This is a genomic window from Citrobacter sp. C1, from assembly GCF_014596895.2.
Lineage (GTDB): Bacteria > Pseudomonadota > Gammaproteobacteria > Enterobacterales > Enterobacteriaceae > Citrobacter > Citrobacter gillenii.
In genome coordinates this window covers 1-107,458 of the sequence record NZ_CP115037.1, presented here as the reverse complement: position 1 = coordinate 107,458, position 107,458 = coordinate 1, and the positions used below count along the sequence as shown (strand labels likewise).

The following is a 107,458-nucleotide window of genomic DNA, read 5'->3' as shown; positions in this document are numbered from 1 at the left end:
TCCAAGTGTCTCTTTTTATTCGACCGCTTTCGTGGCCTTTGCTGATTACAGTGGATAGTAGCACTCATCACAGCGGTTATCCTACCGTCTATAGTGGTTTTTCTACTCTCTACAGTGGTTGGTTTGCTCTTTATAGTGGCTGATCTTCTCTCTATAGTGGGTATCGATCACCTCTAAGGCCATGCGGCACAACGGTTTGCGGGATGCGGGGATCTTTTTGGGTCTTTGAGGGTCTCTTTGGTTCTCTTTGGGATCTGAATTACTGGATCGGGCCTGTGTATAAAAATCAGGTAATTGCAAAACCAGCCATCACTCCCCTTCTGGGGATAATGTGTGGTCGAAACAAACACGCCTGAACGCAAATCTTCCAGTATGTCTATGAATATCAGCTACCTGCCTTAGAAAAACAGGCACTGAGTTATCCAGTTAAGACAATGTCTCCTACTCACTACAGTGGATACCGACCACTCTCCAGAGAGGTTGTTTTGCTCTTCATAGCGGTTATTATGCTCTCTACAGAGGTTACTTTCCTCCCCATAGTGGATAGTAACCCCCTCTCAGGCCAGTAACCGCAACGGCTGGAGACGATCGGGGATCTCTTTTGATCTTCTGTAGGATCTCTCTGGGGATCTAATTATTGGATCGGTCCTGTGAATAATGGGTATAAGTAAAACAGGCATTTGCAAACATCGGTGCGCCTTGTCAGTTATCGTTGCCCCGGACAAAACTATTTGAATAAGAATTATGGATCTCAAACGCACGCGCTGGGTTCGCCGTCTTGAAGATGGCTCCTACACCATTGAATCGAACACTAGCCTGAACAAACAGAAGTTGCTCTGCGACCTGTGCGGCATTGCGTCGAAGTGCCCGATTAACGAAACCCGGCTCAAACTCCACGACGCCGGTGCGCACTTCCACCTGAACAGCTGCATACGTTACGTGCCACTGCTGGCATTTCGTAAACCGATCATCGGATTGGACGCTCCCTACTTCAACACACTCCGCTCTGGTGTAACATGGCGGGACCGGGTCGAGCCTGGCAAACTCGTTTGTCTGGTTGAGGCTGATACTGGAAATATCATCCGATTCGGGAGAGTCGATAAGGTCTACTCCGGCCCGGTGGATGAGATGCTGCGAAAACACAGCCGGTTTAACCATCTCTGCATGGGCGGAGAGAAGATCGAGAAGGTTGGCGAAGTGATCCGCAAATCCTACGGACACTTCCTGAACGACGACAGCCTTCTCACGGCCATCTACATTCGCCATGTCGATCGGGAGTTCGATACGGAGTATCACAGTGCTGAAGAGTTGAATCTTGTCGACCCTCGCCCAAAAGCTGGGGTAATCGACATCAGCGTTGCGCGTCAGAAGCCCTCTGAGACGTTTTAAACGTAAACTCATGGTTTTACCGGGGCATAAAATATGGTGTCTTAGAAAGACACTGAGAGCTTTAGGGATTAATACATGAGTGAATTTTATTCAAGGGCAGCGACTGTGGCAGACATGCCATTTATCATGGGTGAGTTCGAAGACGGCGCACGCAAGGGTCACTTCTACGAAGAGATCCTCACATCAAAGGGGGGTAAAACCTTTGAGAAGCAGACCAGGCTGGCAATCAAGACGAACGAGCAGGGTCAATACTCCGGGCATTATATCTACATCCTGCTGCGCCGTTCTGATGACAAAAAAGCTGGGCTAATTTGGTTCTGTGCCGCACTCGATCCAACCGGTGCGCCACGACTTGAACTCCGTGCCGTCAGTATCGTCAAAGAACTACGCGGGAAAGGCTATGGGTCAATGCTGGTGTCAGACATGATCGATTCAAACCCGAGCCAGCCGATGATGGCGAAGTGCTACGTCAAATCCTCGCAAATGGCCGACATGCTAAAACGCAGAGGTTTTCACCTTTTCGACACGTCCCCCAAAGGCACGCAGATGCTGTTTCGCGATCCAAAGTAAAAAGCACCCCATATGAGGTGCTTCTGAAGAATTAATCGCAAGTTGTTTTACCAGTGCCGTCTGGGTATACGATGGATTCGCACGACTTGCCGTCCAAGAAACTGTAGCTGCGAATAGTGCCGTCCGGATCGCGTTCTGTGTAGGACTCTAGCTTATTCGGATCAGCGTTCTTACGGCGCACTTCTTTCAGCTCATATTGGGCCTTGTACATCTCCTTGTAGGCTTCCTCTATGCGCTTCATCTTGATCTCCTTTGCCTCTTTGCTGCCGAGATAAGCGGCCATTTCAAGATCACAGTTGAAACGGATTTTTGGGAATGAAGGCGCGTATTTACCCATGACTTTGGTTAAATCATTGTCGTTGGAGACATAATAGGCATGGCTTCCACACAATTTGTCGGCTCTGTCCTGGGCAATAGCTACGCTTGAAGTGGAGTAAATATCAACGTACCCGCCAGCTGACTTTTCATCTTGAGGCGGTTTTGGCACGCACCCGATCAGAGCAATGGCCATCGTCCCAATAATTACGCGTTTCACCGTCCGTTCTCCTTTTTCGTTTGGTTGTCATCATTGAGTGACTGCGATTATAGAGTGGCTTGTAACATTTAGTAATCTTTACCGCTTCATAAAATAGGTATTCACTTACTTATATATTTTGTCATAATAATGTGCCTGTAGATTTTCTTATGTGCCGTGTTGTCTGGGTTTTTCGCCTCTTAAACACGCTTAACATCTGTATCAAAATAACCACAAAGGAAAAGACACATGACATTGCCATACGGGGTGATATCAGATCCCCATTATCATCGTTGGGATGCTTTTGCGACAACAAACGCTGACGGGCTGAACTCTCGACTGGAGATCCAACTGGACGCCACGAAAGAAGCTGCCAAAGCCATGAAAGCTGCGGGCTGCAAGCACATGCTGGTGGCTGGTGATACTTTCCATGTTCGTGGTGCTATCTCGCCTTCCGTCCTGCATTTCGTGACAGAAACTTACGAGTGGATCATCAAAGAGTTGGGCCTCGAAGTGGTTATGCTGGCTGGCAACCACGACCTCGAAACCAACGATTCCGTATACAGCGCCAATGCAGCGGCCTCTCTGCGCTCAATCGGTCTGGAAATCGTCTGCGGCAAACGTCCTCACTCCATCAAAATGGGCGACGTTACCGTCCACCTGATTAGCTGGCGCAATAACCACGCAGAGCTTATCAGCGACCTCAAAACACTGCGTTCCGGGCTGGATGGCGACAACCATGATGTCGTTGTGCATACCTCGATCAACAAAGCGATCCCCACCATGCCAGATGTCGGCATCGACGCACAGGAACTGAAAGATATCGGCTTCCGTTTGTTGCTGTCTGGACACTACCACAACCACAAAGAAGTGCTGCCTGGAGTGGTTAGCATCGGGGCGCTGACGCACCAAAATTGGGGCGATGTTGGCTCGCTGGCTGGCTTCATGATCGTCAACCCTGACGGCACATTCACCCACCACGAAACCTCCGCACCCAAGTTCGTCAACCTTGAGGACGATGTGGAAGATGACCAAATTCGCGGTAACTACGTGCGCTTCCGTGCCGTTGTTGAGAGCGATGAAGAAGGCATCAAACTCCAGAACGTCCTGAAAACAATGGGCGCGAAGGGTGTCGTCTGCAACTTCATCCGCAAGGCATCGATGATGGAAGGCACTGCCAGTACTGCGGAGACCAGCAAAATAGACAGCCTGGGCGAGTCCGTCGCGGCGTACTGCAAGATCGTTCACGACACTGACGGCGGCTTCGACCTGAGCAAGCTGGACATGCTGTGTCAGGAGATCCTGACCGAAGCGGAGAGTGCGGAGGCAGTGTGAGAACGAGCCATTCTGGCAGCTTTCGGGACTTCATCTCCACGATGAAAAGACTTGAACGAGGCCAGACGGTGATGTTCCACAAGCCCTACCCACCCAACGGAAACCCTGTGGCGTTTTACCTGGGGAGACTGAGCAAACAAGGCGTACTGAAACGCAGGTCTTTCCCGGCCCACACAGAGTTTCAACTGCGAAAAGGCCAGCATTTGAATCAAAAAGTTAGAGGCAAAGTATGAAATTTCTAAAGCTCCAGGTTGAGAACTTCATGGCGTTAGCCAGCGCCGAAGTTGAGTTAGACCAACGCGGTCTGGTGCTCATTCAGGGTGTTAATAGTGGAGATTCTTCTGCTGCCAGCAATGGCGCGGGCAAATCGACTTTGATGAACAGCCTGATGTGGTGTCTGTATGGCGAAACTGCGCATGGCGTCAAAGGTGACGACGTGCTGTCTACAGGTCACGAGAAAAACTGTCGTGTGATGGTGACTGTTGAGGATGAAGGAAAGCGTTACGCCATCATTCGCCACCGCAAACACAAAGAGTTCAAGAACCGGCTGATCGTCCGTGGTGAAGACGGTGATATGACCAAAGGCAAAGACACACTGACGCAGGAGTTCGTTGAACGCCTGATTGGTGCATCCAAAGAGGTGTTCATGGCGTCCATCTACGCCAGTCAGGAAGCAATGCCAGATCTGCCGGGTATGTCTGACAAGAACCTCAAAACCATCGTTGAAGAAGCCGCTGGCGTCGACCGGTTAACGCGAGCCTATGCCATTGCTCGCGAGCGTGCTAATGCAGCTGCCGCACGCATGGATGTTACAAAATCCAAAATGGACGCCTGTCTCACGCTTATCGAGACCGCGCAGTCAGAGATTGAGGCGGCCAAAGCGTCCTCTGATAGTTGGGAACGCGATCGCGGCGAACGTCTGGACAAGGCCCGTGTCGATTTGGCTGGCGCGGAGGTAACGCTGTCTGAAGTCGTGATGGAAATTCGCTCGCTGCCAGAACAGATCCGGGATACGGAAAACGCGATTGCTGGCGAACGCAGCAAGCTGGCCTCCAAAGAAGAGCATGACGCCAAACTGCTGAAGGTGCGCGGTGCGATTGCGGAGATCCGCTCAAGCATCCGCACTTCAGAAGCGGCACAGAACGAGTCGATGAACCGTGCTCGCTCGTTTAAAACCAAAGCAGAAGAGGTTGGCACAAAGGTCGGAGCACCTTGTGTTACGTGCGGAAAGCCCTACTGCGAAGAAGATTTGTCCACCGTAAAGGAGAGTTTCATTGAACAAGCGCGTAATGAGATCGGCCAGGCGCAGGCATCAGCAGCGGCAGTGGCTCAACACAAAGCTCGTCTTGAGAAAGCGCTCGGCATCGAGTCTGCACTGGTCTCAGCCACACCCGACGTCTCAGAAATCATCGCCAGAATCGAACGCCTGACCAATGAGCTAAGTGCGCTGCGTCATCGCGAACGTGAAGTTGTGGCCGTCGAAGCGATGGTGGCGCGGGCGCGTACCGACATGAATCGCATTATGGCAGAGGTAAACCCATTTCTGGCCGTTATTAAGCGTCATGAAGACAACCTGGCTGCCAATAAATCTAATCATGCAGTACTTAAAAATGAGTTAAAGAGTATTCAGGAACAGGCTCTGTTGCTGGAGAAAGCTCGCCAGGTTTACTCCCCAGCTGGTGTGCGTTCACACATCCTGACCTCTGTTACGCCTTTCCTGAACATCAGAACTGCGGAGTATCTCAACACGCTGTCGGACGGCAACATCGTTGCCGAATGGTCGACAATGGAGACAACGAAGAAAGGCGAGTATCGCGACAAATTCAATATCAGCGTGACCAAAACAGGCTCCAGCAAATCCTTCCAGACGTTGTCTGGTGGCGAGAAGCGTAAGGTACGCATTGCGTGCTCTCTTGCCTTGCAGGATCTGGTTGCCAGTCGTGCCAGTAAGAATATTGAGCTGTTTATCGGCGATGAAATTGACGACGCGCTCGACACTGCCGGTCTGGAGCGTCTCATGGGGATTCTGGAAGCCAAAGCGCGTGAACGCGGCACAGTGATGATCATCTCCCACAAAGAGATGAAATCGTGGTTCCGGGAAACCATCACAGTCGAAGTCAAAGAGGGTCGCAGCTATGTCGTTTAACTTGAGCCGCACGCAGTTTTTGCAGATGTTTGCCGTGATGCAGTCTATAAAGCTGATAAACCACCATACTGCAAAAGCAGCTGCGCCTGCACTTTTGTGGAAAAACGAAAACATTAATGACGACCAGTTCGCGGTATTAACCAGTCTGTTGTCATCGACCCCGATGATGCCGAGTTTGTCTACGCTGCCGTCAGGAAGCACTGCGCCGATCCTTATTAATCCATTTACGGAAGGTGGATATCTCCCACATTCTGGGCCGGGGTTCGTTGTGATTCCTGAAACCGGAACGCTGAACATCCAAGAAAATGCACTCTTCAATGCAATGGAGACGCACATCAGCACCGCATTCACTAATCTGATTCGACACGCTAACGCACGCGCGGATCACGTTGGAATGCCGGGTGCTGCCTTCGCCAGCTTCTCTGTTGACTATGACCGGCACGCGCCAATTTCAAAGCGGGCGAAACTCTGCTTTTACGAGGAGGGATGTGAAGTAGCGATTATTGAAGTTCTTCTCCCCCATGTATTCAGCGCGAATGAAACGGCTGCACACCATCTGATCGACATCATGCGGCATTTCATCGGCCAGAGCATGATCGATACGGACATTGCTGCAGGCGTTCTAACCAACGATAGCATTCACGTTGTTAGCGACATTCCGAAGCCGCCAACTCGCGAGCCGGAAAAGACACTTGAACAGAAACTAATGGAATGCCCAACCTGGGCTACGTGGTAAGGAGACCAAAAATGAGTAAAACCATTCGTGTGGTCGGCGTCGACCCTTCAATGAGCAACTTTGGCCTGGCGATTGGCACGCTGGATCTGGAAACGGATAAGCTGGACATTCATGGCCTGACATTGGTGGAAACCAAAGCTGGCGGCAACAAGAAGACGGTTCGCGTAAACAGCGACGATCTGCGCCGCGCTAATGAAATCTGGCGTACCGCCAAGCCCATAATCGAGCAGGCTCATATGGTGTTTTGTGAATTGCCGGTTGGTAGCCAATCGAGTCGCTCTCAGACCTCATACGGCATTTGCATTGGCGTACTGGCGTGCGTGGATAAGCCACTTATACAGGTCACGCCAAACGAGATTAAGCACTATGTTGGGAATAAGCTGACCACGTCGAAGGAAGAGATCATTCAGTGGGCTACGCAGAAGCAGCCAAACGCCCCGTGGTTGCGCCGTAAGCAATCTGGTAAGGAAGTGCTGGTGAATAAAAACGAGCACCTTGCGGACGCTGTCGCGTCGATTTACACCGGTATGCAAACAGATCAATTCCGTCAGGTTCGCGATGTTCTTGCAGGAATTTTATAAGTCGGTAATTGATAGGTAAGTACTTATCTATTAACATGAGGCCACTATATTTAGTGGTCTTTTTTATTGGGTGATACATGATAAGCATCGTAAAACGTAACGGTTCCACTGAGCCGTTGTCAGAGGAAAAATACAACCGCGTTGTGATGTGGGGAGTCGAAAACATTCGCAACGTTAGCGCGTCTGCTGTCGCTATGGGCGCTGCTGCCAGCATTTTCGACGGAATGACCACCTGCCAGCTGCATGAGGCGCTGGTAAAGTCCGCTGCCGATCTGATCTCTCCGGAAACCCCGAACTACTCGCAGGTTGCCGCGCGACTGAGCCTGTTCAAGATCCGCAAGGACGCCTTCGGGCAGTATGACTACCCGAATTTCTACAATCACATCGTCAGCAACGTCAGCCGTGGCGTTTACGATGAAGACCTTCTCAAGTACTACTCTCAGGAAGAAATTGCCGAGCTGGGCGTGTACATCAAGCCTAAGCGCGACGAATACTTCGGCTATGCCGCAACCGTGCAGCTGGCGAGCAAGTATCTCGTTCAAAACCGTGTAACTGGCGCTATCTACGAAGGGCCACAGCAACTCTACATGCTGGTAGGCATGTGCCTGTTCCAGAATTGGGAAGATGGCTGCGCCGGTAAGACGCGTCTGGAGATGGTTAAAGGCTTCTACGATGTGACCAGTACATTCAAACTGTCTCTGCCAACGCCAATTATGGCCGGCGTGCGCACCCCTACTCGCCAGTTCTCCAGCTGCGTGCTGATTGAAGCTGCTGATAGTCTGAAAGGGATTAGCGCTGCGTCTTCCGCAATCATCGACTACGTGTCACGTCGCGCGGGCATTGGTATTGGCTTTGGGCGTCTGCGTGCGCTGGGAAGTGAGATCCGCAATGGCGAGGCCACCCACACTGGCGTTATTCCATTCCTGAAACACTTCCAGACGGCGGTGAAATCCTGCTCTCAGGGCGGTGTTCGCGGCGGCGCTGCTACAGCGTTCTATCCGATCTGTCACTTGGAAGTAGAAAGCCTGCTGGTGCTGAAAAACAACCGTGGCATTGAAGAGAACCGCGTTCGTCATCTCGACTATGGCGTGATGATTAACCGTCTGATGTATCGCCGCCTGGTGCGCAACGAAAACATTACGCTGTTCAGCCCACACGATGTGCCGGGCCTGTACGACGCGTTCTTTGTTGATCAGGACAAGTTCGAAGAGCTGTACCTGAAGTACGAAGCCGACGAGAGCATCCGTAAGAAATCTATCCCGGCCGTCGACCTGTTCTCTACGCTGATGCAGGAGCGTGCCTCTACTGGTCGTGTTTACATTGCCAACGTCGACCACATGAACGATCACGGCGCATTCGTTCCGGAAATTGCACCGGTACACCAGTCCAATCTCTGCATGGAGATCACGCTACCGACCAAGCCACTGGCGTTCACTGACGATTCGAACGGGGAAATCGCGCTTTGCACTCTGTCTGCGTTTAACCTGGGCGCGATCCGCACGTTGGACTCACTGAAAGACGTGGCGTTCTACGCTGTGGCGGCACTGGACTCTCTGCTCGACTATCAGGACTACCCGATGGCTGCTGCAGAAATCCCGGCTAAAGCACGTCGTAGCCTGGGCATTGGCGTAACCAACTTTGCCTACTATCTGGCGAAGAACGGTTTTAACTACTCTGACGCTGCGGGCAACCAGCTGGTGCATGAGACCTTCGAAGCCATTCAGTACTACCTGCTCGATGCGAGCTGCCGACTGGCCGAAGCGAAAGGTGCATGTGACTGGTTCTCCCACACCAAATATGCACAGGGCCAGCTGCCAGTCGACCACTATCGCAAAACGCTGGATACCAACCCGGAGACCTCTTTCGAGCTGAAAATGCCGTGGGAAGAGCTGCGTGGCCGTATCCGTGAGCATGGTCTGCGTAACTCCACTCTTACAGCGCAAATGCCGTGTGAGACGTCCAGCCAGATCACCAACTCCACCAATGGTATTGAGCCGCCCCGCGGCCCGGTGTCCGTGAAGTCTTCAAAAGACGGCATCGTGAAGATGGTCGTTCCGGACTTCGCGCAACTGAAAGACCAGTACGAGTACCTGTGGGATATGCCGGATAACCGCGGCTATCTGACTAAGGTGGCCATTATTCAGAAGTTCTTCGATCAGGCCATCTCTGCGAACACCAACTACGACCCGACTCGCTTCCCTGGCGATAAGGTTCCAATGATGAAGCTGCTGGAAGACCTGCTGTTTGCGTATCAGCAAGGTGTGAAGACGCTTTATTACCACAACACGCGTGATGGCGCTGGTAAGCGTGATGACGACGATCAGGTGTCAGAACCTTCCGCTGCGAAGGTTGTTGAGCCAGAAGATGAGTGCGATGGCGCGTGCAAAATCTGATGAGCGTGGGGAGAAATCCCCACCTTTTCATTGAGTTGAGCACCTTGTTTAAACCAATAAGATAACAATTTGTTTAAAGCCACTCGATAACATTCAGAGGGAAACACATGACTTATTCTACTTTCCGTTTGGGCGCTAACGACGCAACGAAGGAACCTATGTTCCTCGGCCAGTCTGTCAACGTAGCACGCTACGATCAGCAAAAGTACCGTGACTTCGAAAAGCTGATTGAGAAACAACTTTCGTTCTTCTGGCGCCCTGAAGAAGTCGACATTACCACTGACCGCATCGACTTCAATACCAAGCTGCAAGAGCACGAACGCCATATTTTTCTGAGCAACCTGCGTTACCAGACGCTGTTGGATTCCGTTCAGGGTCGCAGTCCAAACGCAACACTGCTGCCGCTGATCTCCATTCCTGAGCTGGAGACATGGGTCGAGACCTGGTCGTTCTCTGAGACGATTCACAGCCGCAGCTACACGCACATTATCCGCGGTATGGTGGATGACCCGAGCATCGTTTTCGACGGCATCGTCACGGACGAAGAGATCATCAGCCGGGCTGTAAGCATCTCAAGCGAATATGACAGACTGTACGAAATGACCTGCGCTCGCCAGCATCTTGGCGAAGACGAATTTGAACGGCTGTATGTCAGCGAGTTTGATGGCAAGCCCTACCCTCTCCAGCGCCAGCTGTTCCGAACACTGGTGTCGGTGAATGCACTGGAGGCGATTCGCTTCTACGTGAGCTTTGCGTGTACGTTCGCCTTTGGTGAGCGGAAGCTGCTGGAGGGCAACACGAAGATCATGCGCTTTATCGCGCGTGACGAGGCTTTGCATTGCGAAGGTACTGAACGCATGATCCGCTTTATGCGTACCGGTCGTGAAGGTCTGATGTGGAAGATGATTGCCGCAGAAGAAGAGAGCTTCATCTATCAGACCATGATGGACGTGGCCGGGCAGGAAATGCGCTGGGCTGACTATCTGTTTAAAGACGGCTCAATGATTGGCTTGAATGCCGACATCCTCAAAAGCTATGTGAAATACCGCACCAACCTGGCAATGCGTCGTCTTGGGCTGCGACCGCTGTTCCCGGAAATCAAAGACGATCCACTGGTATGGATGAACAAATGGCTGCTGTCAGACACCCTGCAGATCGCTCCGCAGGAAGCTGAACAAAGCAACTACCTCGTTGGCCAGATTGACTCCGCTGTCGATCGCTCCGGCCTAAGCCAGTTCGCAGACCTTTAAGCCGAGTTTAACCACTTTGTGGCCTGGCGCTGCTGGGTCACAATTGACGTATCAAATGAAGTCCAAAGGAAAGAAAGAAGACATGAAATTTACGAAACTGACCGATCATCTGAAACTTGCCGCAGACAAACTCGTGGGATTTAAGCCAGAGCCTTACGAGTTGAATCCCGGTTTTGGCAAGGCAACGGAAAGCATCTACCTGATGGTTGACCAGTTCCACACACTGTTTCAGCACCCACGCCGTGCCATTCCAGATCCGGCACTACTGCGTCTGCGTGCCAAGCTGATCCACGAAGAAGCTGTTACCGAGGGCATCCCGGCAGCTAAAAACGGGGACATGACGGCGCTGCTGGATGCGATGGCTGACTTCCTTTACGTGGGCGTCGGCACAATGGTGGCCATCAAAGGCGGAATCTCTACGGGCATGAGCTACTACACCCAAGAGCAGAGTGTTGATCGCTTCATCCACACCATCATGGTTCCGGGCAACACGGTCTTTGACGATATGGCCATCCCGTTTGAAGAAGCAAAAGAAGCTGCATTAATGCTGAATGCGCTGGCTGACAAACTCGAAGCGAAGCCGATAAGCGATTCCGAATTGGTGCAGGAGCTGCGCCGCGTGATGAACAAAATCTACGTTGCCTGCATGATGACCTACCGCCTAGCTGATTTTCTCGGTATCGATATTGTTGAGCTGGTGGCAGAAATCCATCGTTCCAACATGACCAAGCTGTGGCCGGCTGACGCCGAAGAGCGTCGTGTGGCGGTAGAGAATTGCAAATACGACAAGGAAGATCTGGGCTTCCGCCACGCTGAAGGGACTGACATGATGATTGGCTTCAGAGTTTCTGATGGCAAGATCCTCAAATCCCCAACCTACAGCGATGTGGATCTGACTCGCTTTGTTGAGAAGGCGAAAGCCTCATTTCTTTACGAGATGGTAAAAAAATAATTGTAAGTATATACTTATCATTATATATTGCCTGGGCGTGTTTTATTGTCCAAGTTCTTAATTGCTCATTGCAATGGTGGCCTAAGAGCCACCATTTTTTTTACTCCCCTCCTAGCCTTACACACTTCTGACAGATAAACTTGTATAAAATAATATGTATGTACTTACTTATCTTGTGTGAGGTTGATTTTGTCTATCCTACTGAATCGAGACTTTACGAACGGTCAGTTTGCCAGTGGTTCGTATGCCAAAGTGGTTGAAACGGTGCTCAACACTGGCGTTCACGCGGGTGATCGCACCGGAACCGGCACAAAAAGCGTTTCATATGTCCCTTCCTACTACATGCTGACGGGCGGCTCTGTTCCACTTATCTCCGGAAAAGCCGTCAACCTGAAGCCGTTACTGGTTGAGCTGGAGTGGTATCTCAAAGGAACGGGCAACATCCAGTTCCTGAAAGACAATGGCGTCAAAATCTGGGATGCCTGGGCTGATGAAAATGGCGATTTAGGCCCGGTCTATGGCAAACAATGGCGTCGGTGGGAAGATACCCGCATCGTGAGCCATAGCGAGTATTTGAGCAAAATCGACACGTTCCGTGAGCGCGGGTACAAGGTCGAGGGGTATCTGGGCGTAAGTGAAGATCGCGTTGTGTTGTCCCGTGAAATCGACCAGCTACAGCGTATCGTTCACACGCTTCGCACCAACCCGACAGATCGTCGCATCCTGCTGAATGCCTGGAATGTTGGCGAACTGGAAGATATGAAGCTGCCGCCATGCCATTTCGTGTTTTCACAGTGGAGTCGCGAGCTGGACTTTGAGACTCGACTGACGATGGCCACCGACATTGGCATCCAGCACAACCGCCACGGCCACGAATCCATTTACACCCAGATGCTGTGTCTTCTGGAAAGAGATGGCGGCATTACTGAGAACATGCTGGACGAGCTGGGCATCCCGAAACGCATTCTGAACTCATGTCTGGTGCAGCGCAGCGTCGATACCTTTGTTGGTATGCCGTTCAACATCGCCGGTTACGGCATTCTCACCCACTTCCTCGCGAAGATCACCGGCCACATGGCTGGCGCATTCGTGCATTTTGGCTTTGACGTTCATCTCTACGACAACCACATGGAAGGCGTTGAGGAGCTGATGAAGCGCGAGCCGCCCAAAGAGTCCGACCCGGTTGTCATTTTTCCGCATGAATGGGCCGAACTGGACGACTTCAAATGGGAAGGTGTGCAGGTGTGCGGCTACAGCCCTCTTCCGTGGATCAAGGTTCCAGTGGCGGTGTGATATGGCCAGAGGGATGTATGTGTTGTGTGAAATTGAAGGTGTGCTGGCGAGAGCCAGCCATCGCAAAGCAGTGTCTGATGCGGATGCAGGCGCTCTCATTGCCGGTGATGAACTCATCTTTCCCACCAGCCGCATGTTGCGTGGTTTTGCTCGCTCCGGTGCTGAAGTGGTGCTTATCAGTAGTCGTCCGGAAGCGCTCGAAGGCCCAACCAAACGCTGGCTGAAGGACTTCGGCATTGATTATGACTGGCTCCACCTGGTTCCGCGCGGTGTCAGTTTTGAAACCCATATCAAGCGCACGCTGGCAGAGCACAAAGGCGACTTACTTATCGCCGCACTGGTTCATGATCCGCGTCTGCGTTCTGCGCTGGCAGATTCTCACCAGCGACCAACCATCTATGAGGTAAGCCAATGAAGATGATTGCAGCTGTCGGCCGCAACTATGAAATCGGTATTGGCAACGAACTTCCCTGGCGTTGCCCGACCGATCTGAAACTGTTCAAACAACTCACCAAAAACGCCACTGTCGTGATGGGACGCAAGACGATGGAAAGTCTCAAGCGCCCGCTGCCAGAGCGCCATAACCTCGTTTTGACGCGCTCTCGTGGGTATATCCCCAATGGTTTCTACCCCGCTGGCATCGATGACGTTTTGAGACTGCCAGATCCGGTCTGGGTGATTGGTGGCGGGCAGATTTACTCGCTCTTTATGCCACACGTAGAAGAGATCTGGCTGTCGCATATTGGCGTGGATGTGCCGGGCGCGGATGCGTTCTTCCCGGCGCCAATGATGCGTTCTTTAGGGTTCGTACCAGTCGAAACGGCTTATACCCAACGTGCAAATGAGGATGAGCCTGGCTTTTTGCAGATCGTATACAGAAGGTCGTAATGGATTACCGGATTGGAATCACTGGCGCACAGGGCAGTGGAAAAACAACCCTGGCAAGGTACATCGATGCGCATTATGGCATTCCGTATGTGGATGCCGGCGTTGGCAAGCTGATGAGCTGTCTGGGGGTGAAGGTTGGCGAGCGTTTGCCCCTTTACGAACGTCTTCAGGTTCAGATGGAGATTGCCAGACACATCGAGATGATCACCCGCGGCGTTGAAGGTTTTGTTATCGACCGCACGCCAGCCGATGTCATGGCTTATACGCTTGACCTGGTCGGCCAGACCAACGAAGACCGCTGCATCGAGCTGGCTCTCGACATTGAGCAGTTTTGCCACAAAGCGGCCATTTCCAACTTCAATGCTATCGCGGGTCTTCGCCCGGGCGTTGAGCTTTCCAGCAAAGATCTCGCGCGTCCCCAGCGAGGATCGCTTGACCGTCTCTATGTTGCTCGCATCGATGCACTTATGTGCGGTGAGCTGACGAAAATCAACACGCTTCCCCAAACCGGCGATCTGCAGGTGTTCGTTATTTCTGAAAAGTGCCGCACAGTTGAAGCGCGAGCCAGATCGGTATTGCGAGTGCTGGACAGAGCCGCTGAAAACATCGAGCGCCGTATAACAGGACGAGTGACCTTCCACTGAATGTTGCTCCCCTGTTGGGCAGTGTGACAATAAGACACGCGAAATGAATCGAGGAAAAACAGAATGATAGACGAACTTCCCCTCTCGGATGAATTAGATCGTAAAGCGATTGAAGCACTGATCCGCATTGCTGACGAACAATCCCGCTCTTTGATGAGTGAACGTGAAGCACGTCTGGCTATCCGCGCAGTGTTTGAGTCCGTTCAAGGGCTTGTTGGGGAAGAGGTTGGCGAAGCCATCAATGTGGCGATGTCGCAGTTCAATGGCGGCACCAAGCGCCCTCTGTTTCCTATGCACCTCAAACTCTCAGGCGGTACGGTTCTGTACGTGTCCGTTTGCCTGGAGACCAACCAAATCCAGATCCTCAACACATCAACGGGCGAATGGCGCGAGCCGGTCGTCTGCGAAAGTGGCGAGGACGCACTGAAAAAGGCTGCTCAGTTTGTGCGTGGCGCACTGCTGAAAGGCGCGAAGAAGCTGTAAGGAGTACGAATGACCACGATTGTCGGTGGCGTCGATATTGAGTCCACAGGGCTGGACTTCACATCCGGCCACAAAATTATCGAAATCGCGATAACCCGTTATGAACTGGAAACCCAGAAGCACATCGACAGCCTTGAGATGCGCTTCAACCCGCGTCGCAGTATCGATCCGAAGGCGCAGGCAGTGCATGGCATTTCACTGGAAGATCTGGCGACGGAACCGCTACTGGCTGACCACGCAGGCAAGATTGCTGCGTACATGGGCGCATGTAGCGCGTTAGTCGCCCATAACGGAGAGGCTTTTGACCTTCCGTTCATTCGCCACGAGTTCGGTAGCTATGGGGTGAAACTGCCAGATATCCCTCTGGTTGACTCCATGCTGGATGGCTTGTGGGCTACCGAGGATGGGAAGCGCCCACGCCTGGAAGAGCTGGCGTTCTCACTTGGGTTCACTTACGACCGTGAGAAGGCCCACAGCGCTCTCTACGATACTGACCTGATGATGCAGTGTTTCTTCAAAGCCCGAGAGAAATACGGCTTCTTCAAACTCCCATTCGAAAGCGCCTGATGGCGCTTTTTCTTTGCCTTCAGTTCTTCTAACTGCCTGTAATTATGACTTTTCCGCCTGATAGGTTTTGCCAGAATACGCTCAACCAAAACGCGGAAACGCACCAACGAAAACATAAGGAGTTAAAAATGAGCGCAGTTACAAACACTGTTAAAAACGATGACCTGGACGAACTGACTGCAATGTTGAAATCTCTCGACGAACCAGTGCAGAAAGCTGCGAAAATGAGCGGTGTCGACGAGATCGACGATCTTCTCTCTGGTCTGGATGATGCAATCGCAAAACCAGTAGAGGCGGTGGCGGATGAAGTCATGAATGCCAGCTCTACCGGCGATCTGAGTAGCGTTCTGGAAGAGCTTGAGATTGAGCACGAATCGGTGAAGGTCGAGGAACCAGAGCGTGACCTTGTTGCGGAGATAGTGAACGAGCCAGCGCCTGAACTTGACGCTCGAAGTACTGAGACTACCGGTACAGATCCAACCTCTTTACCTTCAGTGGCGTCAGAGCCTAAACCTGAAGAAGAGCAGCCAAAACGCCAGAAGGCAAAATCAGAGCGTACCCCGGCCAAACCTCGCTTCACGCTGGAAGGTAAGGACGAATCGTTCTATGCGACAGCCGGTCTGGAAAGTGAGAGCTTTACTGCCGCATTCGAAGGGGCGCCAGTCAAAGCGAAAGACAAGATCTTAAACCTTTTGAACTGGTTTAGTGGTGGGCCGGAAATCAGCGTCTACACGGTAATCGCAATGCGCCATATCCTTGACGCGAACACGGCGACCAGCAATAGCATTAAACTGGCGCTAATGAGCAACCCGGAGAAACCATATCCGCTCAACACCGCTTCGACTCAGGCTGGCCAGATGATGGCTGTGTTTCCAGCTACTGGCATTGCCACCAGGGAAGGTGGAAATCTAACCCTTAATAAAGAGTCGCCGATCGTCAAAAAATTCATAGCGGAGTATTCCATTGGATGATGTTCCCCTACCCGATATAAAGCCCCCTGAGAGCTTTAGGACGCTGGGTAAGCTAATTGCATACCCAGCATCGATAAAACGCGCCAGAGAGCTTCCCGTTTGCGAATCTGGCGCGTTCTTCTTTGTTTGCTATCCGTTGGATTAAATGAAAAAATAGGTAAGTATTTATCTATCAGAGCAAAGTAATGATCGCAGCCGAAAAAATCAAAAAGCGAGAGCGTGATGCCTCTCTTCGCGACCTTTGGCGCACACCGCAGTGGTTGTTTGTCGCCATCCAACGTTACATAGGCGTAAAGTTCGATGTGGACGTCGCCTGCAACAAAGATAATGCTCTCCTGCCGAACTTTATCGGTGTTGAGCGTGATGCGCTCAAGTGCAGCTGGGGAGAACCTGGCACTGTGGCGTTCCTTAACCCGCCCTACTCCAAAATCACCCCCTGGATAGACGCAGCCATTCGCGAGCAGGCGCGTGGAGTGACGACAGTCATGCTGATACCACAATCCCTCGATACGCAGTGGTACGAGCGTGCGGCTGAATGCGCCAACGAAACCGTCATCTTGTCTGGCGGCCGCGTGGCGTTCGTTGAGCCGGATGTTGAACTTGGGCTGGTGGAGGTGAACATCAACCCTGGTGGTAGCATGTTGCTTATCTTCCGTGGCTACTGTCAGGAAGCTGGGCACACCATCAGCAAGATACCGCTGGCGGTGATGAAAAAGCTGGGTGGTTATGATCCTGCCAATGTTGTCAGGAAGAAGAGACCACGTAAAAAGGCAGCGTAAACACCAGTCTGGGAGTTAGTTTGAGAACCTGCTTCCGTATATATAAATAACTAAGCACTAATTATTAATATATACAGACGCAGGCTTTTTAAGACGTGATTTCCAAACAACTCCCAGACCGTTTTACACCTCCAGAACCCACTGGAACCCCTCTCCAGACGCTCTAGAATCGATTTTATGAACCACAGTAAGGAAAACTATCATGGTATACCCGACGAACGTCGTAGCGCTCGTTGAGAGCGATTTTCTGGCCAAAGTGCGCGACATGATGAAAGATCGCGATAAGGCTTTCAGTCTCTACGAATGGTCGCTCAAGTGTCTTCATTCAGGCGAGCACAAAGAGCTGGTGGAGCAGCTGTTAGGGGAACTCATCAATGAGGTGTTTGCCCTGAACGTCCAACTTCATGGTCGAGAAAATAATCAATCGAAATAATCGGTAAGTACTTACCATTTAAAACGCAGATCGCCAGTGATAAAATCTACCCGCTTTCCGGATTGATTCCGGCAGCTCGACCTGATGGGTGGGGGATAGCGTCACTGGCGTCAGGTTTAAAAAGCTCACTACCAGCGTAGAACCGGCACCGTTTAGGGGTTGGGGAAGGGGGAACCAAAGTGAGCAGAGAGAAGGGTCACTTTATGATTGTCGAGTCTGGAGTATTTCGAGAGGTTGAATCCAGTGCTCCCCTTCATAAAGTGTGGGAAGATCTCGGTTCTGGGGTGCTGTCATCCATAACTTCCCAAGCCTAAGCTGGCAGTAGACTTAGGTCATAACTTTTCAGGTTATGTAACGACCAGGTTGGTGAGGAAATTTTGTACTCACCTCCCTGGGAGAGTATTACCTGAAAAGACAACCTCTCACTTCGTTCGAGGTGAACTTCACTCACTTCGTTCGTTCAGTTCAGGTTTTATTAAAACCTGTTCTGGGAAGTAAGTTTTTATTTTCTAGAAAATTTTTAATATTTACATGCACGCGTGCGAGGGAAAAAATCGCCCATTGTAATGTCTTCAATGTGCCAAAAGCGGAAGTTGAGCATTAGTGAGTGCTAATGGATATTTGTCATGGATGAGGAACGTCGGATCGTTACCAATAGACAAACCTCCACCCCAGGAATTATTTTATAAGAAAGAAATATTAATCCAAAAGGACCTGGTCAATAAATGCGCCGTAAAAATGTGAACGATTATCAAGCTTTTATCGCCGTGGCCCGAGAAAAAAGCTTCACTAAAGCGGCCGCTCAGTTAGGTGTCTCACAGTCGGCGCTGAGCTACACGGTGAGGACTCTAGAAGCTGACCTTGGTCTTCGTCTTCTTACCCGTACCACGCGTAGCGTTTCTGTGACTGAAGCTGGCGAGCGGCTACTTTCCCGTATAGGACCCCATTTTGACGAAATTGAAAGTGAGATAGCTGCGCTGAGCGGATTGCGAGAAAAACCAGCCGGTAATGTGCGTATTACTGCCGTTGAACATGCAGCCGATACAATTCTCTGGCCTAAACTCGCCCCGGTGATGCTTGAGTATCCCGATATCAACATTGAAATTATCAGCGAGTACGGACTTAAAGATATTGTCGCTGAACGTTATGATGCTGGCGTTCGGTTGGGCGAACAGGTCGATATGGATATGGTTTCCCTGCCTCTTGCCAAGGATTTCCGTTTTGCAGTGGTCGCAGCGCCCTCTTATTTCAAGCGAAAAAACCATCCGGTAACGCCTCGTGATTTAAAAGATCATAGCTGTATCAGATTACGCCTGCCCACTCATGGCGGATTCTATACCTGGGAGTTTCGTAAGGATGAGACGGAAATTAAGGTCCGTATTGATGGACGAGCGACTTTCAGCACAATAAATATGATGAGGCAGGCCGCTCTAGATGGGCTGGGACTTGCTTATCTGCCGCTAGATTCCGTGGAGAACTACCTTGAAAACGGGATGTTAGTCCAGGTGCTTACTGACTGGTGTCCACCGCGCCCTCCCTATCATCTTTACTATCCCAGCCGTCTACAACATTCTCCGGCATTTGCACTTGTGCTCGAAGCACTCCGTGCCCCATAACCTTTGAGCACTGTTTTTCCTGGTCCATATCGAACTCAGTTACTTATAACCCTATTAATAAAACCTCCTTCTAAGCCCATGCGAAATTAAGCATCTAATTTCTCAATACTAAAGAGATTAAGATGGCCGCTGAAACAATCCATGTTCTTTCAGCGGCCAGGGCCGCCATCATGTATATGAAGGAGTCTTGCAATGAGTAAAAAAACAGGTGGGTTAAGTCGCCGTAATTTTATCCTGACGAGTTCAGTGGCCTCAGCAGGATTACTGATGGCGGGTCATGCTTCAGCCCTGCTCTCACCTACCCCTCGTACATCTGGCACCACGACACACGTAGATGGCGTCACAGTCAGCAGCGTCCTGTTCCGGAACAATGAAATAATGATGTCCGGAAACGTCTACGTCCCTCCGGATTTCAGCGAAAACCGTCAATACGCTGCTATTGTCGTTGTCCACCCAGGTGGTGGCGTTAAGGAACAGACTGCTGGCCTTTATGCCCTAAAACTGGCTAAAGAAGGATTTGTCACTCTGGCGTTTGATGCCTCCCATCAGGGGGCCAGTGGCGGATTACCGCGCTTTATCGATGATCCCATGAAACGCGTTGTCGATTTCTATAGCGCAGTCGATTACCTGACGACTCTCCCTTATGTCGATAATAATCGCATTGGCGCATTAGGTGTTTGTGCAGGTAGTGGTATCACGGTTAAAGCGTCAATGACGGAACGTCGAATCAAAGCGCTGGCAACAGTCAGTGCCGTGGATGTCGGAGCGGCGACCCGTAAAGGCTGGGAGGGAACAACATCTGAATCTGAACTCATTTCGACTCTGGATGCTGTTGCTAAACAGCGTACAGCAGAAGCAGCGGGCGGCGCACCGGTTTATGTCAACTATGTACCCAAATTGGGTGATACCAGTGCACCAAAAGATCTTCAGGAAGCTGCGGACTACTATCTGACCGAACGCGGAAAATATCCGACTTCTACCAATCAAATGCTGATGACAAGTATCAGTACGCTGGCGTCTTTCACCGGATTTGAAGGGGCTGATGTCTATTTAACACAACCACTACTGATTGTAGCCGGTAGTAAAGCAGGATCGCTCTGGCACAGCCAGGAATTACACAACACTGCGGCCTCTGTCCAAAAAACGCTGCATATCATTCCGGGTGCAACACATATGGACCTCTATGATGGTCAGGGTGCAACGGTTGCAGCGAGTAAGCTGGCTCCTTTCTTCAAGAAAAATCTCGCATAGGTATGACTTTCCATGAAACAAACTCCACTACTTGAAAGATTTCCACTTGGAAAAGGTGTGACGCTGCGCAACCGTATTGTGATGGCCCCGATGACGACCTGGTCGGGTAATGATGACGGCACGGTATCTTATGAGGAAGAAGCATATTATCGTCGACGCGTTCAGGACATCGGGCTGGTCATTACTGGCTGTACACATGTTCAGGAAAACGGCATTGGGTTTACGGGAGAGTTTGCTGCGTATGACGACAAATTTATTCCCGGTTTAAAGCGCCTTGCTATTGCTGCTAAAAGCGGTGGAGCACCGGCAATCTTACAAATATTCCATGCAGGTGTGAAAACCAGCCCTGAACTGGTTTCGGATATTGTAGCCGCAAGCGCTATTCCCGGTGACGCCGGTCCTTTCGCACCGTCCGTTACCCCTCGTGAACTGACATGCACTGAAGTCGAAACTGTTATTCAGGATTTCGGGGAAGCAACTCGTCGTGCAATAGAAGCAGGATTTGATGGTGTTGAGTTACATGGTGCTCATGGTTTTTTACTTCAGAACTTTTTCTCACCTCATTCCAACCGTAGAGAAGATCAATGGGGCGGCTCCCTTAAAAACCGTATGCGTTTCCCGCTCAGCGTCATTGAGAGTGTGCGTAAAACGATTGCTGAGCATGCAACCGATCCCTTCCTGATGGGATACCGCATTTCACTGGATGAGCATTACGAAGATGGGTTGCGCATTGATGAGTCGCTTCAGCTGGTTGACCGCCTGGTCGATGAGGGTATTGATTATCTTCATGTATCACTCGGTAATGCACTTGAAGCCAGACCCGTTGATGCACCGAATGGCCCCAAAATCATCGAAATCGTGCGCGATCACCTTGCTGGACGTATACCTCTGATTGTTGCCGGGCAGTTGCGAACGCCAGAGCAGGCCGAGGATGCTGTAAAAGCAGGGGTATCTTTGACGGCAGTAGGTCAGGGTATGGTGATGAACCCAGACTGGGTTAAATTCGTTGATGGCAAAGCTGAAGGAAAAATTGCTCTCAGTATTGCTGCATCAGACGTAGAGCAACTTGCTATACCCCAGAAACTCTGGCGTGTAATTGAGGAAACGACTGGCTGGTTTAACATCCGTTAAATACGGCCTGGCCGTAATATGACAATTAGAATCAACTTGCCTGCATAACCTGGAAAGTTCTTACATGGCCGGATTTCGGGATTAACTGGGTGACGGCCATGTAAATTTTATCTTATTCCTTTAAATCCTCTTCACACTAAAGGAACATTATTTCAGGCATAACATCCGCTTTTCGCTCACAGCGGACCTTCAGCCCACTAAGCCCGACCGCGTCGAGTAATATGCGGACAGACTGTAGTGCTAACTGCATTGTAGCTGTGAGATTTCACCATCGATGGCTTCTATAACCTGTTTATAGCGCAGCATGACCTCTTCATGAATCATCATTAATCCGCGGCCGTACTCTGTGGCTAGGATTGTGTATCTTTTTAGGTGTGCAAGATGCTCTTTGTTGCCAGTAATGTCACTTGCAACCTGCGTGGAGTCCAGCCGTTCGATAAGTGCATTATTACCGCGATAGGAATCAATTAGGCTTCTTGCGCTTGTATAAAAAGCCACAATTTTTGAGAGTGTTTCTCTATGAACTTCAGGTAGGGATGCCGAATTGGCTTCATAGAACGTGAAGTAGTTTTGAGTAATGGGGAAAATGTTATCGAACGGTGAGTTCCGGTCGTATTTTTCGATTTCCTCTGCCATTCTGGCCTGATACAGTTTAATCAGTGAGTCTATTTCCTCTCTGACACCCAATAGCGTTGTGATACGCTTCTCTCTGGCCGCTGTTGCCTGCTGTTTTGCCTGCTGTTTCACTTGAGCTGTCACTCCTTTCATCGTGAAACACCCGCCTAAAAGAGCCGCTAAAAATGCGGAGATGAGATCTGAATATTCGTGCCAGAAGGCTAGCATGGCTAAAATTCCATTGGGTTAAATCATGTCTATTTAACCACATCATGATACGAAGATACCTTCCAAAATGTTGCCATGAACTCATCTGTTGTCGCCTGGGGTATTAGCACTGTGCTCTCTCGTTATCCAGGGCTTGGTCCAATCCTCTCTCATGGCAGATCTATTGAACGGCCAGCAATGATCGCCGCCTACTTCGCAGCTGATATGCCTCACAAGCGTGACATTGGATTTTTGGCACAAAATGATAAGTAAGTATTTACCTATTATTTAAAATCAAGTATCTTACCGTTCGTCAGGATGACGAAGTACCGGTTAGGTACTGTTCCAGGATGGAACGCCAAAAGGCGGCTGGCTTGGCCAGCCGCAACTCTTTCTGACACTGAATGGAATCCAAATGGCACGTCAAACGCCTTTCACTTCTTTCAATAAACGTCCCCGTTCAATTCGCCTGGTTCTGGCCGAGCTGTTTAGCGGTCGTGTTTCTGCACGCCTTGCGGAACTGGAAGAACGAGTGTTTGAGCTGGAGAAGCGCATTGATGCGCAAGCTACCGCCATAGCAAATCTGGGCGCGACAGTAGGCATGGAGAAGGTGCGTGATTCCGTCGCCTCTCGTGTGTTGCGTGAATCCCAGGCACACAAGGACAGTTCTCATGGAAAATTTTCAACGAAATCGACTGAAGCCAATGGCCTACGGAGTAATTTTAGCAACCCTGGCAGCGGTAGCCGTACCAGCCGGTCAGAGTCTGTTGATACCGGACACAACTACTTCCACCACAACCTTGCAGACGACACCCCTGCCAGAACGACCTCCTGTCTCTCTGGATGGGATGCTGCTGGACACGATTCCAGCTCGACCTGCAACTCCGGATCTTCCTTCTGCTGTGACTGAGGCTATTGCATGAAATGGAGCTTCCAGAAAGTCACCGCGATGATTGTTGGCCTGGCCATTTTTCTGCTTGGTGGCTGGATCATGAATCTGGTGAAACTCGTGAACGGTGGCGATCTGCAGTTTGATGCCGGAATGACACTTGCGCGTGTCGTGGGCATTTTCGTTGTACCGGTGGGCAGCATTCTCGGGTTCTTTTGATGCTGAATCCCTTTTCGGCACTGTTAAAACAAATTGTTTAGCTAATTAACCAATGAGAGTTAACAACAAGGGCCACTGACGGCCCTTTTTACACTGAATGGAGAATGTATGTTTGAGGCAACTGCACACACTCCCACCACTACAGGCTTACACGCCAAACCATCGATGACCAGTCAGGAGATCGCCGAAATGGTCGGCAGTCGCCATGACAGCGTAAAACGCACCATTGAAAGACTCGCTAAATCCGGCGTTATTACTTTTCCACCAATGGTGGAAAAGCCCACTGCCGGGCGTCCGGCTACGTTTTACTTGTTCGAAGCCGAACAGGGTAAGCGCGATAGCATCGTTGTCGTGGCACAGCTTTCTCCTGAATTTACCGCACGCCTTGTTGATCGGTGGAGAGAGCTTGAGTCCATGTTTGCCGACCGCGGAACGCCTGCTATTTCACGTACCTATAAAGAGGCTCTGGTTCATTTGTTACACCAGGTCGAGGAAAACGAGCGTCTGGAGAAAGAGAACGAAGCGTTAGGCGTTGCACTATCTAACGCAAAACCAAAAGCCATTCTCATGGACACCATTTGCGGCACTGCTGATGAGCTTTATGGGCTGAATGAAGCTGGTCGCATTCTCGGAACGTCCGGGGCTGTTCTGGGTGCGCTGATGGACTCGCTGGGTGATGTGTACGTTAAGCGCAAATACACCACTGTTAATGCCGTTTCGCTGTTTTTTACAGCATTACTGGAAGGTTTCAATTATCGCTTTTGTCCGGTCTGGGATAAGGCGCTGGATACGCTTATTGAGGAAGGAACGCTGCTTGAGGTGCGAAATGGGATCGCGCTGTTTGAACGCGACGCCCAGCTATATGAAGTTTTCGTCGGGGCTGGCTTCAACCACTTCGGGCATCTTATTAGCTTGAATACCAAAGCCATCGACGAGAGCGTCATGCGCCGTCCGTCGTTCCGTGTAATGGATAAGCTGCAACGTCATGTAAATGCCGAATTACTCCGCGTAGCCAAAGAAAAAGAACGAGAGCTACAGACGATGATTGGATCGCTTATCGCTGAGTAAATGAAGGCCACTATTGTGGCCTTTAACAATTTGTTTTCTACCTTTTCTTATCTGTGAAAATAACTGCATCCAGAAAACAACGGAGTTAAGAATGTCCCGTATTTCCAAAGCCCATATGTTTGCCGCTGGCGCTCATGGCGGCGTTGGCCAGAAAAGAAAATATACCGGTGAAGACTACATCAACCACCCGGTTGCTGTCCGCGAGATTGTTGCCTGGCATGGTGGAACCGTAGAGATGCAGATCGCGGCGCTTCTGCATGATGTGGTTGAAGACACCCATGTCACCATAGAGATGGTTCGTGAGCACTTCGGTGAGCGCGTAGCCGAAATGGTTCTGGCCCTGACCAACATTGCCAGACCAGAAGACGGCAATCGAATACAGCGTTTCATCATCAACGTCCGGGAGCTGCAGCAAAGCCTCGACATGCAGACGCGCATGATCAAGCTGGCTGACCTGCTGGACAATACCTCTTCTATCGTGAGTCGCGACCCTGAGTTTTCAGCCATCTACCTCGCAGAGAAAGAGCTGATGCTGGCCGTACTCTTTGACGGCAAGGAGATTGGTGCCGATGCCGGTGTTGTCGAGTACCTGGAGAAAAAGGGCATTGACCATTCGTTGCTGATAAACGCCAGGGCGATGTTGACGAAAGGCATTGCCAGTCTGCAACCGGTACACACCAAACGTTATGAAAAACACAAAGCGCTGATCTGGAGCGCGTGGGAGGCTGCATGAAGGTCGAGAAATTAGATGTTCTTTCCTTTGTGCTGACGGATCTGGAACGTCTCGACCCGGTACGCGTAATGATTGAAAACTACGAGCCGGGTAAGGGAAGAGTCACCATAACCTGCTATGGGAAAGCGTGGACTGCCGCCTGGTTTGCGATGGGCGGTGATGATGTTCAGACATTTATTAAGCGAGTGAGTGATGATTACTTGATTGGATGCCTCGCCCCTCAACTGCGAAGTACGGTCGACGATGACAACGACGCAAATCTGATTTTCGTAAAGTCCGAAATCATAAAGTTGCGCAGAGAGAGGGAAATCGACGCAGAAACGGCCAGAAATATGTGGGACGAAGCTGAAAAAGCTGATGACGTAAAAGAGAGTTGCTGCTGTTTCGGAGTAGGTAACGAACTGCTGAGTTTGTTTGGCGATGATCCGTGGTATGCAGGCTGGCCAACGGTGCCAAATCCAGCATACCAATACCTTGAGCGTATTGTCAGAGCGGTACGTGATGGACTGAAAGTGCTTGACGATCAGTCGAGAGAAGCAGTCGGTTAAGTGATATAGTCAGGCGCTTTTGTATTTTTGGAGTGAATATGAAAAATATCCTACTGGCATCATTGTTGGTGGCATCGCCGGTCTCATTTGCAGCCAGCTTTGACTGCCAAAAGGCTTCGACAGAAATCGAACACAAAATCTGTGACAACGAACGCCTGTCAAAATTAGACGAACAACTTAGCGCAACCTATTCCAGCGCGCTCAAGGCTAACCCAGAAAATGCAGACACCCTAAAGACGGTTCAACGTCAGTGGATAAATATGCGTGGAAAACTCACTGATGATAAGGCTCTTGAGCTGGCTTATCTTATCCAAATTAATGGACTCAAGGGGTTGGATGGTTCGGCCAGCACAGCGGTGGTCAATGAGACACCGAAGCCGGTGCAGAAGCAGCCTGAAGTTCAGGAAAAGACAAGCAAGGCAGACGCAAAGCAGGCTAAGAGCGGTGATGAGCTAACTCTGGAGTCATTCCGAGCTAAGTATATTGAAGTTGACGGTGAATACTACAGCACGACATCCCTTCCCAGAGGGAGTTCGTTCTTATTCACCTGCGCCAGTCGCATTGCCGATGACCAAGTTAATGTCTGGAAGAAGTACGCAGCAAAAGAGGGCAAGATCGACCTTTTCTTTGAGCTTGAGACTCGAATACACACCGCGATGCTGAATGCCAATTTTCAGAAGCTGAATAGTGATTTAACTAAAACAGGCATTTGCGATCTGATTACCGCTGTTCCGTAAGCCAGATAAGGCCACTATTTGTGGCCTTAAACAATTTGTTTTATAGGTGGTGAAATTAATGGAACCCCAGGCGAACTAAATCCATTGGGCAGAACAGACCCTCCACACCTTCGATAGACACGCAGTCAGAACGGCGTAATTGTTCTTCTGATTTGCCTTCTCCGCAGATTTCCTTGATGACTCCCGTTGCACCATTCGTTGCCACCATCACTCGGCTGCCGGTAGTGATAGCGTTACGGTTGCGATCATAGGTCTTCATCGTTTCCTCCTTTCACTTGGGTCAAATCAGGTTTCAAAAATTGCCGCTTTTCATGTATGTGCGGTTTGCAAAATCTCAAGTTCCGAAACAAATTGTTTTCACCACCTTGTTATTCAATTAACCAGTAAAGTTGACCAGTGCCGTAAAAAATACTACTGTTTATACATACAGTGTTGAGGGTGAACAATGGGTAGCAAGAATTCCAAATATGTGATCGTCTATAGGGGCGAAGCACTCGAGCACTTAATACCTGGACAGTTCGTTTTCTTCCAACGTAAAAAAGAATACGGCGATGGATTCTGGCTTGGTAAAACGCATGAGGACGGGTTCGAGTTTGTGCTGGAACAACCCACTTCACTTAGTTACGGGCTTGCGTATCTGATCAGTCTGTCTAGTGTTGAAGCCAGACATATGGAGTTTGTGGACGACATAGATGATTTTAAATTGACCTAATTACCCCTTAAACATTTTGTTTTCAGTCTTTTGTTATCTGAGATAATAACGCATATAAGAAAACAATTTGTTTAAGGAGTTGGTATGTTGAAGCTCACGGAAGTCTACAAAACGGCAGTGATCAGCACCGCTCATGTAACGGCAGCGGATTCAGAACGGCTACCCATTGCCTGCTTCGACCCACTTACTGATCGCGGGTTGTATTGGGTACACGGTACACAGTACGGCTGGATTGTTCGTGCTGGAATGCGAGGGAATGACTGGAAAGAAGAGCTGCGTGAGTATGGCATTTCCGAAGAGACGATCTCTAACATACAGACCATAGTGGATGCCGGCTTTGACGCGGTTCACTTCGATTGCGACGCCGAGCTGGTGGACGGATTACCTGGCTGGGACTGGTAAGCCTTTTTTTTTGTCGTGGACAGATCGGCTCTCCATGTGAGATACCAGATATCAGAGCCGATCTCATAAGGGACATTTTCTGCATGGAACTATTCCAGTACCTTCAGTCGCTATACCCGCAGCTGACCCCAAATAACAGCAAAATTCATTTAGCCAGCACCAACGAATATAAAGAAAACCCGATACAGGAGTTCGTGAAAGAGACGTTCGACGACTGGCAATGCCTGCAGAAGCTGAAAAGCTTCAATCGTACCTACGTTGTCTCTCTTATTCAGACTGAAGATAAGGCGCGATTTCTCTATGCTGGCACCTATCTCAACGTTGGGTGTTCTCTGACAGCATCACATGCAGTACCTGGCCGGAACGAAGACTACTATCTCTATCAACTGACACCTGTTCCTGAACTGGATGAATATCGTGGACGTTTGTATGTCAGTGCGGAGCGTCCTCGCAGATCTATTTTGAACGGCGAAACTCTTGCCGGAAAACTGCGAGTCGTTGAGATTGCGCCATCCTGTCTATCATTTGGCGAGTTTCCCGGCTACAAAGACGTAGTTCTGGACAGAGCCAGTCTCGGAACCATCATTCGGCAGGAGTTAAAGTCGTGGAGAACTGCACTGAGTATTGTCAAAGGCATCTACCTGCTGACTGATGTTGATGGCGAGAAGTTGTATGTTGGCCAGGCAAACGGCAAAGGCGGAATATGGGGAAGATGGAAGACCTACTTTAAAACGGGTCACGGCGGGAATGCTGGCCTGATTGAAGCGTTTGGAACCGGCGATGAGGAAAGGCTCAAGAATGTCACGTTCTCTATTCTGGAAATCATGGACATTAACAGTGACGCCTGCGAGATAAACCGACGAGAATCACACTGGAAACGCATACTGCTTTCTCGTTCAGTAGGACACAATAGGAATTGAGTTATTGTCGAAATTGTAGCGTTTATTTGTTTACACATATAAGAAAACAAATAAATAACAAGAGCTATAATATCTTGGCTAAGTAGTTGATCGGCCCCCTTAGTCAACCGATTACTTGAACGAGACATTTAAGAGGACAATATGACGGATACAGCTTTTTCGAAATCGTTACAAAAGGAAGTCGACCCCGAGCAGTACTTGGCACTTAAAAATTTAGATGATAGCTCAGTTCATGCTGTCGCTCGTGAAGACATCATCTGTCCAATTTGCAAAGTCGGAGGTGGCTCGTTTGTTAGAGCCTCTAGGAATGATGGTTATCACAAGAAGGCGCATTTCAGATTTACTGGTGAAGCTGGCCAAGGCCACCATCCATCATGTGACTTCTACGGAGATAGGTTAACATCTGAGGTAAGGCAGCACCTTGTCACATTCACGAAAGATCGAACAAAGTATTCGCAGGTAATACGAAAACTGGTATGCGCCGGCATACAGGAAGGGATTTTTACGCAAGAAAAAATGTGGCAGATGAGGGAATGGTTCTTCAATAAGCGTAAGGACTCCACATTTGAAATATGGCTGGAAAAGGGTCATTTGGATTGGCTTGACTATATTAGCGGGTTACGTGAATCATATTTGGCATGGACAAACCCGGATATTATGCCTTTCTCACCCATTCAGGCTACTGTGCCTGGTTTTTCTTGGTCTCGTGCAATTGACAAAGAGGTGCTAAGAGTTCACATCAAGACTCTCCAGCAATTGCGTAAAATTTCAGTATCCCATAGAGACATTTCGGCAATCTTAGAACACATAGATAATAATCGTGGCCGTGCAATTCTCGACCCATCGCTTTTGGAAGATGAGATAAATAAGACTTACAAGCTTACTGGGTTTGTGATGAGCAATTACATTGAGTTTAAGACAAAAACGGTTAGCGACAGAGCATATGGAGAGGCTAAGTTTCTGGCATTTGCCGCACTGCTGTTATTCGTGTCTGATTGGGATCTCAACATTGCTATTGGTAAGTTTTCCAAGATTGCCAGAGTGAAGGAGGTTGATGACATGCTGGCTGGTAATTTCATTGGTCTTAACCCTTACTTCCGGTACGACGTGGCTAAAGCTGTGAAGAAATTGCAGGATAACTGGCCGATTGAATACCAAGAGTTGGAACATTGGGATGTAGAAAAATCTATGCGTGAGGCATATGAAAAGTGGTGTTCGACAGAGCCAGAATTCGCTCCACCTCTTTTACCCGACCTGTATGTTACCCAACACGAGAAAGAAGTCGCACGAGACGAGGAAATCAGGCAGTGGATTAAGAACGGAGATGTTTGAGCACAACTAGCTTAATCAATCCGTTGACATTGGCGGTCACAAATTGAGGATTTCTATAAGAGTCCGTTGATCGCCACTTTCCCCACCTCTCCAACCTACCCCAACCCAGGCGTGACAGGGCATTTAAGCAAGTTACACCCATAAGAAAACAAATAAATAACATATCAACGAAAAGTCAACGCTTTTCCCTGATTTGGTCTAAAAAGTTGACGTTTTCGCACGCCATCTCTTATATCCAAAATCCTGCGCACCAGAATCCATCTCCCTGCGACCAAAACGCCAAAAACGACTCGTGATACCACCCCAAAACAGACACACTCAGAAGCGCTCCCGTTGCGTTATATTGGACGTCTAAACAAGTTGTTTTCATGCACAAGAAAACAAGTTAACCACACCCACAGGAAACCCAGAGACGCCATTACCCGCAATCCCGGAAACACCCACCTCTTCCTGTCAGGCTACCGAAAAGACCCACCTCTTTGCCACAGGCTACAGACCACCCACCTAATCTTCCCAGGCTACCGAGAACGCAGCTCGCGCACGTAAACCTCTACACGCCATTACCCAATACACGGAGAAGAACAGTCAGAACGAAACCCCGTACAACCCCAGACCAGAACAGGAACCGTCGCCATCTCGCTTACCCACCATTACCCCGGAAGAGAACGCAAATTCCTGAATTGCAGGGAACGCCTTTACTTCATATGCGGAGAACAGCAAAAGCGCCCTACTGCCATTACCCACACTTCCACCATTTCACGTAAACGGAGAGAAAAGCGCACCTGCCATTACTCAATACACGGAGAAGAAAACTCACCAAAACGACGAGAACAACCCAGACGAAAACACAAAGAAGAACCACCTCAAGAAGAACAAAACCACATACGCCGGTAGAGAGAACAAACCACCCATTTCACCCAAAGGAATACTCGCCGTATAGAGCGTTATCAGGGGGAAGGTTTGCACGTCCACAGGAGAGAAAATCCGTAGAGATTTAACTGGAGGTATAAGTGGGAAGAGGGAGAGGGGTATCGCTACTTTCTCCGTAGAAATTCAAGCCATAGTTTTCATCCCCCGTAACGTCCCTATCCACCCCTTCGGTCAGCCTTCGGGCCATCCAGGGGAAAGGCCATGTCCCTTTTCAGAAACGGGAGCGTCGCCGCAGGGAAAAGGCTGGAGATTTTCAGGGAAACGGTGGGAATCCCGCTATACGAACCGGGAAAAGGCTGGATGCCGGTCGGGAAACGGGTACATCCCGGTACAGAGCGAGGGACGGCTGCGGGAGTGGTGCGGGAAATCCGCGGGAGTGTGCCTTACTCTTCGCTCGCCTGAAAATCGCGGGGGATTTTCGTTCCCTCTCGTACAGCTGCTGAACTCCATTCTGCCAGACCATCCTCGGGTCTCAAGCGATTTCAGTAGGTTTTCGGGGAGAAGAAAATTCTGCCCACCAGCCCTGCGGCGCGCGTAGAGCAGAATATCGTAAATACTGGTTCCCGTGTCGTTCCCGGAGACTCACTGCCCAGCCTGGCTTTCCCGACATAAAATTCTTTTTCGCCTATGTCTTATTGCGATAATAACACCAACAAGAAAACAACGTGTTTAGACAAAGGAGAAACACATGTACAAGCATCTGAATATCAGCATCACCCTCTGTGGCGAGGAAGCGTCCTCGGAGTGTGAGATCTCCCTCGATGACGTTATCCGCTCTCAGGATGTAGCTGGTCGCGTGGCGACGCTCATCTCTGAAGGATACAGAGAAGGGACGTTTGATTTCCATATCGAGGACAACCCAATGTCCGTCGCGTGGAACTGCACGACGTCAGAAACGAAGTGAGAGGGAAGAGATGATTAAGATGCCTGTGATGGTTGAGGTGTGGAGCGTGGATTCCCTGGCCGAGTGCCTGGATGCAGTGGGGCCGGAGTTGTACCGCAAGTTGTGGTCGTTCGTACCAGCTGAAGGGGAATCACCCAAAGGGAAGGAGATCTGGCACCTGCTCAGTGAAGATGAACAGCGGGAGCTGGTGGATGCGGTACACATCGAGTTCCCGGACGACGAAGATTAAGCGTGAGGCCACCAGCACGGTGGCTTTTTGCTGTTTGCAACCTCCGGGGCAGCGCAGCACCGTAACGCTATGCTTTGTAGCCGTTTTCTCGCTGGTATTATTTACACCAACAAGAAAACAAGTTGTTTACGGAGTGAATTATGAAAAACGCGATGATCACCAAACTGAGTGCGGGCCAGCCACGTAAAGAAAAGCCAACCGCAATGAGCCAGCTGACTCTGCTCGATATCATCGCCAACGGCACTGCCATTCGCCTGTTCAAAGAGACGCTGGTCTCATTCGACAATGGTTCCCGCACGCGTTACGTCATGAGTGTGCGTCGCCAGAGTGGAAGAGGGTGGATGGCAAAACAGATTATCTGGCCGGAAGGAGAGCTGGAACAGGCGCTACTGGAGGCGAACAAAGCAGCCCAGCAAGAAATCCAGCGTGCCTCTCTCCTGGCGACAGCCTGACATGTGCAAAAGCGATTAGTCGACCCTACGACAGCCCCGTTCATCCTTCGGGGCTTTTTTAGTCTCCTGTATTGTAAGTACATACCTATGACAATAATATAGGTTAGTCAAATACAGGGAGATAAAGATGACTGTTTTACGCGAAAATCTTGTGCTGGATTTACATTATGCGTCCGAAACCACCTTCGGCGAGAAAGTTGCCAAACTGACCGTCGTTCTGCGTGACAACACTACCGGTACGGAGGTTCACACCAGCACCTTAGTGCGCGAGGGAGAAGGTGAAAGTGCGGTCTACACCGTAGGTTATCAGAACATCAGCAACGCAACCGACCCGCTGCTGCTAAAGCTGGAAGCGTATTTCCGCACCGCGGACAAGGCGATGTTCGATAAGCTGATGACCAGAGTAGATACGCTGTTTACCTCCGATTTGAACTCTAACAGCACCTGGATGGGTCAATACGGTCTGCGTATCGTTTCCAGCGCGATGGTAGACGAATTTATTCCCGAAAGCGTGTTTGAATAATCCCTTCCAATGGCGCGTACCCCGCGCCATTTTCTTATCCCCGATAACAAAATGTTTTTTGCCTTATCCACACTGCGATAATTACACCAACTAGAAAACAAGATGTTTACGCATGGAAGATATGCACATGACCGATTTCACTATCTCCCCTAAAGCTGAAAACGTATGGCTGGAATCCTGGCTCGACCTGTCGCCGGAAGAGCAGCAGGAAATGGATCACATTGAACAGGACGAACAATGTGATGCCCGCTTCTTCCGCTTTGAGGACAGCGTTTATGACATTGCCGACTTCATGCGCGATGACCGCTTCCCGGACTGGCACGCAGGATACCCATTAAATGCTTTCGCCATGCTGATGATCCGCGTGGATGGCTCCGGCGATACCATCGACGTCGGTCTGCTCCACTAAGAAAACGAGGCCACCCATGCTGGTGGCCTTAAATGACCATCCTGTTTCCCGCAGGCTAAAAACACCCACCTCTTACCGCCAGGCTACCGAACAACCCTCCGAATCCCTGCCGGCCACCAGTTGCCGAAACAGAACGCTTGGACGCCTTATGCGCGTAGCGATAATTAAACAAACAAGAAAACAAGTTGTTTAAAGGATTATCACCATGAATTTTATCGCTACTGTTAACACCCCTGCGCATGGCCATATTTCTGTGACGTTCTCTGATAACGAGAAAAGCGTGCTGGGCGCCTGGCGTGACAATGTAACCATCGAACTGTCCGGTAAAGAGAAACAGCAGATCACCAATGACATAATCTGCAACCGTCGCCATAAGCGCGTATTTGAGAAAGCGTATGTCTCCACTTCGGGATTTGGCGTATTCATCTTCCCGGTACGCAGCGGTCGCTTCTGCCAGTCAAAACTCATCGAGTTCGCCACGCAGATCGCGCTATGGGTTAAAACAGAATCCGGGTTCGACTTCAGCGAACAGGAAGCAGTGGGGGAGGGGATGCGCATCGCCAACAATGCCATCAAGTGCAAAAACGTCACCTACGAAGCAGGAATCGACTCGTGGAGTGTCTCGTGCGGGGAATACGTGAAAGAGGTGTACGGAAAGAACCGCATTCACATCATGGCTGGCAAGTAAGAGGGGAGGGGCCGGAAACGCCCCTTTCTTTTCGTCCACCAGCTGCCGCAGGGAATTTCAGAAACGGCCAGAGAGCTGTCCGGGGAACCGAAGGGAAACGGTCAGGAAATTTTCGGGAAACGGCTGGGTTTGCCTTTATGTAGAAAACAGAGCGGGAGAAGCCCAGAATCGCGCCAGAAATTGCGTAGCGGCGCTGGGGTAGCGCTGGTGGGGTTTCAGCCCCTGAGCCATCCAGATAGCTTTCGCTATGTGATTATGTGAATCCGTGGGTAAACCACTGCAAGCGCGTACACGTCGCGCCAACGTGCCAATGATACGCGAGCGCCCACGGATAGCGCCAACATTGCCGACACGTCCCGAAGGATAGCGCGGATCACGTCGCCAGCTATCGCCAGACGATCACGCCCACGACACGACAAAATAATCCACGCGCTAAAACGCTGTAAAACGCGCTATAACGTGATTTTTATTGTGGGTAATGGGTATGTACCACCACACATAAAAACGCGTTAAATTGGCGCGTTTATGGCGCTTATTTTTGGTCTGTTTTGGCTGACTTCAGACAATAAAAAACGCGCCAACAATGGCGCGTTATGATGTGCGGATCTTGAAACGAAAAAAGCGCCCATAGTGGGCGCTATTGCTTAAATGCTGTTTTGCAGTTTTCCGATCATTTCAGACAAGCGCAAATATTCACGTTTGCGTTTACAGTCTCTTTTGCTGTTAAGCAAATCAGAAAACGTAAAATTTAATTTGTCACGTTGCGCTTTTAAGTCGTCGATTAATTCAAGTTTATAAGCGCGATATTTTGCGCGATATTCCGCGCGGATCTGGTCATAACTAATCATGATTTTTATCCTTAAAAATAGCGCCCATAGTGGGCGCTATATCCATCTAATTACGCTTTGAAAGCATCAGCCAGATAGTTATAAAAATCATTCTTGATAAAGCGATATTGCTGCGATCCGTTTTTCGCTGCGCCCATTCCTTTGATCTTTTCGACCAGTCCGAGACGTTCACAAAGATTGATCAGCTGGTTGGCTTGCGTATATCCAGCGTCCAATTTAATTTCATTTTCTTTTTTGGCTTCATTCATCAAATCGAAAACAGCGCCATTTGTGAATGTTTCCAGTTCATCATTAATCATTTCGATTAATGCGAATACACGAGATCCGGACATATCAGCGACGGAATAAACGCATTTACCAGACTTGATAGATTTAACCAGATAAACCAATTTTTCGAGTGAATAGCTATTGGTCATAGCTTCGCGGAAAAACACTTCTGGCGCTTGTTTGCTTGCTTTAATCGCGTAGTAAAAGACACCAGCTAATTTCTCATCATTAACAGCGTTTAAAACGTTGTTGGTGAAGTATGCAAGTTTGGTAGTCGCTGCAAGCATGTTAGCTTTATCTGCTTTTGTGTGCGTACCATTCTGATAATGATTGTTATAAGTCTGAGTAGCATTATTGGCTGCAACTTGTAATTCATTAGCGATAACTACAGCAGCGTCGATGATGGATTTTTTAGAGATAGCAACGTTAGACATGATATTAATCCTTATGTAATATTGATAACTTAATTTGTTATTTGTTTATCGTTAGCGTGTTCGCTTTCGATGTGACTAATTATCGATATACAGAAATTAAAATCAAGAGTTTTTTACGCGGGAACGAAAAAATTTTTCTTCAATAAAAATCAAAGTCTTAGAAATAAAACGCGTTTTCTCGAAGGTGTTGCCTAAATAAATTCCCTATTCGGTCATTCACCCTTATATATTTAAAACGGAATCGGGATTAGGGTAAATAAATATAACGGGAAATGACACATAGAATAATAACCGGACTTAGCCGGTTATTACCCTTATAGATTTAAAACGGTAAAATCCGTTCGACCCAATCGAACATGACGACTGTCTTCCGACCGTCCCCCATGTTGAGCGTGACCTGGCAAGCGTCTACGCCTGAAGACACACCCTCAATTTCACGGCCATCCGCCATGTAGACCCTTATAGACTTCTGCATCTCATGAGCCTGGCGACAAATTTTGAAGAAATCACGGCGAGATGGCCGATTGTCCACATAGTCTGGGTGTACCGTTGTCCGACCCGTGAAATCGTGCGCAATGCCTTCTGTCACACCTGATTCAATCGTACTGATTCGCTCAAGTGGGAGCCTTATACGATTTTCTTTGTCGAACGGGGCAGGGCAAAGATCGACTTTGTTGCGCGACGACATGAGACCCTGAACGTACATGCAGAACACCTGACCATCTTCCATCGTGACCCTTACAGGAATGAGAGACTTACGCCAGAACATCAGCGCCTTCTCCACGTTGGTGTAATCGCGCGGCCAGACTTCTGCAGGAATCCCGTAGGTGATGTCAGTAATATTCGTCATATCGTCACAGTGTCGTTGGGAGGATATCGATGTCACCTGCGTTGCTGGTGAACACCCGGAAGACTTTCGTCTCGCCAGCTTTGGTGATGGTCTCGCGTTCCTGACGAGCAGGGTTCAGTGCGCACAGCCCGGCGCCTTCCAGTGAAGCGCCAACAATCCATTGCCCGGCATCAAGATGGAACGTCGCTTTTTCACCGGTCTCAAGTTTCGCAACCGTCTCACCATTGATGAAGATGGATGCGTCACAGCCCGCACCTATCATACCTTTGTCCCTCATAACCACCAGCGTGGTTGGTGCAGACGTCTGGTATTTGAAAACTCTGGCCTGCGGAGCCGGTTTTGCATCAGCTACAGACACAGGGCGGGATGAACATGCACTCAGGAGTAAAACGGGGATGGTAATCAGTGGAAGTAGAACGTGTTTCATGGCTTGAACTAAATCCTTATCACTTCAACGAACAAGGCGTCTTGCGACGCCCTTAATGCTTAATCGAGACGTTTGAGAATATCGGCCAGATCTTCTTTGGTCATGCCAGAGGATTCGTAAATCTTCATGACCTTTTCACGGGCCTTTGCAGAAGCCTCTAATGACGTAGCTGCCTTATCAAAATCAGCCATCGTCATGTTGGACAGCACCAGATTGATGATGTCTGCCTTTGACAGCTTAATATTGCGTTCACGCAGTCGATTCTGAAAGGTTTCCAGCTTGTCGTTTGCTTTTTCGGTTAACTGAACCTGGCAGTGTATAGCGCGTTTCTCGCTCATGCTTACTCTCTATTCAAAACAGTGAAATCGAATGTGCTACCCACCGGCAAAACGCCCTCGGCAAACCCAGGCGTCGTGTCGATAATGTGCTTCCGCTCATATGAATGCGACATGAGATATTTGTTGCTCACGTCGATAAAGTCGGTAATAAAGCACACGTTAGCCTGATTCTTTTTGGCTCGAAGACCGCGACCAACACGTTGGCGCATCTCAACTTCGGCTTTGCCGCCACCACCCAGAATCACCGCCCCTACGCTTGGAACGTCGACACCAACATCCAGAATGGTTGAACCAATCAGAACATCTATCTTGCCTGCCGCCAGACTGTTGAGCTTTGTTTGTCGGGTAGTCTGGTTTGATTCTCCGTAGATGAAATCGACCTTCAGGCCGCTTTCCTTCATCATTTCCATCAAAATCTGACCATGACGCTTCAAACGAACCAGCGTCATACAGTTCAGACCGTGACTTTTGTACATTAACGCTTCGCGCACAATAGCCTCGTTGCGGCCCAGATTGTAAACGATGCCTAACTGATAGGCTTTCTGGTAAGCCGTACTCATTCCAACCCGAAAGTTCAGGTGTTTCGAAGCAAGTTCGGCCCTAATCCGCACCTCGTCTGGAGTGTACGCGATTTTATGATATAGAAAGTATGGTTTCGCTAAAATACCTCGATCGATCAAATATTTCTCCGTTACCTTTATCTCAATGCGGCCGGCAACGGCCATGAGACGCATATTTGCCTCGGTCGAGTCCTTCATGAACGGCGTAGCTGTCAGCGCCAGACGGTAATCGGCATTGATGCACAACCTGGCGATATCGTAGAAGTTTGAACCAGATGATTCGTGTGCCTCTTCCAGAATCAGCAGAGAAACGCTGGACAGAAAGCGCTTAACCAGTTCCCGGCGCTTCAGGTGGTACTGTTTTTTCTCCGGTGATGCGTCGCGCGGTGGTTCTTCGAGAAAACTGGCCAGGGTCTGCACCGTGGCAACGTTGATATGGCGCGAGACCTGGAACTCACCAGATCCAATCACCCCAACTTTCTGACCTTTCAACCACGGCTCGCCATTCTCCGCGCGGTAGTCGATGGATTTCTGGAAGTTCTCTGCCATCTGGAACATCAGAACCGAGCGCGTGGTTAAAAACAGTGTCATACGACCAATGCGAGCAGCTGCCTTACACGCTACGTTCGATTTACCGCCACCCGTCGCAATCTGGGCAATCATCATCCCTTCGCGCACCAGTGTTTCCACAGTCTGATCCTGATACGCATAGTCCGGGTTATACGGGAATGGGTTAACTACCGGGTTCGGCTTGCCCAGCGCGGGGGCTTTTTCCTTGCGCACATGCACGCATTTGATGCCAGCTTTCTGAAGGTTGGCCGCTACTGGCTTCGCAAACCCAGCCGGGAACGCGTTTTTGCTCCAGTTGAACATCGTGCTGGTTCCTTTCCAGTCACCAGCCTCCACTTCATAGCTCAACATCTCCTGAACGAGCCGTTTCACGTTGTCATCAGCGCCAGAAATCAGCGCATTGACTGCATTCGATACAATCCGAACTGTCATAAACCTCTTTCCTTCGTGCCTTTTGTATGGTAATTGGCTATTATAGTAAGTAAGTACTTATACAATGGATTGTATCAGAATTATGGATGTGAAAATTACGATTCTGCAGGTGGAAGTCGCGAACCTGCGTCCGAATCCCTGGAATACCAACTCCGTTGGGGCGCAAAACTTCGAAAAACTGAAAGGCTCTATCGAAAAATTGGGCTTTTTTAAGCCAATTCTGGCGCGGGAGCTGGACGGGGGCGTTTTTGAGATCCTCGGTGGCGAACACCGCTGGCGTGCCGCGATGGAGCAGGGCATTTCAACGGTTCCCGTCATCTCCGTGGGCAAAATTAACGACCTGGTGGCCAAACAGATGTCCCTGGTCGATAACGAGCGCTACGGCGAAGACGATCAGGTCGCTTTGCAGCGCTTAATCGCAGAAATCCAGTCTGAAATCGACTACCGGTTGTCCGATATCGCCCCGTATGACGACGAAATGGCGGCAACACTCGCCAAAGCGTCAGTTATCGATCTTGAAGCGCTGGAAGCGCTCTCCCGTGGCGATGACGAGCCGGTCGATGAGGACAAACGCGAGAAAACCGAGCGAGTCGGCGCTGAACACCAGACGATGCGCTTCAAAGTGACGTTTGATGCGTCAGATCGCGTCGCCGACACCATCAAAACCATCATCAAAGAGCAGGGAATCAATACCGGTAACGAAATGGAGAACGCCGGGGAAGCCCTGGTGTGGCTGGTCGACTACTACAAGGAGCGTATGTAATGACCAAAAACTTTGTAATCGTCTATCGAAACCCGGCAGAACTCATCCCGTATGAGATGAACGCCAAAAAACATGACGAACAGCAGATCCGCGACCTGGCGGCCGCCATCAAAAAGCGCGGGTTTGACCAGCCGATCACGGTCGACAAGCACGACGTCATCATTACTGGCCACGGTCGTCGCGAGGCGGCACTTCTGGCTGGTCTGGAGCGTGTGCCGGTCATCGTTCGCGACGATCTGAGCGAAGAAGAAGTGAAGGCGAAGCGTCTGGAAGACAACCGCCTGGCCAGTATTGACTACGACGCTATCAAATTGCAGCAGGAACTGGAATCCCTGGTGTTGGGTGACGTCGAGGTCTTCGGTTTTGAGGAGCGCGAGCTGAACGTGCTTGTCGGCAGCATGACCGAAGAGATGGAAACCGGCTCTCTGGTGCTCGATCTGGGCGAAGAGACGGAACGCCAGAAAGAAGAGCACACCGAGATCAGTCGCGAAGTAGCCTCTGAAGAAGTCCGCGTCATCGACGTATTGGGCTTTAAAACGCTCCCTGCTGGCTCTGCCATTGTGGTTGGGGATTTGCTTGCCCACATGGAAGAAATCACGGGAGAGAGCGGGGTAGACGCTTTCGTGGCGTATGCGGAGAAAGTTTCTTCTGGGGAGCTGGCTGCATGAGCAAATACACCATCAACGTATCGTTTCAGACCCGCGTGAACAAAACCACGCGCACGCTGGAGATTGCCGAATCGTTCGGTCTTGGCCTTGACGAAAAAGAGTGGACGCTTTACGACAATCTGGAGCTGGAAGTGAAGCAGGGCGATGTGGTGTACATCACCGGCCAATCCGGTTCCGGTAAATCCGTTGTGCTGCGCGAGCTGCAACGCCAGATGAAGGATGAAGGGCTTTCTGTAGCCTCCATCGATGACTTTACCTTCGACAATGAGGTTAACGTCATCGACCAGCTGGGCAAAACCACCAGCGAAGCGCTGGGGCTGCTGTCTATGGCCGGATTGAATGACGCCTATCTATTCGTGCGCAAGCCATCCGAGATGTCTGACGGCCAGAAATACCGTCTCAAGATCGCCAAGCTGATCGAGTCAGGTGCAAAAGTCTGGGCAGCCGACGAATTTGGCGCTGTTCTCGACCGTGTAACCGCCCAGGTTGTGGCGTCGAACCTCCAGCGTGCCGCCCGTAAGGTTGGTGCGACGGTAATGGTGGCGACGACCCACGAAGACCTGAAGAACGCGCTGCGCCCGGATATGCAGATCACCAAGCACTACAAAGAACGCGTGAAGGTGGAATATGCCTGATTTGAAGATCGTAGAGCTGAAGCCATCGAAAGAGGCTGACAACAACAACGTTGAAGTCATCCGCCTGCTGGAAGAAGCACTCCAGTACGCCAGAGAAGGCAAAAGCCAGAGCCTGGCGCTGCTGATGATTAACAACGACGGCAGTGTTCTGGATTGCTGGCATAACGGTGGGCGTCCATACGTCATGGTTGGGGCGATGGAATCGCTTCGCCTGGACTTCATCAATGCCAATATCGAGCGCAGGTGATCGACATGACAGACATCATCATCAAACGCTACCGCCCGGAAGAGTTCCCGCGTCATCTGGACTTTCTGGAGCGTATGACCGTTACCAAAGGCACGGTTGAAGACTGGCACGCGCTGAAGTCGCTGCACTACAAGACGGATGGTAAGCCGTTCGCGCCAACGTATTATCGCTGCGAACTGGACGACCGGCTGGTGGGCGTCGTAGTTATGGCTTACCCGAAACTGCTGCTGGCGCCTCGCCATCGCATGTTTCCTAAGCTGAAGCCAACCACCAATACCACCGTGGCCAACCAGTATTGGGGGCGGTACGTGAACAACAACTTTGCGGTGATCAGCCGTTCCGTTGTGGACACTCAGTACCGCGGCGTCGGCGTCTCCTATCGAATGATTAACCTGGTTAGCAGGATGCACGACCGGCCAATCATCGAGATCCAGTCGTCGATGAGCAAATACAACCCGTTCGCCATGAAAGCAGGGTTCCAGTTCATCCGTCCGGAGCGTCCGAAGAGCTATGAGAGTGCGTTGCGCGTCTTCCAGCGTCATTTCCGTTCCGACCCTGGTGACAACGAAGCGATCGTCAAAGAGCTGTTCGCCATGAGTGAGTCTCGCCGTCGTCGTGCGCTGCGTGATCTGGTCGCTGACTACCACAAGAACAGTTCCCTGGCCAAAGCCGGGCGTAATCGTGGCACGACGATTCAGGACATTGCCGACAGCCTGGTGGACGAGGCCAGCATCGTGAAGCTGCTCAAGGACATTCACAACCTGAGCTTCACCTCTCCGCTGTATGGCGTGTACCGAAACCCGGACTTTGGTCGTCAGCTGCCGGACACGTTGCCACTGCTGGCATTCGACAAACAGCCTTTGAATAAACCTCTTGAAATTGCATTACCGGCATAAGGATTTGCCATGACGTTGACCGACAAACAAAAAGACATCATCAAAACCATCAATTTAGGCCATGAGCGTGGGCATCTGCTCGATCTGGACGAGCTGCTTGAAGTGCTGCCGTACAAAACGACCAAACAGAGTATGCAGTTCTCTATCCGCGCACTGGTGAAAAAGGGGCTGGTGGAGAAAGGAATGTGCCGCCAGCGCGGTGATTCCGGCTACCACCGTCGCACGCTGGGACTGACCACGTTAGGTCGTGCCAGAGCCAAATTACTGGTGATGTAAGTCGGTCTGGGAGCCAGTTTGAGAGCCTGCTTCCGTATATATAAATACTAAGTGACTTATTAAATATATACGGAAGCAGGTTCTGAATACTCCCCAGCCCGGTTTTAAACACCCAGAAAACAAATTGGTTAGGCACAGAATTAAACAAGTTGTTTAGGAGCGCAAGGATGCGCTCTGAGTGTTTTAGAGGGATCTATGACTGTAGAAAAAGACGAGAGCAAAACTCGCCTGACGCCAGCTGAGTGGGCAGAAGCCGAAGCAAAGTGGACTTCCGGCGAATACACACTCTCCAAGCTGGAGGAAGAGTACGGCATTCGTCGTGAAACGCTCTCCAGACATTTCAAAAAGCGTGGATTAGAGAAAGGCGCGGACTCCGTTGGGAAGATGGTGCGCGAGTCGCTCAAATCCGACGCAGAGCTGCGTGCGAAGGCGCGTGCAGAGAAAATCGAAGAGCGCCGGACTCGTTACGACGATTGGGCATTCGCACTCGGTCGGATGGTGATGCATGAGGTGGCCACAGCCAAGAAGGACGGCAAGCCACTCGCAACCATCGAAGATGACCTGAAGAGTCTCCAGCGTGCCAGCGGCACACTCGCTAAGTGCTTCGAAATATCCTCGAAAGCGCTCGGTATGGATCGCGCTGAGAACGAAGAAGACGAAATCCCGAACCTGGTATTTGGCGAACTTACGCCTTCCCAGGTGGCGCAGCTGCGTAAGGAAGATGATGAGCCGGATCTGATTGATGACGATCTGGTTGAGTCACTCGAAGAGGAAGCACTGAGCGAAGCAGAGGGCGATTCTGACGCGTCTGGTGATGAAAGTGATGGGAGCGTCTAACTATGGCCATCCCGTCGTCTCTGAGTCTCGTACAGCTGCATTCTGGGCAGATGCAAGTCTTCCAGTCGCCACATCGTTTCAAAGTGGTGTGTGCGGGTCGACGCTGGGGTAAATCCCGGTTGTCGATCTCCACCATCATCCGCGCGGCAGCCAAAGAGAAAAAGCAACGTGTCTGGTACGTCGCACCGACTTACCAGATGGCTCGCCAGATCTTGTGGGATGACCTGCAGGAAGTTCTGCCTCGTAAATGGGTTCGTAAGAAAAACGACACCACGATGACCATCGTGCTGAAGAACGGCTCTGAAATCGCGCTGAAAGGTGCGGATAAGCCCGATACGCTTCGTGGTGTGGCACTGCACTTCGTGGTGCTCGATGAATTTCAGGATATGAAGCCTGACACCTGGTACAAGGTACTGCGTCCGACACTGTCCTCTACCCGTGGCGGTGCGCTGATCATCGGTACGCCAAAAGGCTTCTCCGAGTTCCACAAGCTGTGGACTATCGGTCAGAACAAAGATTTGCAACGCAAAGGGCAGTGGAAGAGCTGGCAGTTCGTTACGGCTGATTCTCCGTTCGTACCGAGCGCGGAAATCGAAGCAGCGAAGAACGATATGGACCCTAAATCGTTCGCACAGGAATACCTGGCCAACTTCGAAAACATGTCCGGACGCGTTTACTACCCGTTCGACCGCAATGTGCATGTGAAGCCACTCCAGTTCAATCCGAAACTGCCGATCTGGGTTGGTCAGGACTTCAACATCGACCCTATGTCATCGGTCATCCTGCAGCCGCAGCCAAATGGCGAGTTGTGGGCCGTGGACGAGGTTGTGCTGTTCTCTTCCAACACGGCTGAAGTGTGTGATGAGCTGGAGCGCCGTTTCTGGCGTTGGAAGTCTCAGGTCACTATCTTCCCTGACCCGGCAGGTGCGTATCGCCAGCACGCACGCGGCGAATCGGACGTCGATATCTTCAAGGAAAAAGGTTTCCTTCGAGTCGATTATCCGAAGAAGCACCCGCCGATCGCAGACCGTGTTAACGCAGTGAACCGCATGTTGATGAGTGCCTCGGGCGAAACCCGGTTGTACATCGATCCGAAGTGCAAACACCTCATCGACTCGCTGGAGAAGGTGATCTACAAGCCAGGCTCACGCGATATGGATAAGACTGGCGGCATCGAACACAGTGCGGATGCGTTGGGTTATCCGGTTCATCGTAGGTATCCGGTGAAAAATCGTGTTATTCTTGGTGGATCTAGATAGGTAAGTACTTACCTAAGTGGAAAGGGAAATCAAATGGAATTGACTGACAAGCAAATCAAAGACCTTGTGGCACGACGCCACCCTGAATATGAGAAGAAAAAAGAACATTGGGACTTCCTCGCCAGCACCTACGCTGGCGGGCGTGCCTGGTTCAACGACAATATCTTCCGTTACTTCAAAGAGGGCGATCAGGAGTTCAAAGAGCGCCTGGAACGCGCTTATCGCTTCAACCATACGCGCGAAGTGGTAAACCTCATCAACAAATACCTCTTCAAAGAGGTCATTCACCGCAACACTGATGAAGCACCGGAGCAGATCCGCAATTTCTGGAAGCGAGCCACGCGCCAGAACGCCTCCATCGATGCGTTTATGGCGGCTATCGATCTGCAATCATCCATTTATGGCCGTATCTGGGTTGTCGTGGATAGCACGATGAACGTCGATGTTGAGTCTGTTGCAGACGAGAAGAAAAATGATGCGCGTGCCTACGCTTACTGGATTTCGCCGCAGCAGCTGCTTGATGTTGCCTGGGATGAAGACGGCAATATGTTGTGGGCGCTGATTGTTGAAATCGCGCGCGACGACGAAGATCCGTTCACTTCAACCGGGCAGGAATACCAGCGTTACCGTCTGTGGACGCAAAACGAGTGGTATCTGTTCCGTGAAGAAGTGAAGAAGGGTTCCGGAAATAGCGGTCGCCGTCAGGCCAAAGTCGTTCTGGAGGATAGCGGCCAGCATAATCTGGGCGTGGTGCCGGTGTTCCCGGTGGATTGCATTGGTGAAAGCGAGTCTCCGTATTTCAGCCCGTCGTTGATTGACGATATTGCCTATCTTGATCGCGCCGTGGCCAACTACCTGTCGAACCTTGACGCGATTATTCAGGATCAGACATTCAGCCAGCTGGCGATCCCGGTTCAGTCATTGCTGCCGGGCGATGAAAACCACACCAAAGTGCTTGAAATGGGGACAAAGCGCGTCTTCACCTTCGACTCTGAGAGCGGTAATCAGCCATTCTACCTGTCTCCGGACCCGAAACAGGCCCAGATGATTATCACCACGATTAAGACGGTGATTAACGAGATCTACCATTCCGTTGGTGTGGCAGGTGAGCGAACCAAGCAGGATAACGCACAGGGCATCGATAACTCTTCGGGCGCAGCGAAGATGTACGACTTCCAGCGCGTTAACAGTCTGCTGGTGACAAAAGCAGAGCGCCTCGAAAGGGCAGAGCGCCAGATGATGCAGCTGGCAGCGAAATGGATGGGTGTCGAACTGGATGAAGACCACTCTCTGATCGCGTACCCGGAAAGTTTCGACATTCGCGGTCTGACTGACGAGTTTGCCGTTGCTGAGAAACTGTCGCTGCTCCAGGCGCCTGATTCTGTTCGTCGTCATCAGATGGAAATGCTCATCGAGAAGGTCTTCCCGAACATTTCCGAGGTGATGCAAAAGGAATTTCAAAAAGATCTCTTGAAATTTCCTCCAAAAAATGATCTTAACACCCTTGAAAATAAGTCAGTACTTACTTATGATCGAGATACAGCCCAAGAAAGCGGGCAAGATCAACCCCGAGGGAATGGGGACTCATCTACTCAAGAGACCGAGTGATAAGTAACGAAAAGGAATTTCTATGAATCTGTGGCAAATGCTTATGGCCCGTCGTGGCCTGATGGATGTAGCCGAAGCGCATGAGCGCGGAGGCGCTGGTGGCGGTGCTCCTGCTGGAGACAATGAGCAGGGCAATCAAGACCCAGGCAAACAGGGCGAGCAAAAAGAGCAACCGAAGGGTGACGACGACGAGTATGCCGGTATGACTCAGGAAGAATTGCTGGCAGAACTGCGTAAGTCCAAGAAAGCCGGTGCAGACCTGCTGAAAGAGAACATGAAGCGCAAGGAGAAAGAGCGCACATTGGCCGATCAGCTGGCTCAGTACGGTGATATTGACCCGGCGCGTGCTCGCCAGCTTCTCGAAGCTGAACAAGCCGCAGAAACCGCACGTCGGGAGGCGGAGCAGGCTGAACTGGAACGCCGTGGTGAGTTCGATGCTGTGAAAAAGCAGATGATCGAAGCGCACCAGGCTGAACTGGCACAGCGCGACGAACGCTACTCCGCTCTGGAGAGCGAGAACGCCGCACTGAAGGCTCAACTGGTCGAAATGACTGTTGGCGCTTCCTTCAGCGGCTCTGCCTTCCTGCGTGACAAAGTTCTGATGACTCCGGCTAAGGCTCGCGTTATCTACGGATCTCATTTCGAAGTGGGTGAAGACGGTAGTGTTGTGGGCTTTGATAAGCCAGCCGGTCAGAAAGAACGTGCAGTTCTGGTTGACGGTGAAGGCAAACCGTTACCGTTCGAATCCGCGATTGAGCGTATTCTGCGTGCAGATCCGGAAGCTGACGCACTGTTGCGCAGCGAAGCCAAGCAGGGTGCTGGTTCCAATAGCAAACCGACCCACAAAGTAAACCAGCCGAAGAGCAAGTCGACTATGGATAAGTTGACCTCCGGTCTGGGGAAAATCGGACTCAAGTAACATCTTAAATCATAGGGAAATGAAAGATGCCATTACTGCGTGATGAAGCTGAAAAGCTGTCTAACAACGAACTTGAGCAGGGTGTGATCGAGACCATCATCGATCGCGATGACCTGTTCGCTGTTCTGCCTTTCATGAAGATAAATTCTAAGGCATACCTCTACAACCGTGAAGCTACCCTGAGCGAAGCAACCTTTATTGATGTGAACGACACCATCACCGAAGGCGCTGCAACCTTCACCGAACACGTTGCGAAACTGCGTATCCTGGCAGGCGACGTAGACGTCGACAAATTCCTGGCGACCACTATGTCTGACACCAACAGCCAGCTGGCAATCCAGGTTCGTCAGAAGGTGAAAGGTCTGGCGCGTGCATTCCGTCGCAACCTGATTCTGGGTAACTCCACCGAGAACACCAAAGCATTCGACGGTATTCCGAAGCTGATGCACAACGATCAGAAGATCGACATCGCTAAGGCTTCCATGACGTTCTCCATGTTCGACGAGCTGGTGGACGCGGTGAAAGACCTAGGCGCTGACTGCATCATGATGCGTTCCGAACACCTGCGTGCGTACCGCGCTCTGCTGCGTACCGTCAACGTAGGCCCGTCCGAAATCATGATGGAGAACTTCGGTCGTCCGATGCTGTGCCATAACGGTGTTCCGTTCATCATCAACGACTTCATTCCGAAGAGCGAAGACAACACCGCTGCGGACATCTACTGTCTGCACCTGTCCGAAGAGAACGGCGTGACCGGTCTGTACGGTGGCGAAAACGCCGGTATCGTTGTTGAGAACATCGGTACTGTACAGAACAAAGACGCAGTACGTACCCGCGTTAAGTGGTACTGCTCTCTGGCGAACAAGCACGACAAGGCTATCGCCGCACTGACCAACGTAAAAATTTGATCAGTATAGTAGGTAAGTAATTATCTACCGTTTAAGGGTGGGCTATACGCCCACCCTTTTTGTAGGAGCGAGAAATGCCAGAACAAAAGATGAAGATCACTGAAGAGGCGTTTGCGGATTTCACGGGTCATGTATGCGGCACCGGATTCACTCATTCCATCTCTGACGAGCCTTTGGGTGAGCGCCAGCAGAGACGTCTTGCTGCTTGCCTCCAGGCGGTTCCATTCGTCCCGTCCGTTTCCACTACTCCGGCTGAGCCGACTGTACCGGACGACGAATCTGCGAAATTACTTGCGAAGACGGAACCTACGAAGCGACAGCAACGGTCAAAGTGACCGAAGCACCTGCCGCGTAACTAACACATGGGCGATATCGATCGCCCATTAAGTGAGAATAACCATGAAACCAGCAAAAATTCAATTATTGGAGCCTCAGTTTTTGGGTTATACGGGCATCCTCTGTGGCATTCAGTTTGTGGATGGAGTCTCGGTTGCCGAATTGCCATTCATCGACCAGCAGCGAATTTGCGCCTCCATGCGTGCCACTACAGTTGAAGGCAAAAATGTATCTCCTTCTGCCGCGTACAGCAGCCGCAATGATTTGACTGCGGACGACATTGTCGAGACGGCGGCCCCGGATATTGTGCCAATGAAACGTGGTACGGCTGAAGTCGAAGCCAAACCGGTACAGCGCTTTACTCGTGAAGAGCTGGAGTCGATTGCGGACTGTGAGGGTATTGCGGGTCTGCGTCAGATTGGCAACCAGATTGGCGTTAAAGCCAAAGGCATCGTTGAAATGATCGAAGGCATCCTGAAAGCACAGGGCGGTGAGTGATGGCGCAGATCGACACGTACCGTAGCGGGGAAGCTGTTTCCCTGTCGTTTGCATTTAACGTTCTGGATATTGCGTCGGCCACATACACCGTCAGAGATGGCGCTGGTGCGATCATCGTTGATAACGAACCTCTCGACATTACTGAGGGGCAGATGTCCATTCCGGTTGTCGTGTCGGCCGAACACAACCTGCTTTCAGATAAAGAGCGCGATCTGCGACACGTCATTGTCAAAGCGGTGGCATCCGGGCTGACGCATGAAGAGCGCAAGATGTACGTTCTGCTGAATAGCTTCGAGCTGTCAATTCCAGGCCAGTCATTCGCAACGGTCGCAGACGCCCAGATGCAAGCTATCGATATGCTGAACGGCGACACCCTGTTAGCTGATGGAGAAGGGCTGATGCGCAAACGTCTCATTGAGGCCACCAGACGCGTCAAAACGCTGCCGTTCTCAATCCGCAAAGTCCTGCGTATCGACTTCGACCGTTACGACCGCCCGCAAAACATGCTGAACGTCTATGACATTCCGTGGGGCGCTGACGGGGCATATCGTCACGATCTGATTGATTGGGAGCAGATAACGCCGGAGAAATTCGACGAGTTCCCGGACTACTTCAAACAGGCATTAATGCTGGCCGTGGTTAATGAAGCCTGCGAAATCGCTAACGGTAATGACGTAGCGGCAGCCCGCGAGGACGGCATTCTGTCTGAGTCCATTGGTGAAACGACTAATATGTACCGCACCGGCAAAGCGGCAAATGTGCATGTGGCTCGCAGTACCTGGCGACTGCTGGTCAGTTACATCAATAACCGCATGATTGTTCGCCGTGCGTAACGCCAGTCGCATTATTTACTTCTGGTCGAAAGGCTCAAGACGAGCAATCGCGCCTTCGCCTGGTAATGAGTGCGGCGGCCAACCACAGGGAGAGTGCATGAACATTTCATGGCAAGCAGAGATAGCGATTTACCGTCTGGGTTCGAAGAACGTCTACGGTGAAGCGCAATTGCAGTTCGTCAGGAAGACGAACGTCGGCGTCGTTAAGTTTGAGCAAAGTAACGAGAAATCATCGGTACGTGCGGACAGCTCCGGCAGTCGCGGTAAAGCGGATCTGGAATTGTTCGATGCTGTTCTGGTGATCCCACTTGAGGCCGCAGTACAGCTTGATGACGTTCTCATTCTGGAGGGGCAAAAGCTGAAGGTATCCAGCGTGCATCGTCGCTGGGGACTGCGTGGGCGCCCTGGGCATCTGGAAGTAGGGGCAAACATATGGGTCTGAAGTACGACGCGCATCAGTTTAAGCGTGCTGGCGACAGGCTCAATAACAGCCAGAAAGCCTTTAAGCGTTATCTCATCCGTGACATGGAGAAGCTGGCGCGTCTGGTTGAGCGTCTTGCGCGGGCAATGGCCCCGCTGGAGACTGGCTCACTCGAAAGCGCGATCTTCGCGAGAGTGGTCAAAGAAGGTTATACCGGGCTTCGTATTGAGTTATCGGTATCTGGAGCCAAACCACGCGAAGGGCATCCGGGCGTTGAGGTTGGCGATTATGCGGAGTACATGGAGTTGGGCAAGTATCGTCTCGGCTATCTCTCTCGCATGAAGAGCGTCACCAACCCGCCAGTCGCTGGTGTGAAGCCACGAGTTGGGCCTTTGTTCCTTGAGAGAGCCGTACAGATCAGTGAAAAACAGTTCACTCAGACGATAGCAGAAGCGGCAAGGAAAGCAGGTTTTACGAGAGGTTGATGTGTTTATTGAAGCATTTGCGAGCCTGATGCAGAAGGCGAAGATCGGTACAGTCGGCGCTGACATTTTCTGTCACTACATGCCAGCCAATGTGAAGTCCGGTGTTCTGTTGGTTAATCCCAATACGGGGATCGCTATTGACCATGAGTTGAAAGGCTTTTATCACGACTCTTTTACCGTCATCGTGCGTAATGCGACGATCACAAAGGCGGTGGCGAAAGCCAATAAGATCATGGATATGTTCCCGGTCGAAGAAACCGTGTCAGAGGGCGTTTACTTCCGGTTGGTTCGGCCAATGTCTATGCCGATCACTTATCCCAAAAACGAAGGCTCATTAATTGAAGCGGGTATCCCGATTGAATTTGCGGGCTATTTGTTGAATTAATAAAATAAGTAAGTATATACTTACCATTGGCGCCATGAAGGTGCTGATTTAACGGAAAAAGGAGTTTTCCAACAATGTCCAATACCCATGTAAAAAACATCAAACTTGGCGCCTGCAAAGTGTCGTTTGGTGGCGTTGATCTGGGTTACACCAAAGGCGGTGTTCAGGTTGAGGTTGCGACCGAAACTCTGAAAGTCACCGTAGACCAGCTGGGGCAGACCACCATCTCCGAGCTGGTGCAGGGTCGTAACATCACTATCACTGCGCCGCTGGCCGAGTCTGTGTTGAAGAATATGGTCGATCTGATGCCGGGTTCTACCCTGAGCGAAGAAGATAACGCTGTAACCATCACCTCCGCACAGGGCGTCAACCTGATCGACGTAGCCAAAGAGCTGGTTCTGACCCCGCAGGATACCACCGACTACGTTCTGACCATCCCGAAAGCGGCGACCGCAGGTAACTTCACCATGACTTACCAGTCTGATGATGTTCGCGTGTTCTCCGTTCAATTCACCGCTTACCCGGATGATAGCGGCGTGCTGGGGAAAATGAGTGGCCCAAAGCCGGTTAAAACCGTCTCTATCTCTCCGGAATCTCCGGAAGTTAAAGCTGGTGAGACCGTGCAGCTGACTGCCCAGATCACCCCAGAAGATGCCGGCGACAAAACTGGTGTGTGGGAATCCGACAATCAGGAGAAGGCAACCGTTGACCAGACTGGTCTGGTTCGCGGAGTAGCTGAAGGTTCGGCAAATATCTCCTTCACCAGCAATAGCGGCGGCAAGAAAGCGACCAAAGCAGTAACGGTTAATTCTGCCCAATAATCGCGATGTAACTAAGCAGAGGCTCAGGAAGAGCCTCTCTTTTAAAAGGACTTTAACCAATGACCAAATTACTCGATCTCGACTCCATTCTGCCTCCGAAGAAAAGCATCAAGTTCGGCGGTCAGGAATATCCCATCGTTGAAATGACTGTTGGCCTGTTCGTCTCCATCAAGCAGATGGAAGGCAAAGACCTTCAGAACATGTCGCCTGTTGAGCAGGTTACTGCTTACGCCGACCTGGTTCGCAAGGTCATCCCATCCGTGCCGGACGCTGTACTGGAAAAACTGACTGTTCCGCAGCTCCAGCAGATCTTCACCTTCGCTATGGAAGTGATTGATGAAGAGAACGAAAAAGCGGCTGGTGAAGGGGCAAAGTAATTTCCCGCGATGAATCCGGGGTAAAGACCGTATCGATAGATCTCGGATTCTATTTCAGTCGTGTAGTTGCTCACTACGCCGTGTCGCCATTAGAGCTGCTGGGCGTCCCTCTAACGATGTTCTGGATGCTCAGTCGCAACATCGACCGCCTGCGCGCGGAAGAGGATGTCCGCAACCTGCAAGTCGCTCGCGCTGCCCAGGCAGATGGCGAGGGCGTGAAGGCGTTCATGGAGGGTTTGCAACTCAGGATTGGAAGACCAGTCGTAACCGATAAAGTCTACGATCCGCGCAAGGATAAGGCAGACCCTGACGCCAAAGAGCAACTGATGCAAATTTTTGGCAGAGGATGACAAGGGAATGTCACAAAACGTAGAGTTTATCCTGTCGCTGGAAGACAAGCAGTTTACAGCGTCAATCGACCGGGCGGGTAAGCTACTTACCAGATTCGGGGAGCAGGCCACAAAGCCCGCTCAGAAAATTAACAATCTGGAACGCTCGTTGGGTTCGGTCTCCCGCATCATCGGCGTTCTGGAGTCCAAGCTCGATGCCACGGCAGACAAACTACAGGATGTAGCTGCCGGCTTCGAGCTTGTGTCTGATGTTTCGCGCAAGACGCGAGGCAACATTACCAGCCTCAACTCAGGTCTCAAAACTCTGATTGAGCGCGTCGACACAACCACCTCATCCGTTAATAAACTCACCACATCGCTGCGCAAGGTTCAGTCTGAACTCAATGAGTTTTCCGATTGGGCAACGTTCGCTGGTAAGAGCGCCAGCCGCTTCGGTACGGAGGTAAAAGAAGCCTCTGCATCCGTGAGTGGCATGAATACGCGCCTTAACACCACGACGAAGCGTCTCAGCAATTGGGGCGTCACAACGAGCCAGGCTGCCGAGGGGCTGAAGAAAGTCCGCGATCAGATGGATGCCGTGATTGGCCGCCAGCAACTGATCAGCAAGCCGGTACGTGTGCGCACCAGCGGCTACGGTGAGGGCGGTGGTAATGGCGGTGGCGGTCGACGTGGCGGCACAAATGGCCACGGCGGGCGCGGTGCTGAAAATGGCGTGTTCTCTGGTCTGCGCGGCAATATTTTCCTGCTGGGCGAGATTGGTGATGCAGCAAGAACGGTAACTGACATCCTGTTTGGCTGGCAGAAGCCAATCATCGAAGCCGCCTCCGAAATGGAGCGTATGCGCGTCATGTTGCGCGGGCTGAACAAGGACAAGGCCAACCCTGGCAAAGCAGCCGCAGAGGATATGCAGTACATCGTGGATATGGCGCAAAACGCCCCGTTTGCGATGCAGGCGCTGACCGATTCCTTCGTTAAATTCCGCTCGGCAGGTCTCGATCCTACTGACGGATCGCTGAAAGCACTGGTGGACTCCGTTGCACGCTTCGGCGGCGATAGCGAGCTGCTTAAACGTGCTGCCGTGGCTGTCCAGCAGATGTCCGGTAAGGGCGTCGTGTCGATGGAAGAACTGCGTCAGCAATTAGGTGAAGCCGTTCCTAACGCGATGAAGGCGATGGCAGACGCTGCCGGTATCACTATGGGGGAACTGACCAAAGCAGTCTCCACCGGTACTGTGGAAGCGAAACAGGCGCTATCGCTGATGTTCGTTGGTCTGCGTGCAGAGAACGAAAACGCCGCCAAAGACATGATGCAAACCTACACCGGTGCGCTGGCGCAACTGCAAACCTCATTTACGCTGTTTGCCGATCGCGTCGGTCAGGCGGGCTATCTGGATTCTCTCTCAAAGGGAATGAAGGAGCTGGCCTCCATTATGAACAGCGCTGAAGGCATTTCGTTCGCTAACTCATTAGGTTCCGGACTTACCACCGCAATCGACAGCTTACGTGAGCTGGCGCAGTGGCTGGCGAAAAACCAGGAGTTGATTGTCAACCTGGGCAAAGTAGTGGCCGCTATGGTGGCGTTCAAACTGATGCGTGCGGGCATCATGGGCGTGATTGGCACTGCCGGGCAGATGGTTAACACGTTTGCGACGATGTCGACTGTCATTCAGGCGCCGTTCAATCTGGGAGCGACTGCTGTTACCCGGTTTAATCGAGCCTCTCGAATGGGGTTGGCACCTATTCCATCGCTGATCTTCGCTATCCGCGGCGCAATTACGGGGCTACAGGGGGCATTCGCTGGGCTAACTGCGTTCATCGCAGCAAACCCCATTGGTGCAGCGTTTACCGTCGCTACCGTGGCTGTGGCTGGGCTGATCACGTATATGACCATGCTCCGCAGCGAAACGTCAAAAGTCGTTGACGAGATCCGCAAAATCCCGGAAGCGATGACGGCGGCCAAACGTGCGCAGATGGCAGAGCGTGCGGAAAAGCTCGAAAAAGAGATCATCGCAGACCAGCGAGCGCTCAAAACAGGCGAAAGCGTGAGCTATGTGTCCAACTCTGTTGGCGCTGTCACTCACAAAGAGTCAAAAGCCGATATCGAGGCTCGCCTGAAGAAGAATCAGGAAGAGTACCAGAAGATCACCGGCACTATTGCGCTGGGTGACGGGGCTGTAGCCAAACGTCTGGCTAAAGAGGCAGCAGAATCCCAGATTGAGAAAATCCGGGCCGACAATCAGGTCTTCTCTGCGACATTTGTGAAAGCACGTCAGGAGGCTCTGGACAAGATCCAGAAAATCAATGACGACAAATCACTGTCCGACGATGAGAAGAACAAACTTCTCGCACCGCTCCGTGAAACGGTGAACAAGTCATACCTGGAACCGGCGCAAAAACTGGTCGATTCCCTGTCCTCCCGTAAAAACGCGACCGAGAAGCAGATTGCCCACTACAACGATCTGCTCGAAAAAGCGAAGAAAGAGGGCAATACCGAGCAGATTCAGAAGCTACAAGGCAGTATTCGAGGCTATCAGGAGCATCTGGAAGCTGTCGCTCAGGAGTTGACTCAGGCCGAGTTTGAGCGTGATAACGCTGCCAAAACTGGTAAGGGCGTCATGTCCAACCAGGGAACCGTTTTGGGGCTTGGTACGAGCGACAAGGCGGCCCAGAAAGCTTTGGCGCAGTACATGCGCAACCAAATGGACTCCGCAACCTATCAGCGCACGTTGCCAGACGGTACGGCGATGCTGGACTTCGAAGGTAAGCCGATCATTGGGCCGAAGCAGCTCAAAACCCAGCTGAACCTGCAGAAAGCCTCCAGCGCCAGCTCTCTGGAGAAAATGAGCGACGAGGAACGTGCAGCAGCGATCGCCGCACTAACCAAAGCGCGTGAGCAGGATGCAGCAGCAGCGGAAAAAGCCGGCCAGCGCACTGCCAATGCTTCTCAGCGTGCCGCGAGGAAGGAAGAAAATGCGCAGCGTAAGCTGGCGGCCGGCTACCAGAAAGCGCTGGATAAAGCCGATCAGCTTATGGGGCAGATGGGTGAAAGCTCTAAAGCGACCGTGTCGTTTGACCAGTCTCTACGCGATACCACCAAATCGCTGACCGAACTGGCCAACGCCGTACCGAATGAGTTCATCACTCAGGAGATGATCGACAAAGCCAAGTCACGCCTTGCTGATCTGGCTAACGCGAGCGACGACTACCGCGAGATGTTCAACCGCCGCAACGTCGAGCAGATGATCTCCACCTGGGCGCCGGAATCCGATTCCATCATTAGCGCGGGTTACAAGCCGTCTCGTGAAGAGAAGGTGGCCGATTTCAACGACACCTACAACCGTAACCTGAAAGCGTTGATGGATCTGCGTGACCAGGCTTCTGATCCGAAAATTGTGGCGCTGTACACCAAGCAGATCAATCAGCTTGTTGCCGCTGGCAATACCGCGCTCATCAAAGAGACCGGCACGGCCACGCAGAAGCTGGCGCTTGAGTATGAAAATCTGGCCGAGCAACTGGAAAATAGCTGGAGCAATCTGTTCAGCAGTCTTACCGATACGCTCACCGACTTCGTTATGAAGGGGAAAATGGACTTCTCCAGCCTGGCAGAATCCATTCTCCGCGACATCACCAACATGGTTGTGAAGACGCAGATCACCCTGCCTCTCATGAACATGCTGGGGATGGGAACGACGGCAGCTGGCAGCTCTCAGAGCGGCAATCTGCTTTCTGGTGTCGCGTCAGCGGTTGCCAATCAGGGCGTCCGTATGAATGCGGTCAACGGTGACAAGTCAGTAGGTGAAGCGACGAAAGAGACCTCCAGTTCTGTGTCCGGATTGGGTCAGACGACTCAGCAAACGACCAGCGCTATCGGTACGGCAACCAACGCGATTGGGAGTTGGGTGTCGGGGCTGTTCAGTAGCACCGAGGCCAAAGACGCTGAAACTAAAGCAGTGAAGACCTCCATCTTCTCAATGCAGAATCTCAGCTCTGTTACTGGCGCACTCTCCGCTACGTTCGCCATGTTGGGGGCAAATGCTTCCGGATCAGGCAACAAGTGGTTGAGTTTCGGTTCGACAGTGGTTTCCGGACTGGTATCAGCCTGGGCTGGTGGCGGGTTTGATAGTCTGATGTCGGGTTCCTCTGGCAGCTTAGGGTTTAACAATCTGACTGGTTCCGCGGCAGATGGTACGAATGGCATTCCTTCAATTCCGAAGCTCGCTAAAGGCGGTATTTTCGGGAAAGACGGAGTGGTTCCGCTGCGGGCGTACCAGAAAGGTGGCATCGCGGACTCCCCACAGCTGGCGTTGTTTGGCGAAGGAGACATGAACGAAGCCTACGTTCCGCTTCCGGATGGTCGTTCCATCCCGGTCACGCTCAATGCAGAGAGTGTTAAAGGCGGTGGCGGTGGCGTGTTCTCCCCCGTCAGCATTGAGATCAACGTCAACAGCGACGGCAGTGTCACGGAGAACAGCAATTCCGAAGGCGCATGGAGTCAGGCCGCACAGCGCATGAAGGCGATCGCGCTTGAAACCATCGCTCAGGAGAAGCGACCAGGCGGTTCGCTCAACCCTAACTCTCAACGTAACTAACCACGGCTGCCCCGGAAGGGGCAGTCTCACAAGGATGTGAGATGGAAAGACTGACTTTTAACTGGTATCCCGACTACGAGTCGGAAAAGACCGTGAAGCCTAACGTGACGGTTCTGAATTTCGGTGACGATTACGAACAGCGCCAGGCCAAAGGTCTCAATCGCATCAAAGAAGAGTGGAGCCTGACATTTACGCGCTCTTACGACGTCATCAATGCCGTCGATGACTTTCTGACGGCACGCGCGGCCGTTGAGTCGTTCTACTGGACGAACCCTCGTGGCAAAAAGATTGTTGTGGTGTGCGACAGCCATACGGTCAAACGTTACCAGGGCTATCAGGTTCTCACTGCGACCTTCAGACAAATTTATGAAGGATAATTTAACCCACTAGATAAGTAAGCACTTATTTACTATTATCTATAGGCGCTGACAGGATGTTGGCGCCTCTTTATTTCAAGGAAGAAACGATGGGTATTAAAGCTGATATTCAGAGCTTGTCACCCTCCGCGCTCATTGAGCTGTTCGAACTTGATATGTCGAACACCACCTCTGGGGGCAAGCTGTTTTTCCACGCCGGCACAAACGAACTGATGGAGCCAGTCGTTTGGCAGGGTGTGTCCTACGAACCGTGGCCAATCAAAGCGTCAGGCTTTGATAAGACTGGTCAGGGTACTTTGCCGCGTCCAAAAATCCAGGTCTCCAACTTTGCCGGAACTGTCTCCGCTGAAGTTCAGGCAAACGACGATCTGGTGGGTTGCCGCATCATCCGCAAGATGACGCTGGCGCGTTTTCTCGATGCGGCCAACTTCAAAGACGGGAATCCAACCGCAGATCCAAATCAGCACTTCCCGGATGAGATGTGGTTCATCGAACAGAAGACTCTCGAAACCCATGAGGTCGTCGAGTTTGAGCTGTCGAGTGTGTTCGATCTGATGGGCGTGCAGCTGCCGTACCGCCAGATCATCAAAAACACCTGCCCGTGGAAATACCGCGGCCCAGAGTGCGGCTACACCGGCCCATATTTCGACAAAAACAACCAGCAAACCACCATGTCAGGCGCGGATTACTGCACGAAACGCTACGACTCATGCAACGCTCGCCGTAACTACTTTGCCAATGGCGTAATCCACTTTGGCGGGTTCATCGGAGCAACACGTTATGGGTAATAAAGCGCTCCCTGAGCTTGGCTCGGACGTTATGCAACAAATCTATCTGACAGCCATCAAACGCTACCCGAACGAAGCGTGTGGCTTTCTGGTGCGTACCACTGGCGAGAAATATCGCTTCATTGAAGCCCGGAACGTGTCGGAGTACCCGGAAAACACGTTTGTTATGCACGCTGACGACATTATCGCTGCGGAAGATGCGGGGGACGTGGTTGCCATCTGGCACTCCCACACTGACGAATCAGCTGATGCGTCAGACGCCGATCGCGCCGGATGCGAGGCAACGGAAGTTCCGTGGCTGATTCTGGCTGTTCGCAAGAACGTAGAGGGCGATGCGCCATTTCACTTCAGTGAGATGAATGTGATCACCCCAGACGGCTTTGAGATGCCTTATCTGGGGAGACCCTATGTGTTCGGTGTCTTCGACTGCTGGATGCTTTGCCGCGACTATCTCAAGCGCGAGTTTGGTGTTGAGCTGAATCCGAATGCGCACCTGCATATCCCGTCATGGTACACGGGCGACAACGACATTCTTGACCAGAACTATCGAAATGAAGGGCTGGTGCGTCTTGCGCCAGGGACGGAACCGCAGCGCGGCGATGTCTTCTTCATCCAGTACGGAAAAATGCCTGACCACTGCGCGGTGTATATCGGAGACGGCATGATCCTGCATCACCAGATCGACCGTCTGAGTTGTCGCGCTTATTACGGTGGCATGTACCAGAAACACACGACGCACCACCTGCGTCACAGAGACTTACTCAAGGGAGATGAGACGTGTCTGAGTTAGTTCATGTGCAACTTGGCGGCCCTATGGCCAAACACTTCGGTCGTCACTGGCATTTGAAGGTTCGCAACACCAAGCAGGCTCTGGATTTGATTGAGGCTAATCGCCCCGGATTCAAAGCCTGGATGAAGCGAAACCTCAAAACCTACGACAAATACCACATCCAGATCACCAATAAGCAGGGCCACAAATGGTCGGTCGACGAAGGTGAATACCAGATGATGGGGCAGTCCGACAACATCGCGAAGATCCGAATTACGCCAGTTCCTCGCGGTAGTGGCGGCTCTGCGTTTGGTTGGTTTCAGACGGTGGTGGGTGCTGTTTTGATGGTCGCCTCCATCTGGGTTCCAGCCCTGGCTCCGCTCGGTTTGTCATTAATGATGGGCGGCGTCGCGCAACTCATTTCGCCACAGGCGACGAACGACAGTGTGAGACAGGCGGATAACTCCGACTCGTTCTATTTCGATGGGCCGCAGAACACCACTAACCAGGGAAACCCGGTGCAGCTCATCTATGGAGAGGAAATTTTGGTTGGCTCGCAGGTTGTGAGTTCTTCTATCACCATCGACCAGCTTATGTAATAAGGGATTTTTTTGAACATGGAACAGTTCAAGAAGAAAAGGCTGCCTCTCCTGATCGCAGGTGCAGGCGGCAAGAAAAGCAGCAGCTCCAGCCGCACGCCGGTTGAAGCCGATGATACCGTTAACTCGCGTGCTATGGCGTCTATCCTCGACTTGCTCGGGGAAGGCGTTATTGGCGGTCTTGTCAACGGGGCAAAGTCGATTTTCATCGACGACCTGCCGATTCTCAATGAAGACGGCTCTGCCAACTACAGCGGTATTACTTGGGACTTTCGTGACGGCTCGCAAGACCAGACACCGATGGACGGTTTCGATTTTGTTGAAACGCCCAAATCCATCAACATTCAGCTGAAAAAGACACATGAGGTGACAGTCTCCATCGATAACGATGAAGCTGACCGCGTTCGAGTCATCCTCAAATTTCCCTCTCTGCGTAGCGTGGATAAGAAATCGGGTGACACCAACGGCACAACAGTCAAATACAAGTTTCAGATCGCCAATGGTGATGGAACATTTGCTGATGTAGTTGCTGAAGGCGAGAAAAGTGTTGAAGTTGCCCTGACAGCGAAGAAGACAGGTGTTTACTACCGCAGCTACGAACTCAAACTGCCGAAACCTGGCCGTGCATATAAGGTTCGTGTCATACGCCTAACCGACGACAGCAAAACTCAGTATCTCTATAACGATACGTGGGTGGACTCCATCGGTGAGATCGTCGATACGCCAATGAACTATCCGAACTCTGTGCTTGTTGGACTCAAGGTTAACTCCGAGCAGTTCGGCAGCTCTATGCCTTCTCGTTCGTATCTGGTGCGTGGTTTGAAAATCCGCGTGCCGTCAAACTACAACGAGAACACCAATACCTATGTTGGTGTTTGGGACGGTACGTTTAAGCTGCTGTCATCCTCTAACCCAGCCTGGATTCTCTTCGACGTTCTGACCAACGCTCGATATGGCCTTGGGCAGTTTGTCTCTGAGTCCATGATTGATCTTGGACAGATGTATCAGATCGGTCGCTATTGCGACGAAGAGGTTGACGATGGTTTCGGCGGCAAGGAGAAGCGTTTCGCCATCAACACCCAGATAACCAGCCGGCAGGATGCTTATCGACTGATTCAGGATATCGCTGGCGCCTTCCGCGGTATGGTCTTCTGGGCTGGTGGAATGGTCAACGTCATGCAGGACAGCCCGTCAGACCCGGTCATGATGTTTACCAACGCAAACGTCAAAGATGGCCTGTTCAGCTATAAAGGTTCAGCTCGCAAAGATCGTCCTTCCGTTGCGCTTGTCACCTATAACAACAAAGAAGACGGCTACAAACAGAACATCGAGTACGTCGAAGACCAGGAGGCGATGCGTCGTTATGGCGAGCGCAAAACCGAAGTGGTTGCGTTCGGTTGTACCAGCCGTGGCCAGGCGCATCGTGTCGGTTTGTGGTTGCTGTATACCGCTCGCATGGAGTCTGACGTTATTACCTTTACTGCAGGTCTCGATGCTTCGTTCTTGATGCCTGGTGAAACCGTGCTGATCCAGAACAAGTACCGTTCGGGCAAACGCAACTCCGGTCGCATTATGTCCTTTAACAAGAACAGCATCACATTAGACGCACCAGTATCGTTGAAGAAAAGCGGCAGCTACATTCGCATCTTGAACCAGGAAGGCAAGATCGTCGAACGCGACATTCTGGAGACGGGGGAGAATATCACTAAAGTGACGTTCTCGAAGTCTCTGGCATCCGGCGAAATGCCAGTAATGAATGGCATCTGGACTATCACCGAACCAGATCTGGAGCCAATGCGAGTACGCGTTATCAACGTTGCGCAGGGTGATGCTCAAGGGTCTTTCGATGTGACGGTCGTCCAGAATAACCCTTCGAAGTACGAAGCGATAGACAATGGGGCGACGCTGATTCCGGAGAACAACACCGTTCTCGATCCAACATACTCGAAGCCGACAAACCTGCAGGTGACGGAAGGAACGTATATTTCCAGCCCTGGCAACCTTTCCATCAAGCTTATTGCGACCTGGGAAGGTAAGTCTGCTGAATATTGGATCAGTTGGCGTCGCTCGGACGAGAACAACGTTTCTAACTGGCAGTCCGCGCGTGTCACTGAAGAGCAGTACGAAATCATCAATATTGCCGAGAATGGCCAATATGATATCCAGCTTTATGCTGTGTCATTCAGCGGCAAAAAGACTGAGATCATCAGTACAGTCTATAAAGTTCAGGGAACGATGACACCGCCAGGCGCACCGACTGCGTTGACGGCCGTGGGTGACTATCGCAACGTGATTCTGAATTGGGTTAACCCTGATTCAATCGATCTCGACCACATCAACGTGTATGCGTCACAGACCAACGACCTGGACACCGCAAAACTGATTGCCGAGGCCGCCAGTACTACTTTCACCCATGCAGGTCTAGGAGATAGCGAAACGTGGTTCTATTGGGTTCGCGCGGCAAATAAGAGAGGCATGTTGAGTCCGCCGAACTCCAATTTGGGTACCGAGGCGATGACAAAGGATGTTCTCTCATTCCTGACAGGGAAAATCACATCTTCTGAGTTGGGACAGGAGTTGCTTGAGGAAATCGACTCTAAGGTTTCTCAGGAGGCTGTTGATTCTATCTATCAGCAGATGGAAGAAAGCCTCAAAGATCTCGATGACAAGTTGACGGCAGCAGATCAGAGACTAGAAGAAGCGCAAAACGGGCTTAAAACGGAAGTGTCCGGCACTTTGGATAAGGTCAATGACGCTCTGCAACAGGTTGAAGATTCCAATGCGGCTTTAGTTGAGTTACAGGAAACTGTATCCGAGCAGGGCAAAGCCGTAGCTGGCGCGGTCGAAGCAGCTCATGCAGCACTCGATAATGCCTCTGCATTGATTGCCGAAGAACGTGAGGCCCGAGTAGAAGGCGATATGGCGAACGCCAAACAGATTGAGGCGATGAAGTCTTCTGTTGACGATAGCGTTGCTGCTGTTGAAGAGATGAAGAAAACTGTGGCCGAAGTCGAGCGAGCCAGCGCGGAAGTGACCACCAATATTGAGGCATTGGCCAAAACCAATATCGATCTTGCTCTGCGTCAGGATGAAGACCAGCACAAGCAGATGGTCAATAACGCGAAGATTGCCACCACTCAGAAGACGTTTGCCGACGATATGTCTGCAATGGCCTCGAAAGTGGAAGAGATCCGCGCAGAAATTGGTGAAGATATTCGCGCTTCTATCACCGAAGAAACGACGGCTCGTGTTGAGGCTGATAAGGCTATTGCGACCCAAATAACCAAGCTTGAAGCTCAGATTAACGACGATATCGCTGCGGCAATTGTGACCGAACAAGAGGCTCGTGCAACGGCGGATGAGTCGTTGTCGAAGCAGATCACTACATTGCAAGCGAAGGTTGAGGGGGATATCAGCGCGGCGCTGGCCGAAGAGCAGATTGCAAGAGCGACCGCCGACGAATCGTTGGCACAACAAATCACAACACTAAAGGCCCAAACAGGCGCCGACATTAAGGCGGCTGTTGCGGAAGAAACGAAAGCCAGAACCGATGCCGACTCAGCGCTGGCAGGGCAAATCACCAATTTGCAGGCTCAGACAGGAAAAGATATCAGTGCCGCTATTACTTCTGAAGCAACCGCACGCGCGGAAGCCGATAAAGCACTAGGTGGTCGTATTGATACGATTAAGGCTGAAGTAGACGGCAACTCGGCCACTATCCAGCAGCAGGCCCAGGCAATTGCCGATACCAACAAAAAGGTTTCGACAGCGTGGACGCTTAAAATGGAGACTTCCACGAGCGGTGGCCAGAAATATGTTGCCGGTATCGCGCTGGGCATTGATAGCACAGGTCTTTCTCAGTTCCTTGTTCAAGCAGACCGCTTTGGTCTTGTGAACTCGGTTAACGGGAAAATCACCACACCGTTTGTGGTCGAAAACAGCGTTGCTTACATGAACGGCGCTTTTATCAAGGATGGAACAATCACCAACGCCAAAGTTGGCGACCTACAGTCCACCAACTTTGTCTCTGGCCGTTCGGGATGGCGCTTTGGGAAAAATGGCGTGCTGGAGATCAACGGTAATAGTGGCGGTAACGGTCGTCTGGTCATCAACGGCCAGCGTATCGACGTCTATGACGACAACAACGTTCTCCGGGTGAGGATTGGGCTTCTTTGACAGTAGAAATATTTCTTTATATCGGTAAAAATAAGTAGGTACTTACTTAATGGCGGGCAAGGATGCCCGTCTTATCAAGGAGCGAATATGTGGTACAGGGAAGGTACTATCACATTTACACAGGGGAGTGACACACTCACCGGCACCGGTACGTTCTGGAACGTTACCGCGAATGGTGTGCTGCCGGGCATGATTGTCATTGGCCCTGATAACAAACTGCACGAAATTAAGCGCGTACTCAATGACACCAGCCTGCTGCTGGTGGAGCCGTATTCAGGCGAAACCCAGACGGAAGTTCCGTGCCGCATCATCACAACCTATGAAGGCGACTTAACGCAGTTCAGCGCACGTTTTACCGCGCTCATGACCCGTATGTCAGCCGACTCGAAGACGATGCGCAGCTGGTTGACGGCAGTTGATGAGGTCACGCTTGAGCGCGAAGACGGTACAGAAGTGACTGTGAAGTCATTGACGCAGATCGTCAATGAGCACAATGCCAATCAGCAATGGTACAAAGACAATACCGACGCTATCGATGCCGCTGGTGAAAAGGCCAAAGCAGCCGCCGCCAGTGCTGCGGCCGCTGCTGAAAGCGCCAATACAGCGACGACCAAAGCCACCGAAGCAAGCCAGAGTGCTACCGCCGCAGCTGCATCAGAAAGCGCTTCCGGTGCAAGTGCATCTGCCGCCAAAACGTCTGAAACCAATGCTGAAAGCTTCAAGGTCGATGCTGCTGCGTCTGCCGCGACAGCGTCAGCCAAAGCGACTGAAGCTGGTGAATCAGCCACGAGTGCCGCGGCATCCAAAGATGCGGCTAAAGCATCTGAAGCTCAGGCTGCAACCAGTGCATCCGAAGCCTCTGCTTCAGCGTCTGCTGCGTCTGACTCTGCTGCTGCTGCAAAAACCTCTGAAACCAATGCCTCTGCCTCAGAGCAGGCCGCCGCTGGTAGTGCAGCTGATGCGCTGGCCTCGAAAAATGCGGCTAAGGAGTCAGAAACTCATGCTGCTTCGAGCGCCGGGGAGTCGGTGGCCAGTGCTGCTGCGGCCAAAACTTCAGAAACCAACGCCGACGCATCGCAGAAGGCTGCTGCTGAGAGTGAATCTGCCGCAGGTCTGAGTGCCGAGGCTGCGGCTAATAGCGCTACGGCGTCTGGCGAATACGCTGATGCTGCGTTAGCCAGCAAAGAAGCCGCTGCGTTGAGCGCAGGTGAAGCTAAGAAGTCAGAGACGAGTGCAGCTGCGTCGGCAACAACAGCGGAAGATTCTCTGGCTGGGATTGAAGTCAAAGCGAATGAGGCAGCTGAGTCCGCTGTGCTCGCATCGAAGAAGGCAACCGAGGCGTCAACCTCCGCGGGTGAAGCCAAAATATCCCAAACAAAAGCGAAAGAGTCTGAGGATAAGGCGTATGAGTATGCTCAGAATGCCCAATCAAGTGTTGCGAGCGTGAAGTGGAAAGGGACTTCCGCAGAGATGGACCTAACTACCGATTCGCCTAAATGGGTGAAGATTTCGCGCGCACGTATGCCGCAGGCGACTAGTACCGTCTATATCGAGGTCATTGGCGGGGCGGGATATGAAGTTAGCAGCCCTTATCAGGCGGCAATGGCCGACATAGTGCTTCGTACAGCTAGTGGCGATCCGCGTGGTCTGAATGTAGTTACCTATCGCACAATGGATTCTGCCGTGCAGAACGTAGCCACTGTGAACACCGATGAGGACAACTACGATATCTATCTGAATGCCGGCGCGGGCGCTCAGAAGCTGATTGTTAACCTTCAGTTCTCTGGCGCAGCAGTAGAGACCCTGGAAGTTTTTGAGGTTCTGGAGACGCTACCGGAAAACGCCGTTGTGGGAGTTGTTTATCATCGTGTGCTTTCCGATGCAGATGGCTCTATTACCGGATCGCTCATGGGTAACGCAAGTTCAGCGACTGTACTGCAGACCGCTCGCAGCATCGGTGGCGTATTGTTCGATGGCAGCAAAGATATCGTGCTTCCGGGGGTGAATGCTCAGGGCAACCAGAGTACTTCCGGTAACGCTGCAACGGCGAGCAAGCTCCAGATCGCTCGTAGTATCGGAGGTGTGTCTTTCGATGGCTCCGCAGATATCAATCTACCAGGCGTAAATACATCGGGTAATCAGAATACTTCCGGTAATGCAGCCACAGCGACGAAGCTGCAGGCGGCCCGAAAAATTGGTGGGGTTTCTTTTGATGGGTCAGCCGATATCAACTTACCTGGCGTAAACACAGCAGGCAATCAGAGCACTACGGGCAATGCTGGTACGGCGACAAAACTGCAAACAGCGCGAAAAATTGGCGGAGTTTCTTTTGATGGGTCAACTGATATCAATTTGCCGGGCGTAAATACTGCGGGTAATCAGAGTACAACAGGCAATGCAGCAACAGCGACTAAGCTACAGACCCCAAGAACGATTAATAACGTGTCTTTTGACGGGTCAGCAAATATCTCCATTCCCACACTTGTGTCACGCGGGAGAGTCGCAGCGCTGGAAGCTAACTCCCAGGGGGCAATGCCCGGCATACAAATGTATGAAGCCTACAGCAACAATTACCCAACGACTTATGGCAACGTCATTCATCTTAAAGGTGCGGCGTCTTCAGGTGAAGGTGAACTATTGATTGGCTGGAGCGGAACGAGCGGTACTCATGCGCCAGTTTACGTTCGTTCTCGCCGTGATGCTAGTGATGCAAATTGGTCGGCGTGGGCACAGCTCTACACCACACTCAACAAGCCGAGCGCCGCAGATGTGGGGGCTTTGCCTTTGTCCGGTGGCACGCTTTCAGGTGGTCTGACTGCAGCAGGGGATATCATTTCCAGATCGGCCAACGCCTACCGCGCGGCATATGGCAACTATGGTTTCTTTATCAGAAATGATGGGGGGAACACCTATTTCCTTTTGACCGCATCTGGAGATCCGCTTGGAAGTTGGAATGCTTTACGACCGATTACTATTGCAAACGCAAGCGGTGCAGTTTCAATGGGGAATGGCTTGAGCGTTGGGGGAGGGGTGGATGTCACGAGCGGAAATATCCGAATCCCGACGTCGAGCACATCGTGGATCGACATGAGGACTAACGCTGCGCTTTCAAACAGCTCCGCTGTAAATACCTCCTCCGCATCAGCAATTGTTCGTCAGGAGCACGCCGATCGTTACTTTATGGTCGGTGGGTTGGGGAACTCGCAGTTCGGGTTCTACATGATTAACAAATCGCGTACTGCTAACGGAACGGATGCACAGGCTTTTCTGCAGAACGATGGCGTGTGGTATTGCGGTGGCAATGGTAGTTTTAACGACGTTTATATCCGCTCTGACCGTCGTAGCAAACGTAATATTCGCAAGATTGAACGGGCGCTCGACAAGTTAGAGCGGATTGAAGGCGTTCTATATGAAATTCAGGTCTATGACCGTTACGAACAGTCTGGCGGGCTTATCGCGCAGGACGTTCAGAAGGTCCAGCCTGAGCTGGTAACTGTCGACCACAATGATCAGTCCGGCCAAGCGCGTTTACGTCTGAACTATAACGGTGTGATCGGCATGTTGGTCGAGGCTGTGAAGGAGTTACGTGAAGAAGTGCGCGAACTCCGTGGAGAAATGTCTGTTTTAAAGGGAGGTAATTGATGGCTATTGGCTCCGGATGGGTCGGGTCGTCAGCCGTCGCAACAACTGGTCAGCGGTGGATGTCCGCCGCTGGCTCGGCTGTTAAGGTCGGCACACCGTTCTGGATGAGTGGCTTGGTTGGTAAATCTACTGCCGACTTTACCATCACAACTGGACGCAGTACTTATGATGCCCGCGTGCAGGTAACAAACATGCAGTGGGTCATTGTGTCCACTAACTACACCGGTTTTGCAACCGCTACAGGCAGTATCCAGAATGTACTCAGTAACGTTCTAACCGTGCGCCCTACTGGTTCTCTAAGCGGTAGCTTGTTTGGTTGTGAAATCCGACATTTTTATCAACCAAGCGGTTATCAAAATCTCTATTTGGGATTGGTAAATGGGCCTGCACAAAACTTTAATCTATCTCTTAATGGTACTGTACTGTCATTTGTCAATTATATGTACCTAAACGGGGTGCGGTCTTATTACGCATTGACTGCTAAAAACTGGTTTTTCAATCAGGTGGGAGCGACGTTTACCGTCTCCAGAGTCTGAATTTAAGAGGTACGTTAGTACCTCTTTTTATGGAGGATAAATAATGAGTTATGGAGCAAGAATCTGGTCGCCTAGCCGTCAGGAAATGGTCGACGCATTAGCGCCAATTTATTATCTGGATTATTTTCTACCGACAGGTAGTGGTAGCAGAAGTTATGCAATTGAGCCAGGCATGTCAATTGATTACTACATAATGGAAACAATCAATGGATATATTGGAAGTGTTTCGGTATCGGGTAACTCGATTAACTGGTCTGATGCTCGCGGTACAATTTATATATTGGTGTTTCAGAAATAATGTACGGAAGCAAAATTGTTCGTTCTGATGGGAAAGTCTGGATGTCTCCGAGTCTTACCCCGATGGTGTTCCAAAGTAAGCATGTGGTGTCGTTGCGAGGCGGGAGTGAGTTCAATACTGGCCTGTCTCCAGATCGGTCGCCTATTGTTTTCGTTGCTTATTCAAAGGCTGTTTCGCTGCTCGCAAGTCGAATTGTGCGGAACAATCAGGTTATTTATAGCTTTGGTGGTGTTGGTAGCGACTCCAGTGTGACGGTGTATGTGTTCGCAACTGGCATTTCAAAAAAAGAGAAGTGGGGGATGAGTTTCTTTAATTCATCGGGAGTGGAGATCTATAACACGGCAAATATTCCATTGTCATTTACGTTTCTTGATAATAAGAGCTGGAACAGCGGAGATAAACACAACTTTGATTATCCAGTAGCTATTGTTCCTACATATGCTAACGCATTCGCCATACCGATGCCGGGTGGTGCGAAGACCCTGGTATACGGTTACACATGTTATGGGAATACCGTGAGTTCGATTCTCGTTAATGAAATTAACGGTGGGGCTACATTAGCTATCAATAACCGAGTTCCAGTTTTGAACAGAAACCTCTACGGATAACGGAGAATAGAATGAAAAAGATGATATTAATTTTAGGCATGGCTTTAACTTTGACTGCGTGTCAGAAACTACCAGAGCCGGTTTGCTATGGACGAGCAATGGTAGGCGGCGTTGACACTAGTGTGCCAATCTATGCGATTAAGAAAGAAGGGCATTACACATTATACCGTGCAGGTAGTGCCTTTAACTGGCGTTGGGTCGGCTCTGGTGCTTTCACCTCACTAAGCTCATGCCCAAAAATTTAAAACTCATTTTGTAGGTAAGTGCTTACCTACAAAATACAATTAAATTGTGATATAAAACTGCCATCCCGATTTGACTTTTCATGGAGGAAATCATGTCGAACGAGATGGCAGGCGTAACGCCTGAGCAGGTTGAACGCATTGCCGCAATCGTTGCGCGTGAAGTCGTTGGCAAATTAGGTAAGGAGTTGCGTGAAGAAATTGGCCAGGAGGTCAATGACCAGCTCAAAACCTACTTTGGCGATATGACGCCTGCACAACACAGCATTCAGCACTCCAACCTGGACAAACTTCTTAACCGGCTCGACACCATCTCCAGCGGGTTCTTTGGCGGCATTATCTCAAAGATTACGTCGTTCCTGATTACCGCGCTGCTGCTGGGGTTAGCCGCCTACGGCGTCAAGAATGGACTGCAATAAAGGAGATCAAGGATGAAAACTCCAAGAGGTATTCGTAACAACAACCCTGGCAATCTCGATAAGGGGTCGCCGTGGCAGGGGCTTATTAGCAACCCTTCCGAACCACGTTTCTGCACGTTCAAAGATCCCGTATGGGGGATTCGAGCGCTGGCGGTAACGCTCATCACTTACCACGACAAGCGCCGGGCGAAGGACGGCTCAAGCATCGATACCATTCGCGAGGTCATCGAGCGCTGGGCGCCGCCAAATGAAAACAACACCAGTGCCTACGTGAACGAGGTATCTAAAGCCGTTGGTGTCACCCCGGACATGATCATCGATCTACACGACTACGACACTCTGCGTCCGCTGGTAGAGGCGATCATTCGGCACGAGAACGGCCGTGGCCCACTGAAAACGCCAAACACCTGGTATGCGGCAGAAGTTATTGAGGAAGGTCTGCGTCGCGCTGGCGTCGTTAAGCCGATCAAGACGGTTAAAGCGGTTCCTGTGACCAAAGAAACGGCTGGCGCAACTGTCACGGCAGGTATTGGGCTGGCGCAGCTGGCCGACGTAATGCCCCAAGTGTCTGTGGCGATGGATAAGGCACAAGGTCATATCACCAGCGGTGATACGGTTCGTATCATTTTTGGCGTAGCCACCATCATTGTGGCCGGCTTTATTGCCTGGTCTCAGGTACGCAAACACCAGAAAGGGATGGTTTAAAATGTTCGGCAGCCTGGTTTCGAAGTTGAAAATTGCTCTGATTACCCTGGCTGCCGTTCTTTTCGTGCTTGTCGGTGCTTATGCGATGGGTGGTCGTGCGGCTCGGCAAGCGATCGAAGAGAAGGCAAGGCAGGAAGACAGGAAAAGGCTTCAAAGTACAGTGGACGTCAAAAATGAGACATTTAATGAAGTGCGGCGGAAAGGCGCTTCTGCTGTTCATCGTGAGCTGCATGGTAAGTGGGTGCGTGATTAAGACACAGACTTCCGGCGTGCTCTTCTGCGATGCAGCCAACCCTATCTATGTGAGTAATGAGGATTTAATGACCGAAGAGACAGAGCGGCAGATCTTGGCTCACAATATGGTGGGTGAGCGTTTGTGCCAATGGAGCGGCAAAAAAGCAGACGAAAGCGCGTAAGCGCCCGTGATTAGCGGGGTTTTGGGGATTGGTCAGGTTGCAATTAGTTTGTGACTGATGTAGATTTAATCAACGAGTGTCAAGACATTCATACATTATTTCAAAGAAGCGCTGCATTCTCGTAGCCTCTAAACCCCGATGGGGTCGCCGCACGACATCAATGTCTTAACGGCTAAGGTGGAAACATGCTCAACTATCATGACAAAACACGTACTATGCAAACGATCCGCACGAACACTGCGGTAGTCGATAGCTTCCCTATGCGTTTTCACAACAGTGAAGACTCAGTGGAAGTGCGCCGCATGTTATGTCGCGAAACAGCTGACCGCCAGCACTTCATTGTCACATTCAAAAGTGATGTTACTCGCGCAGAGAACATATCCAACAGCACCTCAACTGTAACTCCGTTGGCAGAGGTCGTTGTGCGCAATAACAAATTGCGCTTTGTCCTCAAGCCGCAAGAACAGTACCCCGAAATTGTTGATGTTAAAGAATCCATTGTTCCAAAAATTGAGAAAGCCGTTGTACAATTCATGAAGAATAAGTTCAACGACCTCAAGGAAAGCGTTTTACCAGAACGCAAAAAAGAACAATGGCACCTTCTTTAATTGATGAACGCTACAACAAGCAGTTGAACAAAATGCCGCTCTCTATGGGCGGCTATACTATTTTAGAGACCTTTCATTTCGCGACCCCAGAAGGCGATGTTGTTCGTCTGGTGGAGATGCGTGCCGATAAAGGCGAGTTCGACAACTTTCTCGTTGTGTATCTTTTGCCCTCCTATAACTCAGATTATCAATTTGACGAAATCACGCGGGTTATGGATGACGAGGGGATGAGTGCGTTTGAGGCTGCCGAACACATCATCAAAATTGAGATCGTGGATGCGACTCTTAGCCCAGAAGAGCTGAAGGTTGTGGGTCGGTTTGCCTATAACGATTTTCCGTTTATTGGCGTCGATGGGAATGAATACCTCGGTAAGCAAATCAAAGGCGCTTATCTCGAACCGCCTTTTGACTCAGCCCGCATAGGCTCTACAGCATATCGCTTCATACTGGACAAATACCGCCATCTCGTTTGCGACAATTTGCAAACCATTCTGGGTGCGTCCATGTGGTCAGGTACTATGCGGAGATATGGCGAGGTTATGATCTACGATACCGTGAAAAAATGTTGTCTTGACCAGCTCGGCGACAAGGCAAAGGGTTCCGCCACCGGCTTCCTACCGTGGGATATTGGCAGTTTGCCTTTAAGCCGCGTAACAGACGAGTGGGGAGACCGCGAGCTGCGACTTGATAAAGGTTCTTGTACGCACATCGTCAACATCATCTCTCTCCCATAAACCCGCTACGGCGGGTTTTTTGATCCCACGCCCCACATTCCCCCAAGTACCTATCATTTAACCTTTACACCGCAGCCGTAGGCATTTAGGCTATATCACATATAAGAAAACAAGTTGTTTCATACGACAATAATTCACGCAAAGGGAACTCACCAATGACCAAGATCATTGTGGTTGGCGGCACAAAAGGCGGCCCAGGCAAATCTACCGTTGCCCAGCAAATTGCGGTATGCCTCAAAGTTAAAAAGAAAAAGAAGGTTCACGTCACCGATATCGATATCCAGCGCACCACGACGAGCTGGTGTGAAGACCGTCGCCAGAATGATGATCTTGAGCTGATTCCCTTCGCATATGTTCAGGATGACATCGTCAAACATCTTAAATCGCTTCAGGGGCGCACCGATTATGTAGTGGTAGATGCTGGTGGCTTTGACTCCGAAATTCAGCGTCTGGCGATGCTTATGGCTGATGTGATTATCATCCCGCTGCGTCCTAAACGTCGTGATTTGAAATCTCTGCGTGATATCGACCCGATCATCGACAACGTTCGCAATGTGAACGAGACAGTGAAGATCCGCGCGGTAGTGAATCAGTGTCCGTCACTGCCTTCCCAGGCATCACGTATTCTGGCGGCGAAAGAAATTGTCGAGACATTCGGCATAGAGGCTGCGCCGGTTAACCTGTACAACCGTAACGTTTATGACGATGCGGAAGAGGCAGGTCGTTCTATCTTTGAAATGACTGGCGCTGAACGCGATAAGAAGGCAGAAGCCGAGTTCGAAGAGTTTGTAGATTACATCATGAGTCTGGAGGAAGAATAATGTCCATGAGAATGGGAGACCTTGCAAAGCGCAAAGAGCCGGAAGAGCAGCCAAAAAGCAGCACCCCAATGCGCCAGCCAGTCAGACCGCAGGGGCGTCCGACTCGTGGGAAAGAGAAGATTAAGAGCCGCACAATGTCGCTGGAAGACGAGTACTTCGATCTGCTGGAGATGATGAAGTTCATCCCTCGTTTCGAGAAGTTCACCCGTTCTGACGTGATTCGTGCAGCCATTTTCCATCTGGCAGAGAAGTCGCCGCAGGAAATCGAGGACATCGTGAAGCTGAACGAGGCGATCACCGCTGCCGACGTCACGATGCGCACCGATGAAATCAAGCGTGAGCTGATGAAGAAAGGTTAAATAATAGGCGTCGAAAGACGCCTTTAACTCAAAAGGACTTTGTTTGTGCTGTACAAATACGTAGGGCATGAAGACCCAAACGAATTAATCAAAATTCTTAAATTCTTCATCGAAGATGGAACCATCCGAGCCACCCGGCCACACGACTTCAATGACCCTGCCGAGTTCAAAGCCAAATTTAGTTTTGACGCCACGATCCCGGAGAAGCGTGTCCGATATCATGAGATGTGGTCTGGCAAAAGCGACGATGACGGTGAGAACTGGTTAAGGGGGCGAACCAAAAACGCCGAAGAGTTTGACGCCTATATGCTGCGCGGAAATCTGCTTTTGAATACCGGTGTGATATGCCTCACCAGAGCTGACACTAATTACCTGATGTGGTCGCATTACGCCAGCTCCCACTCTGGATTTTGCATAGGGTTTGATGACGCTATTGTGGAAGCGCTGGATGACCGACACACAGCGTTAAACGGTGATGTGGAGTACGTGAAATCGCCGCCTGAAGTGAACTTCTATACCGCTGATGTGTACGACATTGTCAGAGCCATCTTTCTGCACAAGGGTGAGAGCTGGAAGTACGAAGAAGAGTTCCGGATTATCTCTGAGCTGCCAGGGATTAAGAAGTTCGACACCTCGCTCATCAAAGAGATTTCTATCGGATGTAAACCCTATCCAGAGCTGGAAAGTTTTGCCCGTGAACTGCTGGACAGCAATCTGGCCGTGTACAAAATGCTTTGCCCTACCGACTCGTACCAACTGAAGCGTGTGGAGCTGGACAAGAACCTTTCTTTTCAAGGTTACTAGTTCTGGCAGCTTCAATTAAGAACCTGCTTCTGTATATATAAATACTAAGTTACTTATTATTATTTATACGGAAGCAGGTCTTTTTCTATGGCAACTTCCCAGACACATTCCCTTCCGTTTCCACTTCCAAAAAACATCTCCAGTCGCTATGATTCGCCCATTATGATAAGTAAGTAACTACCTATCGGCGGAGCACATGAGCCAGATCTTCTTTAACACTATTAACAACGACCAGTACGACTTCATGACCGAGTGGGACACCACAGTCATGGACAAGTGGGTGGCCGAGAATATTGGGCTGTCACGCTGCAAGGATGAGGCTGAGTTGTTCGAGACAAAGTGGTTTGATTACCGCGACATGCACCCGCTTATGGCCACATGCCTTTTCACTGAGGCATACAAGCGCCAGTACTCATACATCATGCTGTCGCATGGCCGCGAACACTATGAGACGGCTCCATTCACAACCGGTTTGAAACGTGTGCCATATCAGGAGCTGTCGACGGCGAACAAAACGTCTCTCTGGAAAGCACGCCAGTTTGCCGACCAGTACTGCTGCTCTTATGACTACTTCATTTCTACCGTTCTGTCCGCAGCTGCACGCCGTCTGTGGGACAAATTGCCTCGCCCCCAGCATCTCTGGCAGCCCGAGCTGATCGAGATATTCGAAGAGAAGTTAGCCAAGCGAGCTGTAACCCGTCTGGATGACTCTCTGGTGAGTTTTAAGCATCTGGGAGACATGCAGCACGACCCGATTCAAGAACGCTATTTTGAGTGGGTTCTGGAGCGTCTGCGTGGCATTACCCGAGACAAGCGCGTCCGCATCATCTTCTCCGCTGTCTGGTTGATGGAAATCGTGCCTGAGCGTGTGATTTACGCGCACTTCCCGGAAGAACTGGAAGAAGCACGGCGATTCTGTTGATCCCCTATCTGCCTTTTTTAGTATTAGAAAACAAATTGTTTAAGCACCAAAGGAAAGCACATGACCGAACTTTGCCACACAGGACGAGGGTTGTCTGAAGAGTTCGACGACGACTTCCAGAATCGACTCGCAGCCTACTTCTGTCGCGACCATGAATTTCTGACTCGCGCCGGTGATCTGGTTGCGCCAAACCAGTTCTCCAATGCGGCCAACGCCATTCTGGTGAACATGGTGTCGGGCTACTACAGAATGTATAAGAGCGCACCATCATCGTCGGCCATACTCGACATGCTCAAACGCGCCAAACGCGATAAGACGATCCGCGAAGAGCTGTTCCCCGACGTCGTTGAGGCGTTTAAGCGGATTCTCGCGGAGAAGCTGTCAGACACGGCGTACATGGTTGACCAGGTCGCGACGTTTGCCAAAAGCGTAGCGTTCGACGACGCGCTGATTAAAGCGGCCGAGATGAAAGAGAAGGGTGATTTCCAGGGCGCGATGGCAATCATGGCCAAAGTCCAGCAAATCGGCTCTAACGAAGCGACCGGCATTTACGATTACTTCTCTGAATCAGCAGAGCGTTACAAGGCGCGTGAGTACGAAGCGTCCGACGATTACGTGCCAAACAGCATCACAACGGGACTACCGCTGCTCGACAAGCTGCTTTACCAGAAAGGCTGGGCAAAGCGTGAGATGGTGCTGTTCATGGGCTTCGCGAAGTCTGGTAAGTCGACGGCGATGGGTGAGTTCTCCATCAACGCTACGCTTGCCGGTTACAACGTCCTGTATCTGTCGCTGGAAGTTCACACCTCCATTCTGTCAGATCGCTTTGACGCCCGTTTGTCTGAGACCGAAATGTCCAAGCTGGTGGAGCGCCGCGACGACGTCCATCGCAAACTGGCAGAACTGGGCGCGACGAAAGGCGTGGGGAGCTTGTGGATTGTTGAGCGACCGTCCGGAAGCATGTCGCCTGCAGATCTGGATCGTATGTTGGGCAGCATGAAAGCCAATGGCATGATCCCCGACATGGTCGTGGTCGACTACGCCGACCTGATGCGTGCCAGCTACGACCTCCGCGACGACCGCGCCAACATTCGCAGCATCTACACTGACCTGCGTGCGCTGTACGACAAACACAACGTTGCCGGCATCACTGCATCGCAGACTAACAGGGAAGGTGGTGCTTCTGAGGTGGCCACAATGATGCACGCAGCGGACAACATCGAGAAGGTGCGTATCGCTGACCTCGTTATCACGATCAACAAAACGGAAGAGGAAGAAGCGAAAGGCGAAGCGCGTCTTTACTTCGCTGGTTCACGTAACCAGAAAGGCGGCGTAAGCATCCGCGTTAAGCAGAACCTCGAACAAATGCGATTCATCGAACGCATTATGGACGTCCTATAAAAAGAAGGCGTGGAAAGAACCTCCACGCCTGTTTCCATCAGAGAAAAACTTCCTTTTGCCAACCACAAAAGAAAAAACACATGAGCCTTTATGGTATTCAAATGCTGAGGCTTATCAAGATATTGCCTGCAAAAAGTAGGGTTAAACAATGAGTGACCTCAAAGAACTTTTGACTGAGCTGGATTTTGAACAATGGCTCGATATGGAGGGGATCATCTACCGTCGTGGTGGTGTCAGCACTCGTGGACGTGAGGTGAACATCAAGGAGTGCCCGGTATGCGGCAGCTCAAACTGGAAGGTATATTTCAACCTGACCAATGGCGTCGGCAAATGCTTTGCTGGCGATCATCCCGAAGAGATTCAGTTCAATAAACTGGTCTTTCTCAAGCACTACAGCGGCAAATCCCGTCGCGATTTTGAAGAGTACGTCCAGAACGCGCTGATCTCACAAGGTTGGGCGCCGAAGAAGGAAGAGATCGTGCTGGCCAGCAAGGTTGAACTCGAAGGGCCAGTAGCTCTCCCGCGCCATTACGAACTCCCCATTGACGGTCGTCTTCCTGATTATCTGGTGGAGCGCCAGATTTCACCTGAGCTGGCCAAATACTTTGATCTGCGTTACTGCGTTGAAGGCAAGCACGCATACGTCGACCCGTACACAGACCAGGTCAAAGGACAAGTGTTCGACATGCGCATCCTGATACCAGTTTACGATCTGGATGGCGTGATGAAGACCTTCCAGGGGCGTGACATTACCGGGGCTGCAGAACGCCGTTATCTCTTCCCCATGCAGCTGCCGGCGTCGGGTAAGTTTCTCTACAACGGCCACAACGCAGTCGGAAAACAAACGGTCGTTGTGTGTGAAGGGGCATTTGACGTAATGGGCGTGAAGCGTGCCATCTTCGACGAAGAGACGCTGCGGGATTACGTGGAGCCAATTGGCACGTTCGGGATGCACTTGTCCGGAAATATGAATGAGGACGCTGAAGATCAGTTGGGCGCGTTCCTGACGCTCAAGGCGCGTGGATTACGCAACATCATCATGATGTGGGATAGCGAGAAACAAGCGATCCGCAACACTATGTCGGCGGCCAAACGTCTCACCAGCATCGGACTAAATGTCAAAGTGGCCTGTCTGGGCGAAGAGGGTCTCGACCCCGGCGACGCGACGCCAGAGCAGATCCTCAAAGCCTATTATCGTGCCAAACCGTACTCCAAACAGTTGGAGCTACAAAGCAAGGTACTCGGCATTAAAGCTCTTGTATAAAATTGCACGCCGTTAATGATAAGTAGATACATACTTATTTTTCTGTAAGAATATGCGTGACGAAGGAATTGAGGAACCTTTATGAAAGCAGATATTCAGAAGTCCGTTACCGAAATCATCGACAAATCAGGCGTAGAAATTGATACAGAAGAGCGCCAGAACATTATCGATGAGGCGATCCAAACTGCGCTGGAACACATCGCCACGTCTGTGAGTACCGCCCCTCTTGGGGAAGGCTCGAAATACATGCGGGTCTGGGTTCGTTTTGGAGAGTCCCCAGAGCTGCCTGGTGTTAAGCAGAAACGCGCGGCACTCGTCACGTTCACTCGCAAGATGAAGGACGCAACGGTCGAAGTACGCGCCGGTGCATGGTACGACGGCCGCGTTGTCTACACCAATCAGGCGGTGTGCGATGAAGGTGAACGGTTTGAGGAAATTGTCGACGCGACTCTTCGTGCGATCAAAGGCAGGGCTGGTGTAGAGGATGATCCTTCTATCGCGGCGTTCCTGAGCATTGTCGAACTGCCTGAAGTTACCGAACGCGTTACAGATCTGACAACACCACCTGGTTTGCTGGAATTGGTGGTCAGTGGTGATACCAAAAAAGCCGTTGAGCGCATTCGTGAGGTGGAATACGGCATCATCTGCGATATGTGCCGCAGCGACTTAGACCTGGTGCGCATCATTGTCGATGCGGGTCAGGCATGTGACGGTGTGCTCGCCAGTTTTGCAGGGCAGGTGGCACGCCTGGCCAACGAGCTGCCGATGATTAAACAGGAGGCAAAATCCTACGCCGTCCACCATGCCAACGATTTACTGGAACCATACCGGTTCGAAGCCGCTCAGGACAAAATGACCGGCTGGGCGACCTGGTAAGCCTCGATAAGCCATTTAGCCCCCTGGTGGGGCTTTTTTAAACTGCGCTCAATAAGTAAGTACACGACTACGGTTAGAAGCATGTCCACAAGAACAGATTTGTCGAAAATCCCGTCTATCTCCGGAAACAACGGTTATTCGCTGCGCTGCCCGGAAGTGAAGATCAACGGCCATGAGGCCCATTGCAGCTATACAGTCTGCCAGCACACCATCCTCGCCTACAAAGAGAAGCGTCTCCCGGCTACATCGTTCCAGTCCTGCGCTGCGGCCATTGCTGCCGGCAAATGCCAGGCGTTGAAGATGATGGTCGAAGAGATCCGCAAAGGCGAACAGCTCTACTTCATCGATATGTCTGCGCTTATCAAAGAAGTGGAAGAGCAAAACGACCACGCCAGAACGCTTACCCGGAAGCGCAACACCATGACGATTAACAGTCTGGTTAAACGCACGAAGAAAACAGAATCAGCCAAACCCGAAACCACGTCCACCGATTCACTGGCGCCCGTCACTGACGTGTACGCGGCACTCATTGAAGAAGCAACCAAAGAAAACACATGAAAACTCCCGAGCGACCGATGGAGGTTAAACACTAATGGAAAAACTGATCGCCCTAAAGCACAAGCTGGATGCCATAAAAACGATGGGAACCAACGCCAAGAAAGAGGCGCTGGCCAACCTTGATGAATTTGAGCAGAGCATGGTCTCGCTAATGCTCAACCCATTCATTCGATTCGGTGTGAAGAAGTACAAAGTGGCCGAGCCACTCGATACTTCCGTACCCAGCGACCAGAAGGTAGTAGAGCTGTTGGAGAAGCTGGCGGCGCGCGAACTGACCGGGAACGCGGCCATTACTGCTGTCGAATCACTCGTTGCCTCAATGTGCGCTGACGGGCAGGACGTGTTTCGTCGCTTCCTGCTGAAAGATCCGAAAGCCGGTGTCGGTATCAGCCTGTGCAACAAGGTGTTCGAAAACCCAATTCCGAAGTTTGAGGTACAGCTGGCGTCTCCGTACAAGGAGAAAGGCGACAAATACCCATTTAAACCAAATCCAAAGGCCAAGTGGCCAATGATCGGCAGCCTCAAACTCGATGGTCTCCGGGTTATCTGCGAAGTCATCGTTGACGAGGAAGAGGTGAACTTCCTCACGCGTACCGGCAATCCGATTACGTCACTCGATCACCTTAAACCAGCCATGCTTGAGCGAGGCAGACTCTCCGGTTTCAAGCATATCTTTTTCGATGGTGAGGGTACTGCAGGTACGTTCAACCAGTCCGTGTCGGCGCTTCGCAAGAAGAACGTGAAAGCCATTGGTGCCGTTTACCACATCTTCGATTTCTTCTTACCGGAGTGGCGTGCTCAGGCAAAAAGCAAAGAGTACCTGAAGACCGGCATGAAGCTGAAAGAGCGCCTGGCTATGCTGGTGGCGTTGTTCCGCAACACTTGCGGGGAAGATTACGCGCAAGATGTCCACCTGCATCCGTTCTACATCATCCATAGCCATGAAGACTTTATCGAACGCTTCATGAAGCGCCTGGACGAGAACGAAGAGGGGGAGATGGGCAAAGATCCGGATTCTGTTTACGAGTTCAAACGCACCCGCAACTGGTGGAAGCTGAAAGACGAGGATTCGGAAGACGGTGAAATCATCGACTTTGAGCCAGGCGACCCGGACTCTGGCTTTGCGCATACGCTGGGCAAGATAGTGATTCGTCTGGAGAACGGCGTCATCGTTCGTGCCAGCGGTATCAAGCACAAGTATCTGGATGAGATCTGGAACAATCAGGAGAAGTATCGTGGACGCATCGTTGAGGTTCACTGCCATGAGAAAACGCCAGACGGTAGCTTACGCCACCCACGTCTGAAGTGGCCGAAATGTCTGCGAGATACCGAAGACCGTATTGGAGATAAAGACTGATGCTCGGCTGGATGATTGTATTTTTGGTCGTCGGCATTGTTATTGGCAGTCTGGTTACGTCCAGCTGCATCAACGATTACGTAAAAGCCGGTGTCATGCAGAGACGTGGCCGCATTTACCGCATTGTAGATATCACGTACACACTGAAGGAGATTAAGGATGATCATGTTAAGTAAACGGGAGAAAGAAACTCTGCGTGAAATCAGCCAGTGGAAGGAGTTCTACGCTAACTGGAAGCCAAAGACCCGCGCCAAACTGGAACGCATGAATCTTGTCGCTAACGTTTCGCCAAAGGGATGTGTGGAGAACTATCAACTCACTGAAAAAGGTCACTCACTGTTGCAGCAATTGACTGAGGCGGGGGCGTTCTGATGATTCCATACATTCTATTATCTTTTGCTGGGGGCGTGGCCCTCGGCTTCAGTATCTGTCGCGACCTGGTCAGGCAGGAACTGAAAACCAAAACGCTTCGCATCGGTAAGCGGCTGTATCGGGTTGTTCACGAGACGGGAGTGCGGAAATGAGCAATTTGACCTCTTTCGACTGGTGGCTGGCAACCTACCTTGTAGCGGCCGGCTTCGGATATGCCTTTTACATTGGTCAGTTAATCGTAAAGCTACTGCTGATCAGGTTTGCCAGCCATAAACGCATAGATGACGGTCTGTGGCGCCTGGGTTCTCTGCTGGAGACTCACTACGGCGAACTGAAGGAGAACGAAACTATTACTATTCAAGCGAAGCGTTTTACGGCCATCATCACGAGAACGCCGGAACAGAAGGTGAGCTTGATCAAAAAGATAGCAACTGAACGAGTTGCAGAAAAATAAGTATTTACTTACTTATCTATTATGTATAAGATTCATTTGTTTTCGTTGAGACGCGACTGTTTGAACGTTAAATATAACTGCAAACGAAGATACGTACCTGGCAGTAGCCTAAGAAGCCAAACACCAGCGAGGTCAGTTTCCAGCCTCGTCATCGAAATGGGACACACTGAGCGAGTGTGATTGCAGAACGCAGGATAGGGCATGTTGCACCACCCATGCCCTATTCGATGAAGTAACAGGATGGGCGGTTGGTTTCCTCATTCCATTCCATCATCCCGGTTTCAGCCAGCTGACCGTCCATCCTGTTACGTCATTTCCATTACTTATGTCGTTTAATCTTGGGTTAAAAGCGGCGACGTAACCCGGCTGGCTTGGTTAGCCAGCGCACAACGTTGAGGTCACTGTTTTTCTTTTAATCATACAGGTGATTCCACAGAGCTGTAGTGACTGATCAATATGTTGGGTCGAACATAAATCGGTTCAGTGGCCTCAACGTTGTGAAAGCAGGATTCTTTAACCCTCTGGTGAAATCATTGTTGCCTATGTAGCCCCTGGTTTCACAACATGGATGATTCCATACATCCAATAAGATCGAAGAGTCTGGCGACCATCAACCGCCGAGAAGGATTCCAGATCTTCGCTCTATGTGAGCGAGCCACAAGCCTCGTCTGGCACTAACGTAAAGTGCAAGTTGCGGGAAAGTTCTTGGTTGCCTGGTTGTCCATGAACAAGTACCGCCGCGAAAAATGATGGTGTAGCTCAGTGGTAGAGCGGTTGACTGTTAATCAACTGGTCGGTGGTTCGAGTCCACCCACCATCGCCAACATAGCGCTGAACGGTTTGGAGTTCGCCACCACCGTCCGAACGGAAAGACTCCGCAAATGTCGCCAGACCGTTCAGCGCTGTGATAGACACGGCAGACGTTCTTAACCATTGCTTCTTAGCATTGTACCAACACTTTTTAGCGCAAAAATCAAAGGGGCTTCGGCCCCTTTTTTGCTGGGTTGACTCCAGAATATTTCCACGTATGGTTTTACCACCTTTGGGCCTTCATTTAGCAACGGCAGCATTAGACTGCCTGCATGTGGGTGATAGGATGTGGCAGTAAAACATGGAGATAAGCCAATGAAAAAGCGCAACCTCAATATTCTTGCATCTCTGGTGATCGCGCTCGCTCTGACGGGATGTAACGAGTCTGAAGTAGATAAAATCACGCTGATAGGCCAAGACAAAAACGCTCTTGAGAGCCAGTACAAAACCCTCTTTGAAAAACGAACACCAAACATCGAAGCCTTCGCTCTGTTCGATAAAACTGCGGCTGAAGGCAAGGAGCCGCATACCACTGGTGGGTTAATTGACGGCAAAGTTGAGTCGAGCATGACTACTAACGTCGGCAAATATACCTTCATGCAGCTCGACGAAATGCTTACTAAAGAATACGGTAAGCCGGTTGCCACTAAAGACCAGGTATTTGATGAAACAGCCTTGAATGGACTGGAATGCGCCAAGACAATGTCATGCGCAGCGGGAAAGTATTATGAGGTATTCCGCGGCAAAGAGCGCCTGATCATGATGATAAACGGTGCCGGTTTCATGAATAAAGATGAAGGTGTAACTATTCTGACCTTCACTGATAAACACTTAAAAATGGCTCGTTTGGAACAAGACAAATGAAATTTATGACGAGCCTAAAATAATTTGCACAGCGAGGTTCATGTGGGAAGTAGCAGAGACGACTTTAGTGCTCAAGTAAAAAAAATTCTGGCGAATAGAGCCGGACACCGATGCTCATATCAACCATGCAATCAGGTCACGATTGGCCCAGACGGCTTAAACCCGATGGGAAGCGTAAACAGTGGCGAAGCGGCACATATTACCGCTGCAGCTGCTGGAGGGCCACGATACGACCCAAACATGACATCTGAAGAGAGAAAAAGCATCTCAAATGGCATCTGGATGTGTGCATACCATGCCGGGCTTATCGACAATGACCACCATTCCTATTCGGTTGGACAGTTAAAACAATGGAAGGAGATTGCTGAGGCGAAGCAAGCCGAATTACAAAGGATGTCCCAGCAGCCCACTCAACCTCAGTACAGTGATAGGGACATAGGCATTCTTAAACAATTCACCGATATGTTGAATTTTAACTATCTGTGGGCATTGGAAAATGAACCTTTCAGAGCAGTTATCCCAGAGGCTGTTATATACCCTCTTGACTGGATTGAGAGCACGGTAAGTAACCCGTTTTATTCATTTAATGACCGATTTTTAGAGCAAATCAGATTAGAACTGAACCAAAAGGTAGATAACTTTTTTCGGTTGTTCAGAAAATTTAGTGCCGGTCTGAACTACATCGATATTCCCCAAGTCCGCCGCGAGGCTCCGGGAGAGTTAGAGCGCTACTATCAGTACATAGAAGACACTCGTGATCTTGCACGAGATATCTGCCTAACAGCACGAAAACTGTTGGATGTTCGCGCCAGACTAGAGTAACTGCACAACCAATGACCCTCAGTTCTCATTATGGGGGTCTTACAAAAACAAGATGATAAGTAATGACTTACCTATTATTTGTAGGTATAGTTCTTTCAGTTACTCACTTGAAAGGACTCAATATGGGAAACAAACGTAAACAGGCGCGTCGCGCAGCTCGTCAGGCACTGAAGTCAAAGCCACGCATCCACGGCTACGAAATTGACACAATCATCGTTGACGAGCTGGCTGTCGCCCCTGCTCTGCCACCAAAACCTAAACGCGACAACTCTCCCATCGAAGCGCGTAACGAGGCCCAGGCCCACTATCTTATCTCCCTCGACACTAAATCTCTGACGTTCGCCACTGGTGAAGCCGGTTGCGGCAAAACCTACCTGGCTGCTGCCGTCGCAGCGCAGCGTCTGCTGGATAAGGAAGTCGGGAAGATCATCGTGACGCGTCCGGTATTGCAAGCAGAAGAAGATCTGGGCTTCCTTCCGGGCGACATGAGCGAGAAGTTCGCTCCGTTCTTCCGGCCCGTCTATGACGTGCTACAGAAGCGTTTGGGTGGCTCATTCCTTGAATATTGCTTAAAGCCAGAGGTGGCCAAAGTAGAGATTGCCCCCTTCGCTTACATGCGTGGGCGCACGTTCGAGAACGCTGTAGTCATTCTCGATGAGGCGCAAAACGTTACAGCGTCACAAATGAAAATGTTCCTGACCCGTATGGGCGAGAACGTAACCGTCATTGTGAACGGAGATGTGACGCAATGCGACCTGCCAGGCAATGTTAAGTCTGGTCTTGAAGATGCACTGGAGCGTTTTAAACCTTCTTCCCATGTTGGCCTTATTGAGTTTGCGACCGAAGACTGCGTGCGTTCTGAGCTATGCAAAGTCGCACTGGAAGCCTATCAGTAAGGGAAAGCCAATGACCAAAGAGTACCTGCCACACCAGAAACGTGTCATGGATGAACACGAAGAACTGTGCGGCCGCATCAAAAAACTGGAGGCGTTCATTGCCGGCGACGAGTTTGCTCGCCTGCTGTATGTCGACCGCATCATCCTAATTAAGCAACTGGACACGATGAAGGCGTATGACCTGATTCTTCGTGCTCGGATCGCTCGTTTTTAACGTAAGGAAACCAAAATGACCGATATGGATATCGAAAAAGAGATTGTGGCCAAAGGCAAAACGGCCGCGCGTGTTACCCCGGAACGCATTGAAGCCGTTATCTCAGGCGAGTTTTACTTTACCGGCGCGGATGGATATCGCAGCTCCCCGTTATGGTTGAAGCAGGAAGAGCCTGAACCGGCCCCGCAATCACTCGAACTGCTGACATTCTGCGTTCTTGTGCTGGAGAACGGCTTTACCGTAACCGGCGAGTCTGCGTGCGCCAGCCCGGAGAACTTTGACCCGGAGATCGGGCGTAAAATTGCACGCCAGAACGCAATTGCCAAAATCTGGCCCCTGGAAGGCTATCTTCTCAAGCAGAAGCTGCACGGGGTGAAGTGATGAAGGTCGTTATCTACGGACGCGATAATTGCTCATACTGCAAACGTGCGGTCGAGCTGGCGAAGCAGCTGCACGGCCACGGCTTTGGCGATTACGAATACATCGATATTGTGTCTGCCGGCATCGACAAAGAGAAGTTGAGCGACCTGGTTGGCAAACCGGTGGAAACCATACCGCAGGTGTTCGTTAATGGTGAACCTATCGGCGGCTATACAGAATTTGCTGCTTTTGCGAGCACTCTGTAATACAATACGGCTCCTTTTGGGGGCCGTTTATTATTTGTCGCTTTCATCAACACAGCGTACACTTAGTTACGAGCCATTGAGTAGTTAAGAGGTTTTATGCGTTTAGAAAATTGCCTGGAAGATATGAGTGTCATTAGCAATGCCCTTGCTACTGTGACCTCTAACGCCTCGCGCTTTTCAACTGCAAAGCCTAAAGCTAAATCTGGGCGTGCCTTTATTGAGCCGCTTGGCTATCGACGCTTCCGTGGCACGGTGAAGCACTCTGCGAAATTTGCTGGATTCAAAGAACAAGCCTATGTGAGAACCGCAGGTATCCCTGTTCAAGAGAACAGCGATGCGGCACAGCTGGCAGAGATCGAAAGCAAACTCGCAGAATTGACAGCGAAACACGTTCGCCTGGCTCATGCCATCTCTGGATGGAAAGCGGAAAAGATTCGCACCAGCTTCGGTGAAAGCCGTTACGAAGAATTGAAGAACGTTGACCTGACCATTCGTGGTTTGGAGGGATTCGTTAACAAGTTGATTCGTGACTCTGAGCAACCTCATCCCTACTTGAAACGCCTGAGCGATTCTGTAACTGAGTATCGTTTGGCTATCTCTGATCTGCTATTGATTTTAAATCAGTGTTTTACCGACGTAGACATCATCGAATCGCAGACTGGCCTCATCGACGAGGACGTCTTCGCCAACTTCTCATTCCATTGAGGTTGATCGATGAAGGTCACATGGAACAGTGCCAGTTACGCCCAATTTTTACAGCCGACCTTCGATATAAAGCCTGATTTAAAGATCACGTTACTCAACGATTTCACGTCGCTTAAACAAGGCATGTACCCAACCGTATTCGGGAAAGATGGCCCGTATACGGCTCCGGGTGCTATTGTGTCCTCCCGCGTTTATCACGTTCATCTCTTATTCACGAAGCAAGAACGAACCAGTAGCCGCAACAGATTCAATTGCACAAGCGACCGCGCACTCGTTTACAGTCAACATGCACATTTCCAAGATGTGTATAGTCTATTAGCAATCTTCCCGGGCAATGCACATCAGTATGCGAAAGATCCAAAAATCATGGCCGATATCGCTGCATACGCCGCCGCATTTCAAGCTCTCACTAATCCGTGACCAATCACGCTAATAAAATCTCAGAATTTAAATTTCCAGCCTTAAATGATTCCATACCTATTAAGTATGGAATCATTGGATAAAACAGGCTATTTTATGGTTGATCATACAAAAACTTATGCCTAATATACTGTTTATACATACAGCAAAAGGGCTTCACTCAGTGAGTGGACGATGAAAAACACCTTTGATAAAGCACGCGCAGCAGAAAATACCTCTCGGGAAGCCATCGAGTACCTCGAACGCGCTTCCGGTTTGTCGGCAGTGTCGACCGCCAAATTCGACGGAGACATGTCGTTTTCTTCCGCCTTCATGTTATTCACTCGCTTATCTTTACTGATAACGAGGCGTCGACCTGAAATAGCCGTTCATTGTGTTTTGATACATGTAATGCCGCATATCTCTGATGTAAAGGTAAGTGATATAAGTAGGGTCTTGGTCAACCAGCTGGTGAACCCACTGATACTGGAAGGTAAGATCGTCCAGGGCAGACGCGTGTTCTCCCTGATGAAACAGTTCCTGAGCTGGTGCGCTTTTCAGGGGCTGATTGATACATCCCCGTTGCATGATATGTCGCTCAATAGAGTTGCCGGTGGTGCAAAGCCAGTACCGCGCGAACGTAAACTGACCGACGCCGAGGTCTGGGTATTCTGGAACGTCTGGGATTACTTCAATGTGTGCGAAGGCACAAAGTGGGCGGCCAGGCTCTGTCTTGTCGCTGCCAGACGACCCGATGAAGTGCTCCGGGCCAGAAAGGATGAGTTCAACCTTCAACGTGATGTATGGAATCAAGGTACGCGAAACAAATCGGCCAGACAGCACGCGCTGCCATTAAGCCCATTGATGCGCCAATGCGTAGAAGAGTTGTTTGAGTACGGGAAAGGCAGCCAGTGGCTCGTTCCTTCGAATAAGAAGAAGGGCGTGGATACGCCAATGTCTAAGGTGGCCATTGCCCAGGCACTGAGAAGGATACTGGAACGACCTGAGTTGATGGAGGTTGAGTCATTCACCCCACGCGATCTGAGACGTACAGCGCGTAGTTATTTCCCTGCTCTGGGGATTAATCAGGAGGTGGCCCGTAAGATTATGAACCACAGTCTTGAAGGGATAGATCGCGTCTATGATCGCCACGATTATATGGATGAGATGCGAGACGCCTTGAATAACTTCTCAACGTACATCGCATCTATCGTTAATCAAACAGACTTAGACGAGATAGACCACAAATTCAAGGGAGATCGTCTAGCCACGGAGCTTATTCGTGTAAATTTCTCACAGTGACTTGATGGCCTCTACCACCTTTTCTGACGCACCCTGTTGACCGTCAAAACGGTTACGGAACGCTTCTAGAACGAGTTTTTCATCAGCGGAGAGAGGTGCAGTGCCCTCTTCGCGAAAAAACTCAAGCAGCTCAGGATGACGTTCTTCCAGAACCATCAGCATCAGTCGAACCGGATCTGCCTCCAGTGCTTCGGCTAAAGCTCGAACCTTATCGACTGGAAGTGGGATTTTGCCGCTTTTGATGAGGGAGAGGTTGTTGGCGTTCTTGTACCCAACCTCTTTGGCAATGGTAGCCTGACTTTTAGGCGAGATTGTGATTAACGAGTCAATGTAAGCTGCGTAGCGACCTTGTTTGATCTCTGTTTCGTTGGTAGCCATGTAGTGAACCTTGCGTGTTTTGTTTATCTCTGGTAAGTGCTTACTGATATTACAGCAAAGGCCAGGGTTGTAAAGACTTATCTATTTAATTTCGATAGGCACAAAACCCCGGCATACCGCCATTATACTATGGTTTTTAAGCAATTTGTCACCATTCGCTTACAGAAAAAAGTAAGACGCATCTGATATAGGTGCATTCCATATTGATACAATAGGTAGTAGTATTGCCGAACTTTCAAATGTGTTCAGTTGGATGATATGAAATGAAAAATATAACTTCTAAATTGACCGCCCTTGAGGTTGGACACGCATATGCGATTGGACTGGATGGCGTCGCGACGATCCTGACAGAACTAGAATCTGAAGAGCTTCCCGTGGAGATGGTTGATACGACGGTTTTCACTTTTGAGCTAAAAAATAAACATTTCACTCTCATCAATACCGGTTGCGGCTCCCTTGCCGTGAGAACCATTTAAAACACATTCCTGCCTATAGATGCCTGTGCGAACAGCTTAGTTGCCTGTTCGTACAGTGATAAATTACGCACATCAGAAAACAAATTGTTTTAATAACAAGGAAATTCTCATGTCCAAAGCCATGACCAGATCTGTGCTGAAAGAGGTACAGGACTTTCGCGACTGCGTAAAACGAGTTGTAGCGATGCTATCAGGCAAACAGATACCTGTTGCAGAGCGAGGTAATGAAGCATATGTCCGCTACAACCGGCGCGGCGAACCAGTGCTGGTAAACATCCCATCTATACCGGACGACGCGTCACCAACCCTCATGAACGCAGTACGTGGTTTTCTCGACCATGAGGTAGCCCATATCCTCTTTACTGATCCGAAAGTCGCAATGAAGATGCGCGAGAAAGGAAAGGCTCCGTCTACCGGGCTTTGGAACGCGCTGGAAGACGTTTTTATTGAACGCAGAATGGGACAGGTATTCAACGGAACTCGTCGCAATTTGCTGGCCACACAGAACCTGGTGATCGACAAATACTTCAAGGGCAAAGTTTCAGAGGCGGTTTCAATCTGCCACGGCAACCAGCGTGAATTGTTCCTGAAATTCTTCCTTTGCCCGGTCGTTCGCGCCTGGGATGGCCAAAGCCCTTTCATCGACTTTATGGAAGAACACTGGTACCTCATCGAGAAGCCTGTGGCCTTGCTCAAAGAGCATGGTATCGACGTGGCCGTTCGCAATATGTCGAACACAGAAGACTGCGTGAAGGTAGCAGCTGCTATCGCCCAAATCATGCAGGATATGAAAGACAAGCCAGAGGGCAAATTACCAGAGCTTAAATCGTCTGCTAGGAAGCCGTCGAAGAGTGAGGATGAGTCAGAGGAAACCCCAGAAGCCGGTGACGAACCGACTCATAGTGAATCAGCACCAAAGCGTACCAAAGGCGAAGACGACGACAAGGAAGAGCAAGAAGATGATGCCTCAGAAGAGGAAGAGTCTGGGGATTCTGATTTGCCTGAATCAGTAGATAAGGACTTACCTACAGAAGATAAAGAAATTAGTGATACAGAAAGTAAATATACAGAAGCAGGCGAAGAGGAATCAGGAGACACCCCAGAATCCGATGATGCCGGCATGGAATCAAGTGATTCTGATGACGAAGGTGGTAGTGATGACACTGGCTCTCCAACGCCTGGTGATGGCATTCGCGAAGACGCCGATGACTCCGATGGTTATGGCTCTGGCGCCGCTGGCGATGGGGATGGGGATAGTGATAGTGATGACGGCGAAGACTCCGATGCCGGTCACGGGGAGTCGGAAGGAGAAGGCGAAGAGGAAGATGATGCCGCCGATCAAACAGACGGCGAAGGTAAAGAAAATGAGGATGCTGCGGAAGCGCCTGAAGACAGTGAGTCAGGCTTTGTTCCTGCTCCGGATGAAATGACTCTGGAGGACGCACTCAAGGCGCTCGACGAGATGGAAGACGGAACCGGTGAAATGACCGAAGACGCACTGTCGGCCACCATCAGTAAGGAGCTTATGAGCACCTCGCTTTCTGAGTATCGCCCATACGATCGTTCATACGACTTTATCGGGCTGATTGATGAGGCTGAAGAGCATGTTAAGCGCACAAGAAAGACATTTGGCGCAATCCCAATGCACTCACCTGTCGATCGCTACCGCATGGTTCCGGAAGGCAGAAAACTCTTTGAACTGAAAATCGAAAAACATCTGTCAGCAGGCGTTTCTTCGACTCTGGCCAAAGACCTGGAGCGAGCTATCGCCAGCCGCAACCGAGTTCAGTTTATCCCAGGCCAGAGACGTGGGCGGATACATGGCGCGAACCTGTATCGTCTGGCAATGAACGACGACCGAGTGTTCCGCAAGAAAGAAGACCACAGAGCGGTGAACGCGTGCGTCCAGCAGGTGATCGACTTGTCCGGCTCAATGGGTGGCAGGAAGATTCAACTGGCACTCGCCAGCGCCTACACCATTGCAGATGCCCTAGATCGTATCAATGTGCCTAACATTATCACCGGCTTTACCACGTTTGGTAGCCCTGATTATGAAACCATGTCGAAGCGCGGATTTACACGTTTCGAGGCGCTCATGCTGCCCATTATCAAAAACTGGAATGAGAAAGCTAACTCTCCAGAGATCCGCGCCCGCATGGGCTGCGTGTGTGAGACGTTCCCCCTGCTCAATAACGTCGATGGTGAGAGCGTCGCGCAGCTGGCGACTCTGTTTGCGGGGCGAATGGAGGACAAGAAGATCATGCTGGTTATGAGCGACGGGGCGCCATGTGCTGCAGGCGATGGGTTCCATCAGCATTTGCGAACCGTCACCAAAGAAATTGAGACGTTGAGTGACATCGATTTGATGGCTATCGGCGTTTTGACCGACGCACCACGGCGTTACTACAAAAATTACGCATTGGTAAACAGCGTAGAAGAGTTAGGGCCGTCAGTTGTCACTGAGCTATCTCGTATCATTCTTGGGTAATGGCTTTACCTGTAAAAATAAGTAATCACTTACTATACAGCCTAATATATTTATATAAGATATACCCCACGAACGACAAACAGTAAGGAAAAACACATGACCGCTACTGCACTACAGCAAGAAGAACATTTGCCGGAAGCCATCGTCTGCAAGTGGTGTGGCAAATCCTTTCATTACCTGAAATCCCATATCTCTATGGGCCGTTGCGAAAACATTCCTGAGTCCGCGAAGGGTCTGGACGTGGACGAAGTGGTGAAAATGTACACCTCTGCGTTTCCGGATGAACCAACGATCTCTCGCACGGCACTGGCCAAACTCAATGAGAAGCGTGCCGAAAAGCATTCAGGCGAAGGAAAAGTAGCGGAGATTAGCGCACATCCGGGCTACGTAGGAACGGTCGAATACAAGACTGAACTGGTGGCCGCGCACGAGCTGCTTGGCGTAACGATCAAAGAGCTGGGAACGCCACGCGGAAAACCACTACAGGTGACAGTCAACGTCAACACGCCATATCCGGAGTTCGTACCGGAAGCGAAGAAGAACTATGTGTATGGCGACTTCGACCTAATTAAAGACATCTTCATGATGCTGGAAATCGGAATCCCAGGCTATCTCTGGGGTCATGCAGGAACCGGTAAATCTTCTCTTCCTACGCAGCTATGCGCCCTGCTGAATCGACCACTGATCCGCGCCCAGCATACGGCATCTATGGAAGAAGCACACGTTACAGGTCAGATCCTCGCTCGCGATGGCTCCACCTACTTCGAGCCTGGTTTGCTGGCGCTGGCGATGAAAAATGGCTGGGTGTACCTCGCTGATGAATATGACTTCGCGTTCCCGCAGATTCTGGGTGTGTACCAGCCAGTTCTTGAAGGAGAGCCGCTGATCATCAAAGAGGCAACTCCGGACTGGCGCCGTATCACTCCGCATAAACGCTTTGCCTTCATTGGCACTGGCAACACTAACGGCTCTGGCGACGAAACGGGTCTCTATCAAGGTACGAACATCCAAAACGCGGCGAACTTCTCGCGCTTCGGCATTGTTTCGAACGTGAAGTACATGAGCACTAAGGCTGAAGTCAACATGCTGGCTGAGGCTGGCGTCATCCGCGAATACGCCGAGAAGATGGTGAAGTTCGCGAACCTTGTCCGTGAAGGTTATGAACAGCATCTGATCAGCCAGCCAATCGGCCCTCGCGAGCTGCTGCTGTCCGCAAAAATCGGAATGATGCGCGGTGATTTCTCTGCCGGCATCGAAAAGTCGTTTATCAATAAACTTCCATCCACGTCTGCACAGGCAGCGCGTGAAGTGGTTCAGAAGATCTTCGGTTAATCGTGCGTAAAGGATGTTTCGGCTCTCTTATCGCAGCGTCTGAAACTGGCCGGGCTTGTCTGGCGTGTCCGGATAGGTCCGAGTGCCACCAGTCAGCCAAAGAGGTTGCGATTTCGATGTATGGGAAGTTCGTTGGCTTCCCCAATGACAAAATCAAGAAAACCAGAAAGGTAAAAACACATGAAGGCTCTGATGGTCAGAACTGACTTCTCCCTGGGAGAGTCGGCTCTAAAAGCAGAAAACGCGGTGAAAATCGCGAGAGACGCTGGCTACACCGCTGTCATTTCCGCTGACAGCATGAACATTGCCAGTGTGATCCCCCTGCAGCGTGCCGCTGGCGACGACATGGCGGTTATTTGTGGTGTTAAGCTGAATGTGGTCGACGATCCGACATACGAGCACCGCGCCCGCCTGGCGAAAGAGTCAGGAGGATGTATGGAATCATTGGTGCGTGATCGCAGCTACTGCTTCACGGCACTGATAAAGAATGAGCAAGGTTATCGCGACGTGTGCGAACTGATGACCTTAGCCAACAAGCGCGAGCAATTCTACTTTGTCCCGCGTCTGGCACTTGACCAGCTGGCGGCCGCATATGCCAAAGGCAACATCATCCTGCTGACGTCCGACATTGGCAGTGTATTCCAGCGCCGGGACTTCGCAAAGATTATCGGGACGCTGGTGACAGCTGGAGGACGCGATAACTTCTACAGCGTGGTTTATCCGCACCCTACCCCATTCTACGACCAGATTAACGTCCGGGCGATGAAAGTGGCGAGCGCACTGAAAATAGAGCCAGTGGCGTTCTATCCCGCTTATTACGAAGCGGTCGACGACGCTGACATTAAAGACATTGCGCACATGGTTACGAACAACATCAAAATCGACCAGCCGCATCGTCTGCGTATTCCCCACCAGCGAGATAACGCCGTTAATGGTCGCCGCCATCTTCTTGAAGCGCTGAAAGCCTTCTCCGTTCGAATGGATGTGCCGGTAACAGCTGCAATGGCCTCAACAACGCAGGACACCATTATTGAAGCCTGCACATGGCGCTGGCATGAATTGCCACCAGCACTGCCCAAGATGGCAGACGACGAGCCTGCAACGCTGATGAAGCTGGCTGTCGCGGGGCTGCGCAAGCGTCTTACTACCAAAGAGTTTGGCTACACACCACCGGCTTCTGAGCACCGTGTGTATGTTGATCGCCTGAAGTACGAAATGGACACGCTGACCCGTCTGGGCTTCTGTGGCTACTTCCTGATGGTGCGCGACCTGATGAATCACAGCCGTGAAACTGGCATTCCTGTCGGGCCAGGTCGTGGTTCCTCTGCCGGTTCTCTGGTGGCGTGGTGCATAGGCATAACCAACGTCGATCCTATCCGTCACGGTCTTCTGTTTGAGCGTTTCATCAACCCTGAACGTCTCGACTTACCGGATGCGGATCTGGACTTCAGCCAGGCACGTCGTCATGAGGTGATCGAGTATCTGAATGAACGCTATGGCGAAGATTACGTTGCCGGTATTCCGAACTTCACCTATCTGGGCGCCGCTTCTGCGCTGCGTGACACTGCGCGTATTTACGGTGTCGACGCTGCGGATATGGCGGTATCCAAAGAGTTCAAGAATCTGGAGGACGATAGCCTGTCGCTGGAAGAGCTGCGCGAGCAACTGGCCAGCCTGGACAAATACGCCACGAAAAACCCGGAAGCGTTCAAAGCGGCGTGTAAACTGCAAAGCCTGATGCGTGGTTTTGGCCGTCATGCAGCGGGGATGATCGTCGCTGGCGTTCCACTGGTAGAGCGCACGCCCGTCGAGCTGCGTGGCAACGCTCGCTGTATTGCATTCGATAAACGTTACTGCGAGGCAATGGGGCTGATTAAGCTGGACGTTCTCGGTCTGGCAACGCTCGATCTGCTGGATAGCGCGAAACGCTACATCAAAGAGAGCACCGGTGAAGACATCAATCTCGATGCTATCCCACTGGACGATCGCAAGGTTCTGGATGGGTTCGCTGCAGGGTACACGCAGGGCGTATTCCAGCTGGAGTCCGGCCCCATGCGCAAGCTGCTTAAAGATCTGGGCGGTGGCATTGAGCCAATGAGCTTCAAAACCGTTGTCGCCACGACCGCGCTCTTCCGACCTGGCCCGATCCAATCCGGCATGTTGGACGACTATGTCTCCGTGGCCAAAGGCTTCATGGCCCCACAGTCGCTGCACCCGGTACTGGACGAACTTACCGCGGAAACCAACGGCGTGATTCTGTATCAGGAACAGACGATGAACGCGACACGATTGCTGGCTGGCTTCACGATGGCCGAAGCTGATGGTGTGCGTAAAGCGATCGGTAAAAAGGATATGGAAAAGATGAAGAGCATGGGCGAAAAGTTCGTCGTTCAGGCTCAAGCTGGTTGGATCGACGTTGAGATGGAAGACGGCACCACGCAGCGTATTCACCGCGCGGAACACTTCAAATGTGAGGACGGCGCACTGCGGACGGTTGAAGAAGCGCTGGAGGCTGGTGTGAAATTACCTATGGCTGCTGTACGCGTTACAGGGTCACAACCGGGATTGTCTGAGACGAAAGCGAAGGAGATCTGGGATGCCTTCGAGAAGAACGGTGCGTACCAATTCAACAAATCACACAGTGTTGCTTATTCTTTAATCAGCTATCAGTCTATGTGGTTAAAGACACATTACCCTGCTGAGTTCTTCGCTGCTGCGCTCACCATTCTGGGCGAGGATAAGCACCAGGGGCTGGTTAAGGATGCGCTGACCTATGGCATTCGCGTATTGCCACCAGACGTTAACGTGTCATCTAACCGAATTGAGATCCGCACGCTGGAAGACGGCAGCCAGGTTCTGTATGCGCCATTCTCTGCTGTGAAAGGCTGCTCTGAGAATGGTTGCCAGGCCATCATGAGAGCGCGAGAGAAAGTTGGCGGCAAATTCGAGTCACTTGAGCAATTTGAGGAAGCGGTCGAGAAGCGTGCATGTAACAGCCGGGTACGCGAATCACTGCAAAAAGTAGGTGCGTTCGCATCGATTGAGCCTGGCAGTCTGCCAGCGACAGATCCGGAACGACTGCGCGACCAGGCAGAGTTGATGGGCAATCTGGTGATCGACGCTGTAAAAGCCTCTCGACCGTTCGAGATGAACCCTAAGCGCTCTGCCGAGGTGAATGTACTGATGACTCGCATGGCGGCCGAAATGGGTCTGGGAGACGACCTGATCCGCCCAAGCATTGGCATTAAGCCGAAAATCATGGTCATTCTGGACAACGCGAACGGCAATGATGGGCGTACCGGCTACTTCATGGAGAACGGCTACGACGACTTTAAGGCGAAGTTGCTTACTGCAGGCGATCTGCGCATGGGCGATCTCTACGTCACAGGCGTGTGCAAAAAGGTGAAGGACAAAGAGAAGGACTACACCAAAGACGAGATCGGCCAGTTCACCGACTTTATGCGTGAAGAGATCAATCTGGTGCGTCCGACCTATGTGCTGACGTGTGGCAGCCGGGCGACGTCACTCTTCAACAACAAGAGCAAACCATCCGACCTGGTTGGACGCAAAGAGTATCTGCCAGAGCTGGATGTGACCGTTTTCTACGGATTTAACCCGAACATTTTGTACTTTCGCCCAGAGGAAGGCGAAAAGCTGGAAGCAATTCTGGCAGAGGTAGCGGAGACTATTAGCAAATGAATAAAGAGAACACCATGAACGAGGCACAGAAGATTGCACAAGCGCTGGCGGCTATCCCAGCGGATTTTCAGGATAAAGCAGTTGCGGCCACCATGCGGTCGCAGTTCTGGGAAATCATCGACTGCCCGGTCACGTTAGATCTGGCGCTGGCGTTCGCCGGGCTGGATGGTGCCGATAAAGTCAGTCGTTTGCGTAAATGTGCCAGAGCGCTGGCGCTCAAAACGCAAGATCCGAAGGCGTGCCAGTATCTGCTGGAGATCTACGAATCGGATAACCCAGAGGAACATCTGGAGGCGTTCAAATTGTTCCGCAATCGGTTGGTACTGAAGGTGGCCAAAGAGTTTATGGAAGTGAACAAGATTGGCGATGTGAGACAGTACAGACTGAAGCGCCAGACCAGAGTCACGCTATCGAGAATTTTTGGTAAGAAAGTCGCATAATAGAGAAGCCCGCCGAACGGCGGGTTATATGATCTAAATTATTCCGGTTTGAAGCCTTTGAACCGAACGAATGCTGTGCACAAATCTGTCGGCAAAATAATACCGCCGTCAAACCCGCCATTGTTTTTCCCCAACCCAGCATTAACAAATGAGAGTAAAAGCGCTTCATCTGATATTTGATGATGGTTGTTTTCATCGTATTTGGAAAAAGTATCTAACTCATCAATCTCAAAGGAAGGGATACGCTCAAGCGCAACCATTAAGCGACGTAATGTAATAAAATCAATGTATTCAAACGCAAACGCTTTCAAGAATGCTGCTGCAATTTCTGGCTTATTTTCACTCTCCATGCGGTCAATGATTTCAATCAGTCTGTCGCCAGCCTTACCCGCAAATTTGTCATTTTCGTTCAACCGATTGGCCATATTTATTCGTGTAGCATCGTCTAGATCGGCGAAGCCAGAGATGAAACGAATTAACTTTTCCGTGAACCGACGATCATGCACTGAGCTGGCTGTCTTGAAAATTCCTACGAGAGTATTGAGTAAAGGAATCGACTCAAGCGTTCCCGATTCAAGGGCAGAGTCAATAACTAGCTCACCGTAATCCTTGAACAGATCGGTTACATCATCAGATTTTATAACCTCAACCAATGCACTACCACGTTTGGAGTCTTGGGCCATAATTCCTCAATTGCACATCGTTATTAATATTAAATGGAGGGGCAGTAAGACCAAACGCGTAAGGACTATGAAATAGTTTTACGTCGACGTTCGATTAGTGCTGCCGCTATTGACTCAACTTCTTGAAAATCTTTTGAAGCGCTCGCACGTAAGGCAAGGTTCCATTTACTCAGCACACGAGCGTTAATTACCAGGTCGCTATTATCTTTCAATCTACCGTTCTTTAGTAACCATTCGGCCACATCAGCCCAATCCCAGAGTGGAGACTGACCTTTAATGCGTTGGACAGGGCAAGGGAAGTCACCGCTACCGCGAGTGCCATCTTTCAGCATTGCAATCGCCTGTCGGGACATTTCAGTAATTTCCGCAATGTCGCTCAAGCCTACAAGAGCAGAGTCGACAGATTCAACAATAGCGCCGATTCCGGCTGATTCGATATTGTCGACCGCTGATTCAATTGCTGCATCGAGCGATTCAGCTTCGCGGTCGAACTCAACATATACGGAGTTTCCATATGCGCAAATCAGCGCATCGTCACAGCCGCTTCCGTACAGCGCGTCTTCCAGTCCTTCGGTCTCATACGTTACGCCTGAGAGTGTCAGAGTGAAGTTATAAAGCGCCATAGTACCTCTTCGTTTAGTATTCAGAGTATTCTCTTGTTGATTCGGTAAGGAGTTGTTGTAGCAACTCCTTACCGGGCAAAATCAATCGCAGCGATCAACCATACGAATGATTTGCTTGGCATGGTTTTCAGCACTTCTCGGTGTCGACCATACGCTCATCTGGTGATCTCGGTGTTCACCTTCTGGACTGCCGCAGCGCAATTTGCAAAAACAGTGTGCAGAATCGCCTGGTGGAACCCAAACCCAGCCTTGAGTTACAGCATATTCAATGGCCGCTTGAATGTGCTTATTAGTATGTTTCTTCAGATACAATTTATCTCCGGCATATTATATGTTCGATGTTGACAACTGTCAACGGCGAGTGAATTCCATCCGTCCGTGTCTCCACCACATTGTCGTACGCTGTCTACGGCCAGCTTTTAACGGGGCATAGAGTACCAGAACCACCTGATTTTTCACTGGCTTACCTATCTCATAACCTCCATTTCATCATGTCATAATCTCCTCCGCCTGATTCCTCCATGATAAAATTGATATACATAAATAAGCAGGTAATTAACACCATGAGCACCGATATCTACGAAAAAATCATGTCCGATCTGGAGTTCGACCGCGACAATCTGGAGGAAGTCTGGCGTCAGCAACCGCGCCTGTTGATGGAGTACGGCTCTAAGCTGGCGCGGGCAGAACGCGAAGTCGCAGATGCAAAACTCTCCCTCGATGCGATTGAGGCGAAAATCTACGACAATGAGCGTAAGAACCTGAGTATGAACGGTATTAAGTTCAATGAATCCGTACTGGAGGCGAAGGTAAGAACCAACCCGCAATACCTCGCAAAGCGCCAGAAACTCGACGATGCCCGGCACATTGCAGATCTGTACAAGCACGCTGTAGCCGCCTTCTCCCACCGCCGCGACATGATTGTCCAGGCGTCCAAAATGGCTATCGTGGAGATTGAACGTTTGGGCGCCGAACGTTTCCACTCTCCCCGTTAATTTATGCTAGATCATAAGTAAGCACTGATCTATCATCCTTCTCGCTCGAAAGAGCCACGAATAAACGAACGCCCAACGCGCATAGCGCCAATGGCCACAATCACAACAAGGAGAAATACATGTCTAAGTCATTACTTGATCTGCTTAACAAGACCCGTGGCGATATTGCTTCTAAACGTGGCAATAACGTTGATTTGACCCGTCTGAAAGACGGCAATAACTATCTGCGCATTTTTCCGAACAAGGACGACCCGAATGGCGTGTTCTTCCAGACTTTCGGTATGCACTACGTTAAGCATCAGAATGAGGAAGGCAAAGATGTAACCACCGCCTACATCTGCGAACAACACACCCACGGCCACGCTTGCCAGCTGTGTGAGATGGTTATGGAAGGTCGTGCTCGCTTTAAGGGCAACAAAGCGATGGAAGAGCGCATTAACAGTATGCGTGCTACACCTCGTTATCTGGTCAACGGTGTTCTGTCTGCGCGTGAAGACTTTGCGGACGCAGAGAAATGCCAGCTGATTGAGCTGCCGTCTACGGTCTTCGACGATATCTGCAAAGTGATGTCCGAAGATATTGCGGATGATATCGGCAACCCACTGAGCAAAGAAGAAGGCTATGCGTTCCTGATTAAGCGTACCGGTTCCGGTCGTGACACCAAGTACGACGTATCCCCGAAACGTAAAGTCTACAAAGGCGACATTCCTGAGAAGCTCTGGACTACCCAACACGATCTGATCGCATACGCGAACCAGGCTGACGAAACCCGTCTGCTGTCTACGGCTCGCACTATGGGTCGTCTGATTGGTATCGCGGCTCCGGCAGCAACAATGTCCTCTCCGGCCATTTCTTCCGCTGCAAAATCAGCTGCTGCTGAACTGCCAGGCTTTGGCTCTATCACTGGTCATACGGAAGGTGCAGCTGCTGTCGCTACAGCACACACTCCGGCTCCAGAGTCCACCAGCCTGGTTGATGAAGAGATCCTGCGTGCCGCTGAAGCTGAGTTCAAGCCGGAAACTAAACCGGAAGAAGTTAAAGCTCCGGAAGCCGCCGCAGCTGCAAGTGCTTCAGCATCTGCTGCCACTGCATCTGCACCAGCTGACGAAGGTCTCGACGACCTGCTGGCTGAACTGGACGCTCTGTAATCCCATAACGTGACCAGTAAGGCGTCTACGGACGCCTTACTTTTTTGGAAGGAGTGTACCGGTGAATTATCTCTTTGTGGACGGTAACAGCCTTGGCTATTACCACCAGCAATCCGACAAATTACACAACGGCGAGATGGAAGTTCAGGCGGCTTTTGGCTTCGTGAAGAACGTTCGTCGTTACGCCTCAATTCTCCATGCCCGCCCAATGATCTTGTGGGATGGATTCAGCGACAAACGTCGCGACTTCTACCCGGAGTACAAAGCGAATCGCGATGACGACCCGGATATGAAGAAGATGAAAGAAGGCTTTGCCATCCAGAAGCCGTACATCTTGAAAATGATGACCGCGCTGGGCGTTAACCAACTCATTGCAAAGGACGCAGAAGCGGACGACCTGGCTGGAATGCTGGTCTCTCGCCTGGCTCCGCAGCCGACCGTCGATCACATCTACCTGCTGACTGGCGATGGCGACTGGCTCCAGCTGGTTCGCGAGAATGTGAGCTGGGTAAGCCTGCGTGAAGATGCCAAGCACAAGCAGGTGAACTTCGAACAGTTCGCAGAGCTGACCGGTCTGCCAACGCCACGCGCGTTTCTGGAAGCGAAAGCGTTGCAGGGCGATAACTCGGACAACATCAAAGGCGTCGGTGGCATTGGTGACGGTGGCGCGAAAGAGTTACTTCATGAATGGGGAAGCGTGGCCGCAATGGTACGCGGCATTAACGACGGCTCCATTGTCATCAACAAAGGTCGCTATAAGACGGCATTCAACAAGCTGGCAAAGAACGCCTTCAACGAGAAGACGGGCTGCCGGATGCTCGAAGCCTTTAAGCGCAACATGATGCTGATGAACCTTATCGACACAAAATTCCCACCCAGCGAAATCGAGTCGATTAAAGGCGCACGCGACATGAATGCCTTCGAACAGATGTGTTACGAGCTGAACTTCCGGTCGTTTCTGGAAGATCTGGAAGTGTTTGTTCTGCCGTTTGAGAGGTACTGCTGATGCTGAAATCCATCATTAATGGCGGGGCAACTACGCCAACCATGCTGGCTAAAGAGATTGTCTTCTGCCACGGCGAGCACGCTGTGGTGGCGCTGCCGAACATTCTGGGCGCTGCTGGCATTTCTGCTACTGAGCGTGAGTTCGCGCTGGTCAGCGAGCAGGTCGTGAAGATCATCGCTCGCGTCGCCAAACACCTGAACCACGACGCAATCAAGTTTGACGAAGCCGCTGCTTCGAAGCGAATCAACGAATCAAAAGGAGCCTAATCATGGCAAAAGGCAAATCCGCACTGGCACTGGCGCTGAAAAAGAAAATCGGCAGCAATGACGAGATCCAGAAGGTCTCCCACTGGATTGACTCCGGTTTCCCTCCACTGAACAAAGCCATTTCCGGACGTTACGACGGTGGTTTTCCGTGTGGGCGTATCGTTGAAGTCTTCGGGCCGCCAAGCGCCGGTAAAACCTTTTTGGCAACGGCTGCGATGGTGTCAGCACAAAAGCAGGATGGTCTGGCCGTGTTCCTCGACCACGAAAACAGCTTCGACGTTGGTCTTGCGGTGGCGAACGGTCTGAACGCCGACGAAGACGATGGTCAGTGGGTCTACAAACAGCCGGATACCTTCGAAGACTCCGTTGAGCTGATCGGCACAATCCTCAAGCTGGTTCGCGACGAAGAGCTTATCCCGGAAACAGCCCCTATCTGCATCGTTGCCGACTCTCTGGCGTCGATGGTTCCGAACTCGAAGGCTGAGAAGTTCGACAAGATGGCAGAAGGCACTGCGAAGGACAAAGATCAGCTGAACATGAACGACAACACGGCGCTGGCTCGCGCGACGAGTGCGAACTTCCCTACTCTGGCGCTTTGGGCGCGTAAGTACAACGCGTGCATCATCTTCTTGAACCAGGTGCGTACCAAAATTGGCGTGATGTTTGGCGATCCGACTACGTCTCCGGGTGGCGACTCTCCGAAGTTCTACGCGTCGGTGCGCATCCGTCTGGGTGCATCCGTCATGAAGGATGGTAAAGAGAAGATCGGACAGGACGTTGGCGCCGAGTGCATTAAAAACAAAGTCGCACCTCCGTTTGGCAAATGCTCATGGAAATTCTACTTCGACCCGACTCGCGGGCTGGACGTCATCGAATCTCTGGTTGAGTACATGCTGGAGGAAGGATACCTGCCCAAGAACGCCAGCGGGCGTGTGGAAATTGGCGATAAGAAATACACCAAATCGCAGATCGTCGAGATGTACCGCGAGAAGCCACTCCCGGAAATCATCGCAGCACTCCAGGCGATAGACGAACGGCGAACGAAAGAGTCGTCACCAGCAGAGACAGAAGAAGCGTAATCACAAGGCGTCCATTGGACGCCTTTTTTATACTTGAAAATATATAAGTACTTACTTATCATTTCTACACCAAAACGACAAAAGGAAACACATGATTAAGGGTTATCTCATGGCTGTTTCAGCAGTGGTATCAGTCTGCTTTATTTACGGTTTACTGGTTCCATCGCTTATATCAGCTAAAAGCGATCTGGCCTTCTTTATCGGACTTGCCATCGCTTTAATCTTCCCGGTTGCCTTGTTAAAAGCTGGCCGCAGGTATATCAACTCACTCAATAAAACTAAGGAGAAGTAAGTAATGAAGAAAGGTTTACTGGCGGTGGCTTTGGCTGCTATTTGCACAATGGGTCTGACCGGCTGCGATCGCGTGGAACCGGGATACGTTGGCATTAAGGTAAACAAATTGGGTGAAGACAAAGGTATCGGTGAAGTTGTCGGTGTTGGCCGTCAGTGGACTGGTCTGAATACCGAGCTGTACACCTTCCCCACTTTCAAACAGATGAAAACCTACGATGAGCCGTTCACATTCCAGATGAGCGACGGTACAGCCATCGGCCACAAAATTGGTGTGGCATATCTGGTTAATCGCGACAAAGTAACTACCGTATTCCAGACCTATCGCAAAGGTGTTGATGACATTACCGACACTGATCTGCGCCAGAAGATTGCGGACTCACTGAACCGTCTGGCCAGCCGCATGACTACCGACACGTTCATCGACGGCGGCAAGGCGTCTCTGCTCGACAATGCGCTGAAAGACATTCAGGCAGAAATGTCACCAGTAGGTATTGAGGTTATTAGCCTGTCATGGGTGGGCAAACCAGACTACCCGGACACGGTCATCGAATCTATCAATGCCAAAGTGACCGCGAACCAGAAAACGCTCCAGCGCCAGCAGGAAGTTGAGCAGCGTAAGGCAGAAGCGAACATGCTGCGTGAACAAGCCGAAGGTGAAGCCGACGCTATCCGCAAACGTGCTCAAGCAGAAGCTGATGCCATTAAGTTGCGCGGTGAAGCGTTGCGTCAGAACCCGAACGTCATGGAGCTGGAAGCCATCAACAAATGGAATGGTCAGTTGCCTCAGTACATGACTGAAGGGGCCAATACTCCGTTTATCGCGTTGAAGTAACAGCCTTTTCAAAGATACGGCGTCCACTTGGACGCCTTTTTTATTTCCGTATTATCACCAACAAGAAAACAAATTGGTTACTAATACGGAATTACCATCCGTAAAAGTACAAAGTGACAACGCCACATAGTTGTTCGGCAACGGATGAGAAGGAGATCGGGAATGAAAAATTACAGCGAGATGACGGACTTTGAGATTAACTGCCTGGTCGCGGAAGCCACCGGCCATCGACCGCTTATCTCACAATATGGCTGGAAAGGCTCACAGGAAGGCGATTACACAGCAGTGGTCGCCATCGGCCCGAACGGAGCCGGAACCTTCGACTGGTGTAACGATCCGGAAGATGCGTGGGACATTATTTACCGACACAGAATCGGCGTAATCCCTGCCAGACAGCCTGGCGAGTGGAGAGCGGCCCACAGAAAGGTGGATAGCTCAACGCCACAGCATCTGATCCAGAACCCTAACCCTTTCAGAGCGGCAATGACCGTGTTCCTTTTAATGCAGGAGAAAAAGCGTGAAGAAACTGTATGACGCGGCCAACGCTGCGCTGGATGTAGTGGATACCGAAATTGCCCAGGGCTTCCCGGAGCCAGAATGGGCGACGCAGCTGCGTGAGGCGATTGCGGAGATGAACGCACCGGAACCTTCAGAAGATGAAGCCGACTGGCAGCGTTTCATCAGAATGTACGCGGAAGAGATTGGCCCGACGCCAACCGCTGAACAGGCCATGCTGCTCAAGTACTTCAAGGAAGCTGGAGAGAATCTGCCGGTTGATGATACACCGCACTGGTTTCACGCCGCCTGGCGTAAGTTCGACGTGATCTACACCCGCAGCCTGGGAAACAAAGATATGGTCGTCTGGCATCTGATGCACATTGATAAGGCTGTCGACCGCACGCTGGAGAAGTTCTTTCCTCCAGCCTGAACACAATGATTGTGCGCCGCATGGCGCACATTAATATAAATAAGCACTTACCAATAAGGAGAAAACACATGAAGATTTTGGTTCGCATTTCAGCCAGCACCGACTATGACGTTTACCCGTTGTTCATGGTCAAGTGCGACGGTCTAAGCGATGAAGAAATTCAAGCGGCAATTGAGCGCAATCTCGTTGAGTACACAGGCATGGATGCAGATTCAGTGCATGTCGATGATGACGGTGTTTGTTGGCACAACGGTAGTTGCTGGTACGTTGACGACACAATGCCGGTAAACGATGAAGACGCGGCTCATCTTGAGCGTATCTTAGGCATCAGCACTTTTGAGTGACATTTACAGCAAAAAATATATAAGTTAGTATCTACCTATCATGAAAACTGTATTAGACACTTTATTACTTATTGTCTCGATAGCTTTTGTGCTCGATTGCATCTTCACCGGAGCAATCCGTAAAGCGCTGGCGCCTGTTAATGGCGCGATGGTTAATGCGCTGGCCGTAGTGCTGGTATTCGACTCAGCATTCGGCGTTATCAAAGGAGTCGTGGCATGAAGAAAATAGCCCTGGCTCTGGCGCTGCTCTCCCTCCCTGTCTACGCGGACACGCACGTCTATGAGTGTGAGATGTCAGTGGCCGAAGTGAAAAACGACGTGATCCGCAATGTTGTCAAAGCCAGCTACGGCGCGATGGTTGTGGACAGCGGCGAACAGTTTTATGTTGTGCGCGATGATCGCGTCCTGTCTTCCCCCTATCTCACCAAACGTAACGGCAAACTGTCTGGCGTGGGTGAAGATAAGTTCGTTTACAACAAATCAGGTGATGTCTACGGCGTTCACGCGAAGAACGCCAGCTACCTTTTCGATGACTGCAAGGAGGTTGGTTGATGGCGGTTACACTGGCAGGTCTGGAAATCGAAAAAACAAGCGGCTACTGGCGTGCCAAAGGGTTTAAGCAACCCGGCGTGCTGGAACGTCTGGAACGTGAGGACGGTGTCATTGTCCACCAGCATCGCGAATGGCGCATGTACGATCCGGAAACAGGTAAGCTCACGACGAAGGCCGGGACACTCTGGGGTCTGCTGAAGAAAATCCACTGATAACACTAACCACTGCGGTGAGTAGCCAGCTCACCGCGTGCGTATCCGACCCATAACCACTGTAGTGAGTAGAACACCCTTCAGGTATGCAATCCAACCACTGTAGTGAGTAAAACGACTGCCGTGATATCCGGTATCCACTGTAGTGAGTAAAGTGGCGATTATCGACGTCGCTATCCACTGTAGGGAGTAAACAGGCGTTCATTCGCAGCAAACAACCACTATAGCGAGTGATGGAATGCGCTCTCCAGCGGGTATCCACTATGGAGAGTAAACCTTCACTGTTTTGAGCGGATATCTACTCACTACAGTGGTTAGTAAACCCAGCCAACCGATTCTGCTCTCCACAGTGGATAGCCAATAACGAAGGGAACAACGATAACCACTATAGAGAGTGGATTTAACAAGATACCCAGTGACCACTAACCTCGCAGCCCTTGATTCATCTAGGTTTGTAACCACTAACATTTATTTCGTTGTTTGCGTGCCACTGCCTACAGTGGTTACTCTTCGGTTGCTGTTACTCACGACAGTGGATAGCGGATTCCAGATAAACAAAAGGCTCACTACAGTGGATAGTGAGCCTTTCTACTCTCTACAGTGGTTGGGCTATTTACGAGTTTTAGCCTTGCGCAGCTCTTCAAGAATCGCCAGTTCTTCCTTGCTCAACATGACCATCTCACCGTCTTTTTCTTCAGGAACAACATCGATAATGTCCTCCGAATCATCACCAGGCAAGATATCTTCTGGTTCTTCCGGCGCAGCTTTAACTGGTGGCAATGCCGGGCGTAACTTCGGCCGCCTATAGTGGATGATGAAGTAGACCGAGCTGCCGCGCTTCACTTCGGTGTAATCGAGATAGCCGATCTCCCGCAGCTGCTCCATCGCCTTCCTGACTGTCGCATTCTGGGTAATGGTGCGGCTGGTTAAGTTAAGTCTGGCGCGTAAGCGAGCCAACGAGATTGGTGCCGGGTCAGGTGGCAAACTTTCGATGAAGGTGTAGAGCGCCTGCGCGGATTCTTTTCTGGAGAGTTCGTTGATTGCCCGGAGTTGCAGAAGAACCTTTTTGTCGAACTGATAGAGTTCGAAAATCTTAGGATCAGCCTGCAGCGAGACCGTGTCGTTCTTTGTGCTGTACTTTGCTGTCTGCACAAGGTGTGTCACGTAATACTCATCAGAGCCTTTACTGCGAAATGAGATAGTGTTTGTGGCAATACGAGTCAGAGAACTGTCCAGGCGCTTACGTAACTTCGCGGACGATCTGGCCGTTGGTATGCCACAGAGCCTGACGAACTCGACGAACGGTAACGTGACAGTGTCGCCAACAACCTTGTGCTTGGCGAACGCGTGGATGATGCCTACCCACGTTTTGAAGTCGTTATCCATATCCAGACGAACGCCGGAGATCCTTATGTCCTCGTACCCTTCGGCTTTGGCCAGAGACAGCTGTTTGAGTTCAGCAGAGGCGTCCATAGAGACCATTTGCCCCTTTCTGCCCCTGGCGGTCGATTTCAGCGTCGGAACGAAGAGACCAAGACGCATCAGAGCAACAGGCTGAACTGTGTTGTTGGTGTTAGGAACTAACGTAACAACTTCGCCGGTCTTTTTGTCTGTTTCTGAGAATGCTTCAACGATCGCTATGTTTTTATTGCCGTTTTCGCTCAT

General features: G+C 50.9%; 124 protein-coding genes, 1 tRNA gene and 2 pseudogenes. 113 read left to right on the top strand and 14 right to left on the bottom strand.

Annotated elements, in window-relative coordinates:
• The first annotated feature begins 744 nt into the window (after positions 1 to 744).
• Together IB214_RS25400 and IB214_RS25395 are read left to right on the top strand one after the other, a co-directional pair.
• Complete coding sequence (locus IB214_RS25400) at positions 745 to 1,389, top strand: hypothetical protein (RefSeq protein ID WP_004110025.1); 645 nt, start codon at positions 745 to 747, stop codon at positions 1,387 to 1,389.
• A 75-nt stretch (positions 1,390 to 1,464) separates the two neighbouring features.
• Positions 1,465 to 1,959 carry a GNAT family N-acetyltransferase gene (locus IB214_RS25395; protein WP_049002212.1) on the top strand — a complete coding sequence of 165 codons (495 nt, stop codon included), beginning with the start codon at positions 1,465 to 1,467 and terminating at the stop codon, positions 1,957 to 1,959.
• Positions 1,960 to 1,990: 31 nt separating this feature from the next.
• Here IB214_RS25395 and IB214_RS25390 read toward each other — a convergent pair whose 3' ends face one another.
• Positions 1,991 to 2,494, bottom strand: coding sequence for a hypothetical protein (locus tag IB214_RS25390; RefSeq protein WP_072105604.1), 504 nt, complete (start codon positions 2,492 to 2,494; stop codon positions 1,991 to 1,993).
• Between the two features lie 228 nt (positions 2,495 to 2,722).
• Here IB214_RS25390 and IB214_RS25385 point away from each other — a divergent pair, with 228 nt between their 5' ends.
• The 20 genes from IB214_RS25385 to IB214_RS25290 all read left to right on the top strand — a co-directional run bounded on the left by IB214_RS25385 (position 2,723) and on the right by IB214_RS25290 (position 21,922).
• Complete coding sequence (locus IB214_RS25385) at positions 2,723 to 3,808, top strand: exonuclease SbcCD subunit D (RefSeq protein WP_072105603.1); 1,086 nt, start codon at positions 2,723 to 2,725, stop codon at positions 3,806 to 3,808.
• Positions 3,763 to 4,041: a hypothetical protein gene (locus tag IB214_RS25380; protein ID WP_235836561.1), complete on the top strand. Its 279-nt coding sequence runs from the start codon at positions 3,763 to 3,765 to the stop codon at positions 4,039 to 4,041. Before IB214_RS25385 ends, IB214_RS25380 begins: the two co-directional genes overlap by 46 nt.
• Positions 4,038 to 5,954, top strand: coding sequence for an AAA family ATPase (locus IB214_RS25375; RefSeq protein ID WP_072105602.1), 1,917 nt, complete (start codon positions 4,038 to 4,040; stop codon positions 5,952 to 5,954). The genes IB214_RS25380 and IB214_RS25375 overlap by 4 nt, the downstream gene beginning before the upstream one ends.
• The gene (locus IB214_RS25370) at positions 5,944 to 6,690 is read left to right on the top strand and encodes a hypothetical protein (protein WP_072105601.1); all 747 of its coding nucleotides are present in this window, start codon (positions 5,944 to 5,946) and stop codon (positions 6,688 to 6,690) included. Before IB214_RS25375 ends, IB214_RS25370 begins: the two co-directional genes overlap by 11 nt.
• A gap of 11 nt (positions 6,691 to 6,701) precedes the next feature.
• Complete coding sequence (locus tag IB214_RS25365) at positions 6,702 to 7,271, top strand: hypothetical protein (RefSeq protein ID WP_004110012.1); 570 nt, start codon at positions 6,702 to 6,704, stop codon at positions 7,269 to 7,271.
• A gap of 77 nt (positions 7,272 to 7,348) precedes the next feature.
• Entirely contained in the window at positions 7,349 to 9,664 is a 2,316-nt protein-coding gene (gene nrdA / locus IB214_RS25360) for a class 1a ribonucleoside-diphosphate reductase subunit alpha (RefSeq protein WP_072105600.1), read from the top strand.
• A gap of 107 nt (positions 9,665 to 9,771) precedes the next feature.
• Positions 9,772 to 10,914, top strand: a complete 1,143-nt coding sequence (gene nrdB, locus IB214_RS25355) for a class Ia ribonucleoside-diphosphate reductase subunit beta (protein ID WP_002231164.1) — start codon at positions 9,772 to 9,774, stop codon at positions 10,912 to 10,914.
• A gap of 82 nt (positions 10,915 to 10,996) precedes the next feature.
• On the top strand, positions 10,997 to 11,866 hold the full coding sequence (locus tag IB214_RS25350) for a phosphoribosyl-ATP pyrophosphohydrolase (protein ID WP_131352132.1): 870 nt from the start codon (positions 10,997 to 10,999) through the stop codon (positions 11,864 to 11,866).
• A 189-nt stretch (positions 11,867 to 12,055) separates the two neighbouring features.
• Positions 12,056 to 13,159 (top strand): thymidylate synthase, encoded by a 1,104-nt coding sequence (locus IB214_RS25345; RefSeq protein ID WP_072105598.1) that lies wholly within the window; start codon positions 12,056 to 12,058, stop codon positions 13,157 to 13,159.
• Between the two features lie 19 nt (positions 13,160 to 13,178).
• Positions 13,179 to 13,574 carry a hypothetical protein gene (locus IB214_RS25340; RefSeq protein ID WP_160859100.1) on the top strand — a complete coding sequence of 132 codons (396 nt, stop codon included), beginning with the start codon at positions 13,179 to 13,181 and terminating at the stop codon, positions 13,572 to 13,574.
• Positions 13,571 to 14,047: a dihydrofolate reductase gene (locus tag IB214_RS25335; RefSeq protein ID WP_000781812.1), complete on the top strand. Its 477-nt coding sequence runs from the start codon at positions 13,571 to 13,573 to the stop codon at positions 14,045 to 14,047. Before IB214_RS25340 ends, IB214_RS25335 begins: the two co-directional genes overlap by 4 nt.
• On the top strand, positions 14,047 to 14,691 hold the full coding sequence (locus IB214_RS25330) for an AAA family ATPase (protein ID WP_063946405.1): 645 nt from the start codon (positions 14,047 to 14,049) through the stop codon (positions 14,689 to 14,691). The genes IB214_RS25335 and IB214_RS25330 overlap by 1 nt, the downstream gene beginning before the upstream one ends.
• A gap of 63 nt (positions 14,692 to 14,754) precedes the next feature.
• The gene (locus IB214_RS25325; protein WP_004109992.1) at positions 14,755 to 15,174 is read left to right on the top strand and encodes a hypothetical protein; all 420 of its coding nucleotides are present in this window, start codon (positions 14,755 to 14,757) and stop codon (positions 15,172 to 15,174) included.
• 9 nt (positions 15,175 to 15,183) lie between these two features.
• Positions 15,184 to 15,741, top strand: coding sequence for a 3'-5' exonuclease (locus IB214_RS25320; RefSeq protein ID WP_000208226.1), 558 nt, complete (start codon positions 15,184 to 15,186; stop codon positions 15,739 to 15,741).
• Between the two features lie 128 nt (positions 15,742 to 15,869).
• Positions 15,870 to 16,712 (top strand): hypothetical protein, encoded by an 843-nt coding sequence (locus tag IB214_RS25315; protein ID WP_063946406.1) that lies wholly within the window; start codon positions 15,870 to 15,872, stop codon positions 16,710 to 16,712.
• Positions 16,713 to 16,897: 185 nt separating this feature from the next.
• Entirely contained in the window at positions 16,898 to 17,491 is a 594-nt protein-coding gene (locus IB214_RS25310; RefSeq protein WP_004109976.1) for a phage N-6-adenine-methyltransferase, read from the top strand.
• Between the two features lie 202 nt (positions 17,492 to 17,693).
• Positions 17,694 to 17,924 (top strand): hypothetical protein, encoded by a 231-nt coding sequence (locus tag IB214_RS25305; RefSeq protein WP_000262979.1) that lies wholly within the window; start codon positions 17,694 to 17,696, stop codon positions 17,922 to 17,924.
• 725 nt (positions 17,925 to 18,649) lie between these two features.
• Positions 18,650 to 19,540 (top strand): LysR family transcriptional regulator, encoded by an 891-nt coding sequence (locus IB214_RS25300; RefSeq protein WP_072105597.1) that lies wholly within the window; start codon positions 18,650 to 18,652, stop codon positions 19,538 to 19,540.
• A 192-nt stretch (positions 19,541 to 19,732) separates the two neighbouring features.
• On the top strand, positions 19,733 to 20,791 hold the full coding sequence (locus IB214_RS25295) for an alpha/beta hydrolase (protein WP_072105596.1): 1,059 nt from the start codon (positions 19,733 to 19,735) through the stop codon (positions 20,789 to 20,791).
• 12 nt (positions 20,792 to 20,803) lie between these two features.
• The gene (locus tag IB214_RS25290; RefSeq protein ID WP_072105595.1) at positions 20,804 to 21,922 is read left to right on the top strand and encodes an NADH-dependent flavin oxidoreductase; all 1,119 of its coding nucleotides are present in this window, start codon (positions 20,804 to 20,806) and stop codon (positions 21,920 to 21,922) included.
• A 240-nt stretch (positions 21,923 to 22,162) separates the two neighbouring features.
• Here the strand turns inward: IB214_RS25290 and IB214_RS25285 are convergent, their stop codons facing one another.
• A complete protein-coding gene (locus IB214_RS25285) occupies positions 22,163 to 22,765 on the bottom strand; it encodes a hypothetical protein (protein WP_131352147.1) in 603 nt (200 codons plus the stop codon).
• Between the two features lie 394 nt (positions 22,766 to 23,159).
• Here IB214_RS25285 and IB214_RS25280 point away from each other — a divergent pair, with 394 nt between their 5' ends.
• From IB214_RS25280 to IB214_RS25255, 6 genes and pseudogenes are all read left to right on the top strand, one after another.
• Complete coding sequence (locus IB214_RS25280) at positions 23,160 to 23,654, top strand: hypothetical protein (protein WP_024144956.1); 495 nt, start codon at positions 23,160 to 23,162, stop codon at positions 23,652 to 23,654.
• A 9-nt stretch (positions 23,655 to 23,663) separates the two neighbouring features.
• Complete coding sequence (locus IB214_RS25275) at positions 23,664 to 23,852, top strand: hypothetical protein (RefSeq protein WP_000872126.1); 189 nt, start codon at positions 23,664 to 23,666, stop codon at positions 23,850 to 23,852.
• A 165-nt stretch (positions 23,853 to 24,017) separates the two neighbouring features.
• Positions 24,018 to 24,347 (top strand): annotated as a pseudogene (locus IB214_RS25270) (Rha family transcriptional regulator); the annotation flags it as partial.
• A gap of 664 nt (positions 24,348 to 25,011) precedes the next feature.
• Positions 25,012 to 25,653 (top strand): HD domain-containing protein, encoded by a 642-nt coding sequence (locus IB214_RS25265; RefSeq protein ID WP_072105592.1) that lies wholly within the window; start codon positions 25,012 to 25,014, stop codon positions 25,651 to 25,653.
• Positions 25,650 to 26,201 carry a hypothetical protein gene (locus tag IB214_RS25260; protein WP_072105591.1) on the top strand — a complete coding sequence of 184 codons (552 nt, stop codon included), beginning with the start codon at positions 25,650 to 25,652 and terminating at the stop codon, positions 26,199 to 26,201. Before IB214_RS25265 ends, IB214_RS25260 begins: the two co-directional genes overlap by 4 nt.
• Before the next feature lie 38 nt (positions 26,202 to 26,239).
• Complete coding sequence (locus IB214_RS25255; protein ID WP_072105590.1) at positions 26,240 to 26,938, top strand: lysozyme inhibitor LprI family protein; 699 nt, start codon at positions 26,240 to 26,242, stop codon at positions 26,936 to 26,938.
• Between the two features lie 55 nt (positions 26,939 to 26,993).
• On the opposite strand, the gene ydfZ is transcribed toward IB214_RS25255, so the two are convergent.
• The gene (gene ydfZ / locus IB214_RS25250; protein ID WP_006812537.1) at positions 26,994 to 27,197 is read right to left on the bottom strand and encodes a putative selenium delivery protein YdfZ; all 204 of its coding nucleotides are present in this window, start codon (positions 27,195 to 27,197) and stop codon (positions 26,994 to 26,996) included.
• A gap of 186 nt (positions 27,198 to 27,383) precedes the next feature.
• Between ydfZ and IB214_RS25245 the strand changes: the two genes are divergently transcribed.
• From IB214_RS25245 to IB214_RS25200, 10 genes are all read left to right on the top strand, one after another.
• Positions 27,384 to 27,650, top strand: a complete 267-nt coding sequence (locus IB214_RS25245) for a hypothetical protein (RefSeq protein ID WP_006812536.1) — start codon at positions 27,384 to 27,386, stop codon at positions 27,648 to 27,650.
• Between the two features lie 84 nt (positions 27,651 to 27,734).
• On the top strand, positions 27,735 to 28,052 hold the full coding sequence (locus IB214_RS25240) for a hypothetical protein (RefSeq protein WP_172687153.1): 318 nt from the start codon (positions 27,735 to 27,737) through the stop codon (positions 28,050 to 28,052).
• An 83-nt stretch (positions 28,053 to 28,135) separates the two neighbouring features.
• On the top strand, positions 28,136 to 28,972 hold the full coding sequence (locus IB214_RS25235) for a GIY-YIG nuclease family protein (protein ID WP_006812534.1): 837 nt from the start codon (positions 28,136 to 28,138) through the stop codon (positions 28,970 to 28,972).
• Between the two features lie 141 nt (positions 28,973 to 29,113).
• The gene (locus tag IB214_RS25230; RefSeq protein ID WP_039264864.1) at positions 29,114 to 30,304 is read left to right on the top strand and encodes a hypothetical protein; all 1,191 of its coding nucleotides are present in this window, start codon (positions 29,114 to 29,116) and stop codon (positions 30,302 to 30,304) included.
• Between the two features lie 1,618 nt (positions 30,305 to 31,922).
• On the top strand, positions 31,923 to 32,138 hold the full coding sequence (locus IB214_RS25225) for a hypothetical protein (RefSeq protein WP_016051704.1): 216 nt from the start codon (positions 31,923 to 31,925) through the stop codon (positions 32,136 to 32,138).
• Positions 32,139 to 32,151: 13 nt separating this feature from the next.
• A complete protein-coding gene (locus IB214_RS25220; protein WP_164708971.1) occupies positions 32,152 to 32,367 on the top strand; it encodes a hypothetical protein in 216 nt (71 codons plus the stop codon).
• Between the two features lie 140 nt (positions 32,368 to 32,507).
• Complete coding sequence (locus IB214_RS25215; RefSeq protein ID WP_022649933.1) at positions 32,508 to 32,819, top strand: hypothetical protein; 312 nt, start codon at positions 32,508 to 32,510, stop codon at positions 32,817 to 32,819.
• A 127-nt stretch (positions 32,820 to 32,946) separates the two neighbouring features.
• Complete coding sequence (locus IB214_RS25210; RefSeq protein WP_016051707.1) at positions 32,947 to 33,342, top strand: hypothetical protein; 396 nt, start codon at positions 32,947 to 32,949, stop codon at positions 33,340 to 33,342.
• Positions 33,343 to 33,469: 127 nt separating this feature from the next.
• Positions 33,470 to 33,751 (top strand): hypothetical protein, encoded by a 282-nt coding sequence (locus IB214_RS25205; RefSeq protein ID WP_016051708.1) that lies wholly within the window; start codon positions 33,470 to 33,472, stop codon positions 33,749 to 33,751.
• Positions 33,752 to 33,956: 205 nt separating this feature from the next.
• Positions 33,957 to 34,439, top strand: coding sequence for a hypothetical protein (locus IB214_RS25200; protein WP_048231962.1), 483 nt, complete (start codon positions 33,957 to 33,959; stop codon positions 34,437 to 34,439).
• Between the two features lie 644 nt (positions 34,440 to 35,083).
• Here IB214_RS25200 and IB214_RS25195 read toward each other — a convergent pair.
• The 6 genes from IB214_RS25195 to IB214_RS25170 all read right to left on the bottom strand — a co-directional run bounded on the left by IB214_RS25195 (position 35,084) and on the right by IB214_RS25170 (position 39,165).
• Positions 35,084 to 35,287 carry a hypothetical protein gene (locus IB214_RS25195; RefSeq protein WP_016051712.1) on the bottom strand — a complete coding sequence of 68 codons (204 nt, stop codon included), beginning with the start codon at positions 35,285 to 35,287 and terminating at the stop codon, positions 35,084 to 35,086.
• Positions 35,288 to 35,337: 50 nt separating this feature from the next.
• Complete coding sequence (locus tag IB214_RS25190) at positions 35,338 to 35,988, bottom strand: hypothetical protein (RefSeq protein ID WP_023316005.1); 651 nt, start codon at positions 35,986 to 35,988, stop codon at positions 35,338 to 35,340.
• Positions 35,989 to 36,310: 322 nt separating this feature from the next.
• Positions 36,311 to 36,838 carry a transcriptional regulator gene (locus IB214_RS25185; protein WP_006812523.1) on the bottom strand — a complete coding sequence of 176 codons (528 nt, stop codon included), beginning with the start codon at positions 36,836 to 36,838 and terminating at the stop codon, positions 36,311 to 36,313.
• A gap of 4 nt (positions 36,839 to 36,842) precedes the next feature.
• Positions 36,843 to 37,265, bottom strand: a complete 423-nt coding sequence (locus IB214_RS25180; RefSeq protein ID WP_000683475.1) for a hypothetical protein — start codon at positions 37,263 to 37,265, stop codon at positions 36,843 to 36,845.
• Positions 37,266 to 37,324: 59 nt separating this feature from the next.
• Positions 37,325 to 37,603, bottom strand: coding sequence for a hypothetical protein (locus tag IB214_RS25175; protein WP_001291547.1), 279 nt, complete (start codon positions 37,601 to 37,603; stop codon positions 37,325 to 37,327).
• A gap of 2 nt (positions 37,604 to 37,605) precedes the next feature.
• Positions 37,606 to 39,165, bottom strand: a complete 1,560-nt coding sequence (locus IB214_RS25170; protein WP_072105588.1) for a DEAD/DEAH box helicase — start codon at positions 39,163 to 39,165, stop codon at positions 37,606 to 37,608.
• A gap of 59 nt (positions 39,166 to 39,224) precedes the next feature.
• On the opposite strand from IB214_RS25170, the pseudogene IB214_RS25165 reads away from it, so the two are divergent.
• The 57 genes and pseudogenes from IB214_RS25165 to IB214_RS24885 all read left to right on the top strand — a co-directional run bounded on the left by IB214_RS25165 (position 39,225) and on the right by IB214_RS24885 (position 88,018).
• Positions 39,225 to 39,928: pseudogene (locus tag IB214_RS25165) on the top strand (ParB N-terminal domain-containing protein).
• Positions 39,928 to 40,596 carry a ParB/Srx family N-terminal domain-containing protein gene (locus IB214_RS25160; RefSeq protein ID WP_072105586.1) on the top strand — a complete coding sequence of 223 codons (669 nt, stop codon included), beginning with the start codon at positions 39,928 to 39,930 and terminating at the stop codon, positions 40,594 to 40,596. Before IB214_RS25165 ends, IB214_RS25160 begins: the two are co-directional and overlap by 1 nt.
• Entirely contained in the window at positions 40,593 to 41,231 is a 639-nt protein-coding gene (locus IB214_RS25155; RefSeq protein ID WP_006812519.1) for an ATP-binding cassette domain-containing protein, read from the top strand. The genes IB214_RS25160 and IB214_RS25155 overlap by 4 nt, the downstream gene beginning before the upstream one ends.
• Positions 41,224 to 41,478 (top strand): hypothetical protein, encoded by a 255-nt coding sequence (locus IB214_RS25150; protein ID WP_001113021.1) that lies wholly within the window; start codon positions 41,224 to 41,226, stop codon positions 41,476 to 41,478. The genes IB214_RS25155 and IB214_RS25150 overlap by 8 nt, the downstream gene beginning before the upstream one ends.
• Positions 41,479 to 41,483: 5 nt before the next feature.
• Positions 41,484 to 42,374, top strand: a complete 891-nt coding sequence (locus IB214_RS25145) for a hypothetical protein (protein ID WP_002211789.1) — start codon at positions 41,484 to 41,486, stop codon at positions 42,372 to 42,374.
• Positions 42,375 to 42,383: 9 nt separating this feature from the next.
• Entirely contained in the window at positions 42,384 to 42,650 is a 267-nt protein-coding gene (locus IB214_RS25140; protein WP_000176291.1) for a hypothetical protein, read from the top strand.
• Positions 42,651 to 42,845: 195 nt separating this feature from the next.
• Positions 42,846 to 43,487 (top strand): DNA-binding protein, encoded by a 642-nt coding sequence (locus IB214_RS25135; protein WP_188249396.1) that lies wholly within the window; start codon positions 42,846 to 42,848, stop codon positions 43,485 to 43,487.
• A 2-nt stretch (positions 43,488 to 43,489) separates the two neighbouring features.
• The gene (locus tag IB214_RS25130; RefSeq protein WP_188249395.1) at positions 43,490 to 44,746 is read left to right on the top strand and encodes a phage terminase large subunit; all 1,257 of its coding nucleotides are present in this window, start codon (positions 43,490 to 43,492) and stop codon (positions 44,744 to 44,746) included.
• 33 nt (positions 44,747 to 44,779) lie between these two features.
• Positions 44,780 to 46,354, top strand: a complete 1,575-nt coding sequence (locus tag IB214_RS25125; protein WP_188249394.1) for a hypothetical protein — start codon at positions 44,780 to 44,782, stop codon at positions 46,352 to 46,354.
• A 22-nt stretch (positions 46,355 to 46,376) separates the two neighbouring features.
• Positions 46,377 to 47,273 (top strand): DUF6651 domain-containing protein, encoded by an 897-nt coding sequence (locus IB214_RS25120; RefSeq protein ID WP_045339224.1) that lies wholly within the window; start codon positions 46,377 to 46,379, stop codon positions 47,271 to 47,273.
• Positions 47,274 to 47,299: 26 nt separating this feature from the next.
• Positions 47,300 to 48,181, top strand: a complete 882-nt coding sequence (locus IB214_RS25115; protein WP_060453932.1) for a major capsid protein — start codon at positions 47,300 to 47,302, stop codon at positions 48,179 to 48,181.
• 399 nt (positions 48,182 to 48,580) lie between these two features.
• The gene (locus IB214_RS25110; RefSeq protein ID WP_060453934.1) at positions 48,581 to 49,015 is read left to right on the top strand and encodes a hypothetical protein; all 435 of its coding nucleotides are present in this window, start codon (positions 48,581 to 48,583) and stop codon (positions 49,013 to 49,015) included.
• On the top strand, positions 49,015 to 49,848 hold the full coding sequence (locus IB214_RS25105; protein ID WP_060453935.1) for a hypothetical protein: 834 nt from the start codon (positions 49,015 to 49,017) through the stop codon (positions 49,846 to 49,848). Before IB214_RS25110 ends, IB214_RS25105 begins: the two co-directional genes overlap by 1 nt.
• A gap of 97 nt (positions 49,849 to 49,945) precedes the next feature.
• Entirely contained in the window at positions 49,946 to 50,290 is a 345-nt protein-coding gene (locus IB214_RS25100) for a hypothetical protein (protein WP_060453936.1), read from the top strand.
• Positions 50,281 to 50,754 carry a hypothetical protein gene (locus IB214_RS25095; RefSeq protein ID WP_000523626.1) on the top strand — a complete coding sequence of 158 codons (474 nt, stop codon included), beginning with the start codon at positions 50,281 to 50,283 and terminating at the stop codon, positions 50,752 to 50,754. The genes IB214_RS25100 and IB214_RS25095 overlap by 10 nt, the downstream gene beginning before the upstream one ends.
• A 1-nt stretch (position 50,755) precedes the next feature.
• Positions 50,756 to 51,139 carry a minor capsid protein gene (locus IB214_RS25090; protein WP_057102242.1) on the top strand — a complete coding sequence of 128 codons (384 nt, stop codon included), beginning with the start codon at positions 50,756 to 50,758 and terminating at the stop codon, positions 51,137 to 51,139.
• A 74-nt stretch (positions 51,140 to 51,213) separates the two neighbouring features.
• A complete protein-coding gene (locus IB214_RS25085) occupies positions 51,214 to 51,960 on the top strand; it encodes an Ig domain-containing protein (protein WP_048231971.1) in 747 nt (248 codons plus the stop codon).
• 59 nt (positions 51,961 to 52,019) lie between these two features.
• The gene (locus IB214_RS25080) at positions 52,020 to 52,337 is read left to right on the top strand and encodes a hypothetical protein (RefSeq protein ID WP_000163862.1); all 318 of its coding nucleotides are present in this window, start codon (positions 52,020 to 52,022) and stop codon (positions 52,335 to 52,337) included.
• Positions 52,338 to 52,462: 125 nt separating this feature from the next.
• Positions 52,463 to 52,687: a hypothetical protein gene (locus IB214_RS25075; RefSeq protein ID WP_000952684.1), complete on the top strand. Its 225-nt coding sequence runs from the start codon at positions 52,463 to 52,465 to the stop codon at positions 52,685 to 52,687.
• A 7-nt stretch (positions 52,688 to 52,694) separates the two neighbouring features.
• On the top strand, positions 52,695 to 57,275 hold the full coding sequence (locus IB214_RS25070) for a tape measure protein (protein ID WP_188249393.1): 4,581 nt from the start codon (positions 52,695 to 52,697) through the stop codon (positions 57,273 to 57,275).
• A gap of 41 nt (positions 57,276 to 57,316) precedes the next feature.
• A complete protein-coding gene (locus IB214_RS25065) occupies positions 57,317 to 57,652 on the top strand; it encodes a phage tail protein (RefSeq protein ID WP_045339239.1) in 336 nt (111 codons plus the stop codon).
• Between the two features lie 89 nt (positions 57,653 to 57,741).
• Positions 57,742 to 58,440: a phage minor tail protein L gene (locus IB214_RS25060; protein WP_016051624.1), complete on the top strand. Its 699-nt coding sequence runs from the start codon at positions 57,742 to 57,744 to the stop codon at positions 58,438 to 58,440.
• The gene (locus IB214_RS25055; RefSeq protein WP_048231973.1) at positions 58,433 to 59,230 is read left to right on the top strand and encodes a C40 family peptidase; all 798 of its coding nucleotides are present in this window, start codon (positions 58,433 to 58,435) and stop codon (positions 59,228 to 59,230) included. Before IB214_RS25060 ends, IB214_RS25055 begins: the two co-directional genes overlap by 8 nt.
• A complete protein-coding gene (locus tag IB214_RS25050; RefSeq protein WP_016051626.1) occupies positions 59,218 to 59,808 on the top strand; it encodes a tail assembly protein in 591 nt (196 codons plus the stop codon). The genes IB214_RS25055 and IB214_RS25050 overlap by 13 nt, the downstream gene beginning before the upstream one ends.
• An 18-nt stretch (positions 59,809 to 59,826) precedes the next feature.
• Entirely contained in the window at positions 59,827 to 63,984 is a 4,158-nt protein-coding gene (locus tag IB214_RS25045) for a phage tail protein (protein WP_188249392.1), read from the top strand.
• An 87-nt stretch (positions 63,985 to 64,071) separates the two neighbouring features.
• The gene (locus tag IB214_RS25040) at positions 64,072 to 67,626 is read left to right on the top strand and encodes a tail fiber domain-containing protein (protein ID WP_188249391.1); all 3,555 of its coding nucleotides are present in this window, start codon (positions 64,072 to 64,074) and stop codon (positions 67,624 to 67,626) included.
• Complete coding sequence (locus IB214_RS25035) at positions 67,626 to 68,162, top strand: putative receptor-recognizing phage tail fiber adhesin (protein WP_188249390.1); 537 nt, start codon at positions 67,626 to 67,628, stop codon at positions 68,160 to 68,162. The genes IB214_RS25040 and IB214_RS25035 overlap by 1 nt, the downstream gene beginning before the upstream one ends.
• A gap of 43 nt (positions 68,163 to 68,205) precedes the next feature.
• A complete protein-coding gene (locus IB214_RS25030; RefSeq protein ID WP_188249389.1) occupies positions 68,206 to 68,460 on the top strand; it encodes a hypothetical protein in 255 nt (84 codons plus the stop codon).
• Positions 68,460 to 69,068, top strand: a complete 609-nt coding sequence (locus tag IB214_RS25025; protein WP_188249388.1) for a hypothetical protein — start codon at positions 68,460 to 68,462, stop codon at positions 69,066 to 69,068. The genes IB214_RS25030 and IB214_RS25025 overlap by 1 nt, the downstream gene beginning before the upstream one ends.
• 11 nt (positions 69,069 to 69,079) lie before the next feature.
• Positions 69,080 to 69,313 (top strand): lipoprotein, encoded by a 234-nt coding sequence (locus tag IB214_RS25020; protein WP_188249387.1) that lies wholly within the window; start codon positions 69,080 to 69,082, stop codon positions 69,311 to 69,313.
• Between the two features lie 92 nt (positions 69,314 to 69,405).
• Positions 69,406 to 69,729: a hypothetical protein gene (locus tag IB214_RS25015; protein ID WP_016051633.1), complete on the top strand. Its 324-nt coding sequence runs from the start codon at positions 69,406 to 69,408 to the stop codon at positions 69,727 to 69,729.
• Between the two features lie 12 nt (positions 69,730 to 69,741).
• On the top strand, positions 69,742 to 70,434 hold the full coding sequence (locus IB214_RS25010) for an endolysin (RefSeq protein ID WP_016051634.1): 693 nt from the start codon (positions 69,742 to 69,744) through the stop codon (positions 70,432 to 70,434).
• Position 70,435: 1 nt separating this feature from the next.
• Entirely contained in the window at positions 70,436 to 70,687 is a 252-nt protein-coding gene (locus IB214_RS25005) for a hypothetical protein (RefSeq protein ID WP_016051635.1), read from the top strand.
• Between the two features lie 348 nt (positions 70,688 to 71,035).
• Positions 71,036 to 71,458 carry a hypothetical protein gene (locus IB214_RS25000; protein WP_016051638.1) on the top strand — a complete coding sequence of 141 codons (423 nt, stop codon included), beginning with the start codon at positions 71,036 to 71,038 and terminating at the stop codon, positions 71,456 to 71,458.
• Positions 71,443 to 72,192, top strand: coding sequence for a hypothetical protein (locus tag IB214_RS24995; RefSeq protein ID WP_223240319.1), 750 nt, complete (start codon positions 71,443 to 71,445; stop codon positions 72,190 to 72,192). Before IB214_RS25000 ends, IB214_RS24995 begins: the two co-directional genes overlap by 16 nt.
• Positions 72,193 to 72,347: 155 nt before the next feature.
• The gene (locus IB214_RS24990) at positions 72,348 to 73,013 is read left to right on the top strand and encodes a division plane positioning ATPase MipZ (protein WP_022649960.1); all 666 of its coding nucleotides are present in this window, start codon (positions 72,348 to 72,350) and stop codon (positions 73,011 to 73,013) included.
• Between the two features lie 5 nt (positions 73,014 to 73,018).
• Positions 73,019 to 73,372 (top strand): hypothetical protein, encoded by a 354-nt coding sequence (locus IB214_RS24985; RefSeq protein ID WP_161496783.1) that lies wholly within the window; start codon positions 73,019 to 73,021, stop codon positions 73,370 to 73,372.
• A gap of 45 nt (positions 73,373 to 73,417) precedes the next feature.
• Positions 73,418 to 74,176, top strand: a complete 759-nt coding sequence (locus IB214_RS24980; protein WP_188249386.1) for a DUF2971 domain-containing protein — start codon at positions 73,418 to 73,420, stop codon at positions 74,174 to 74,176.
• Positions 74,177 to 74,372: 196 nt separating this feature from the next.
• Positions 74,373 to 75,098: a hypothetical protein gene (locus IB214_RS24975; RefSeq protein WP_022649963.1), complete on the top strand. Its 726-nt coding sequence runs from the start codon at positions 74,373 to 74,375 to the stop codon at positions 75,096 to 75,098.
• A gap of 60 nt (positions 75,099 to 75,158) precedes the next feature.
• Entirely contained in the window at positions 75,159 to 76,499 is a 1,341-nt protein-coding gene (locus IB214_RS24970) for a DnaB-like helicase C-terminal domain-containing protein (RefSeq protein ID WP_006812582.1), read from the top strand.
• 148 nt (positions 76,500 to 76,647) lie between these two features.
• Complete coding sequence (locus tag IB214_RS24965; RefSeq protein WP_060453941.1) at positions 76,648 to 77,763, top strand: hypothetical protein; 1,116 nt, start codon at positions 76,648 to 76,650, stop codon at positions 77,761 to 77,763.
• An 81-nt stretch (positions 77,764 to 77,844) separates the two neighbouring features.
• A complete protein-coding gene (locus IB214_RS24960) occupies positions 77,845 to 78,639 on the top strand; it encodes a hypothetical protein (protein WP_188249385.1) in 795 nt (264 codons plus the stop codon).
• 81 nt (positions 78,640 to 78,720) lie between these two features.
• Entirely contained in the window at positions 78,721 to 79,197 is a 477-nt protein-coding gene (locus tag IB214_RS24955; RefSeq protein ID WP_188249384.1) for a hypothetical protein, read from the top strand.
• Positions 79,198 to 79,231: 34 nt separating this feature from the next.
• Positions 79,232 to 80,554: a DNA ligase gene (locus IB214_RS24950; protein ID WP_188249383.1), complete on the top strand. Its 1,323-nt coding sequence runs from the start codon at positions 79,232 to 79,234 to the stop codon at positions 80,552 to 80,554.
• Positions 80,554 to 80,730, top strand: a complete 177-nt coding sequence (locus IB214_RS24945; RefSeq protein WP_023180936.1) for a hypothetical protein — start codon at positions 80,554 to 80,556, stop codon at positions 80,728 to 80,730. Before IB214_RS24950 ends, IB214_RS24945 begins: the two co-directional genes overlap by 1 nt.
• Positions 80,714 to 80,926 (top strand): hypothetical protein, encoded by a 213-nt coding sequence (locus tag IB214_RS24940; protein WP_004110177.1) that lies wholly within the window; start codon positions 80,714 to 80,716, stop codon positions 80,924 to 80,926. The genes IB214_RS24945 and IB214_RS24940 overlap by 17 nt, the downstream gene beginning before the upstream one ends.
• 148 nt (positions 80,927 to 81,074) lie before the next feature.
• Positions 81,075 to 81,380: a C-type natriuretic protein gene (locus tag IB214_RS24935; protein WP_188249382.1), complete on the top strand. Its 306-nt coding sequence runs from the start codon at positions 81,075 to 81,077 to the stop codon at positions 81,378 to 81,380.
• A gap of 748 nt (positions 81,381 to 82,128) precedes the next feature.
• Positions 82,129 to 82,203 (top strand) — tRNA-Asn (locus tag IB214_RS24930).
• A gap of 302 nt (positions 82,204 to 82,505) precedes the next feature.
• On the top strand, positions 82,506 to 83,054 hold the full coding sequence (locus IB214_RS24925) for a hypothetical protein (RefSeq protein ID WP_048231981.1): 549 nt from the start codon (positions 82,506 to 82,508) through the stop codon (positions 83,052 to 83,054).
• Between the two features lie 165 nt (positions 83,055 to 83,219).
• On the top strand, positions 83,220 to 83,876 hold the full coding sequence (locus tag IB214_RS24920; protein ID WP_223240318.1) for a hypothetical protein: 657 nt from the start codon (positions 83,220 to 83,222) through the stop codon (positions 83,874 to 83,876).
• A 122-nt stretch (positions 83,877 to 83,998) separates the two neighbouring features.
• A complete protein-coding gene (phoH, locus tag IB214_RS24915) occupies positions 83,999 to 84,772 on the top strand; it encodes a phosphate starvation-inducible protein PhoH (RefSeq protein WP_136342877.1) in 774 nt (257 codons plus the stop codon).
• Positions 84,773 to 84,782: 10 nt separating this feature from the next.
• Positions 84,783 to 84,986 (top strand): hypothetical protein, encoded by a 204-nt coding sequence (locus IB214_RS24910; protein ID WP_048231983.1) that lies wholly within the window; start codon positions 84,783 to 84,785, stop codon positions 84,984 to 84,986.
• Between the two features lie 15 nt (positions 84,987 to 85,001).
• Positions 85,002 to 85,367, top strand: a complete 366-nt coding sequence (locus IB214_RS24905) for a Gp49 family protein (RefSeq protein WP_188249381.1) — start codon at positions 85,002 to 85,004, stop codon at positions 85,365 to 85,367.
• Positions 85,367 to 85,612, top strand: coding sequence for a GrxA family glutaredoxin (locus IB214_RS24900; RefSeq protein WP_006812570.1), 246 nt, complete (start codon positions 85,367 to 85,369; stop codon positions 85,610 to 85,612). The genes IB214_RS24905 and IB214_RS24900 overlap by 1 nt, the downstream gene beginning before the upstream one ends.
• A 96-nt stretch (positions 85,613 to 85,708) precedes the next feature.
• On the top strand, positions 85,709 to 86,317 hold the full coding sequence (locus IB214_RS24895) for a hypothetical protein (RefSeq protein ID WP_181039559.1): 609 nt from the start codon (positions 85,709 to 85,711) through the stop codon (positions 86,315 to 86,317).
• Positions 86,318 to 86,326: 9 nt separating this feature from the next.
• On the top strand, positions 86,327 to 86,737 hold the full coding sequence (locus IB214_RS24890) for a type II toxin-antitoxin system YafO family toxin (RefSeq protein WP_048228574.1): 411 nt from the start codon (positions 86,327 to 86,329) through the stop codon (positions 86,735 to 86,737).
• 174 nt (positions 86,738 to 86,911) lie between these two features.
• A complete protein-coding gene (locus tag IB214_RS24885) occupies positions 86,912 to 88,018 on the top strand; it encodes a site-specific integrase (protein WP_185670160.1) in 1,107 nt (368 codons plus the stop codon).
• On the opposite strand, the gene IB214_RS24880 is transcribed toward IB214_RS24885, so the two are convergent.
• The gene (locus IB214_RS24880; protein WP_004110129.1) at positions 88,010 to 88,396 is read right to left on the bottom strand and encodes a transcriptional regulator; all 387 of its coding nucleotides are present in this window, start codon (positions 88,394 to 88,396) and stop codon (positions 88,010 to 88,012) included. The genes IB214_RS24885 and IB214_RS24880 overlap by 9 nt on opposite strands.
• Before the next feature lie 263 nt (positions 88,397 to 88,659).
• Here IB214_RS24880 and IB214_RS24875 point away from each other — a divergent pair, with 263 nt between their 5' ends.
• From IB214_RS24875 to IB214_RS24855, 5 genes are all read left to right on the top strand, one after another.
• Positions 88,660 to 88,872, top strand: a complete 213-nt coding sequence (locus IB214_RS24875; RefSeq protein ID WP_004110118.1) for a hypothetical protein — start codon at positions 88,660 to 88,662, stop codon at positions 88,870 to 88,872.
• A gap of 109 nt (positions 88,873 to 88,981) precedes the next feature.
• Positions 88,982 to 91,360: a porphyrin biosynthesis protein gene (locus IB214_RS24870; protein ID WP_188249380.1), complete on the top strand. Its 2,379-nt coding sequence runs from the start codon at positions 88,982 to 88,984 to the stop codon at positions 91,358 to 91,360.
• 96 nt (positions 91,361 to 91,456) lie between these two features.
• Complete coding sequence (locus tag IB214_RS24865) at positions 91,457 to 92,692, top strand: AAA family ATPase (RefSeq protein ID WP_060453979.1); 1,236 nt, start codon at positions 91,457 to 91,459, stop codon at positions 92,690 to 92,692.
• Positions 92,693 to 92,872: 180 nt separating this feature from the next.
• On the top strand, positions 92,873 to 96,391 hold the full coding sequence (gene dnaE / locus IB214_RS24860; RefSeq protein ID WP_046340570.1) for a DNA polymerase III subunit alpha: 3,519 nt from the start codon (positions 92,873 to 92,875) through the stop codon (positions 96,389 to 96,391).
• Positions 96,388 to 96,831, top strand: coding sequence for a hypothetical protein (locus IB214_RS24855; RefSeq protein WP_149384928.1), 444 nt, complete (start codon positions 96,388 to 96,390; stop codon positions 96,829 to 96,831). The genes dnaE and IB214_RS24855 overlap by 4 nt, the downstream gene beginning before the upstream one ends.
• Before the next feature lie 38 nt (positions 96,832 to 96,869).
• Here the strand turns inward: IB214_RS24855 and IB214_RS24850 are convergent, their stop codons facing one another.
• From IB214_RS24850 to IB214_RS24840, 3 genes are all read right to left on the bottom strand, one after another.
• On the bottom strand, positions 96,870 to 97,514 hold the full coding sequence (locus tag IB214_RS24850; RefSeq protein WP_149384927.1) for a hypothetical protein: 645 nt from the start codon (positions 97,512 to 97,514) through the stop codon (positions 96,870 to 96,872).
• Positions 97,515 to 97,579: 65 nt separating this feature from the next.
• Positions 97,580 to 98,137 (bottom strand): DNA-binding protein, encoded by a 558-nt coding sequence (locus IB214_RS24845; protein WP_149384926.1) that lies wholly within the window; start codon positions 98,135 to 98,137, stop codon positions 97,580 to 97,582.
• An 81-nt stretch (positions 98,138 to 98,218) separates the two neighbouring features.
• Positions 98,219 to 98,443 carry a hypothetical protein gene (locus tag IB214_RS24840; protein WP_071785734.1) on the bottom strand — a complete coding sequence of 75 codons (225 nt, stop codon included), beginning with the start codon at positions 98,441 to 98,443 and terminating at the stop codon, positions 98,219 to 98,221.
• A 257-nt stretch (positions 98,444 to 98,700) separates the two neighbouring features.
• On the opposite strand from IB214_RS24840, the gene IB214_RS24835 reads away from it, so the two are divergent.
• The 13 genes from IB214_RS24835 (at position 98,701) to IB214_RS24775 (ending at position 105,793) form a co-directional block, all read left to right on the top strand.
• Positions 98,701 to 99,132 carry a hypothetical protein gene (locus tag IB214_RS24835; protein WP_000102109.1) on the top strand — a complete coding sequence of 144 codons (432 nt, stop codon included), beginning with the start codon at positions 98,701 to 98,703 and terminating at the stop codon, positions 99,130 to 99,132.
• 119 nt (positions 99,133 to 99,251) lie between these two features.
• Positions 99,252 to 100,280: a regulator gene (locus IB214_RS24830; protein WP_071684166.1), complete on the top strand. Its 1,029-nt coding sequence runs from the start codon at positions 99,252 to 99,254 to the stop codon at positions 100,278 to 100,280.
• A 61-nt stretch (positions 100,281 to 100,341) separates the two neighbouring features.
• Positions 100,342 to 101,286 (top strand): 5'-3' exonuclease H3TH domain-containing protein, encoded by a 945-nt coding sequence (locus IB214_RS24825; protein ID WP_022649902.1) that lies wholly within the window; start codon positions 100,342 to 100,344, stop codon positions 101,284 to 101,286.
• Entirely contained in the window at positions 101,286 to 101,552 is a 267-nt protein-coding gene (locus IB214_RS24820) for a hypothetical protein (protein WP_000920226.1), read from the top strand. Before IB214_RS24825 ends, IB214_RS24820 begins: the two co-directional genes overlap by 1 nt.
• Before the next feature lie 2 nt (positions 101,553 to 101,554).
• Positions 101,555 to 102,631: a hypothetical protein gene (locus IB214_RS24815; RefSeq protein ID WP_223240317.1), complete on the top strand. Its 1,077-nt coding sequence runs from the start codon at positions 101,555 to 101,557 to the stop codon at positions 102,629 to 102,631.
• 91 nt (positions 102,632 to 102,722) lie between these two features.
• On the top strand, positions 102,723 to 102,923 hold the full coding sequence (locus tag IB214_RS24810; RefSeq protein WP_016051664.1) for a hypothetical protein: 201 nt from the start codon (positions 102,723 to 102,725) through the stop codon (positions 102,921 to 102,923).
• A 3-nt stretch (positions 102,924 to 102,926) separates the two neighbouring features.
• Positions 102,927 to 103,757, top strand: a complete 831-nt coding sequence (locus IB214_RS24805) for an SPFH domain-containing protein (protein WP_004110049.1) — start codon at positions 102,927 to 102,929, stop codon at positions 103,755 to 103,757.
• A gap of 162 nt (positions 103,758 to 103,919) precedes the next feature.
• Positions 103,920 to 104,291 carry a DUF2591 domain-containing protein gene (locus IB214_RS24800; protein ID WP_004110046.1) on the top strand — a complete coding sequence of 124 codons (372 nt, stop codon included), beginning with the start codon at positions 103,920 to 103,922 and terminating at the stop codon, positions 104,289 to 104,291.
• Complete coding sequence (locus tag IB214_RS24795; RefSeq protein WP_149384924.1) at positions 104,275 to 104,685, top strand: hypothetical protein; 411 nt, start codon at positions 104,275 to 104,277, stop codon at positions 104,683 to 104,685. Before IB214_RS24800 ends, IB214_RS24795 begins: the two co-directional genes overlap by 17 nt.
• A gap of 68 nt (positions 104,686 to 104,753) precedes the next feature.
• Complete coding sequence (locus tag IB214_RS24790; protein WP_149384923.1) at positions 104,754 to 105,029, top strand: hypothetical protein; 276 nt, start codon at positions 104,754 to 104,756, stop codon at positions 105,027 to 105,029.
• A 40-nt stretch (positions 105,030 to 105,069) separates the two neighbouring features.
• Positions 105,070 to 105,249, top strand: coding sequence for a hypothetical protein (locus IB214_RS24785; RefSeq protein ID WP_004110036.1), 180 nt, complete (start codon positions 105,070 to 105,072; stop codon positions 105,247 to 105,249).
• Positions 105,246 to 105,581 carry a hypothetical protein gene (locus IB214_RS24780; protein WP_016051670.1) on the top strand — a complete coding sequence of 112 codons (336 nt, stop codon included), beginning with the start codon at positions 105,246 to 105,248 and terminating at the stop codon, positions 105,579 to 105,581. The genes IB214_RS24785 and IB214_RS24780 overlap by 4 nt, the downstream gene beginning before the upstream one ends.
• Complete coding sequence (locus IB214_RS24775; protein ID WP_080201279.1) at positions 105,581 to 105,793, top strand: hypothetical protein; 213 nt, start codon at positions 105,581 to 105,583, stop codon at positions 105,791 to 105,793. Before IB214_RS24780 ends, IB214_RS24775 begins: the two co-directional genes overlap by 1 nt.
• A gap of 609 nt (positions 105,794 to 106,402) precedes the next feature.
• Here the strand turns inward: IB214_RS24775 and repA are convergent.
• Positions 106,403 to 107,458 carry a replication protein RepA gene (repA, locus tag IB214_RS24770; RefSeq protein ID WP_058652536.1) on the bottom strand — a complete coding sequence of 352 codons (1,056 nt, stop codon included), beginning with the start codon at positions 107,456 to 107,458 and terminating at the stop codon, positions 106,403 to 106,405.

What these genes read in the sequence shown, in the direction of transcription:
- IB214_RS25400 (WP_004110025.1), top strand. Translation starts at nt 745, where the DNA reads ATGGATCTCAAACGCACGCGCTGGGTTCGCCGTCTTGAAGATGGCTCC.
- IB214_RS25395 (WP_049002212.1), top strand. Translation starts at nt 1,465, where the DNA reads ATGAGTGAATTTTATTCAAGGGCAGCGACTGTGGCAGACATGCCATTT.
- IB214_RS25385 (WP_072105603.1), top strand. Translation starts at nt 2,723, where the DNA reads ATGACATTGCCATACGGGGTGATATCAGATCCCCATTATCATCGTTGG.
- IB214_RS25375 (WP_072105602.1), top strand. Translation starts at nt 4,038, where the DNA reads ATGAAATTTCTAAAGCTCCAGGTTGAGAACTTCATGGCGTTAGCCAGC.
- IB214_RS25370 (WP_072105601.1), top strand. Translation starts at nt 5,944, where the DNA reads ATGTCGTTTAACTTGAGCCGCACGCAGTTTTTGCAGATGTTTGCCGTG.
- IB214_RS25365 (WP_004110012.1), top strand. Translation starts at nt 6,702, where the DNA reads ATGAGTAAAACCATTCGTGTGGTCGGCGTCGACCCTTCAATGAGCAAC.
- nrdA (WP_072105600.1), top strand. Translation starts at nt 7,349, where the DNA reads ATGATAAGCATCGTAAAACGTAACGGTTCCACTGAGCCGTTGTCAGAG.
- nrdB (WP_002231164.1), top strand. Translation starts at nt 9,772, where the DNA reads ATGACTTATTCTACTTTCCGTTTGGGCGCTAACGACGCAACGAAGGAA.
- IB214_RS25350 (WP_131352132.1), top strand. Translation starts at nt 10,997, where the DNA reads ATGAAATTTACGAAACTGACCGATCATCTGAAACTTGCCGCAGACAAA.
- IB214_RS25335 (WP_000781812.1), top strand. Translation starts at nt 13,571, where the DNA reads ATGAAGATGATTGCAGCTGTCGGCCGCAACTATGAAATCGGTATTGGC.
- IB214_RS25330 (WP_063946405.1), top strand. Translation starts at nt 14,047, where the DNA reads ATGGATTACCGGATTGGAATCACTGGCGCACAGGGCAGTGGAAAAACA.
- IB214_RS25325 (WP_004109992.1), top strand. Translation starts at nt 14,755, where the DNA reads ATGATAGACGAACTTCCCCTCTCGGATGAATTAGATCGTAAAGCGATT.
- IB214_RS25320 (WP_000208226.1), top strand. Translation starts at nt 15,184, where the DNA reads ATGACCACGATTGTCGGTGGCGTCGATATTGAGTCCACAGGGCTGGAC.
- IB214_RS25315 (WP_063946406.1), top strand. Translation starts at nt 15,870, where the DNA reads ATGAGCGCAGTTACAAACACTGTTAAAAACGATGACCTGGACGAACTG.
- IB214_RS25310 (WP_004109976.1), top strand. Translation starts at nt 16,898, where the DNA reads ATGATCGCAGCCGAAAAAATCAAAAAGCGAGAGCGTGATGCCTCTCTT.
- IB214_RS25305 (WP_000262979.1), top strand. Translation starts at nt 17,694, where the DNA reads ATGGTATACCCGACGAACGTCGTAGCGCTCGTTGAGAGCGATTTTCTG.
- IB214_RS25300 (WP_072105597.1), top strand. Translation starts at nt 18,650, where the DNA reads ATGCGCCGTAAAAATGTGAACGATTATCAAGCTTTTATCGCCGTGGCC.
- IB214_RS25295 (WP_072105596.1), top strand. Translation starts at nt 19,733, where the DNA reads ATGAGTAAAAAAACAGGTGGGTTAAGTCGCCGTAATTTTATCCTGACG.
- IB214_RS25290 (WP_072105595.1), top strand. Translation starts at nt 20,804, where the DNA reads ATGAAACAAACTCCACTACTTGAAAGATTTCCACTTGGAAAAGGTGTG.
- IB214_RS25285 (WP_131352147.1), bottom strand. Translation starts at nt 22,765, where the DNA reads ATGCTAGCCTTCTGGCACGAATATTCAGATCTCATCTCCGCATTTTTA.
- IB214_RS25280 (WP_024144956.1), top strand. Translation starts at nt 23,160, where the DNA reads ATGGCACGTCAAACGCCTTTCACTTCTTTCAATAAACGTCCCCGTTCA.
- IB214_RS25275 (WP_000872126.1), top strand. Translation starts at nt 23,664, where the DNA reads ATGAAATGGAGCTTCCAGAAAGTCACCGCGATGATTGTTGGCCTGGCC.
- IB214_RS25265 (WP_072105592.1), top strand. Translation starts at nt 25,012, where the DNA reads ATGTCCCGTATTTCCAAAGCCCATATGTTTGCCGCTGGCGCTCATGGC.
- IB214_RS25260 (WP_072105591.1), top strand. Translation starts at nt 25,650, where the DNA reads ATGAAGGTCGAGAAATTAGATGTTCTTTCCTTTGTGCTGACGGATCTG.
- IB214_RS25255 (WP_072105590.1), top strand. Translation starts at nt 26,240, where the DNA reads ATGAAAAATATCCTACTGGCATCATTGTTGGTGGCATCGCCGGTCTCA.
- ydfZ (WP_006812537.1), bottom strand. Translation starts at nt 27,197, where the DNA reads ATGAAGACCTATGATCGCAACCGTAACGCTATCACTACCGGCAGCCGA.
- IB214_RS25245 (WP_006812536.1), top strand. Translation starts at nt 27,384, where the DNA reads ATGGGTAGCAAGAATTCCAAATATGTGATCGTCTATAGGGGCGAAGCA.
- IB214_RS25240 (WP_172687153.1), top strand. Translation starts at nt 27,735, where the DNA reads ATGTTGAAGCTCACGGAAGTCTACAAAACGGCAGTGATCAGCACCGCT.
- IB214_RS25235 (WP_006812534.1), top strand. Translation starts at nt 28,136, where the DNA reads ATGGAACTATTCCAGTACCTTCAGTCGCTATACCCGCAGCTGACCCCA.
- IB214_RS25230 (WP_039264864.1), top strand. Translation starts at nt 29,114, where the DNA reads ATGACGGATACAGCTTTTTCGAAATCGTTACAAAAGGAAGTCGACCCC.
- IB214_RS25225 (WP_016051704.1), top strand. Translation starts at nt 31,923, where the DNA reads ATGTACAAGCATCTGAATATCAGCATCACCCTCTGTGGCGAGGAAGCG.
- IB214_RS25215 (WP_022649933.1), top strand. Translation starts at nt 32,508, where the DNA reads ATGAAAAACGCGATGATCACCAAACTGAGTGCGGGCCAGCCACGTAAA.
- IB214_RS25210 (WP_016051707.1), top strand. Translation starts at nt 32,947, where the DNA reads ATGACTGTTTTACGCGAAAATCTTGTGCTGGATTTACATTATGCGTCC.
- IB214_RS25205 (WP_016051708.1), top strand. Translation starts at nt 33,470, where the DNA reads ATGACCGATTTCACTATCTCCCCTAAAGCTGAAAACGTATGGCTGGAA.
- IB214_RS25200 (WP_048231962.1), top strand. Translation starts at nt 33,957, where the DNA reads ATGAATTTTATCGCTACTGTTAACACCCCTGCGCATGGCCATATTTCT.
- IB214_RS25195 (WP_016051712.1), bottom strand. Translation starts at nt 35,287, where the DNA reads ATGATTAGTTATGACCAGATCCGCGCGGAATATCGCGCAAAATATCGC.
- IB214_RS25190 (WP_023316005.1), bottom strand. Translation starts at nt 35,988, where the DNA reads ATGTCTAACGTTGCTATCTCTAAAAAATCCATCATCGACGCTGCTGTA.
- IB214_RS25185 (WP_006812523.1), bottom strand. Translation starts at nt 36,838, where the DNA reads ATGACGAATATTACTGACATCACCTACGGGATTCCTGCAGAAGTCTGG.
- IB214_RS25180 (WP_000683475.1), bottom strand. Translation starts at nt 37,265, where the DNA reads ATGAAACACGTTCTACTTCCACTGATTACCATCCCCGTTTTACTCCTG.
- IB214_RS25175 (WP_001291547.1), bottom strand. Translation starts at nt 37,603, where the DNA reads ATGAGCGAGAAACGCGCTATACACTGCCAGGTTCAGTTAACCGAAAAA.
- IB214_RS25170 (WP_072105588.1), bottom strand. Translation starts at nt 39,165, where the DNA reads ATGACAGTTCGGATTGTATCGAATGCAGTCAATGCGCTGATTTCTGGC.
- IB214_RS25160 (WP_072105586.1), top strand. Translation starts at nt 39,928, where the DNA reads ATGACCAAAAACTTTGTAATCGTCTATCGAAACCCGGCAGAACTCATC.
- IB214_RS25155 (WP_006812519.1), top strand. Translation starts at nt 40,593, where the DNA reads ATGAGCAAATACACCATCAACGTATCGTTTCAGACCCGCGTGAACAAA.
- IB214_RS25150 (WP_001113021.1), top strand. Translation starts at nt 41,224, where the DNA reads ATGCCTGATTTGAAGATCGTAGAGCTGAAGCCATCGAAAGAGGCTGAC.
- IB214_RS25145 (WP_002211789.1), top strand. Translation starts at nt 41,484, where the DNA reads ATGACAGACATCATCATCAAACGCTACCGCCCGGAAGAGTTCCCGCGT.
- IB214_RS25140 (WP_000176291.1), top strand. Translation starts at nt 42,384, where the DNA reads ATGACGTTGACCGACAAACAAAAAGACATCATCAAAACCATCAATTTA.
- IB214_RS25135 (WP_188249396.1), top strand. Translation starts at nt 42,846, where the DNA reads ATGACTGTAGAAAAAGACGAGAGCAAAACTCGCCTGACGCCAGCTGAG.
- IB214_RS25130 (WP_188249395.1), top strand. Translation starts at nt 43,490, where the DNA reads ATGGCCATCCCGTCGTCTCTGAGTCTCGTACAGCTGCATTCTGGGCAG.
- IB214_RS25125 (WP_188249394.1), top strand. Translation starts at nt 44,780, where the DNA reads ATGGAATTGACTGACAAGCAAATCAAAGACCTTGTGGCACGACGCCAC.
- IB214_RS25120 (WP_045339224.1), top strand. Translation starts at nt 46,377, where the DNA reads ATGAATCTGTGGCAAATGCTTATGGCCCGTCGTGGCCTGATGGATGTA.
- IB214_RS25115 (WP_060453932.1), top strand. Translation starts at nt 47,300, where the DNA reads ATGCCATTACTGCGTGATGAAGCTGAAAAGCTGTCTAACAACGAACTT.
- IB214_RS25110 (WP_060453934.1), top strand. Translation starts at nt 48,581, where the DNA reads ATGAAACCAGCAAAAATTCAATTATTGGAGCCTCAGTTTTTGGGTTAT.
- IB214_RS25105 (WP_060453935.1), top strand. Translation starts at nt 49,015, where the DNA reads ATGGCGCAGATCGACACGTACCGTAGCGGGGAAGCTGTTTCCCTGTCG.
- IB214_RS25100 (WP_060453936.1), top strand. Translation starts at nt 49,946, where the DNA reads ATGAACATTTCATGGCAAGCAGAGATAGCGATTTACCGTCTGGGTTCG.
- IB214_RS25095 (WP_000523626.1), top strand. Translation starts at nt 50,281, where the DNA reads ATGGGTCTGAAGTACGACGCGCATCAGTTTAAGCGTGCTGGCGACAGG.
- IB214_RS25085 (WP_048231971.1), top strand. Translation starts at nt 51,214, where the DNA reads ATGTCCAATACCCATGTAAAAAACATCAAACTTGGCGCCTGCAAAGTG.
- IB214_RS25080 (WP_000163862.1), top strand. Translation starts at nt 52,020, where the DNA reads ATGACCAAATTACTCGATCTCGACTCCATTCTGCCTCCGAAGAAAAGC.
- IB214_RS25075 (WP_000952684.1), top strand. Translation starts at nt 52,463, where the DNA reads ATGCTCAGTCGCAACATCGACCGCCTGCGCGCGGAAGAGGATGTCCGC.
- IB214_RS25070 (WP_188249393.1), top strand. Translation starts at nt 52,695, where the DNA reads ATGTCACAAAACGTAGAGTTTATCCTGTCGCTGGAAGACAAGCAGTTT.
- IB214_RS25065 (WP_045339239.1), top strand. Translation starts at nt 57,317, where the DNA reads ATGGAAAGACTGACTTTTAACTGGTATCCCGACTACGAGTCGGAAAAG.
- IB214_RS25060 (WP_016051624.1), top strand. Translation starts at nt 57,742, where the DNA reads ATGGGTATTAAAGCTGATATTCAGAGCTTGTCACCCTCCGCGCTCATT.
- IB214_RS25055 (WP_048231973.1), top strand. Translation starts at nt 58,433, where the DNA reads ATGGGTAATAAAGCGCTCCCTGAGCTTGGCTCGGACGTTATGCAACAA.
- IB214_RS25045 (WP_188249392.1), top strand. Translation starts at nt 59,827, where the DNA reads ATGGAACAGTTCAAGAAGAAAAGGCTGCCTCTCCTGATCGCAGGTGCA.
- IB214_RS25040 (WP_188249391.1), top strand. Translation starts at nt 64,072, where the DNA reads ATGTGGTACAGGGAAGGTACTATCACATTTACACAGGGGAGTGACACA.
- IB214_RS25035 (WP_188249390.1), top strand. Translation starts at nt 67,626, where the DNA reads ATGGCTATTGGCTCCGGATGGGTCGGGTCGTCAGCCGTCGCAACAACT.
- IB214_RS25030 (WP_188249389.1), top strand. Translation starts at nt 68,206, where the DNA reads ATGAGTTATGGAGCAAGAATCTGGTCGCCTAGCCGTCAGGAAATGGTC.
- IB214_RS25025 (WP_188249388.1), top strand. Translation starts at nt 68,460, where the DNA reads ATGTACGGAAGCAAAATTGTTCGTTCTGATGGGAAAGTCTGGATGTCT.
- IB214_RS25020 (WP_188249387.1), top strand. Translation starts at nt 69,080, where the DNA reads ATGAAAAAGATGATATTAATTTTAGGCATGGCTTTAACTTTGACTGCG.
- IB214_RS25015 (WP_016051633.1), top strand. Translation starts at nt 69,406, where the DNA reads ATGTCGAACGAGATGGCAGGCGTAACGCCTGAGCAGGTTGAACGCATT.
- IB214_RS25010 (WP_016051634.1), top strand. Translation starts at nt 69,742, where the DNA reads ATGAAAACTCCAAGAGGTATTCGTAACAACAACCCTGGCAATCTCGAT.
- IB214_RS25005 (WP_016051635.1), top strand. Translation starts at nt 70,436, where the DNA reads ATGTTCGGCAGCCTGGTTTCGAAGTTGAAAATTGCTCTGATTACCCTG.
- IB214_RS25000 (WP_016051638.1), top strand. Translation starts at nt 71,036, where the DNA reads ATGCTCAACTATCATGACAAAACACGTACTATGCAAACGATCCGCACG.
- IB214_RS24995 (WP_223240319.1), top strand. Translation starts at nt 71,443, where the DNA reads ATGGCACCTTCTTTAATTGATGAACGCTACAACAAGCAGTTGAACAAA.
- IB214_RS24990 (WP_022649960.1), top strand. Translation starts at nt 72,348, where the DNA reads ATGACCAAGATCATTGTGGTTGGCGGCACAAAAGGCGGCCCAGGCAAA.
- IB214_RS24985 (WP_161496783.1), top strand. Translation starts at nt 73,019, where the DNA reads ATGAGAATGGGAGACCTTGCAAAGCGCAAAGAGCCGGAAGAGCAGCCA.
- IB214_RS24975 (WP_022649963.1), top strand. Translation starts at nt 74,373, where the DNA reads ATGAGCCAGATCTTCTTTAACACTATTAACAACGACCAGTACGACTTC.
- IB214_RS24970 (WP_006812582.1), top strand. Translation starts at nt 75,159, where the DNA reads ATGACCGAACTTTGCCACACAGGACGAGGGTTGTCTGAAGAGTTCGAC.
- IB214_RS24965 (WP_060453941.1), top strand. Translation starts at nt 76,648, where the DNA reads ATGAGTGACCTCAAAGAACTTTTGACTGAGCTGGATTTTGAACAATGG.
- IB214_RS24960 (WP_188249385.1), top strand. Translation starts at nt 77,845, where the DNA reads ATGAAAGCAGATATTCAGAAGTCCGTTACCGAAATCATCGACAAATCA.
- IB214_RS24955 (WP_188249384.1), top strand. Translation starts at nt 78,721, where the DNA reads ATGTCCACAAGAACAGATTTGTCGAAAATCCCGTCTATCTCCGGAAAC.
- IB214_RS24950 (WP_188249383.1), top strand. Translation starts at nt 79,232, where the DNA reads ATGGAAAAACTGATCGCCCTAAAGCACAAGCTGGATGCCATAAAAACG.
- IB214_RS24945 (WP_023180936.1), top strand. Translation starts at nt 80,554, where the DNA reads ATGCTCGGCTGGATGATTGTATTTTTGGTCGTCGGCATTGTTATTGGC.
- IB214_RS24940 (WP_004110177.1), top strand. Translation starts at nt 80,714, where the DNA reads ATGATCATGTTAAGTAAACGGGAGAAAGAAACTCTGCGTGAAATCAGC.
- IB214_RS24935 (WP_188249382.1), top strand. Translation starts at nt 81,075, where the DNA reads ATGAGCAATTTGACCTCTTTCGACTGGTGGCTGGCAACCTACCTTGTA.
- IB214_RS24925 (WP_048231981.1), top strand. Translation starts at nt 82,506, where the DNA reads ATGAAAAAGCGCAACCTCAATATTCTTGCATCTCTGGTGATCGCGCTC.
- IB214_RS24920 (WP_223240318.1), top strand. Translation starts at nt 83,220, where the DNA reads ATGGGAAGCGTAAACAGTGGCGAAGCGGCACATATTACCGCTGCAGCT.
- phoH (WP_136342877.1), top strand. Translation starts at nt 83,999, where the DNA reads ATGGGAAACAAACGTAAACAGGCGCGTCGCGCAGCTCGTCAGGCACTG.
- IB214_RS24910 (WP_048231983.1), top strand. Translation starts at nt 84,783, where the DNA reads ATGACCAAAGAGTACCTGCCACACCAGAAACGTGTCATGGATGAACAC.
- IB214_RS24905 (WP_188249381.1), top strand. Translation starts at nt 85,002, where the DNA reads ATGACCGATATGGATATCGAAAAAGAGATTGTGGCCAAAGGCAAAACG.
- IB214_RS24900 (WP_006812570.1), top strand. Translation starts at nt 85,367, where the DNA reads ATGAAGGTCGTTATCTACGGACGCGATAATTGCTCATACTGCAAACGT.
- IB214_RS24895 (WP_181039559.1), top strand. Translation starts at nt 85,709, where the DNA reads ATGCGTTTAGAAAATTGCCTGGAAGATATGAGTGTCATTAGCAATGCC.
- IB214_RS24890 (WP_048228574.1), top strand. Translation starts at nt 86,327, where the DNA reads ATGAAGGTCACATGGAACAGTGCCAGTTACGCCCAATTTTTACAGCCG.
- IB214_RS24885 (WP_185670160.1), top strand. Translation starts at nt 86,912, where the DNA reads ATGAAAAACACCTTTGATAAAGCACGCGCAGCAGAAAATACCTCTCGG.
- IB214_RS24880 (WP_004110129.1), bottom strand. Translation starts at nt 88,396, where the DNA reads ATGGCTACCAACGAAACAGAGATCAAACAAGGTCGCTACGCAGCTTAC.
- IB214_RS24875 (WP_004110118.1), top strand. Translation starts at nt 88,660, where the DNA reads ATGAAAAATATAACTTCTAAATTGACCGCCCTTGAGGTTGGACACGCA.
- IB214_RS24870 (WP_188249380.1), top strand. Translation starts at nt 88,982, where the DNA reads ATGTCCAAAGCCATGACCAGATCTGTGCTGAAAGAGGTACAGGACTTT.
- IB214_RS24865 (WP_060453979.1), top strand. Translation starts at nt 91,457, where the DNA reads ATGACCGCTACTGCACTACAGCAAGAAGAACATTTGCCGGAAGCCATC.
- dnaE (WP_046340570.1), top strand. Translation starts at nt 92,873, where the DNA reads ATGAAGGCTCTGATGGTCAGAACTGACTTCTCCCTGGGAGAGTCGGCT.
- IB214_RS24855 (WP_149384928.1), top strand. Translation starts at nt 96,388, where the DNA reads ATGAATAAAGAGAACACCATGAACGAGGCACAGAAGATTGCACAAGCG.
- IB214_RS24850 (WP_149384927.1), bottom strand. Translation starts at nt 97,514, where the DNA reads ATGGCCCAAGACTCCAAACGTGGTAGTGCATTGGTTGAGGTTATAAAA.
- IB214_RS24845 (WP_149384926.1), bottom strand. Translation starts at nt 98,137, where the DNA reads ATGGCGCTTTATAACTTCACTCTGACACTCTCAGGCGTAACGTATGAG.
- IB214_RS24835 (WP_000102109.1), top strand. Translation starts at nt 98,701, where the DNA reads ATGAGCACCGATATCTACGAAAAAATCATGTCCGATCTGGAGTTCGAC.
- IB214_RS24830 (WP_071684166.1), top strand. Translation starts at nt 99,252, where the DNA reads ATGTCTAAGTCATTACTTGATCTGCTTAACAAGACCCGTGGCGATATT.
- IB214_RS24820 (WP_000920226.1), top strand. Translation starts at nt 101,286, where the DNA reads ATGCTGAAATCCATCATTAATGGCGGGGCAACTACGCCAACCATGCTG.
- IB214_RS24815 (WP_223240317.1), top strand. Translation starts at nt 101,555, where the DNA reads ATGGCAAAAGGCAAATCCGCACTGGCACTGGCGCTGAAAAAGAAAATC.
- IB214_RS24810 (WP_016051664.1), top strand. Translation starts at nt 102,723, where the DNA reads ATGATTAAGGGTTATCTCATGGCTGTTTCAGCAGTGGTATCAGTCTGC.
- IB214_RS24805 (WP_004110049.1), top strand. Translation starts at nt 102,927, where the DNA reads ATGAAGAAAGGTTTACTGGCGGTGGCTTTGGCTGCTATTTGCACAATG.
- IB214_RS24800 (WP_004110046.1), top strand. Translation starts at nt 103,920, where the DNA reads ATGAAAAATTACAGCGAGATGACGGACTTTGAGATTAACTGCCTGGTC.
- IB214_RS24790 (WP_149384923.1), top strand. Translation starts at nt 104,754, where the DNA reads ATGAAGATTTTGGTTCGCATTTCAGCCAGCACCGACTATGACGTTTAC.
- IB214_RS24785 (WP_004110036.1), top strand. Translation starts at nt 105,070, where the DNA reads ATGAAAACTGTATTAGACACTTTATTACTTATTGTCTCGATAGCTTTT.
- IB214_RS24780 (WP_016051670.1), top strand. Translation starts at nt 105,246, where the DNA reads ATGAAGAAAATAGCCCTGGCTCTGGCGCTGCTCTCCCTCCCTGTCTAC.
- IB214_RS24775 (WP_080201279.1), top strand. Translation starts at nt 105,581, where the DNA reads ATGGCGGTTACACTGGCAGGTCTGGAAATCGAAAAAACAAGCGGCTAC.
- repA (WP_058652536.1), bottom strand. Translation starts at nt 107,458, where the DNA reads ATGAGCGAAAACGGCAATAAAAACATAGCGATCGTTGAAGCATTCTCA.